Here is a 113,977-nt window from a genome sequence, read left to right as displayed (position 1 = left end):
GACAGGAGATGACCAGGCAGACCAGGCTCAGCTGCACGTGCTGGCCGAGGCGGTGCCAGACGCCGTTCTCCCCGGCCCAGTTGGCCGCCGAGCCGAGCCAGTCCCACGCACCCGTGATCGCGTCCATGGCTCAGGCCACCGCCTTCCGCTCGCGCCCGTACCGCCCGGTCCGTCCGGAGCCCGTACGACCGGTCCCCGTACTGCCGGCCCCCGTACGACCGGACTTACCGCCCCTGGACCCCGCCCGGCCGGCCCGGGTCCAGGGCGTCAGCGCCCGCTGGAGGCCCACCAGCAACAGGTCGGCGACCAGGGCCAGCAGCACGCACAGCACCGAGGCGGTCAGCACCTCCGCCTTGAAGAAGCCCTGCATCCCGCTGTCGATGAGATTGCCCAGGCCGCCGAAGCCGACGACCGCGCCGATCGTCGTCATCGCCACCGTCGAGACCGTGGCGATCCGCAGCCCGGCCATCAGCGCGGGCAGCGCCAGCGGCAGCTCGACCTGGAAGAGCAGCCGCAGCGGGCCGTACCCCATCCCGCGGGCCGCCTCGCGCACTTCCTCCGGGACCGCCTGCAGCCCCGCGAGTATGTTGCGCACCAGGATCGTCAGCGAGTAGAGCACCAGGCCCGTCACGACCACCGCGGCCGAGACCCCGAACACCGGGGTCAGCAGCGCGAACATGGCCAGCGACGGGACCGTGTACAGAATCGTCGTGAAGCCGAGGACCGGGCCGGCGGCACCGCGCCGCTGCCGGGCCAGCAGCGCCAGCGGGAAGGCCACCAGCAGCCCGATCGCCACCGAGAGGGCGGTGATCCAGATGTGCTGGACGGTGGCGTCCACCAGCTCCTGGCCACGGCTGCGCAGATACTCGCCGCAGATCCAGTCGTTGGCCTGCAGGCAGCTCCGCGGGCCCGCGGCCTGGATCGTCGCCGGGCCCGGGTAAGAACTCATGGGCGTGCTCACGCCACGTCACCTCCCCCGTCCGCTCTCTCACAAATCCGGTGACTGTCTGCGACCCTATCCCCCGCCACTGACAATCGGCCCGGACCGCCATCCACTCGCAACATCCCGTTCATCCCGCCCCGGGCGGACCGACGACAATGGGGAAGCATGATCCGTTTCGAGCACGTCACCAAGCGTTACGCGGACGGCACCACCGCCGTCGACGACCTCTCCTTCGAGGTCGCGGAGGGCGAGCTCGTGACGCTCGTCGGCCCGTCCGGCTGCGGCAAGACCACGACGATGAAGATGGTCAACCGCCTCATCGAGCCGAGTGAGGGGCGCATCTTCCTGGACGGCGCCGACATCGCCACCGTCGACCCGGTCGAGCTGCGGCGGCGCATCGGGTACGTCATCCAGCAGATCGGCCTCTTCCCGCACAAGACGGTGCTCGACAACACCGCCACCGTCCCGCACCTGCTCGGCAGGCCGCGCAAGCAGGCCCGCGCCCGGGCCGCCGAACTGCTCGAGCTGGTCGGCCTGGACCCGTCGGTGTACGGCTCCCGCTACCCCGAGCAGCTCTCCGGCGGGCAGCGCCAGCGGGTCGGCGTGGCCCGCGCGCTCGCCGCCGACCCGCCCGTCCTGCTCATGGACGAGCCGTTCGGCGCGGTGGACCCGGTCGTCCGCGAGCACCTGCAGACGGAGTTCCTGCGCCTGCAGTCCGAGCTGCACAAGACGGTCCTCTTCGTGACGCACGACATCGAGGAGGCGGTACGGCTCGGGGACCGCATCGCGGTCTACGGGTCCGGACGCATCGAACAGTTCGACACTCCGGCGACCGTGCTGGGTGCGCCGGCGACGCCGTACGTAGCGGAATTCGTGGGCGCCGACCGGGGGCTGAAGCGGCTGTCCGTCACGCCGATCGAGACCGGGGACCTCGAACAGCCGCCGGTGCTCCACCTGGACGACCCCGTGGGCGGGGCGCTGGCCGGGCTGGCCGCTGACGGTGCCCGCTGGGCGGTCGTGCTGGACCACGAGGACCGGCTGCACGGCTGGGTCGCCGCCGACGCGCTGGGGCGGGCGGCGGCGGACGGGACGGTCCGCGAGCACGCGCGGCGCATGGAGGCATGGCTGCCGGTCGGGGCGCCGCTGAAGCAGGCATTCAGCACGATGCTGCAGCACGACGCGGGCTGGATCGCGGTCCTGGACGGCGACCGCTTCCTCGGCGTCCTCACCCCGGGCCGCCTCCACGAGGCCCTGCGCCGCTCGACCACGGCCGACGCGGCCCACATCTCCCGCGCGGACGTGGCCCTGGAAACGGTCCTGGACGCCTGAGGACAGGCGCTGCGCTTACTGGTGCAGCCCCGCACTCCCCCACCTCGGGGGTTACCCAGAGGGAGCCGACGACGCACCCGCACCACGTCGGGTGCACTGGAAAGAGGGGGCGTGGCGAAGCCGGCCGCGCCCCCGCGTGGCCGCCGTACCGGGCGCTGGCGTTACGCCGCCCTGGCGCTACGCCTCCGTGGCGTTACGCCGCCCTGGCGCTACGCCGCCGTGGCCTTACGCCGCCGCCGCGCCCGCCTCGTCGTCATCGTCCGGGAGCTTGCAGACGCGCTCCAGGAAGACCGCCGCGGCGACCACCGCGATGCCCGCGAGCACCGCCAGGCCGGCGTACACCGCCTGGTTCGGGCGGCCCTGAGCCGCCGCAGCGGAAGTCAGCAAGAAGACCGTGACGCCGCCGTACATGCCGCTCACCAGCGACGCGACCAGCGCGCTGGCCTGGCCGAACAGCACGGCCCTGGCCGCCATCATCGGTTCCACGCCCTTGGCGCCCGGCTCGCGCTCGCGCTGCGCCTTCAGCCGGCTGCGCAGCGACAGGGCCGTCGCCGCCAGCACCGCGGCGATCAGCGCCAGCACGATGGGAGCCGCCAGCGGCACGCTGGGCAGGCTGCCGAGCGCGTCCCACAGACGGGCGCCGGCCCACGCCAGCACACCCGCCACCACGAACAGCCCGACCAGCACTTTGATCCGTAGCTGCTTCACCGAGCTCTTCGCCCCTCACACCGTCCCGACCACACACGCCACGCGGGCGCGGTGGCCATCATGTCCACCGGATCATCATCCCTCTACGGGCCCTCGCGGGCCGTACGGACAACGATCACTCGGGCAGCCGCAGTTCCAGGTCGGCGCGGGCCGCGACGCCCTCCCGGCCCACCGCCTCCAGCAGCTCCACCACGGGGCCGTGCCCGGGCACCTTGGCCTCGGGGTCGATGTCGTGCCACGGGACGAGGACGAAGGCGCGCTCGTGGGCGCGCGGGTGCGGCAGGGTCAGCACCGGGTCCTGCGAGACGACGTCCTGGTACGCGACGATGTCCACGTCGATCGTGCGCGGGCCCCAGCGCTCGTCGCGGACCCGCTCGAAGGCCTCCTCGATCGCGTGGCCGCGCTCCAGCAGGGAGTCGGGCGGCAGCGTCGTCTTGAGGATCACCACGGCGTTGAAGTACGACGGCTGGGTGCCCGGCTCCACGCCCCACGGCTCCGTCTCGTACACCGGCGAGACGGCCTTCACCCGCACGCCGGGGGTGTCCTCCAGGGCGTCGACGGCGCCCTGCAGGGTCTCCAGGCGGTTGCCGAGGTTGCTCCCCAGGGAGATCACGGCGAATTTGGGGTTGGTCAGGGTCACGTCCGCCGCGTCGACCTGCTCCACCACGGAAGCGGGCACCGGCTGTACGGTCGGGTCACTGCTGGTCATACTCGGCTCCGGGTGATGGTGATGGTCACGTCGTCAAAGGGGACCGTGATCGGGGCGTCGGGCTTGTGGACGACGACCTCGACCTCCTCCACCCCCTGGTGCTTCAGGCACTGGGCCGCGATCCGCTCCGCGAGCGTCTCGATGAGGTCGACGGGCTCGCCCTCGACGATCGCCACGACCTCCTCCGCCACGATTCCGTAGTGCACGGTCTTCGCGAGGTCGTCGGTCGCCGCCGCGGGACGGGTGTCCAGGCCGAGCACCAGGTCCACGACGAACTCCTGGCCCGCCTCGCGTTCCTGGGCGAACACCCCGTGGTGTCCCCGGGCCTTCAGCCCGCGCAGCGCGACACGGTCCACGCGAATCACTCCCACTGGTACCACTGATCGTCGGATTACCGGGCACGCGCCGGACACCGTCCGGAACACCACCCGGTTTCGAATCTACCTGCGAACACCGACAGCGCTCGCCCACGGGTGCCACGGACGGACGCGCCGCACAGCTGCCGCACAGGCAGGTCCCCGTCCGCGCGGCCACTTACCCCGCGCCTCCGCGCCCCACCCCTACCCGGGTACGACTTGGCTCGAACGAGTACTCCACCGGTCACCCGGCTGACCCCGGCCGCTGACAGCCGGCGCGCTGCTCACAGGCCGCCCGGCAGCCCGCCCACGCCCTCGTCATCGTCGTCGGGGCCGTCCTCGTCGTCCTCGTCGTCCCGGTCGGCGAGGACCGGGGACCCGTGGTGCGACCAGACCCGCCAGCCGTCCTCCGTGCGCCGGAAGACGTTGGTGGCCACGACCAGCTGCCCGATCAGCGGGCCCACCGAGCCGTCCTCCTCGGCGGGGCCGCCGCTGAGGATGTTCTCCGTGCAGGTCACGAGCGCGGTGTCGGCCACCACGTCGATCTCCACGTCGGTGAGGAAGAACTGGATGTACTCGGTGTTCGCCATGATCAGCGCATAGGAGCGCAGCACCTCGCTGCGGCCGCGCAGCACCGGCCAGCCAGGATGCACGACACTGACCTGGCCGTCCAGCCACAGCTCGGACATCGCCTCATGATCACCGCGCTCGATGGCCTCGTAGAACGCGGTGTTGGCCTGCTCCACCAGCTCGATGTCCGTACGTGGGCTCAATCCGCTCACACCGCTCCCGTCGTGGTCCTCGTGCGTATTTCTGGACTTGTGCAGGCATGCACGGATCCGTTCCTGCGGCGGTGCACCGGGCGCCCCGTGCGCCGCCTGGCTGCCCTGTGCCCTGCCGGACCCCGTTCTACGCCGCTCCCGGGGCACCGGAACGCGCGGCCTCCACGGCCCGCGCGACCCGTACCGCGTCGGCGCTCGCGCGCACCTCGTGCACGCGGACCGCCCAGGCGCCCTCACGCGCGGACAGCGCGGTGACCGCCGCTGTCGCCGCGTCCCGCTCCCGGGCCGGCGGCACCGTGGCCGAGGCGCCGGAACCGGCCAGTACACGGCCCAGGAACCGTTTCCGCGAGGCGGCCACCAGCAGGGGCCTGCCCAGCTCGTGCAGCCGCTGCAGGTCCGCGACCAGCGCGAGGTCGTGCTCGGCGGCCTTCGCGAAGCCCAGCCCCGGGTCGATCACGATGCGCTCGGGGTCGATGCCCCCGGCCACCGCGCGGTCCATGGCGGTCCGCAGCTCGGCGACGACCTCGCCGACGACGTCGTCGTAGACCGCCCGGTCGTTCATGTCGACGGACTGGCCGCGCCAGTGCATCACCACGAACGGCGCGTTCGCCGCGGCCACCACGGGGATCATCGACGGGTCGGCGGCGCCCGCGCTGACGTCGTTGACCAGGTGCGCGCCCGCCTCCAGCGACCGTTCGGCGACGGAGGCCCGCATGGTGTCCACGGAGACCACCACGCCGGCCGCTGCCAGCTCGCGTACGACGGGGATCACCCGGCGCAGCTCCTCGGCCTCGTCCACGCGCGCGGCGCCGGGGCGGGTGGACTCGCCGCCCACGTCCACCAGGTCGGCCCCCTGGGCGACCAGGTCCAGGCCGTGCTTGACGGCGAGGTCGGTGTCGAACCAGTCGCCGCCGTCGGAGAACGAGTCAGGGGTCACGTTGACCACGCCCATGACCGCGCACCGGTCCCACTCGGGAAGACCGGCCACCCGGCCACGCAAGGTACTCATACTTCCAGCCTAGGCGCTGTGACCGGGCTCCTCGCCGCGCGCACCCGGCGTACCTGGGCGAACGCGGACGTATGGGAACGCCCGTACGTCCGCGTGCGTGCCCGTCCGCCGCTCCGCGCGCTGCCGCGGAGGCCGCCGCCGGACGTCACCGCGCCCGCCCGCGGACTCAGGCGGCCCGCTCGACCGACGCGCCGCGGAGCCCCTTGTGCTGGTGCGCGCACGGCCGCGCGGCGGGCTCGGAGCGCCGCCGGCGCAGCAGGGGCAGCCCCAGCTGGACGAAGCCCTCGGCCTGCATCGCGGCGAAGCCGATGCGCGGCAGGTCGCGGGTGTTCCGGAAGACCACGAAGCGCGGCTCCCAGCGGGGCTGGAACTTGGCGTTGAACTTGTACAGCGATTCGATCTGGAACCAGCGCGAGAGGAACACCAGCAGCCCGCGCCACGTCCGCAGCACCGGTCCGGCGCCCAGCTTCTCGCCGCGGGCCAGGGCCGAGCGGAACATCGCGAAGTTCAGCGACACCCGGGCCACGTCCAGCTTCGGCGCGGCCTGCAGCGCCGCGACGATCAGCAGCTCGTTCATGCCGGGGTCGGCGCTGCGGTCGCGCCGCATCAGGTCCAGCGACATGCCGTCCGCGCCCCACGGCACGAAGTGCAGTACGGCCTTGAGGTCCCCGTACGGGCCCTCGGCCTCGCCCTCCTCGGGCGCGCGGTGCGCGGTGGCGATCACCGCGTCGCCGTCCCGCGGGTCGCCGATCCGGCCCAGCGCCATCGAGAAGCCGCGCTCGGTGTCGGTGCCCCGCCAGTCCTCGGCCGCCCGCTGGACCGCCTGGATCTCCTCCGGGGACAGCTCGGCCACCCGGCGCACCTTGGTCTCGTACCCGTTCCGCTCGATGCGCTTGACCATCTGCCGTACGTTGCGCATCGCGCGCCCGGACAGCGTGAAGTCCGCCACGTCCACGATGGCCTCGTCGCCCAGCTCCAGGGCGTCCAGGCCGGTCTCCCGGGTCCACACCTCGCCGCCGGTCTCGGAGCAGCCCATCACGGCCGGCGTCCAGGAGTGCGCCCTGGCCTCCTCCATGAAGCGCTCTATCGCGCCGGGCCACGCCTCGACGTCGCCGATCGGGTCGCCGCTGGCGAGCATCACGCCGGAGACCACCCGGTAGCAGACCGCCGCCTTGCCGCTGGGCGAGAAGACGGCGCCCTTGTCCCGGCGGAGCGCGAAGTGGCCGAGGGAGTCCCGGCGGCCGTGCTTGGCCAGCAGCTCACGCAGCCGGTCCTCGTCCTCCTCGGTGAGCCGCGCGACGGGCTGCTCGGGCCGGAAGGCGAGGTACGCGGTGGTGGTCAGCGTCAGCAGGCCGAGCGCGCCGAGGGAGTACCCCACGGTGTAGTCGACGTGGTGGGTGAAGGCCACCGGGCCCTCGAAGCCGAACAGCCCGACCACGACGTGCTCCAGCTCCGCCCAGACCGACGGGTCGCCGACGGTGCGGTCGGGATGGGAGTTGACGATCACCATGCCCAGGGTGATGCTCACGCCCCCGAGCACGACGAAGTTCAGCAGCGCCTTCCAGCGGCTGCGCGGGTCCGGCAGCGCGGCGAACTCGCGCCGGTGCCGGACGAGGTAGGCCAGCAGCGCCAGCGAGAGCACGGCGCCGATGACGGAGTGGCGGTACACGAACTGCGCCACGGCCCCCACCGGGAGCAGCGCGACGGCCGCGATCCACACCCGCCGCTTGCGCCGCTTCAGGCCGTGGGCCAGCAGCAGAAGCAACAGGCCCACCACGATGGACGCGGCCGCCGCCAGCGGGCTGACCGCCCCCGGCAGCACCTCCGCCAGTGCGTGCATGCGGCTGTGCCGGAAGCGCGGGAACACCCCGGCCGCCACGTTGAGCAGACCGATCAGCGTGCAGGCCGTGCCGACGGCCGTGGGCACCGCTTCCGGGCGCGGCCCCCGCACCCAGCGTGCGCGGCGCCACGCAACCTGTCCGGACTTTTCGCCATCTAGCCTGTCAGACATCACTTTCCCGTCGCCCGCTCCTCAGGTCGCCTGGTGTTCAGAACGCGGAGCATCAGTCGCCGTTACCTGGACAATTCGCGCCCTGTAGGACGGCGCTTCAGGGCCCGGGGTTCCATCAGGCGTCCGGCCGTCCGGCCGCCCGGCAGGAAGTGGACATGGATCTCACCAGTAAGACCGTTCTGTTGCTCACCGTGCTGGTCGCGGTGGCACTCTTCGCCTTCACCGTGCTGCTGTGGCCGCGGCTCGCACACCGTACCTGGCGTGCCGTGACGGGCCGGATCGGGCTGCTGCTGGCGACCCAGTTGACCCTTTTCGCCTCGGTGGGGCTGATGGTCAACAATGCTTTCGGTTTCTACGCTTCCTGGGCCGACCTCTTCGGCCAGGAGACCGAGGCCGGCGTCGTGGTCGACCATCCCACCGGCCGGCACGGCACGGACCCCGGACGGCAGGGCGTCGAGCGGACCGGCCTGCCGCACGACAACCGGCGGGCCGCCGTCGCGGGCCGGCTGGACAAGGTACTGGTACGGGGCGACGACACCGGCATCACCAGCCCGGCGTACGTCTATCTGCCCCCGGAGTACTTCCAGCCGCAGAACGCGCACCGCCGCTTCCCCACGGCCGTGGTCCTCACCGGCTACCCGGGCACCGCCGAGGCGCTCTACTCCAAGCTGCACTACCCGCAGACCGAGCGCCGGCTGGTCGCCAAGGGGAAGATGCAGCCGACGATCCTGGTCATGCTGCGCCCGACGGTCGCCCCGCCCCGCGACACCGAGTGCATGGACATACCGGGCGGCCCGCAGACCGAGACGTTCTTCACCAAGGAGCTCCGCGCGGACATCGCGGCGCACTACCGGACCGGTACGGAGGCCAGGAACTGGGGCGTGATCGGCGACTCCACCGGCGGCTACTGCGCCCTGAAGATGACCATGCGCCACCCGGAGGCCTTCTCGACGGGCGTCGCGCTGTCCGGCTACTACAAGGCCCCGATAGACCCGACCACCGGCGACCTCTTCGGCGGCGACGCCCGGCTCCAGCGCGAGAACGACCTGCTCTGGCGCCAGCGCCACCTGCCGCCCCCGCCCGTGAACCTCCTGGTCACCACCAGCAAGCAGGGCGAGGCCAACTACAAGGACACGATGCGCTTCATAGAGGGCACCAAGTCCCCCACCGAGATCTCCTCGATAATCCTCGAAAGCGGCGGCCACAACTTCAACACCTGGCGCCGTGAGATCCCCCCGGCCCTCACCTGGCTGAGCAGCCGCCTGAGCGCCTGAACCAACCCAGTCGGCTCAGCCCCCGTTTTTCCACCCACCACCGACGGGAGGGGACGGGCCGGAGCGGGTGGGGGGTCCGGACGTAAAGCGAAGCAGTCCGGACCCCCTACCGCGGAGGCCCGGCCCCGCACCATCAAGCCCCGCGCAGCGGCAAAGCCCGCCACAGGCGAAACGACGCCGCACCCGGCACCGCACGGCGAAGCCCCCGCGGCAGCGAGGCGTACGGCGAAGCCCCCCGGCAGCGCTACCGAGCCAGGATCAGACTCATCGCCTCGGCGCGAGTAGCCGCATCCCGCAGCTGCCCCCGCACAGCCGACGTGGTCGTCTTCGCCCCCGGCTTCCGCACCCCGCGCATCGTCATGCACATGTGCTCGCACTCCACCACGACGATCACGCCGCGCGGCTCGAGTATCGCCATCAGCGAGTCCGCGATCTGAGTGGTCAGCCGCTCCTGGACCTGGGGGCGGCGGGCGTAGACGTCCACCAGCCGGGCCAGCTTCGACAGCCCGGTGATCTTCCCGTCGGACGACGGGATGTAGCCCACATGGGCGACGCCCACGAACGGCACCAGGTGGTGCTCACAGGAGGACACCACCTCGATGTCCTTGACCAGCACCATCTCGTCGTGGCCGAGGTCGAAGGTCGTGGTGAGGACATCCTCCGGCTTCTGCCACAGCCCCGCGAAGATCTCCTTGTACGCCCGCGCCACCCGCGCCGGGGTCTCCAGCAGGCCCTCGCGGTCGGGGTCCTCACCGACCGCGATCAGAAGTTCGCGCACGGCGTTCTCGGCACGCTTCTCGTCGAATTCGCCGATCTTGCCCACGCCGTCCAGCGTCACCGGGTCGGTCATCTGGTGCCTCGTTCCCTCTTCACCCCGCTACGAACGCGGAATGCCGCGCCCCCAGGCTAAAACCTGCGGGGCGCGGCATTCATTCCGGGGCCGGTGTGGTGGCCGGCGGCCGGATCAGCTCTCGCTGCTGCCGGAGTCCTCCGGGTGCTCGACCTTCTCCGTCGAGACGGTCGGCGTCACGCTCGTCGCGCCGTTGGCCGCCGCCAGCTCCTTCGGTGCGAGCACCGGGGGGCGGGTGGAGGGCGTACGCCGCGAGGAGCCGGTCCACGCGGGGCGGGACGGGCGCTTCACGATGTGCTTGAAGATCTCGGCGATCTCCTCCTTGCCCAGGGTCTCCTTCTCCAGGAGGGCCAGGACGAGGTTGTCGAGCACGTCGCGGTTCTCGACGAGGATCTCCCACGCCTCGTTGTGCGCGGTCTCGATCAGCTTCTTGACCTCCTCGTCCACCAGTGCGGCGACCTCTTCGGAGTAGTCGCGCTGGTGGGACATCTCGCGGCCCAGGAAGGGCTCGGAGTTGTCGGAGCCGAACTTGATCGCGCCGAGCCGCTCGGTCATGCCGTACTGCGTGACCATCGCGCGGGCCGTGGCGGTCGCCTTCTCGATGTCGTTCGCCGCGCCCGTCGTCGGGTCGTGGAAGACCAGCTCCTCCGCCGCGCGGCCGCCCAGCATGTATGCCAGCTGGTCGAGCATCTCGTTGCGCGTGGTGGAGTACTTGTCCTCGTCCGGCAGCACCATGGTGTAACCGAGCGCACGGCCGCGGGACAGGATCGTGATCTTGTGAACCGGGTCGGAGTTCGGCGAGGCCGCCGCGACCAGGGCGTGGCCGCCCTCGTGGTACGCGGTGATCTTCTTTTCCTTGTCCGACATGATCCGGGTCCGCTTCTGCGGGCCCGCCACGACGCGGTCGATCGCCTCGTCCAGCATGTGGTTGTCGATCAGCTTCTTGTCGCTGCGGGCGGTGAGCAGCGCGGCCTCGTTGAGGACGTTGCTCAGGTCCGCGCCGGTGAAGCCGGGCGTACGGCGGGCCACAGCGCTGAGGTCGACGTCGGGCGCGACCGGCTTGCCCTTCTGGTGGACCTTGAGGATCTCCAGCCGGCCCTGCATGTCGGGGCGGTCGACGGCGATCTGCCGGTCGAAGCGGCCCGGACGCAGCAGCGCCGGGTCCAGGATGTCGGGCCGGTTCGTGGCGGCGATCAGGATGACGCCGCCCTTCACGTCGAAGCCGTCCATCTCGACGAGCAGCTGGTTCAGCGTCTGCTCGCGCTCGTCGTGGCCACCGCCCAGGCCCGCACCGCGGTGCCGGCCGACGGCGTCGATCTCGTCGACGAAGACGATCGCCGGGGCGTTCGCCTTGGCCTGCTCGAAGAGGTCACGGACACGCGAGGCGCCGACACCCACGAACATCTCGACGAAGTCGGAGCCGGAGATCGAGTAGAAGGGCACGCCCGCCTCGCCCGCGACGGCACGCGCGAGCAGCGTCTTGCCCGTACCGGGCGGGCCGTACAGCAGCACACCCTTGGGGATCTTGGCGCCGACGGCCTGGAACTTCGCCGGCTCCTGCAGGAACTCCTTGATCTCATGGAGCTCCTCGACGGCCTCGTCCGACCCGGCGACGTCGGAGAACGTCGTCTTCGGGGTGTCCTTGGTGATGAGCTTCGCCTTGGACTTGCCGAAGTTCATGACCCGGGAGCCGCCGCCCTGCATCTGATTCATCAGGAACAGGAAGACGACGACGATCAGCACGAACGGCAGCAGCGAGAGCAGCATGCCCACGAAGGGGCTCTGCTTCTGCGGCGAGACGGTGTACCCGTCCTTGATGTCGCCCGTCTGGTACTTGGCCTGCAGGGTCTTGGCGAGCTCGACGCCCTGGTCGCCGATGTAGCTCGACTGGATCTTGTCGGAACCCTCGACCTTGTTGTTGCCGGAGAGCTCGACCTTGATCTTCATTTCGTCGCCGGTGGTCAGCTCGGCGGACTTGACCTTGTTGTCCGTGATCGCCTTGACGACCTGACCGGTGTCCACCGTCTTGTAGCCGCCGGACGAACTGACGACCTGCATCAACACGACCACGGCGAGGACGGCCAGCACGATCCACATGACCGGCCCACGGAAGTATCGCTTCACGTCCATCCATACGGAGCCTTGAGGCCCCGTCCCTCCTGCCACAGTGAGGCACTCCAGCCCTCGGGGAGGTCTGGTCGTGCGTACGGTGTATTACTGGCCCGAAAAAGACTGACCTTCGGACGGTACCCCAGCATTGTCACCCGACGCCGCTGCCCGTGGTGAACAATGCGAGCTGGATTCCGCCCTCCCTGCTCCAACGGCGGGAGACCGCCAAGGGTTCCCGCCGTCCGTCGCGAGGGGCTTTCCGGGCCCTTTCCGACGCTGCCGACGAGGCGTCAGCCGCCGTAGACGTGCGGCGCGAGCGTGCCCACGAAGGGCAGGTTGCGGTACTTCTCGGCGAAGTCCAGGCCGTAACCCACCACGAATTCGTTGGGGATGTCGAAGCCGATCCACTTCACGTCGATGTCCACCTTGGCCGCCTCCGGCTTGCGCAGAAGGGTGCAGACCTCCAGCGAGGCCGGCTCGCGCGAGCCCAGGTTCGACAGCAGCCAGGACAGCGTGAGACCGGAGTCGATGATGTCCTCGACGATCAGGACGTGCTTGCCCTTGATGTCGGTGTCCAGGTCCTTGAGGATCCGGACCACACCCGAGGACTGGGTGCCCGCGCCGTACGACGACACGGCCATCCAGTCCATCGTGACGGGGGTGGACAGCGCACGCGCCAGGTCCGCCATCACCATCACGGCGCCCTTCAGGACGCCGACGATGAGCAGCTCCTTGCCCGCGTACTCCGCGTCGATCTTCGCGGCCAGCTCGGCCAGCTTCGCGTCGATCTCTTCTTTGGTGATGAGCACCGACTGAAGGTCGGAACCCATGTCCTTGTCGTCCACCCGTGCCACTCTCGCTCGGTTCGGTGTCATGAGACTCGTCCGGCCGGGCGACCCCGCGCGGCTCAGCCCTGCCGGATGACCAGTTTGCCACCCTGCCGTCGCACACCCACCAGCCCGGGCAGGTCGATGGCTCCCTGGCCGCGCCAGGCGGTGATCAGCCGGTCGACCTCCTCGATGTGCCGGGCGAAGAGCGAACCAGCAGGTGAACCGGCGCGCAAGAGGGCGCGGCGGAGCACTCGGCGGCGGACGGCGGCGGGCAGCGCGTAGAGCGCGGCGACGTCCAGCGCGCCGGTGGCGTCGGCCACACCTCTCTCGGCCTCGACGGCCCAGGAGTCCAGCGCGTCGGCATCGTCGCGGGAGAGCTGGGCCGTCCGGGCGAGGGCTTCGACGACGCCCTTGCCGAGGGCCTTCTCCAGGGCGGGCAGGCCCTCGTGGCGGAGGCGCGAGCGGGTGAAGGAGGGGTCGGTGTTGTGCGGGTCGTCCCACACGGGCAGCGACTGGATCAGGCAGGCCTTGCGGGCGGTCTGCCGGTCGATCCCCAGGAAGGGGCGGCGGTAGCGGCCGTCGGTGCCGGAGACGGCGGCCATGCCGGACAGCGAGCGGGTACCGGAGCCGCGCGCGAGGCCGAGGAGGACGGTTTCGGCCTGGTCGTCACGGGTGTGGCCGAGGAGGACGGCGTCCGCGCCGTGCCGCCGGGCGGCGTCGTCCAGGGCCGCGTACCGGGCGTCGCGGGCGGCCGCTTCGGGGCCGCCGTCCCGGCCGACCTCGACGGCGACGGCCTCGGCCGGGTCCAGCCGGAGCGCCTGCATCCGGAGGACGACCTCCGCCGCACGGGTGTCGGAGCCGGGCTGGAGGCCGTGGTCGACCGTGATGCCGCCGGCACGGACGCCGAGGCGCGGGGCTTCGAAGGCGAGCGCGGAGGCGAGCGCCATGGAATCGGCGCCGCCCGAACAGGCGGCGAGCACCAGGGGAGGCGGCGCATCGGGGCCGGACCGCCGGCTGTGGGACGTCAGGACGTCGTGGAGTACGCGGCGGACCGCCAGGCGTATCGCGGCGACCGCTGGATGGGGACCCATGTCCGTTTCCAATCGTTCAGCTGGGGGAGCCTCGGGCCGGGCGGCGCGTGCCGTCCGGTCCACCGGAGCATCTCGGGGTGCGGGCGCCGGGGGTCGCGCCGGGCGACCCCCGGGGCTGTCACTCAGAGTGTCTCGATGGTGACAGAGACGAGCGGTTACCCGAGCATTGCACGCCTCTCCCCGAGCCACGGTCCCTCAGAAGGGTGATTGAGGGGGCGTTCTTTCGTCCCAGGGCGCGGTCACGCCGGTCCGTATGCCTAGGGCGCACCGTCCGTCTTGCGGTGCACCCGCGCGACCCAGTCCGCCGGTTTGGCGATCTCCTGCTTGGTCGGGAGGGTGTTCGGCGAGGTCCATACGCGGTTGAAGCCGTCCATGCCGACCTCGTCGACGACGGCCCGTACGAAGCGCTCGCCGTCCCGGTACTGGCGCAGCTTGGCGTCCAGGCCCAGCAGCTTGCGCAGCGCCTGGTCCAGCCGCCCCGCACCGCTCGCCCGGCGCTGCTGGAACTTCTCCCGGATCTCGGTCACCGACGGCACGACCTGGGGGCCCACACCGTCCATGACGTAGTCGGCGTGCCCCTCGAGCAGGGACATCACGGCGGTCAGCCGGCCGAGGATCTCGCGCTGCGCCCTGGTCTGCACGAGGTCGACGATGCTGCGGCCGCCGTCCTCCCCCGCCTCGCCCTCGGGCCTGGCGCCCACGAGCGACTGGGCGGCCTCGCGCAGCCGCTCCAGGAGCGTGCCCGGGTCGATCTCGGTCTCGGCGAGGAACGCCTGCACCTCGCCCTCGATGTGGTCGCGCAGCCAGGGCACCGCGGTGAACTGCGTACGGTGCGTCTCCTCGTGCAGGCAGACCCACAGCCGGAAGTCGTGCGGCGCCACCTCCAGCTCGCGCTCGACGTGGACGATGTTCGGCGCGACGAGCAGCAGCCGGCCGCCCTTGGCGCCCGCCGGCAGGTCACGGGTGGGCGGCGCGAACGTCTCGTACTGGCCGAGCACGCGCGAGGCCAGGAACGACAGCAGCATGCCCAGCTCGACGCCGGTCACCTTGCCGCCGACCGCACCCATCACCGAGCCGCCGGGGATCGAGGAGCGGCGCTCCTGCATCTTCTCCAGCAGCGGCTTCAGAACGGCGCGGAAGCCCGCCACGTTGGCGCGGATCCAGCCGGGCCGGTCCACCACCAGTACGGGCGTGTCGTACGCCGCCGCACCCTCGCTCCCGGGCGGCGTCATGCGGGTGAAGGCACGCACGTGCTCCTCGGCGGCCCTGGCGTGCCGGCGCAGCTCGGCGACGACCGCGCGGGCCTCGTCGCGGCTCACCTCAGGGCCTGGCCGTACGAAGCGGGAAGCGGTCGTCACCGCGAGATTCCAGTCGACCATCTCGGCACCACCGATGCTCGTCATGACTTCACGGTACGGGTGTGCCCGGGCAGGGGGTAGCCGATTCGCGGCGCTCGGCCGTACCCGGCCGCCCCAGCCGGACGCGCGGCGGTCACCGGCAGCCGCAGTTGGCCACCGCCGAGGCGAGCCGGTCCAGGGACTGCTGGGCCGCGCTCCCGTCGCCCGCGCCATTGGTCATGAAGGCGAAGGTCAGCAGCCGGCCGTCGGCGTCGACGACGGTGCCGGCGAGCGTGTTGACCCCGGTGAGCGTGCCGGTCTTGGCGCGTACGGCCCCGGCGCCCGCGGCCTCGTCGGCGTACCGGGCCTCCAGGGTGCCGGTGAAACCGGCCACGGGGAGGCCGGTGAGGACCGGGCGCAGCTCCGGGTGGTCCGGTGCGGCGGCGAGCAGCAGCACACGGGAGAGGAGGCGGGCCGAGACCCGGTCGTCGCGGTCCAGGCCGCTGCCGTCGGCGAAGACGGTCTTCGCCACGGGGACGCGGAGCTGCCCGAGGGTGCGCTGCACGGCGCGGCCGCCGCCCCTGAAGGTGGTGGGCTGCCCGGTGGCCACGGCGGTCTGGCGGGCCAGCTGCTCGGCGATGTCGTTGTCGCTGTGCGTGAGCATGCGCTCGACGATGGAGGAGAGCGGCAGGGAGGGCGCCGCGGCCAGCCGGGTGGCGGTGCGGCGGGCCTCGGCGTCCGAAGTCCGCCCGGTCACCTGGATGCCGTGGGCCCGCAGGTCGTCGGCGAAGGCGCGGGCGGCCTCGGCGGACGGGTCGGTGGCGCGGGGCGCGGGGCCGTGGTCGCTGCGGTCCAGGCGGGCCTCGTCGGCGGTGAGCGCGGTGACGGGCGCGAGGTTCTCGTTGGGGCCGATCGGGTGCAGCGCCGCTCCCTCGTACAGCGAGTCGTCGTAACGGAGCGTGACCTTCTTCGTGCCGTGCTTCTTCAGGGCGCGTGCGGTGTCGGCGGCGAGGTCGCCGAGGGCCGCGGGGCGCTGCGCGGCCGGCGTGCCCCGCCCGGGCGTACGCGCGGTCAGGGTGGGGTCGCCGCCGCCGACCAGGACGACCCTCGGGGTGCCGTCCTTCGTGCGGCCGTCCTGCACGGCCTTCGTGGTGAAGCGGTGGTCGGGCCCGAGGGCGGTGAGGGCGGCCACGGCGGTGCCCAGCTTGATCGTGGAGGCGGGGGTGGCGGGCCGGGCCGGACGGCTGGCGAAGACCTCGCGGCCGGTGGCGACGTCCACGACCGAGGCGGTGCGCACGGGGCCCAGCGCCGGAGCCTTCAGGAGGGGCGCCAGGGCGTCGGCGAGGCCGTCGCCGGTGGGCGGCGGCGCGCCGTCCCCGCCGCCCTTCACGGGGGCGCCCAGGGCCGCCAGGACGGGTGCGGCGCCGGGTGCCGCGGGTCCGTCGCCGTGACGCTCGCCACCCCTGCCGTCCCAACGGGCGGCGCGGGCCCGTTCGGCCGTACGCTGGCCGGAGTCCCACGGACCGGCCGCAGCCACCGCTCCGGCCGCCACCGCGAGACCGGCGACGGCGGACCCCGCCGTCACCTGCCACGTGCGTTTCCGCTGGACAGGAGTCTGCCGCCACCACTTGCGCGCGAAGTACCACTCGTCGGCGGCGAACTGTGCGGCGCCCCGGCCCACGCCGGCTGTCGCCCGTATGCAGGACCGGCACCGGCCGACCCACCTGACCTGCCACGACCTGGTCTCAGGCACTTTGGACCCAGCCCCTTTCGCCACCACACACCTGCGTGGGGGACACTTAATCACCAGACGTATGTGTTGATCATGGAGGAGCCACCCGTGGAGTTCGACGTCACCATCGAGATCCCGAAGGGTTCGCGGAACAAGTACGAGGTGGACCACGAGACCGGTCGGATCCGCCTGGACCGTCGACTCTTCACCTCGACCAGCTACCCGGCGGACTACGGCTTCGTCGAGAACACCCTCGGCGAGGACGGCGACCCGCTGGACGCGCTGGTCATCCTGGACGAGCCGACCTTCCCGGGTTGCCTCATCAAGTGCCGCGCCATCGGCATGTTCCGCATGACGGACGAGGCCGGCGGCGACGACAAGCTGCTGTGCGTCCCGGCGAGCGACCCGCGCGTGGAGCACCTGCGCGACATCCACCACGTGTCGGAGTTCGACCGCCTGGAGATCCAGCACTTCTTCGAGGTCTACAAGGACCTGGAGCCCGGCAAGTCCGTCGAGGGCGCCAACTGGGTCGGCCGCAGCGAGGCCGAGGCCGAGATCGAGGCCTCGTTCAAGCGCCTGGAGGCGCAGGGCGGCAAGCACTGAGCCACTGAGCCTGTTCGGCTCGGTTTTCCGACCGGAACCGGGCTGCTGGCGGGCAGTACCGATGGGCGGGCACCCGCGGGTGCCCGCCCATCGGTGTACAGGATGTCCTGAGGCTCCCCGGCCACCACCGGGAGGTGCCCCCAGGACCGGCTTGATTCCGGCTGCGTCAGAAGCCGCGGGTGCGCTTCGCTGCGCGGCGGGTGGCCGCTTCCTCGCCGCTCGGGGCCTTGATGAAGAGGCGGGCCACCTCGGCACCGAGGTTCACCCCGACCGCGATGGCCAGGGCCAGCGAGACCGCCTTGATGAGCGAGGAGATGCCGGGGTCCAGATGGCCCTGCGCGAAGTTGAGCAGCGCGAAGTACGTCGCGCTACCGGGCAGCAGCGGGCCGATGGCGGCCGTGACGTACGGCAGCGCCGAGGCGTAGCGGTACCGGGACAGCAGCTGGCCGAAGAGGCCGACCAGGCCCGCCGCGACCACGGTGGCGACCACCGGGTGGACCTTGGCGTGCACCAGGACGCCGTACACCACCCAGGCCACGCCGCCGTTGAAGGTCGCGAACAGCACGGTGTGACGTTCCTGCTGGAGCAGCACACAGAAGGCCAGCGCCAGCAGCAGCGCCGCGATGGTCTGCGGCACCGGCTCGTCGTACGTGCCCAGCGCCTGTTCGGGATTGAGCGTGCGGGCGCTGACCTGGACACCGATGTACAGCACGCCGAGCACGCCGATGACGATGCCGACGATCAGGTAGCCGACTTCCAGCAGACGGGCCGCGGCGGTGATGTAGTAACCCGTCAGGCCGTCCTGCACGCCCGAGACCAGGGCCCGTCCCGGGATCAGCGCGAAGAGGCCACCGGTGATGACCGCGGACGCCGGCACGCCGATGTCGGCCATGCTCAGCGCCACGCCCATCGCGGCCGGCGGCATCGCCGCCGCCACGAACTGGTAGAACTCCGGCAGCCCGCGCCCGGACGCCAGCCAGGCCAGCCGGTCGCCGAGCATCGACCCTATGGCGGCCGCGAAGAACACCGTCACCCCGCCGCCGACCAGCATGCTCGCCGCGCCGGACAGCAGGCCCGACGCCACGGTCAGGGCCCAGCTGGGGTACGGGTGGCGGTTGCGCCGGATCTCGGCGAGGCCGCGGTACGCCTCCTCCAGCGTGATGCCTTCGGAGGTGATGTCGTCGACGAGCCGGAAGACCGCGGACAGCCGGGTGTAGTCCACGCCGCGCCGGCGGACCGTGCGGCTCGCCGTGACCGGGTCGTCCACCAGCGACGGCTGGTGCGAGATCGACAGCAGCGTGAAGGTCACCGTCGGCTCGACACGCTCCAGACCGTACGCGTGCGCCACGCCGAACATCGCGGCCTCGACGTCCTCGGCCCCCTCGCCGCCCGCGAGCAGGATCTCGCCGATACGGAGCGTCAGGTCGAGCACGCGAGGCACGGCCGGGCCCGACTCGTCGGCGCGCTCGATCCGCTCCGGGGCCGGGCGTTCGGTGACCGGCATCCGCAGCATCGTGCGCATCCGGTCCTGCCACGGGACGTCCTTGGTCAGGCTGATGACCGGTATGCCCTGGGGCGGGGTGAAGGCGGGCCAGCCGGCGGGCGTGGTGGGGAGCTGGTGGGTGCCCGTGGTGGTGGACTCGCCGCCACCGCCGGCCGCACCGCTGCCCGGCGGTGCGAACGCCGAGCCCTCCGGCTCGGCCGGCGCCTCGGTCCGCATCCCCTCGGGGACGGTGAACTCCGAGGTGGGGTGCTCGTCATCGGGGAGTGGGGGGTAGGGCACGCCGAGCGGCGGAGTGAACGCGCTCCGCGCCTCGTCCGTCTGTGGTTTGCGGTCCTCGAAGGACTCCGCGTCCGACGCCACTGCTCCTCGCTCCTCGTGCGCCTCTGCCGTCCGTCGTCAAGTGACACCATGCCTGATCGCCGCCCGTGGCGCGCGGGGCGGGGGTTCGGGTGGTGGTGATGGGGGGTGAAAAAGCCGCCCTGGACGCCGTGAAGGCGCCCCTGGGCCGCTCCGCGGCGTGCGGAGGCGGCAGGGACGCCGGAGGGCGGTGCGGTACGGGATGAAGGGTGCGCAGCCGGTCAGCGCTTGGCGTGGCGGCCACGGCGGCCGTCACCCGGGGGCTGTTGCTGGTCCTGCGGGTGCGGCTGCTGCGGCCCCTGCTGAGGCTGCTGCGGCTGAGAATAATACTGCTCCGGCCGGTCCCCCTGCTGCGCGGGACCGCCGTACGGAGCGTCTTCCGGCCGGCCGCCGTACGGCGCCTGCGGGGACTGCTGCGGCTGCTGTCCGTAGGGCGCGCGCGGGGGCTGCTGACCGCCGTACGGAGGCTGCTGCGCCTGCTGCCCGTAGGAGGGCTGCTGACCGCCGTACGGCGCCTGGCCCTGCGCCCCGCCCCGGCCGTACGGGTCCTGCGGCCGGCCGTACCCCTGCTGCCCCTGGTCGTAGCCCGGCCGACCCTGGCCGTAGGACGCCTGGTCCCCGCCGTACGACGCCTGTTCCCCGCCGTAGGGCGGCTCCTGACGGCCGTACGGCTGCTGCTGGTGGCCGTACGGGGGCTGCTCCTGGGCGTAGGGGGGCTGCTCCTGGCCGCCGCCGTACGGGGAGGCGGCGTGGCCGTCCCGGCCGCCGTAGGGGGCCTGCTGCCGGCTGTCCGGCGCGCCGTACGGAGCGCGCTCCCCGCCGTCGTGCGGCAGGCGCGGCATCGGCTGGGTGGCGTCCGCCGGGCCGCCCGCGACCGGGCCGGACGTCGCCGGCTCCGCGCCCTCCGCTGCCGCCTTCTTGGCCTTGCTGCGGCCGCGGAGGTACTCGATGGCGATCGGCACGACGGAGATCAGCACGATGAGGACGAGGATCGCCTCGATGTTCTTGTGCACGAACTCGATGCCGCCCAGCGCCGCGCCGAGCAGCGTCACGCCCGCGCCCCACAGCGTGCCGCCGATGACGTTGAAGGTGATGAAGGAGCGGTAGTTCATCCGGCTGACGCCCGCGATGATCGGCGTGAACGTGCGCACGATCGGCACGAAACGGGCCAGGATCAGGGACTTCGGGCCGTGCTTCTCGAAGAACTCGTGCGCCTTCTCGACGTTCTCCTGCTTGAAGAGCTTGGAGTCCGGCCGCTTGAACAGCGACGGCCCCACCTTCCGCCCGAAGAGGTAGCCCGCCTGGTCACCGAGGACCGCGGCCAGCACGATCAGCAGACACACCAGCCACAGCGGCCGGTCCAGCTTGCCCGCCGTGACCAGCAGGCCCGTCGTGAACAGCAGGGAGTCGCCGGGCAGGAAGAAACCGATCAGCAGGCCGGACTCCGCGAAGACGATGACCAGCACGCCGAGCAGGCCGAACGTGCCGATCAGGTAGTCCGGGTCCAGCCACTGGGGGCCGAGCGCGAGGGTGTTCACGGTGTGCAGGGCTCCTGGGTCGAGGGCGCCGGATCGGGCAGTCGCGGAATGCGGGGTACAGGCGCATTGTGCGGCCCAAAGCTATCAACGCCGTGTGCCGCCCCTTGGTTCCAGCTGTCCGGCCGGGCCGTTCCGCGCCCGGCCGGACGACTGGGTACCCCTCGTGAGCGGCGCCACACCCTCCCCGGGAGTGCCCCCGGGCGCGGCCCTCAGGAGTGGCGTGCCGCGTTCGCCAGCACGGCGTCCCGCATGTACACCGCGAGCCCCGGCCGGATCCCGTCGTACATCGCGGCGAACCGCTCGTCCGCGACGTACATCTCGCCGAGACAGCTGTGCAGCTCGTGCGAGCACTCGTAGTGCCGCCGGCAGATGAAGGTCCGGTGCTCCTCCGCGACGTCCATCGCCGCCTCGGAACCGGCCGGCACCCCCTGTGCCAGCAGCTCGGCCATCCGGCCGTGGATCGCGTCGAGCTCAGCGGTCAGCCGCTTCCAGTCCTCCTTGGTGTAGCCGGCGGCGCGCCGCTGCGACTCCTTGTACGCCTCGGTGTCGCCCCAGCGCCGCTGGACCTCGTCGGCGTACTGGTCCGGGTCGTGGTCCCCGAAGACCTCGAACTTCTCCTCGGGGGTGAGGTTGATGCCCATCCTGCGTGCCTCCATCGCGGTCTCCACGGCCGCGGCCATCTTCTGCAGCTTCTCGATCCGGGCGGTCAGCAGCTGGTGCTGGCGCCGCAGGTGCTCCTGCGGGTCCGCTTCCGGGTCGTCGAGCAGGGCCGCGACCTGGTCGAGCGGAAAGCCGAGCTCCCGGTAGAACAGGATCCGCTGCAGCCGGTCGAGGTCGGCGTCGTCGTAACGCCGGTGTCCCGCACGGTTGCGCGCGCTCGGCGAGAGCAGTCCGATCTCGTCGTAGTGGTGCAGGGTGCGCACGGTGACGCCGGCGAACCCGGCGACCTGTCCCACGGAGTACGTCATCTCCGCTCCCTCCTCGGTACGCCCCTCACGATGGCTCCTCACGTCGCGTGAGGTGCAAGCCCGCCGCTCGCCGGAGCCCGGCGTCCGCATTCCGGAAAGCGGATGAGCCGTCCCGCCGGCGGATGGCATCCTTCGCCCATGCTGGGGATAACCGATCTTCCGACGTACCTCGCGGGCCTCGCGCTGATCATTCTGCTGCCGGGCCCGAACTCGCTGTACGTCGTCTCGGTGGCGGCGCGGCGCGGCCCGAAGGTGGCCTATCGCGCGGCCGCCGGCGTGCTGTGCGGCGACACGGTGCTGATGACGCTCTCGGCCGGCGGCGTGGCGTCGCTGCTGCAGGCCAGCCCGCTGGCCTTCGGGATCGTGAAGTTCGCGGGCGCGGGCTATCTGACCTGGCTGGCGATCGGAATGCTGCGCGGCGCTGTGGCGATGTGGCGCGGCCGGGAGGCCCGCAAGGCCGCCGAGGAGGGCGCCGGGGCGCGGCCCAAGGAGGAGACCGAGCGGCCGTACCGCCGCGCCCTCGTGGTGAGCCTGCTCAACCCGAAGGCGATCCTGTTCTTCATCTCCTTCTTCGTGCAGTTCGTCGACCCGCACTACGCGCACCAGACGCTGTCCTTCCTGGCGCTCGGCGCGTGGGCCCAGCTGTTCAGCCTCACGTACCTGTCGATCCTGATCTTCAGCGGTACGTACCTGGCGGCCACCTTCCGCAAGCGCCGCCGCCTCACCGCGGGGCTGACCGCTGGCGCCGGCGCGGCCTTCCTGGGCTTCGCGGCCAAGCTGTCGATGGCCGGGACGGGCTGAGCCGGAGGTTCCGTACCGGCCGGGCGGCGGGGCGGCGGGGCCTGCCTCAGCCGCCGGGCCGGAAGGGCGGCTTGTCGGCGAACGGGTTCTCCGTGCCCTCCGGGAGCACGCCGACGAACGGCTCGCCCTCGCCCGCGAAGACGTACGCACCGCCCTCGATGCGGGCGATCAGGGAGCGGGCCCAGGCCACCCCGGTGTCCGCGGCGTGCACCCACATGTTCATGATCTCGCCGATGTGGCCGAGCTGCTCCGGGCCGTCCTCGGGGACGTAGTGCCCGGTGACCTCGGCGCGCCAGGCCGCCAGGTCGCGCACCCGCTCCCGCAGGAGGGCCACCGCCTCCTCGCGCGGCAGGTCGACCATGAAGCCGATGCCCGCGCTCAGCACGTCCAGCTTCTGGTCGTGCCGGGAGAGCGCGGCCCGCAGCAGCGCGAAGTACTCCGCCTCACCGGCGTCCGTCAGCTCGTACTCCGTGCGCGGCGGGCCGCCGGCCGTGCTGGGCGCGGTCTCGTGCGCGTGCAGCAGTCCCTGCTTCGCCATCTGCTTCAGCGCGTGGTAGATCGATCCCGGCTTGGCGTTCGACCACTCGTGGGCTCCCCAGTACTCCAGGTCGTTGCGCACCTGGTAGCCGTGGGTCCGGCCGTGCTGCCGCACGGCTCCCAGTACCAGCAGCCGGATCGCCGACATCGCTCAGCGCTCTCCTCGTCCCCGGACGTGACCTTGCGGTCAGCACGCTACTGCCCGGCGGCGTCCGCGCCCTGCTGCCCCTCCTTCTCGCGCAGCGCCCGCTCCTCGTCGACCAGTGCGAAGGCGGTCCGGCCGTCCAGGGACTCGCGGACGATGTCGGCGTGGCCCGCGTGCCGGGCGGTCTCCTCGATCAGGTGCAGCACCAGCCAGCGCATGGACTGCCGGGCCTGCGGCGGGAACCACGGCGCCGCGGGCAGCGGGAAGGTGTCGTCCAGGCTGGGCACCGCGCGGATGAACTCCTCGGTCTCCCGGGCCACCCGGTCGTAGAAGGCGAGCATGCCGGCGACCGTCTCGCCCTCCTCCAGCCGGAAGCTGAGGTGCCAGGTGCTCTCGTCCCGCTGGATGGAGCGCGGCCGCTGCTGGGCCATGTCCAGCCAGTTCAGCTCGGTCTCCGCGACGTGCTTGAGCAGTCCGGACAGGGACAGTTCGCTCGCGCTGGGGCGGCGCGCCGCCGCCTCGTCGGACAGCCCGAGCAGCGCGCGGCGGATGCCGCCGCGCTGGGCCTCCAGGAACGCCAGGAGCGCGCCGCGCTCGTCGCCGGTGGTCTCGGCAGGCACGTGAGTGGGCATGGCAGCCGCCTTTCGTCGCTTCGCGGTGCCGGGGAGGGATCTCTCCGGCACCGCTGAAGCTACGGGCCTTTGCGGTCAGATTCTGTCCGCAAGGGCAGGACGCTCGGAAAGCGCCGGGAAAAGGCTCAGAACGGGAACAGCGTCCGTTCGTGCTGGATCGACACCCACTTCTGCGTCGTGAAGGCGTCCACGGTCGAGTCACCGTTCAGCCGCCCGACGCCGGACGCCTTCTCGCCGCCGAAGGCCACCAGGGGCTCGTCGTGCACGGTGCTGTCGTTGATGTGGATCATGCCGGTCTCGATCTCCCGCGCCACCCGGGCGCCGCGCTCCACGTTGCCCGTGTGCACCGCGCCGCTCAGCCCGTACGGGGAGTCGTTGGCCAGGCGAATCGCTTCTTCCTCGCCGTCGAAGGAGCCGAGCAGCACCACCGGGCCGAAGATCTCCTGCCCGTGCAGCGGGGAGTCGGCCGGCAGCCCCGCCAGCACCGTCGGCTCGACCAGGTTGCCCTGCGTACGGCCGTGCACGAGGGGCGTGGCCCCTTCGGCGATCGCCCGCTCCACCAGTGCGGTCAGCGCCTCGGCCTGGAAGCTGTTGATGAGCGGGCCGATGTGGGTGTCCGGGTCGCGCGGGTCGCCGGTCTTGAGCTTCTTGACCTTGGCCACGAACTTCTCGGTGAACTCCTGCTCCACGCGGCGGTCCACGAGGATGCGGTTGGCCGCCATGCAGACCTGGCCCTGGTACACGAAGCGGCTGAAGACCGCGGCGTCCACGGCGTAGTCGAGGTCCGCGTCGTCCAGCACGATCAGCGCGCTGTTGCCGCTCAGTTCGAGGATGGCGCGCTTGAAGTGCCCGGCGGTGACGGCGGCGACGTGGCGGCCGACCTTGTCCGAGCCGGTGAAGGAGATCACCCGGGGCACCGGATGCTCTATCAGCGCGTCCCCGATCTCCGCGATGTCGGTGACCAGGACGTTCAGCAGGCCGGCCGGCAGGCCCGCGTCCTCGAAGATCTTGGCGATCAGGCCGCCGCCGACGACCGGGGTGTTCTGGTTCGGCTTGACGACCACGGCGTTGCCCAGCGCCAGCGCGGGCGCCACCGACTTCAGGGTGACCAGGAACGGGAAGTTGTACGGGCTGATCACGCCGATGACGCCGACGGGCAGCCGGTAGACGCGGTTCTCCTTGCCCTCCACGGGGGACGGCACGATGCGGCCCTCGGGGCGGAGCGCGAGTTGCACCGCCTCGCGCAGGAACTCCTGTGCCGTGCGCACTTCGTAGGCGGCCTTGACGCGCGTGCCGCCGAGCTCGACGACGATCGCCTCGATGATCTCTTCCTCGCGCTCCTGGACGATGCGCAGCGCGTTCTCGAATATCAGCCGCCGGCTGTACGGATTGGTCCGCGCCCACTCGCGCTGTGCGCGTTCGGCGGCCCGGTACGCCTCGTCGACCTGGTCCACGCCCGCGACGGTGACCGACGCGAGCTTCTCCTGGTCATAGGGGTTGAAATCGATGATGTCCCACGAGCCGCTGCCGACCCGCCACTCACCGTCGATGTACTGGAAGGCCAGGTCGGAGAAGAAGGACATGGTCGTTCCTACTCTGTGCGGGCGCCTGTGGGGTGGCTGATCCGACGGCATTCTACTGACGAGTCACGTGAGTTGGAGCAGTCCACGAAGAAGATCCCGGGTCCGGGCCGGATCCAGGCTCTCCTCCTGCAGGCTGGTCATCACCCGCTCGTACTGCCCGACTTCCTCGGCCTTGTCCAGGTACAGCGCACTGGTGAGCTGTTCCAGGTAGACGATGTCGGAGAGGTCGGACTCGGGGAAGCGCAGCACGGTGAAGGCGCCGCTCTCGCCCGCATGGCCGCCGAAGTTGAAGGGCACGACCTGCAGCCGCACGTTCGGACGCTCCGAGATGTCGATCAGGTGCTGGAGCTGTCCGCGCATGACGGCGCGGTCCCCGTAGGGGCGGCGCAGCGCGGCCTCGTCCAGTACGCAGTCGAACTGGGGCGCCCGCTCGGCTATGAGGAGCTTCTGCCGCTCCTGGCGCAGCGCGACGCGGCGGTCGATCTCGGAGGCAGCGGCCCCCGGCATGCCGCGGCTGACGACGGCGTGCGCGTACCCCTCCGTCTGCAGCAGCCCGTGCACGAACTGCACTTCGTACGTGCGGATGAGCGAGGCGGCGCCTTCCAGCCCCACATATGTCTGGAACCAGCCGGGCAGCACATCGCCGAAACTGTGCCACCACCCCGCCACATTGGCCTCCCGTGCCAGCCCGAGGAGGGAATCACGCTCGGCCTCGTCGGCCACGCCGTAAAGGGTGAGCAGGTCGGCCACGTCCCGCGCCTTGAAGCTCACCCGCCCCAGTTCCATGCGGCTGATCTTCGACTCCGAAGCGCGGATCGAGTATCCGGCCGCCTCACGTGTTATCCCGCGGGACTCTCGCAGCCTCCGCAGCTGCGACCCCAGCAGGATGCGCCGCACCACAGATCCGCTCGACTCACTTGCGGTCACAACTTCGACCCTCCCGTGACCCACCCCGTCCAACAGTGAGCGGCAGTCTGCCACGTCCGGGCTCCGTTGCGTGCTCAACCGGTTACGGATATGAGCCCCTTCTCGCACCGCCGGTAAAGAGCTGGACAAGAGGGCGTAGGAAGAATTACGTCGCTATACATACGGCAGTACACAAAGTGGACGTCTGCACGTGCATCTGCCCTTGCATCTGCCGTAGGCATTCGGAACCATGGACCTCGCACACATGCACGCTCGTGAAAGACCCGCGAGATCTGGGCACACCCGTCTGGATCGTGACGTCCGCGAACGCCAGGAGTGCCTCGCATGGGGACCAAGGTTTCGGCCATGCTCGCGCCGTTATGGCAGGGGCTCCCGCCAGTCGACCCCGCAGCCATCTCCGGCTCCGTCACCTGGACCCTGCGACCGCAGTACGAGTCCGTGCGCGGCGCCCGCCAGTTCACCCGCGAGACGCTGCAGCGCTGGAACATGGACGAGCTCTTCGACAGCGTCGCGCTCGTCGTGTCCGAGCTGGTCACCAACGCGCTGCGGCACGCGGCACCGGAGCGGGACGCGACCGCGGACGGGGCGGCGTACGAGGCCGCTTACGGAGCCGAGGACCTCACCCCGCCGAAGCTGCACCTGATCCGCTGGGCGGGCCGGCTGGTCTGCGCGGTGCGGGACGGCAGCGACGCCTCACCGGTCGAGGGCGAGGCAGACTTCTCCGCCGAATCCGGGCGCGGGCTCTACCTTGTGGACTCCTTCAGCGACAGCTGGGGCTGGCACCGGCTGGAGGACGCCGCGCACGGCAAGGTCGTCTGGGCGGTCTTCGACGTGCCCCGGGTCCCTGCCCAGGCGGCGGCACCGGCGTCCCGGGCGAGCTGAACCTCACACGTCACGGCACGCGCATGCGCCTTCATGCGCCACTTGCACGCGCACCCGGCGCATGAAGGTGCAGAGACCCGCCGCTCGGTCACGTACGCGGCGGCAGGAGCAGTCCCGTACCGGGCGTCGGGTCAGTCCCGCACGAGGTGATCGAACTCACCGTCCTTGACGCCGAGCAGCATCGCCTCGATCTCGGCCGGCGTGTAGATCAGCGCCGGACTGTCGGGGAAGCGGGAGTTGCGCACCGCCACGTCACCGCCGGGCAGCTTCGCGAACTCCACGCAGGTTCCGTTGGAGTTGCTGTGCCGGCTCTTCTGCCACACCACTCCGTCGAGATCCGATGCGGCCATGCCGTTGTACGCGTGGGGCACAGGTCTCTCCCGGTGAGAAATGGTGTCAACTGCCCGGGATCATAACTCTGTTCATATGCCGATGCTCGCGCAGATGCACGTGCACGACAGCGTGTGGCCGGCCCGTCACAGCTCGTCGGACCCCTCCGGTCCGCCGGGCTCCCTTCCCCGCCTCCCCCTCTCCCATGCCCGGCGGAGTACGGTCACCGGGACGCGTAGGGCAGCAGCGCCATCTCCCGGGCGTTCTTGATCGCCGCGGCGATCTGCCGTTGCTGCTGGGCAGAAACCCTGGTGATGCGGCGGCTGCGGATCTTCCCGCGGTCGGAGAGGAACTTCCGCAGCAGGTCGGTGTCCTTGTAGTCGACGTAGGTGATGCCGGCCGCGTCGAGCGGGTTCGGACGCGGCGCGCTCTTCTTGCGCGGGTCGGGGCGGCGGGGCATGAGAGACGTTCCCTTATGGACTCGTACGGTCAGAAGACGACCGAGAATTGATGTAGTTGCATGACGCACTCGTATTGCGCTTGACGGACGCGGCCTACGGCACCGGGTCGAGGAGTTCGTCGAACGCGGTGGACAGCCGGCGCCAGTGGTCGCGGCCCCGCGCGTACTCCTCGTCCGTGAGCAGACAGGACTCCAGCAGCGCCGTCAGCCCCTCCCGGTCCAGGCCGGGCGAGGTGAACACAAGGTGCTGCGCCCGGTCACCGTGCTCGGGGTCCCAGTCCAGCGCCGCGGCCGCCCGGCGCACCGGCGGCACCATCTCCCACGCCGCGTCCGGCAGCGCGGCCAGCCAGGGCCCGGTGTCCTCCACGCAGAGCGCGCCGCCCGCCGCGTCCCAGGACAGCAGGGTGTCCGGCCGGTCGGCCAGCCAGAAGCGGCCCCGGCTGCGCGCCGCGGCACAGCACAGGTCCTCCAGCGCGGCGTGCAGCCGGCCCGGGTGGAACGGCCGCGTACGGTGCCACACCAGGGTCGAGACGTCTTCCTCGTCGGCCTCCTGCGGCAGCAGCGCACAGGCCGGGTGCTGCCGCGCGGCGGCCGCCGCCACGTCGAAGCCGGCCACCGCGGCGGCCGCCAGCTCCGGCGACGCCACCGGGATGCGCAGCGCGGTGGGGTGCAGCTGAGCCAGCAGCGCGTCGTCCGACGCGTCGCCCGGCTCCTCCCCCGGCGCCACGACCAGCACCGGCGGGTACTCCAGCTGGCGCGCCCAGGTGTCCGCCACGGTCCGCTGGTCGGAGGCGGCGGCCGCGAGGCCCGCCTCGGCCAGGTCGTCGCCGCAGCCGAGGTACGGCAGCAGCAGCGCCGGGTCGACGGCCGTCATGACGCCGGTCAGCACCAGCGACTCACCGCCGCAGGCGTCGATCACCTCGGCCATCGCCCGGGGCTCCACGGAGTCCCACAGCTCCACGACGGCCAGTCGGCAGGTCCGGCCGTCCGCCAGCCGCTCCAGCTCGGGCACCAGGTCCTCGCGCAGCGCGCAGCACGCGCAGTCGTTGACCAGCGGTGCCTCGCCGCTGTCCAGCAGGCCCGTGGCGTCCCGCACGGTGCGCAGGACTCGGCCGTCGGCGGCGGTGGCGAGGTCGTGGTGGAGCGCGACGCTGCCGGGCACGGTGCGCAGCAGCCGCTCGACGGTGGCCCGGCGGGCTTCCGCGTGCAGCCCGCCGACGATCACCACGGAGAGCCGGTCGCCGCCCATCAGCGGTCCCCGCGCTCACCGTCGGCCGCGCGCGGGCCGCCGGGCGTCCGCTTGCCGTACCGGCGCTCGAAGCGCTCGACGCGGCCCGCGGTGTCCAGTACGCGCGCCGTCCCCGTGTAGAAGGGGTGGCTCGCCGACGAGATCTCCACGTCGATCACCGGGTAGGTGTGGCCGTCCTCCCACTCGACGGTCTTCTCGCTGGTGGCGGTGGACCGGGTGAGGAAGGCGAAGCCGGCGGCCCGGTCGCGGAAGACGACGGGCCCGTACGAGGGGTGGATTCCGGGCTTCATGACGCTGCTCAGCGCTCCTCTCGGAAGTCGACGTGGCGGCCGGCGACCGGGTCGTACTTCTTCAGCACCAGCCGGTCGGGGTCGTTACGGCGGTTCTTGCGGGTGACGTACGTGTAGCCCGTGCCGGCGGTGGACCGGAGTTTGATCACGGGGCGTATCTCGTTGCGGGCCATACGGGCTACTATACAGAAACGAAACTCATTTTCATTAAGGACTCAGTAGGAGGTAGCTCACGTGTCCGCCCACTGCCAGCTGACCGGCCGCGCGCCGGCCTTCGGCAACTCGATCTCCCACTCGCACCGGCGTACGTCCCGCCGCTTCGACCCGAACATCCAGCGCAAGCGTTACTGGCTGCCCAGCGAGAACCGCTACGTCCGGCTGCGGCTGAGCGCCAGGGCGATCAAGACCGTCGACACGATCGGCGTCGAGGCCGCCGTCGCCCGCATCCGCGCCCGTGGGGAGAAGGTCTGACATGGCGAAGAAGAGCAAGATCGCGAAGAACGAGAAGCGCCGCGTCGTCGTCGCCCGGTACGCGGCGCGCCGGGCCGCCCTGAAGGCGGTCATCCGCGACCCGAAGACGCCGGACGAGGAGCGCCTGGCCGCCCAGCGCGAGCTGCGCCGCCAGCCCCGCGACGCCAGCGCCACCCGGGTGCGCAACCGCGACAGCATCGACGGCCGGCCGCGCGGCTACTTCCGCGCGTTCGGCCTGTCCCGCGTCAGCCTGCGCGGCCAGGCGCACGCCGGGCATCTGCCGGGCGTGACGAAGTCCAGCTGGTAGACGGACCCGCGACACCGGGGCCGGGCCGCGTTCACCCGCTTCTCGGCCCCGGTTTCCCTTTCGTACCGCCGTACCGGGCATACTGATCGGAACGTCCGATTCCGTACCGCGCGTACGGGCGCGCGGCTGCGGCCCCCACGGGAACGCACCCCTACGAGAGCGAGCCCCCATGTTCCGCAATGCCCTCGAACCCTGGCACCTGGTGCTGATCCTCGCGGTCGTCGTCCTGCTCTTCGGCTCGAAGAAGCTCCCGGACATGGCCCGCGGCCTCGGCAAGTCGATGCGCATCCTGAAGTCCGAGGCCAAGGCCATGAAGCACGAGGACCAGCCCCACCCCGCCGACCGGAAGGCCGTCGGCCAGGAGTGACGCCCCCGCCGGGGCAGCGCTCAGAACTCGCTGGTGTCCAGGTCGAACCCGAGCGGTTCGGGCAGCGTGAGCACCTTGGAGAATTCCACCGTCTCCACGCGGCCGTAGTGGTCCCCGGCCGGTTCCGTACAGAGGACGGCCGATCCGGCGGTCCGGTCGATCAGCAGGTAGCAGGGGATGCCGGCCCGGGCGTATCCCTGCAGCTTCTTGATCCGGTCATTGGCCGCGGTCGAGTCCGAGGTCACCTCGCCGACCAGGAGGACGGGGCCGGGGTCGTGCCAGAGCGCGTCGGTGTCGAAGCTGCCCTTCGGAGCGATGATCAGGTCGGGGATGACCTTGCCGGTGCCGGAGGCGCGGGGAATGTGCAGGCCGATCCCCGTATAGGTCCGCAGGGCCCTGTCCTTGCGGCGACCGGCCACTTGGTCCACGACCTCTGTCACGATCTCTTCGTGCCGGCCGTTCGGCGGTGGCACCACGTGGATCTGTCCTTCGATCAGTTCCACGCGCCACCCCTTGGGGGCAGCAGCGCTCAACGCGTCGAAGGCGTCCTCGACCGAAGCGGCCACGCGCTCGCCGGGCTCGTACAGATCACTCTCAGGAACAGGCAGTGCCACGGTGGACCTCCTTCGTGCGGAGCGACTCTGTCAGGCTGATCGGCCGTTCCGGCCCCCAGAGGAACATTCCTCACTCGATCGTGTGTTCAGTGACGTTTCTGCAGGTCAGAACGTCCACAGGAACTCCTCCATCACCGTGGCCAGGGCCACCGGTGTCTCGTGCATGGGGTAGTGGCCGGCGCCCGGGAGGGTGAGGACCTCGGCGTTCGGGTACCAGGTCTGCCATGTGGCCCGCATGACGTCGGCGGTGAGGGCGAGGTCGTGCTCGCCGACCACGACGCGTACGGGGACGGGGTTGCCGCGCACCGCTTCGGAGAGGTCCAGCGTGTGCCAGCTGGCGAGGTAGCGGGCGTGCGCCTCCGGGCGGGACGCCGCCATCGAACGGCGGACCATCTTCTGCTGCCACACCCGGCCCGTGCGGTGGCCGGTCACGAGGTCGAGGATCGTGCGGCGCTTCTCGGGGTCCTCGGACGCTCCGTAGAAGAGGGCACGCGTCGGCTCGTCCATCGGGTACGGCCCCGCGGGCACGGGGGCGAGGCCCAGCAGCCGGGTGACCCGGCCGGGCGCCCGGACCAGCACCTGCTGGATCGCCTTGCCGCCCATGGAGTGGCCGACCAGCGCGAACCGTTCCCAGCCGAGCTGGTCGGCGAGGGCCAGCACGTCGTCGGCGATCTCGGCGAGGTCATAGCGGCCGGGCACGTCCCTGCGCTCGCCGTACCCGCGGTAGTCGAGCAGCGCGTACGTGAAGGCGTCACCGTCGAGGTACTCCAGGGCCGCGCCCCAGGCCGCACACGTGTCGAACCAGTCGTGCAGCACGATGACGTGGCGCGGCCCCGAACCGACGAGGCGGTGCGTGACGGACTGCTCGGTACGGGTCATACGGCGGCTCCCTCGTCGGTGTCCTGTCCCGTGGTGCTCACCTCGTATGGTCCCGCTGTCCACGCCCCGAGGACAGACGCCGGAGGCCGGCGACCGCCGCCGTCCGGAGCCGCCGGCCCGCGGGCTGCGGGGGATTGTCGTACCCCGGTGCGAAACTCGGGCACATGCGGTGGCTGGTGGGTGACGCGGGGAGCGGGGGTGTGCGGCTGTGCCCGGTGGACGGCGAGGGCCGGCCCGCCGGGCCCGTCGTCGAGGAGCCGGACCTGGTCACGGCGGTGCGGGCGCGGCCAGAGGCGGAGCGCTGGGTGTGGCGGTCCACGGCCGAGTCGTACCGGAAGCTGCTCGCGGCGGGCGTGCGGGTCGAGCGGTGCTACGACGTCGAGGCGGCCGAGGCGCTGCTCATCGGGTACGAGGAGGGCCAGTCGGGCCAGCCGCGGTCGCTCGCGGCGGCCTGGGCGCGGCTGCGCGGCCTGCCGGTGCCCGAGGATCCGCCGGTGCGGACCGCGGACACCCAGCCCTCGCTCTTCGACGCCGGCCCGGTGCCGCTGCCGCCCGGCACGGACGAGTTCACGGCGCTGCTGGAGGTGTACGCCGGGCAGCTGGCGCGTACGGAGAAGACCGAGCGGCCCGAGCGGATGCGGCTGCTGCTCGCCTCGGAGTCGGCCGGGATGCTGGTCGCCGCCGAGATGCGGCGGGCCGGCGTGCCCTGGCGTGCCGACGTGCACCGTGCGCTTCTGGACGAGCTGCTGGGCGAGCGCTATCCGGGCGGCCTGGAGCCGCAGCGGCTGGCCGAGCTGGCGGACGAGGTGTCCCGCGCCTTCGGGCAGGGCGTGCGGGTCCGCCCCGACCTGCCGGCCGACATCATCCGGGCGTTCGGGCAGGCCGGCATCAAGCTGTCCTCGACCCGCAAGTGGGAGCTGCTGCGCATCGACCATCCGGCCGTCGCGCCGCTGCTGGAGTACAAGCGGCTCTACCGCCTGCACACCGCGCACGGCTGGTCCTGGCTGCAGCAGTGGGTGCGCGGGGGCCGGTTCCACCCGGAGTACCTGCCCGGCGGCACGGTCTCCGGGCGCTGGGTCACCAACGGCGGCGGCGCCCTGCAGATCCCGCGGGTGATCCGGCGGGCCGTGCGCGCCGACCCCGGGTGGCGGCTGGTGGTCGCGGACGCCGACCAGATGGAGCCGCGGGTGCTGGCCGCCGTCTCCCGGGACCGGGGCCTGATGGAGGTCGCGGGCAGCGGCCGTGACCTGTACGCCGACCTGGCGGCGCGCGCCTTCGGGGGCGACCGCGCGCAGGCCAAGCTGGCGCTGCTCGGCGCGATCTACGGCCAGACCTCGGGCGACGCGCTCAAGCACATGGCGGACCTGCGGCGCCGCTACCCGGCGGCGGTGGCGTACGTGGACGACGCGGCGCGGGCGGGCGAGGAGGGCCGGCTGGTGCGCACCTGGCTCGGCCGGACGTGCACCCCCGCCTCGGTGGCCGCGCCCGACGAGGCGGGCCTGCCGCAGGAGGAGGCCCCGGCCGCGTACGGCAGCACGGCGGCCGCCCGGGCCCGCGGCCGCTTCACCCGCAATTTCGTCGTACAGGGCAGCGCCGCCGACTGGGCGCTGCTGGTGCTGGCCGCACTCCGCCGGTCGCTGCACGAGGCCGGGATGCGGGCCGAGCTGGTCTTCTTCCAGCACGACGAGGTGATCGTGCACTGCCCGGCCGAGGAGGCCGAGGCCGTCGCGGACGCCATCGCGGCTGCCGCCGACCTGGCCGGACGGATCGCCTTCGGGCCCACGCCCGTGCGGTTCCCGTTCACCACGGCGGTGGTGGAGTGCTACGCGGACGCGAAGTGAGCCGCGGTACGGTGCGGCGCCCGGAGCGCGGTGACCCGAAGGGGGCGCTGCCGGGCCGGGGAAAGGCGCCCGGACAGGCTCTAAACTCCGAGGAGGCCCCGGTGCGGCCGCCGGGCCGTGCGCACGTGGACGACCGCCATCCGGGAGAGGACCAGCGTTGACCGGTACCGAAGGGACAGCCGACGGCACTGCCGAGGAGACGCCGGACGCCGCGCCCCCGGCCGACGACGCCGGGTCCCCGGCCAAGCTCAGCCCCAAGGACCGCCGGAAGCGGATCGCGGACCGGGTGCTGTCCGAGGGCCAGGTCAGCATCGAGGACCTGGTCAAGGAGCTGGGCGTCAGTCAGATGACGGTCCACCGCGACCTGGACACGCTGGAGCACCAGGGCTGGCTGCGGAAGGTGCGCGGCGGCGCGACCGCTGCGCCCAACGCCCTGTTCGAGTCCAACGCGCGCTGGCGCGGCAGCGAGCACGTCGCCGCCAAGGAGGCGATCTGCGCGGCCGCGCTGGCCATCGCGGAGCCCGGCCAGGCAGTGATCATCGACGACTCCAGTACGGCGCTGCCGCTGGCCCGTTCGCTCTCGGGACGCGGCGCGTACACCGTGATCACCAACTCGCTGCAGGTGATCAATGAGCTGGCCGACGAGCCCGACATCCGGGTGATCGCGCTGGGCGGTGAGTACCACGCCGCGTTCAACGCCTTCCTCGGCATGTCCACCGCCGACATCGCGCGCAGCTTCCGCGCCGATGTCGCCTTCCTGTCCACCTCCGCCGTCGACAACGGCCACTGCTACCACCAGGCCCAGGAGAACGTCCTGGTCAAGCGGGCCCTGATGGCCGCGGCCCGGCGCAAGGTGCTGCTGGTGGACCACTCCAAGTTCAGCCGCCAGGCGCTGTACGAGCTGGCGCCGCTGGCCGACTTCGACCTCGTCATCTCCGACCAGGATCTTCCCCAGGAGGAGCAGGAGGCGCTTCAATCGCTGGGTGTGCGCTACGAATTGGTGGCGACCGACGGCTGAGGCGGAGGCGCGGACGTGCGCGGAGCGCGGGACGGAGCGGCACATGAGTGAGCTGGAGCGGATCAATCCCCCGCAGCTGTCCCCGCCGGCCGGCTTCAGTCACGCCGTGCGGGCGGCGTCCGGCACCCTCGTGCTGCTCGCCGGGCAGACCGCGCTGGACGGGGCGGGCCGGATCGTCGGCACGGACGTCGTCGAGCAGTTCGAGCAGGCGCTGACCAATCTGCTGGCCGCCGCCGAGGCGGCCGGGGCCGGCCCCGGCGACCTGGGCAAGCTGACGGTGTACGCGGTGGACGTGGCCGACTACCGGCGCAACGCCGCGGCCATCGGCCGGGTCTGGAAGCGGCTGGTCGGCACCGACTACCCGGCGATGGCCGTGATCGGCACGACCCGCCTGTGGGACGAGGCCGCGCTCGTCGAGATCGAGGGCATCGCGGTCGTCTCCTGACCACGGCGTACCGGGCCGCGACGGCGGTCCGGCCGGCGGCCCTCAGTGGCCGTACCAGCCCACCAGCGTCTTCTCGTCCGCGTCCGTGAGCGTGATGCGGAAGACCTCGGCGAGCACCCGCGGCAGCTCGGCCGCGGCCACCTCGCGCACGTCCCGGGCGTAGTCGGTGCCGGTCAGCGTGAGTTCCGTACCGATCAGGGTGCGCCGCAGGCCGTGGTCGGGGCGCTGCACGACCAGCCGCTGCACGAACGGCGAGCGCGGGTGGGTGGCCATGTAGTGGCTGACGACGGCGAAGTCGGCCGGGTACCGCGCCTCGCTGCCGAAGGAGTACAGGTCGAACCAGCCGTCGGGGTGCAGCGAGCGCACCACCCACGTGCGCTCCCCGCCCGGCTCCTCGGGGTCGCGCCGGACGAGGCCGAAGGTCCAGCCGCCCTGCCGCTCCTGGTACCCCTCGACCAGCGGCAGCGGCGCGAGCAGCGCCTCGCCGCCGAAGCCGGTGTCGGTGATCCAGTCCGCGCCGTCCAGCCGTACCTTCAGCAGCGCGTGGGTGGTCGGGCGTATCGTCTCCTCGCCCATCCGGATGCGGGCGCCGAGTCCGGAGACGGCGAAGCCGAGCCGCTCCAGGGCCGCGGCGAAGAGCAGGTTGTGCTCGTAGCAGTAGCCGCCGCGGCCGGCGCCGACGAGCTTGTCCTGGAGGCTCGGCACGTCCAGCGCCACCGGGCGGCCGAGGAGGACGTCGATGTTCTCGAAGCCGATGGCCGTGACGTGCGCGGCCTGGAGCGCGCGCAGCGTCTCCAGGGTGGGCGCGCGGTCCCCCGCGTAACCGATGCGCTCCAGGTAGGCGTCCAGGTCCAGTTGTTCACCGGACCAGACCGACTCGGACATGGTGTTCCCTCCGGACGACGACGGGGCCCGGTCCGCGCGCGAACCGGGCCCCGGATGGCACGGGCGATTCTGCCCGGCCGTCATGTCACTTCCGGTGGCGGGCCACCTCGGCGGCGTCCTTCTTGAACGCCCAGGTCATCTTGGGTTCCATCGCCCACCGGAACATCCGCTGCACCGGCGGGGTGCACAGGGCCGTGATGATGCTGCCGGCGATCAGCGTCAGCGCGATGGCGCCGAGCGGGGTGTGCATCCAGTGGTAGTCGTCGTACCAGCCCCAGAAGCGCGACCCCTTGGCCAGGAAGCCGTGCAGCAGGTAGCCGTAGAGCGTGCCGGCGCCGAGCACCGTGAACCACATCTTGCGGCCCGGGACCCAGGCGAAGAAGCAGGCCACCAGGACCAGCGAGCAGCCGAACATGGCCAGCGTCATGACCGCGCCGGACCACCACGGGGCTGCCAGTTCCTGGGCGCTGTCGCGGTGGTAGAACCACGCGGCGTTCATCCGCGGCGCGGCCCAGTAGGCGAAGACCAGTGCCGCGGCGAAGACCGGCACCGCCAGCATCCGCGCCCGCTTGTTGCGCACCAGCAGGAAGTGCTCGGGCTTCAGGCACAGGCCGATGACGAAGAACGGCAGGAACTGCAGCACCCGCTGGAGGTCCAGGTCGTCACCGATGTCCGGTGAGACGGACGCCAGCACGGCGATCGCGAGCGCCAGCGGGACGGGCCAGCGCACGACCTTCCAGATCGGCGTGGTGAGCCGCCAGATGAACAGCGCGACCAGGAACCAGGTCAGGTACCACGGGTCCAGCAGGCTGATCGGGTACGTCGGGTCGTCGTCCGCCACCCGCTTGAACAGCGTGTACGCCGTCTCGAAGAGGATGTACGGCACGGCGACGCCGGTGATCAGCCGCTGCAGCCGGTCCTTGCGCATGTCGAAGCTGCGCGAGAAGTAGCCGGAGATGATGATGAAGGCCGGCATGTGGAACGCGTACACCGTGATGTACAGCGCCGCCGCGGTGCGGCTGCCGTCCCGCAGCGGTTCCCACGAGTGGCCCATCGCCACCAGCACGATCGCCAGGTACTTGGCGTTGTCGAAGAAGGCGTCGCGCTGCTTGCCGTTCTTCGACGGCGCTGCCTGCTTCCGGCCGGCCTGCCGTGCGCCGCCCGTGACCGCCGGGTCCTGCACCGCGGTGCCCGCGGGCTCGGCGGTCCGGGTGGGCGGAAGAGGGGTGCGTCGCTCGCTCTGCGACTGCGCGAGATTGTTCACGTCCCCTCCCCCAGGCAACCCAGGGAGAGAATTCTCCGTCTTACCGGAATTGCGGGGAGCGAGGCAGCTGAGAACATCAGAGGCACCCTAGCCCGGAGCGCCGAATCCCGTAAATCGTCTCCTCACATGCTTCACATGCCATGTACGTCACACGGGCAGTGGCTGTGCGGAAGGCGCAGGTCAGAGGATGACGCCGTCGATGCCGTACGCGGCGAACGCCCGTTTGGCCTGCCGGGCCGACACGCCCCAGGTGTGCACTTCCATGCGCTCGGCGTGCGGGCCCCACAGGCTGTGCACAGCGGACACATAGGAGGAACTGAGGCCCTTGTAGGGCGGATTGATCCAGTCGGCGAACCGGGCGTACTCCGGCAGCTTCGCGCGGCTCGGCGTGCCGAGCACCGCCGTGCGGACGTCCGGCTGCTGCGAGTGGACCGTGCGCACCGCGTCGACGCCGAAGCTCTGGACGACGAGCCGGTCCATCACGTGCTCGGCGTCGAGCCAGCCGGAGGAGCGCAGCTGGGCGAGGACCTGCTTCTCGATGCCCGGGTACTTCTCCGGATTCTTGATCTCCAGCAGGAGGCTCTGGTCGTTGCGGTCCACCCGCTTCAGATACGAGGCGAGGGTGGGCACCCGCTCCTTCGCGAACTTCTTGCCGAACCAGCTGCCGGCGTCCAGCCTGGCGATCTCGGCGGCGGTGAAGTCGCCCACCCGCCACGGCGACCGGTTCGGATAGACCTTCTCGGCGTCGGTGGTCCGCTTGAGCGTGGCGTCGTGGATGACCACGAGCTTGCCGTCCTTGGTGCGCTGCACGTCGTTCTCGACCCACTCGACGTCACGCCGGTCGGCCTCGTCGACCGCGGCGAGGGTGTTCTCGGGGGCGTACGCGGCGGCCCCCCGGTGCGCGATCACCGTGGGGCCGTCGAGCGGGAGCCCCTTCTGGGCGGAGACCAGACGGACCGGGGCCGGCGGCGCGGCGAGACCACCGCCCCCGGCCCCTGCGTCGGCGGCGAGCACCGCCGCGAAGAGAAGGACGAAACCGACTGCGGCGCTGCGGACGGCGCTTCGGAGCATGGGGCCTCCTGGACGCTGGCGGCGGACTCGCGTGCCGGGCGGAGCGGAGCACCCCTGCCAGGTACCGGAGCCCATGACAACTCACACCACAATTGCACCAGTTTATCCGTTTTCCCATTTGTGTGCGCCAGCCGGGCTAAGGGCCCTCCGCGGGCCGGGAAACGAAGGGCCGCGAGCAGCGGTGAGCACATGAGGTCATTCATTGGCCATGAATTGGCGGCTCCAGGCCCACCACGTCATACGAGAGAACGCAACTCCGGCAGCACGGCGGCGTCCGTACCGTCCAGCGCGGCCAGCGACAGCCGCCACTGCTCACCGGACTCCGCGGTGCGCCCGAGAGCGCGCAGCACATGGCCGTACTCGTAGCGTGCCTTGCCCGCCGTGTACGCGTCGCCGCGCATCTCGGCCAGGTCCAGCAGCGCCTCGCACTCGTGCGCCGCCCGCTCCGTGCGCGCCAGCCCGCGCAGCGCGCGGATCAGCCCGAGCCGGCTCTCGGAGACCGTGTGCCAGTCGGTGACGCCGTCCAGCGGGCGCAGCGCCGCCTCGAAGTGGCCCACCGCCGCCTCCGGTTCACCGAGCATGAGGTGGGCGCAGCCGATATTGCAGCGCGCCGTCTGCTGCAATCGTGCGCTCTCCAGCCGTACGCCCGCCTCCAGGCTCCGCCGGTGGTACTCGATGGCCTTGCGCGCGTCGGTGAGTTCGTAGAGGTTCCCCAGGTGGCTGAGGCAGATGGCGACCGCGTGGTCGTCGCCCAGCCGGTGCGCGTACGCCAGCGCCTCCTCCTGCGCCGCCGCCGACTCCTCGTGCCGCCCCAGCACGTACAGGAGCAGACCACGGTTGCCGAGCACCCGCTGCAGCCACTCGTCGTCGCCCAGCAGCCGGGACCGCGCGATCGCCCCGTCGATCAGCCCGAGCGCCTTCTCGTACCGCCCCGACATGAAGTACGCGCCGGCCAGGTCGCTCATCGCGACCATCTCGGCGCGGGCGTCCCCCGCCTCCCGCGCCGCGTCCCGCGCCAGGCGGCTCAGCTCGGCCATCTCCTGTGTCCTGCCGCGCTGTTCCAGGTAGGGGACGAGCAGCCGTACCAGCGTCACCGCGGCGTCCCTGACACCGCCGGCGTGGATGTGCCGCGCCACCAGCCCGCGCAGGGCGGGCAGTTCACGGTCGCCCCAGGCGAACGCCTCCTCGGCGCCCGCGAAGGGCGGTGCCGCTTCCGCCGGTTCGTCCGCCAGCCGCAGCGCCCGGTAGCGCGACGCCGGCAGGAAGGTCCGCACGGACTGCGCGGCACGGGCGGCGAACCACTCCACGCCGCGCCGCACGGTGGCGGCCCGCTCCGCCGCGTCCTCGTGCCGTACGGCCAGTTCGCGCGCGAAGTCCCGGACGAGGTCGTGCGGCGCGTACCGGCCGAGCGCGACCTCCTCCAGCAGCGCCACGTCCACCAGCCGGTCCAGCGCGGCTCCGGCCCGCCGGACGCCGGTCTCCATCAGGCGCGCGGTCAGCGCCGTCTCGTATACGGGCAGGTCCAGCGCGCCCATCCGGCGCAGCGCCAGCGCCGCGTCCCGGTCGGCCGGCCGCTCCGAGGCGACCAGCGCGTCGTACGCGACGGCCAGCGAGCGCCGCACGCTCAGGTCGTCGTACTCCAGGTGGTCCAGCCGCCCGTCCTGCCCGTCCAGCAGCTCCACCAGCGCCTCGACGGTCAGGGCCCGGCGGGCCGCCAGCCGGGCCGCGACCACCCGCAGCGCCAGCGGCAGCTGCCCGCACAGCTCCGCCAGCCGCCGGACCGCCGGGCTGTCGGCCGCCACCCGGCCCTGCCCCGAGACCGTGCCGATCAGCGCCACGCTGTCCCGCTCGGCGAGGCGGGCCAGCGGCAGGTGCACCGCGCCGTCCAGCGCTGCCAGCGGCGGCCGGCTGGTGACCAGCACCGCGCAACCGGGGTCCGCCGGGAGCAGCGGGCGCACCTGGGCGGCGCCCGCCGCGTCGTCGAGGACGAGGAGCACCCGGGACCCGGCGAGCGTGGAGCGGAACAGCGCGGAGGCGGCGTCCACGTCGTCCGGTACGCGCCCGCCCGGCACGCCGAGGTCGCGGAGCAGCGCCTCCAGCGCCTGGAGCGCACTGAGGGGCGCACCTCCGGGGTTGGCGCCGTGCAGGTTCAGGAAGAGCTGCCCGTCCGGGTAGCGCTCACGCAGCCCGTGGGCGACGTGCACGGCCAGCGCGCTCTTGCCGACCCCGGCCATGCCGCTCACCACGGCGGTGGCGGGCCGGCCGGCGCGCGGCGCCAACGCCTCGTGCAGCACGGCCACCTGCGCGTCCCGGCCGAGGAACGGCACGGGCGGGGGCGGGAGTTGCGCGGGACGGGGGGCGGGGTCGGCCGGGTCGGCCGCTGCGCTCTCGGGTGCCGCTTCGCTCCCGGGTGCTGCTTCCGCTGCGCCTCCGGAGGCTCCGACCGCAGCGCCTCCGGGTGCCGCGTCCGCAGCACCTCCGAGTGCCGCGATCGCAGCGCCTCCAGATACCGCGAGCGCAGCTCCCTCAGGTGCCGCCCCCTGGTTACGCGCCGCTCCTTGGGCAGGGACGCGCGCCTCCGGTTGCGGGTCCTCCCGCAGCACTTCCTGGTACGCCTCCTGGACCGCCGCGCCCGGTTCGACGCCCAGTTCGTCCACCAGCCTGCGGCGCAGCGCGTGGAAGACCGACAGCGCCTCCGCCTGGCGGCCCGTACGCCGCAGCACCAGCATCAGCTGCCGGTGGAAGGACTCGCGCAGCGGATGCTCGGCGACCAGCCGGGACAGCTCGGGCGCCAGGCCGCCGGGCCGTCCTAGCCGCAGCTCCGCGTCGTACCGCCACTCCAGCAACTGGAGCCGTTCCTCCTCCAGTTGCCGCACGAAGGGCTGGGCCTCCAGGGCCTCGGACACCTCCTCGGGGAGGCCGTCCAGCGGCCGGCCGCGCCACAGGCCCGCCGCCACGCCCGCCTCCCGGACCACCGCCGCCCAGTCTTCGTGCGCGTACGCCTCGCGGGCGCGCCGTACGGCCGCGGTGAAGGCGTCGCTGTCCAGCTCGCCCGGGCCGACCCGCAGGAGGTAGCCGGGGGCCGCGGAGCGGAGCCGGCCGTCGTCGTCCGCGCCGAGCGTCCTGCGCAGCCGCGTGACGTGGTTGTAGAGCGAGGCGTTGGCCGAGGCGGGCGCCCGCTCGCCCCACAGCGCCGCCTTGAGCACCTCGACCGGTACGACGCGGTTCGGGCGCAGCAGGAGGGCGGCCAGCAGCGCCCGGCCCTTCGCGCTGTTCAGCGGCCGGAGCCCACCCGCGTCGTCGTGCACCGTCAGCGGGCCCAGCAGGCCGAACCGCATGTTGCTCCTCCGTACCGGCCGACCCGTCAGCCGCATGGTTGGCCACATGTTAGTCAGCCGTTGGACCCGTCCGATGAGATCGTCACATCGGATCCGGCCCGTCGGTGCGCCGGCGCGCACACCGTCGTCGGGGGAGCGCAACCGCCGAGCCGGGTCCGCAGCAGCACCGCCGTCGCCCGACCGCCGGCACGGGGATTCCCGGCCACCCGGACGGAGGTTCTCGGCCACCGGCACGGAGGTTTTGGCCTCGGCCGAAGAGTGACAGGCTCTGGGGGACCGGTCAGTCTCGACAGGGAGCCTCGCTTGGACAGCGACCACAGCGGCAGCGGCGACGAGGGCAACGGCGCCACGCCGGACGAGGCCGTACGGCAGCGGGCCGTCGCCGTCGTCCAGCGCATCCTGGACGGTGCGTACGACGGGGAGGCCGAGCTCTACGCCCATCTGGACTGGCTGGAGCAGGTCCTGCGGTGCCGTTACGTCAGCGACCTGATCTTCTGGCCGGACGTGCCGCCCAGCGCCCAGGAGGTCGTTCGCCAGGCGCTGTCCTTCGGGCCGGCCATCCCCCGGCCCCGCGGCTGCCCGCCGGACCGCACGAACATCCGGCGCTGACGGCCCCGATCAGACCGCCGGGCCCCGCTCGCGACGCCGGGCCCGCCGCTCATAGCGGGCACGAGGCCGACGCCGCGGCCCGCCGCTCACAGCGGGCACGAGGCCGACTCCCGCCACGACCCCGGGCCCGCCGCTCAGAGCGGGCGCGAGGCCGGTACCGGGCGCGGCGCGACGGGTACCGGACGGGGCGCGACGGGCACCCTGCCCACCCGCGCCATCGGTGCCCGCGCCGGTGCCACGGCCGGCAGCCGCGTGGCGGGCGGTCCGGCGGGGCGTCCCGAGGCAGCGGGGCGGCCCGGAGCGGCAGGACGCCCCGGCGCACCGGGCCGGACGGGAGCGCCGGGCCGGACGGGGCCGCCGGGTCCCTGACCGGTGCCGCGCACCGTGACGTCGTGCGGCCATCCGGCGGCGGACCGCCGGAGCGCGCCCGCCCGCCACTCGGCCAGCAGCCGGTCGTAGATCGGGGTCGGCTCCACCCTGGGGCGCGGCGCGGCTCCCGGGCGCTGTCTGTCGAGAAAGAGCTCCACGCCCGGGTTCAACTCGGGGCCCCGGCGGCGGGTTGCGGCCCGCACCCGTACCGGGTACCGAATACGCCTGCACCGGGGACCTCGCGGAGATACGTTCCCTCGGTCTCCGAACAGGCCGTTTTCGAACGGGAGGCGGGACGGTGCCGGAGGGTGAAGGACGGCACCGTCCCGCGAAGGCCCACGCATCACGGCCGGTGACACGCTCCGCCACACCCAGTGCAACGCCACCGCGGCCAAGAGGTAATGATCCCGGGCCCGCTGCCACCCGCCCGGACACCGCGGCAGGCCCTCTGGCCTGCGCGCGGCCCGCGGCGGCCGTCGTCGGACGCCACGAATGGCCGCAGCGCGGGCGATCCCGCCACCCGGGGTGAAACCACAGGTCAGACAATGTGACCGGGAGCAACGGCCGTTCACTGGCGGTAGTTGATGAATTGCGCCGGGCGACCGCCCTTTGCACCGTGACGGTATTCCCGCGTCGCCCGACGCACCGCTCGGCAGTGCCCTTCGCAGGTACCGCCGTGCCCACCACCGACCGACACGACCGGTCACCCGAAAGGACCATCATGCGCATGCTCCGGAAGCCCGGACTCGTCGTCACCTCCGCCGTCTGCGGTGCCCTCGTCCTCGGCACGGCCGGCCCGGCCGCCGCGGCCGACACCGGACGGAACGCCGCGCCTCCCGACACGGCCGCCGCGGCTCCCGGCGCCGACACCCCGCAGAGCAGCAACGGCTCGGGCGGCCTGCTGGGCGCCCTCTCCGACGTGCTCCACGTGGTCGGCGACGCACTCAAGAACGACGACAAGAAGTCCGACGCGGAGAAGAAGGCCGAGGCCCAGGCCATCGCCGACGAACTGTCCAGGCTCCAGGGCCGCGACCTGATGTCCGCCCAGGAGTACCCGGCGAGCCAGTCGGGCCTGACCGGCACGGACGCACCGGCCGACATCTACACGAAGGCCGATCCCTACGCCCCGACCGACCACGCCGACGCGGACTACCGCGCCCCGGCGCTGCCCGCCGACCGGGCGCCGTCCCCCGAGATGCCGCAGGAGCAGGCCATCGGGCTGCTGCACAACAAGCTCCTCGGGCTGGTGAGCGCCCTCGGCTCGGACGACCGGGAGGACCTGACGACCGCCGCGGGCGAGACCGTCTCCGCCACCACCAACCTGGCCAAGACGATCCTCGGCGGCATCCAGCAGCCCTTCGGCCAGGACACGCCCCAGCAGCCGCCGTACGCCCCTGGCACGGCCGCCAGCACCCCGGACGTGGACTACTGAGCGTCTCCCGTCCCCGCCCTCCCGGCGGGCGGACTGACTCGTTCGGCCCACACCCGCCATAACCCGCGGCCGGTGCCGCCGGTTGTACGTGGACGTGGACATGAAGGACGACGACGAGCACGCGGACCGGCAGCCGCCCCACGTGCCCCGGCCGGGCCGCTGGGTGCGGGAGGAGCCGACGCCGATCTACGACCGGCTGCTGGCCGAGTGGCACGCGCGGGGCCCGTTCCCGCCCCGCCGCGAACTCCCCGACGAGACCGGACCGCAAGCCGGTCCGCGCGTACCGCCGGTCCGGGCGCCGCGGATGCCCGACCCGCCGCGCCGGCCGCCCCGCCAGCGCCCCTACGAACTCTGACCGCCGAGCGCCGCCCCGGCCGCCGCCCACCCGCGGCGTCCGGGGCCGTCGCCGTGCCCGCACGCCGCCCGTGCGCCCCCGGGACGCCGGTACGCCCCGGGAACGGAGGTACCCGCCCCGGGCAGCAGGAAGCCCGGACCGCACCCGCGAGGAGTGGACGGCCCGGGCTTCCCGTGGCACTCAGTGGTTGCCGGTGCCGTTCGCCGACAGGACCGGGATGTTGTCGAGCAGGTGCGACAGCGCCTCGTCACCCTTGTTCTGGGTGGAGTTCTCGACGCACTGCTGGTTCTGCGGCGAGGACAGGACGTTGATGTCCTGGACGGTGATCGGGATGAGGCCGATCAGCGAGCCGAGGTTCGCCTTGGCCGGCAGGCCGATGCAGGGCTTGTTGAGCGAGCCCTGGATCAGACCGATCTGCGGGCTCATGTTGCCGTGGGTGGTGGAGTTGCCGTACGACTGCGACGCACCGTTGCCGCTGAGCGCGGTGGCACCGCCGTCGTCACCAACAGCCATCGCCTGCGGGGCGGCTGCGGCCGAGACACCGACGATGGACGCCGCAACTGCGGCCGAGGCCATGAACTTCTTGATCACGATTCACCCTTCTTGTTACTGAATGCCCGCATCCGGAGCGCTCTGCCCAACTCATCTCAGCGGGTTTGGTTTTGCACTTTCACCCATATGGTTCTTGGCCCGGCCCCCGAATTCACCGTTACGGCACAGCTGTACGGAGGAATTCACGCCGGGCGTTCACCCGTACGTCCGCGAAATACCGGACACCATCCGCGGAAAGCCGGGCGGCGGCTCGCATCCGCCGTTCGACGGTAAATTCTCCGATGCGCCGGATAACGGACCGGAGCAAGGTATGTTGAACGAGCGGCCGATCAGCGGGGGCGATTCCGATCCCCTTCATCCAGGAACCGTCCTCGCGGTCGCGGGCCCGGACGGGCCGTACGCCGTCCCGCTGCACGGCGGCTGATCCTTGCGCCGGATCGGCCGCCCGGCGGTGCGGCGGCGTCACTTCCCGAGCGGCAGCCCGGCCAGCGGAAGGTGTCCCGCGAGACCGGTGGCACCGTCCAGCAGGCCCTCGGCGTCCCCGGCGGCCGCCGCGTGCGTGACCTTGTGCGCGTTGTCCACCACCGGGTCGACCTCGGCCTTTCCCGCGTTGGCGAGCGCGTCGTTCAGCCCGGCGTTCAGGCTCATGCTCGGAGAGGTCGAGGGGTGGTCGGTCGCGGCGAAGGCGGGGGTCGCGGCCCCCAGCGCCACCACCGATCCGGCGAGTACCGCCGCGGTCTTCGCGAGCTTCATCTTCAGCGTTCCTTTCCGCAGCGGCGAGGGCGACGAGGACGCCCTGCGCGTCGCGCAGGCAGATTGGCGTGCCGTACGTTCCGCCGCTGTCGCCATGCGTAACGACCCGGCCGCGGCCCGGAAACTGCGGGCCCGGCCCTTTTTCCCGCACGATCCGATTTCCACGTACCAGCCGGTCGACGGGAATTCCAGCGGACACCGCCGCGGCACCGGCTCTTTGTCCGGCACGGACGAACAGCACCCGCCCGTCAGTAAATCGGAATATCTCTCCGCCGCTATCCGGAATTCCCCGTGGGCCGCCGCCCGGTGCCGGGCGCGGCACCGGGCGGCGGACGTCACCGCCGGGCGTGCCGGGCGCGGCGGTACAGGATCGCGCCACCGAGCACCAGCGCGGCGCCGGCCCCGGCCACCGCCCCGATCTGCTCGGTACCGGTGTGGGCCAGCTGCGTTCCGAAGGACTCCGGCTCGGCGGCGTGCGGCGCGGTGGCCTGGTGCGCCGGCCGGGTGCCGGTCTCCGCGCCGGCCCGCGGCTGCTCCGGTGCGGCCGGCCGCGGCGCCTCGGGCGTCACGTGGTGGGGCACGGACTCGTCGGCGTGCTGCTGCTCCTGCTCGTGCGAGGAGTCGCAGTGGTTGCCGAAGACGGGGTTCAGCAGCCCGACGACGTCCACGGTGTTGCCGCAGGCGTTGACCGGGACGTCGACGGGGGCCTGGGCGTTGTTGCCCGACCCGACGCCCGGCGAGTTCTGCGCCGACCCTGCCGCGCTCGCGCCGCCGCCGTTGCCGCCGCCGGTGCGGTCGTCGCCACCGCTGCGCGTCGTGCTGCCGGTGTCACCGCCGCCGCTCAGCGCCGAACGCTCCTGGTGCGCTCCCTGCGCGGGCCGGTCGTGGCCTCCCCCGTCGCTGGCACAGCCGTTGCCGAAGGACGGGTTGAGCGCCCCGATGACGTCCACGCCGTTCCCGCAGGCGTTCGCGGGCAGTTCCACCGGTGCTTCGACGGTGTTCCCGGAGAGCACGCCCGGGGAGTTGCTGCTCTCGCTGCTCGCCCCCGCGTCCGCGAACGCGGCGCCTCCGGTCACCCCGAGCACACCCGTGGTGGCCGCGGCGGCGAGGAGACCCTTTGCCAGGACCTGTCGCATTGGTCTTCCTGTCTTCGCTTGCCGTCGCGTAAGGGCCTGCTGCCCGTACGCCCGTAACTACGAGGCGGCCCCGGGGCGCATGGCATGCGTCCCGAGGCCGTCCGGGGAGAACACGCACCTGCGTGCGTCGCGGACGTCAGTCGTTGGCGCAGGTGTTGCCGAAGGCGGGGTTCAGCAGGCCGATGACGTCGATGGTGTTGCCGCAGACGTTCACCGGGATGTGAACCGGAATCTGGGCGACGTTGCCGGACAGCACGCCCGGAGAGTTGTTGGCGGCTCCGCTGGCACCCGAGTCGGCGAACGCCGGCGCGGCGGCGCCCGCAGCCATGAGCGTTCCAGCGGCGACCGCGGCGACCTTCGTGTACTTCACTTTCAGCCCTTTCTGCAACGGAGTACGTAACGGCTACGACCTTCGTGCCGCACGAGCGCTGTTCAGATCGCCCGTAACTACGCTGCCGTGACTGGTAACGAGCACTGGGACGAATCGAAACCCCACCCGCGGAACTTTCCGCAGAACCCCCTCTAATGACCCAACGCCTCGGCCCGACGTAATGCTTGTCTGAATTTCTGCTGGTCGCCTCTTCGGTGTGCAATTCCCTTGTCCGGGCGGCCCCTTCGGGCGCGCTGGACGCACGAAAAGGCCCGGACCGCCCAGGAGGAGAGGACTGGCGGTCCGGGCCTTTCGCGGCCGGTACGGATCAGCCGTTGCCGTTACCGTTCGCCGACAGCACCGGGATGTTGTCGATGATGTGCGACAGCGGCTCGTCGCCCTTGTTCTGCGTCGAGTTCTCGGAGCACTGCTGGTTCTGCGGGTTGGCCAGCACGTTGATGTCCTGGACGGTGATCGGGATGAGGCCGATCAGCGAGCCGATGTTGGCCTTGAGCGGCAGGCCGACGCAGGGCTTGTTCAGCGTGCCCTGGACCAGGCCGAGCTGGGTGCTCATGTGGCCGGCCGTCGTCTGGTTGCCGAACGACGTCGAAGCGCCGTTGCCGCTCGCGGACTTGGCACCGCCGTCGTCACCGAGCGCCAGCGCCTGCGGGGCAGCCGCCGCAGACATACCCACAATGGACGCCGCCACGGCACCCGTGGCAAGAACCTTCTTGAACACGATTCACCCTTCTCAATACGGAATGCCCGTAGTCGGAGCGAACTGGACAACGGGATCGAGTGGGTTTGGTTGCGTGCTGTCACCCGAATGAACGCGGAACGGCGCGGCGGCCTGACGCCCACTGAGGGCTATCAGGCCGCCGCGCCGGAGAAAGTCGGTCCGCAGCCGTGCGGCGGGGCGGCTCGATTGCCGCCGGCCGGAATGCGCGTCAGCGGTTGACGCAGGGGGTGCCGAAGACCGGGTTGAGCGCGCCGATCACCGTGACGGTGTTGCCGCAGGCGTTCACCGGCACGTGCACGGGGGCCTGGACGAGATTGCCGGAACCGACACCCGGGGAGTTCTCGGCGGCGCCGAACGCACCCGAACCGGAGGTGGCGGAGGCCATACCGGAAGCGCCGAGCACCGCGGCTCCGGCCACGGCGGTGAGCAGGGCGGTCTTGGCAACGCGCGACATAGGAGTACCTCTTCACTGAACAGCGGACGGTGACGTCGGCTTCGATTTCCGTCGCCCAGTTGGGCTAACAAACCGATCAACGCATCAACAGCCCGACGGGTGCGGTTCCCATCGGGTGAATCACTGGTCAGGTGTACGGACCGCAACACGCCGAAGGCCACTTCGGCGACCGATGCACACTCCCGCGTTCCGGACCGGCCAGAATTCAGAACGCAGCCGATCGGCCCCCGCACATTCAGCGCATTGAGCCGATCGAAGGTTTATCGGCGGCTGCCCGTAGCCGATGAGCCGGTGCTGCGTTCAGCACGATGCGGCGCCCGTCCGGAGCCGCGGTAACCATCCCTGGAGGGATTCCCCATGAAGAATGCCCACAAGGCCGCTCTGGTCCTGGCCGCCGCCGGCCTCGCCACGGGTGCCGCTTCCGGTGCCGCGATGGCCGACAGCGGCGCTTCCGGTGCCGCCGTCGGTTCGCCGGGCGTGCTGTCCGGCAACGCCGTGCAGGTCCCGGTGCACGTGCCGGTGAACGTCTGCGGCAACAGCATCAACGTCATCGGTCTGCTGAACCCCGCCTTCGGCAACACCTGCGTCAACGACTGACGTCGCAGGCGGCAGACACGGCGGCAGGGCCTCGCATGCGCGGGGCCCTGCCGCTTTCCGGTCCGTGTCGACCCACGCTACGGCGCGCTCCTCACTCAGAGGAGGTTGATCCCGCCGACGTCGATGAGGTCGTTGTCGGAGTAGTAGTAGTGGTCGTGACCCCAGCCCCAGCAGCTCTGGAACCAGCAGGGTCCGGCCGCCGACGTGGTCGCGTGCGATGCGGCCGCCTCCTGCGACTGCGCCGAGGCCACCCCGGAGAGCGGGACGACGGCTGCTGCGGTGAGCGCGGTGACGGCGGCGAAGCGTCCAATGAACTTGCGCATGGTTCTCTCCTTTTGCGCAGAAGTGGGACACAAAAATCATTACAGCCGCACCCCATTGGCCGCTCGCTCAGCCGTACGAATAACTCCGCCGGCCCAATCCGCCCGTTCTTCTCGCGCGCCCTCGCGCGCAGCGATTTACGCTGCCCCGCAAGGGCGTTTCGTTTGACCATTCAATCGAACGCCAGTCCCGTAGCCACCCGGACGGCCGACCGGCGAAAAAGAAAATCGCCGCGGATTCCAGGGCGGCGGCCACGAGGGCCGGAAAGGCCGGCGAGGGGTCGCCGCCGGGTACGTGAGTCGGCTCCGGCGGCGACCTTGCGCGAGAAGGCGTGGCTCCCCGTCCCCGTCTTCTGCGCTGTTTCGCCCGTCACCGGCCGCCGGGGGCGCGGGATGACCCCGACGGGACTAAGTCCGGGAGGGCGGGGCCGGAAGACCGCGACGTCGCCGCAGACTCGGCGGATCTCCGGCCGTCTGTGGGCCCGGATGTCGATCTCGGGGGCTCGGAGATCCAAGTCCTTGCAAGCGGTGCCTGTACGCGAACGGCGCCTGTACACGAACTCCGTTACGCGAATTCCTGCACCTTCGAGCCTACGACCGGCGCGCCCGCCCGCACAGCCCCCATTCACGACATCCCGCAGCCCTCCCGCCGAGCCCCCCGCACCGCGGGCCCCCACCCCCGGACACACGAGAGGGCCAGGTCAGAAGCTTCTGACCTGGCCCTCTCACCGAGCCGCCTAAGGGAATCGAACCCTTGACCTACGCATTACGAGTGCGTCGCTCTGGCCGACTGAGCTAAGGCGGCGTGGTGCGCGGCCCAGTCTACACATGGCGGAGGGGTGGTTCGTAATCGGATTCGGCGGGGGCGGTCGTGGTCAGGAGCAGCGCTTGTTCTCGGCGGGCGGGGTGCCCTCCAGCAGGTAGGTGTTCACCGCGGTGTCGACGCAGTCGCTGCCGCGGCCGTACGCGGTGTGGCCGTCGCCCTCGTACGTCAGCAGGCGGCCCGAGGAGAGCTGGGAGGCCAGGCCGCGGGCCCAGGGGTACGGGGTCGCCGGGTCGCGGGTGGTGCCGACGACGAGGATCGGGGCCGCCCCCTCGGCCTCGATCCGGTGCGGCTCACCGGTGGCCTTGACCGGCCAGTACGCGCAGTTCAGCGGGGCCCACGCGAAGTTGTCGCCGAAGACCGGGGAGGCCTTACGGAAGGCGGGCAGCGCGGCCTCGACCTGGGCGGGCGAGGAGAAGGCGGGCGGCAGGTCGAGGCAGTTCACCGCGGGGTTGGCGAACATCTGGTTGGCGTAGCTGCCGTCCGGCTCGCGCTCGTAGTAGGAGTCGGAGAGGGCGAGCAGGCCGCTGCCGTCGCCCTTCATCGCCTTGCCGAGGTACTCGCGCAGCAGGGGCCAGGCCGTCTGGTCGTACATGGCGGCGATCACACCGCTGGTCGCCAGGGACTCGGTGAGCTTGCGGGACTCGCCGGTGGCGACGGGGCGCGCGTCCAGGCGGCGGAAGAAGGCGGACAGCTGCTTGCCGGCGTCCGCGGTGCTCTTGGTGCCCAGGGGGCAGTCGCGCTTCTTGATGCAGTCGGCGGCGAAGGAGGTGAAGGCGGTGTTGAAGCCGGCGGTCTGGTCCTCGTTGAGCTGCCGGGAGTTCAGCGAGGGGTCCATCGCGCCGTCCAGGACGAGCCGGCCGACGCGGGAGGGGTAGAGCCCGGCGTACGTCGCGCCGAGGAATGTGCCGTACGAGGCGCCCACGTAGGTGAGCTTCCGGTCGCCCAGCGCGGCCCGGAAGATGTCCATGTCGCGGGCCGCCTCGATGGTCGAGACGTGGCCGAGCACCTTGCCTGCGCGGGCCTTGCAGCCGTCGGCGAAGTTCTTGAACGCCGTGGTGAGCTTCTTCTGCTCCGGCTTGTCGTCCGGGGTCTGGTCGACCTCGGTGTACGCGTCCATCTGCTTGTCCGTGAGACAGCGCACCGGCTCGCTGCGGGCCACCCCGCGCGGGTCTATGGCGGCCATGTCGTACCGGGCCTTCACGGCGGCCGGCTCCGGCGCGTACTGCTGGAGGTAATTGATCGCGGAGGCGCCGGGGCCGCCCGGGTCGACCAGCAGGGAGCCGATCCGCTTCCCGGGCCCTGTGGCCTTCTTGCGGGAGACGGCGAGCTTCAGGTCGGTGGCGCGGCTGGGCTTCGCATAGTCCAGCGGGGCCCTGAGCGTGGCGCACTGGAAGCCCTTGGGGCCGCAGGAGTGCCAGCTGAGCTTCTGCTCGTAGTACGGGCGCAGGGCCGCCGGTACGGCCGTGGGGAGCGGTTCGAGGGGCTTGGTCGCCTTGTCGCTCTCCGGGCGCGCGTCGGGGCCGTTCTGGGCCGGTGAGGCGACGGTGTCGCCGTCCGTGCTCGCGGACGAACTGCAGGAGACGAGCAGCGCGGCGGCCGCGAGCAGGGCGCCGGAGGTGCGGAGCAGACGGCTGGTGTCCATGGATACGTCCTCGGTCGGCAGCGGTGACGGGACCTGGCTCGGTGACGATCGGTGACCAATGGTGACAGTTGGCTACAGCTTTGGGGAGCGTATCCGCACCCGACGATTCGTGCCCGGACCATGGCCCGGACCATTCCCCTCGTACGGGTGACTTCGGCCGCCGGGCGACAGGGCTGCGGCCCGGCCGGCCGGGAACGCGGGAGTGGACCGTTCGGGGTCCGGCCAGGGCGACCGACCGCGCGGCTCGCGGGGCCACCGACCGCGCGGCTCGCGGGGCCACCGACCGCGCGGCTCGCGGGGCCACCGACCGCGCGGCTCGCGGGGCAGCCGTCCCTCGCCGAGCAGCCGTCCTCCGCGGGGCAGCCGTCCCTCGCGGGGCAGGCGTCCGGGGCGCGGGGACCGGAGGGGTACGGCCGTACGGGGCCGGCGGGGCGGGGCCGACCGGGGCGGGGTGGCGCGGGTCGTCAGCCCGCCCGGAGGGCAGCGGCCATCGCTTCGACCGCGAGCAGCGGGGCGACGTTGCGGTCCAGGGCCTGGCGGCAGGCGATGACCGCTTCTATGCGGCGCAGGGTGCGCTCGGGGGTGGAGCCGGCGGCGATGCGCTGGACGCTGTCCCGTACGTCCTCGTTGGCCAGCTCGGCGGCGGTGCCGAGCTGGAGGGCGAGGACGTCGCGGTAGAAGGCCGTCAGGTCGGTGAGCGCGAGGTCCAGGCTGTCCCGCTGCGTACGCGTGGCGCGGCGCTTCTGCTTGTCCTGCAGGTCCTTCATCACGCCCGCCGTGCCGCGCGGCAGCCGCCCGCCCGTGCCGGCGGCGGCGCCCAGCGCGGCCCGCAGCTCCTCCGTCTCCTTGGCGTCGACCTCCTCGGCGACCTGCTTGGCGTCCTCCCCCGCCGCGTCGATCAGCTCCTGCGCGGCCTTGAGGCAGCCGCCGATGTCGTCGATGCGGAGCGGCAGCTTGAGGACGGCGGCGCGGCGGGCACGGGCCCGCTCGTCCGTCGCCAGCCGGCGCGCCCGGCCGATGTGCCCCTGGGTGGCGCGGGCGGCCGCCGCGGCGGCGGCCGGCTCGATGCCGTCGCGCCGCATCAGCATGTCGGCGACGGCCGACGTGGGAGGCGTCCGCAGGGTCAGCAGACGGCAGCGGGACCGGATCGTGGGGAGCACGTCCTCGATGGACGGGGCGCAGAGCAGCCAGACCGTGCGCGGCGCGGGCTCCTCCACGGCCTTCAGCAGGACGTTGCCCGCGCCCTCGGTGAGGCGGTCGGCGTCCTCCAGGACGATCACCTGCCAGCGGCCGCCCGCGGGTGACATGGAGGCACGGCGGACCAGGTCCCGCGTCTCCTTCACGCCGATGGACAGCAGGTCCGTACGGACCACCTCGACGTCGGCGTGCGTCCCGACCAGCGTGGTGTGGCAGCCGTCGCAGAAGCCGCAGCCGGGGGCGCCGCCGAGGGCCCGGTCCGGGCTCACGCACTGCAGCGCCGCGGCGAAGGCCCGGGCCGCGGTGGCCCGGCCGGAACCGGGCGGCCCGGTGAAGAGCCAGGCGTGCGTCATCCGGGACGCACTCATGGAGGCCGGGGCGGATGCGGCCGCCGCGCCGCCCTCCTCGGCCGTGACCAGGGCGTCGGCGTCGCGCGCCGCGGCGGCGAGCTGCTCCGTCACCCGCTCCTGGCCCACCAGGTCGTCCCACACCGCCATTGCGCTCCGCCGTCCTGTCCGTGTCCTGCCGTGCCGTCGTCGTGCCGTGCCGCCGCGAGTGCGCCCCCGGCACGCGACCGGATCGCCGTGCCACCGCATCGCGTGGGCGGCCCGTCGCATTCCATTGTGGTGGACGGGACCGACACTCCCGTCCACCTGTGGATAACTCAGGGCCGATCGACCCGGCAGCCCTGCGCATGCGGCCGTGCGGCCGCGCGCCTGACAGCCCCCGGCCCTGCCAGGGCGGCGGGACCGGCAGCCATCGCCCCGCGAGCCGAGCCCCCCCCCGCCAAACGCCCCGGCCCCCGGCACGCTCGCGCGTACCGGGGGCCGGAAGCCGGGAAAACGGTGATCAGCGGCGGCCCCAGCGGCCGCGGCGCTCCTCCTCTTCCTCCGTGTCGCGCGGGCCGAGCAGTTCGTCCGCGAGGGTCGGGAGATCGTCCAGCGGGGTCTCCTCGGCCCACTCCGGGCGGCGCCGGCCGGCCGGCCGCGGCTGCTGCTCGTACTGCGGGTGCGGCTGCTGCGGCGCGTACGACTCGTACGGGGACTGGCCGGCGGGGCGGCCGTGGACCGGCAGGCCCGTCGCCGGGTCGATCTGCGGCAGCTCGGCCGTGCGCTCCACGCTCGACTCGGCCGCCGGCCGCCGGGTGTCGCCGTCCTCCGGACGGAACATCCACGACGGCACCCGGTCCTCAGGCCCCTCGGGCCGTACCGGCGGCAGGACGGCGGTCTCGTCGGCCGCACGGTCCTCCTCCGCGGGCCGTACGGGCGGCAGCACGGCCGTCTCGTCGGCGGCGCGGGAGCCAGCGGCGGACGGCCGCCGCTCCTCGGACCGGTCGTCGTCCGCTTCCGCCGCCTCGGGCTGCGGCAGGACCGCGGTCTCCTCGGAGTCCGACCCGGACCGGTCGTCCCGGTCCTCGGCGCCCGTACCGGAGCGCGGGGCCGCCTCCTTGCGCATCTCCACCCGCGGCGTCCCGCCGGGGACCGTCTCCGCCGCGTCCGAGGCGCTCTCCTGCGCGGCCCGCCGGGTGTCCTCCTGCGGCTCCTTGCGCATGCTGATCACCGGCGTCTCGGTGGTCGGCGCGTCGGCGTCGTGCACGCCCTCGGCCGCCGAGGCGGCGGCGAGCCGGGCCTGCTCGGCGCGGAGCAGCGCCTCCTCGGCCTTGCGCTGCTTCTCCAGGCGGCGCTCCTCGGCCTCCTTGCGGAGCCGCTTCTCCTCCTCGTGCTGCCGGCGCAGCCGCTCCTGCTCGGCCTGCCGGGCTGCCTCCTCGGCCTCCCGGCGCTTGCGCTCCTCCTCGGCCTGGCGGCGGGCCTCCTCGGCGCGCTGCCGGGCCTCCTCCGCCTGCCGCGCCGCCTCGCGCGCCTTGGCCGCCTCGATCTCGCGGCGCTTGCGCTCCTCCTCCTCGGCGCGCAGCCGGGCCAGCTGCTCCTGGCGCTCGCGCTCCTGCCGCTCCTCCTCGGCCTTGCGCGCGGCCTCTTCCTCGGCCTTCCTGCGCGCTTCCTCCTCGGCGGCCTTGCGGGCCTCGGCCTGGGCCTTGATCTCGGCCTCGGACAGCGGCAGCACCTGGTCCAGGCGGTGCCGTACGACCGTGGTGACGGCCTCGGGCTCCAGGCCCGCGTCCACCACGAGGTACCGCGCCGGGTCGGCGGCGGCCAGCGTCAGGAAGCCCTTGCGCACCCGCTCGTGGAACTCGGCGGGCTCGGACTCCAGCCGGTCCGGCGCCTCCGTGAAACGCTCCCGCGCGGTCTCGGGGGACACGTCCAGCAGCACCGTGAGGTGCGGGACCAGGCCGTCCGTGGCCCAGCGGGAGATGCGGGCGATCTCGGTGGGCGCGAGGTTGCGGCCCGCGCCCTGGTACGCCACCGAGGAGTCGATGTACCGGTCGGTGATGACGACGGCGCCGCGCTCCAGGGCCGGCCGGATCACGCTGTTCACGTGCTCGGCGCGGTCCGCGGCGAACATCAGGGCCTCGGCCCGGTCCGACAGTCCGCTCGTGGAGACGTCCAGGATGATCGAGCGCAGCCGCTTGCCGATGGCGGTGGCGCCCGGCTCGCGGGTCACCACGACCTCGTGGCCCTTGGCCCTTATCCAGTCCGCCAGCGCCTCGACCTGCGTGGACTTGCCGGCCCCGTCGCCGCCCTCCAGAGCGATGAAGAAGCCGGTCGCCGCCGGTGCCTGCGCCGGGTCGCCGCCGCGCAGCGCCTCGCGCAGGTCGCGGCGGAGCGGTACGCCCTGCCGGTCGTCGGTCTTGCCCAGCACCCACGCGGCGACCGGCAGCAGCAGCGCGCCGACGAGCATGAGCGTGAAGGCGGCGCCGCCGTGCGCGAAGACGAACGAGCCGCTGCCGAGATGGTGCGGGCCGATGCCGGCGGCCAGCAGCGGCCCGACGATCGCGGCGGGCGCGACGGCGAGCCGTACGACGGCGTGCAGGTGGTCGGTGGTGCGGGCGGCGCGGAACTCCTCGGCCTCCTGGTCCAGGAGGGCGTGCCCGGTGTTGGCCGCGATGCCCGCGCTCACGCCGGCGAGCAGCGCCAGCAGCAGGACGGTGGTCGTGTCGGGCACGAGGCCCATGGCCAGCAGCGCGAGGCCGGTGACGGCGACGGAGAGCGCGAGCAGCCGGCGGCGCGAGAACCCGGGCAGGACCTTGCCGGCGCAGCGGATGCCGACGACCGGGCCGCCGCTGAGGGCCAGCACGAAGAGGGCGTACCCGACCGGGCCGCCCCCGAGGTCGCGGACGTGCAGCACGCTCAGCGCGACGGCCGCGGCGATCGCGGCGGCGACCGCGGCGCAGGCCAGCACGAGGAGCGGGATCGCGCCGGTACGGCCCTTGTCGACGCCGGTGCCGGTCTTCGGGCGGCGCAGGCCCTCGAGGGGCGAGCGCGGACGCGGCGTACGGGAGCCGGGGAACGCGAGGAAGTACACGATCGAGACGGACGCGGCGAACAGGCCGGCGGCGACGTACGAACCGAGCGCCGCCTGGTGGGTGTGGAACCAGTCGATGCCCGCACCCAGCGCGTTCCCGATGAGGGTGATGACCAGCAGCCCGGCGGCGGCGATGGGCAGCGACACGAAGCCGGTGCGCAGGAAGAGGCGGCGCAGCGCGTCGTGGTTGTCCGGCTGCGGTCTCACGGCGTCGCCCTCGGCGGGCGGCGCGGGCAGCAGCGCGGGGGCCGCGCTCTCCCGGCACACCGTCCAGAAGCGCTCGGCGACGCCGGCCACGAAGGCCGTGATCAGCACGCAGGCCAGGGCGTTGTCCGGGAGCCAGTCGATCCAGAGGGGGGCGACGATGAGCAGTACGGCGCGGAGACCGTCCGCGGCGATCATCGTCCAGCGGCGGTCCAGCGGCCCCTCGGGGGCCGTCAGCGCGGAGAGCGGGCCGAGCAGCACGGCACCGAACAGCAGGGTCGACAGCAGCCGCGCCCCGAAGACGGCGGCGACCGCGAAGGCCGCGCCCCGGTATCCGCCGCCGAAGGCCGCGGTGCCTCCGTGGGGGGTGAAGACCGCCGCCTGGAGTGCGAGCAGGACCAGGACCAGAACGCCGAGGGCATCACCGATGCCGCCGACGAACTGGGCGCTCCACAGCCGTTTGAGGGGAGGGAAGCGCAGCAGGGCTCGCACGGCGCGCTCGCGGGAGTCCGCGGCGAGTGCGCCTGATGTGGGGGTCACGACCGTTGGCTGCTCGGTACGCGTCATTCCGCCAGCCTAGCGGGACCCGGTGACACACCGGGTCCCTGGCCGAACACGGGTGCGGTCGCGGGGCGACCTGCACCACCGGGGCTGCGCCCCCTGTCGCCCTTCGGGCTCGTCCTCAGTCGCCGGACGGGCTTGATTTGGCCGCTGTCTTCTTCGCAGCAGCGGTCGTCTTCTTCGCCGTCGTCTTCTTGGCGGTCGTCTTCTTCGCCGCCGTCTTCTTGGCCGCGGTCTTCTTCGCCGGGGCCTTCTTGGCAGTGGTCTTCTTGGCCGCCGTCTTCTTCTTGGCCGGGCCCTTGGCGCGCTTCTCGGCGAGGAGTTCGAAACCGCGCTCGGGGGTGATCGTCTCGACGTCGTCGTCCCGGCGCAGCGTCGCGTTGGTCTCGCCGTCGGTGACGTACGGGCCGAAGCGGCCGTCCTTGACCACGACCGGCTTCTCGCTGACCGGGTCGGTGCCCAGCTCCTTCAGCGGCGGCTTGGCCGCTGCGCGTCCGCGCTGCTTGGGCTTGGAGTAGATCTCCAGCGCCTCGTCGAGCGTGATCGTGAAGAGCTGCTCCTCGCTCTCCAGGGAACGCGAGTCCGTGCCCTTCTTCAGGTACGGGCCGTAGCGGCCGTTCTGCGCGGTGATGTCCACACCCTCGGCGTCCTGGCCGACGACGCGCGGCAGCGACATCAGCTTGAGCGCGTCCTCCAGCGTGACGGTGTCCAGGGACATCGACTTGAACAGCGAGGCCGTGCGCGGCTTGACCGCGTTCTTGCCGGTCTTCGGGGTGCCCTCGGGCAGGATCTCGGTGACGTACGGGCCGTAGCGGCCGTCCTTGGCCACGATCTGGTGGCCGGTCTTCGGGTCCGTGCCCAGCTCGAAGTCGCCGCTGGGCTTGGCCAGCAGCTCCTCGGCGTACTCCACCGTCAGCTCGTCGGGCGCCAGGTCGTCCGGCACGTCGGCGCGCTGGTGGTTGTCGGTGTCCTTCTCGCCGCGCTCCACGTAGGGGCCGTAGCGGCCCACCCGGAGGACGATGCCGTTGCCGACCGGGAAGGAGGAGACCTCGCGCGCGTCGATCGCGCCCAGGTCCGTGACCAGCTCCTTCAGGCCGCCGAGGTGGTCGCCGTCGCCGTTGCCCGCCTCGGAGGCCGCGCCCTCGGGGCCGCCCTCGCCGAAGTAGAAGCGGCGCAGCCACGGCACGGACTGGGCCTCGCCGCGTGCGATGCGGTCGAGGTCGTCCTCCATCCTGGCGGTGAAGTCGTAGTCGACGAGCCTGCCGAAGTGCTTCTCCAGGAGGTTCACCACGGCGAAGGACAAGAAGGACGGCACGAGCGCCGTGCCCTTCTTGAAGACGTAGCCGCGGTCCAGGATGGTGCCGATGATCGACGCGTACGTCGACGGGCGGCCGATCTCCCGCTCCTCCAGCTCCTTGACCAGCGTGGCCTCGGTGTAGCGGGCCGGCGGCTTGGTGGCGTGGCCGTCCGCGGAGAGCTCCCGGGCGGTCAGCGCGTCGCCCTCGGCGACCTGCGGCAGCCGGCGCTCGCGGTCGTCCAGCTCGGCGTTCGGGTCGTCGGCGCCCTCGACGTACGCCTTGAGGAAGCCGTGGAAGGTGATGGTCTTGCCGGACGCGCTGAACTCGGCGTCCCGGCCGTCGCTCGCCGTGCCGCCCAGCTTGACGGTGACGCTGTTCCCGGTGGCGTCCTTCATCTGGGACGCGACGGTGCGCTTCCAGATCAGCTCGTACAGCTTGAACTGGTCACCGGTCAGGCCCGTCTCGGCGGGCGTGCGGAAGCGGTCGCCGGAGGGGCGGATCGCCTCGTGCGCCTCCTGGGCGTTCTTCACCTTGCCCGCGTAGGAGCGCGGCTTGTCCGGGAGGTAGTCGGCGCCGTAGAGCTGCGTGACCTGGGCACGGGCGGCCGCGACGGCGGTGTCGGAGAGCGTCGTGGAGTCCGTACGCATGTAGGTGATGAAGCCGTTCTCGTACAGCTTCTGGGCCACCTGCATGGTCGCCTTGGCGCCGAAGCCCAGCTTGCGGCTGGCCTCCTGCTGCATCGTGGTCGTGCGGAACGGCGCGTACGGGGAGCGCCGGTACGGCTTGGACTCGACCGAGCGGACGGAGAACCGCGTGTCCTCCAGCGCGGCGGCCAGCGCGCGGGCGTTCGCCTCGTCCAGGTGCAGCACCTGGTCGGACTTGAGCCGGCCGTCGGCGCCGAAGTCGCGGCCCTGGGCCACGCGGCGGCCGTCGACGGTGGTCAGACGCGCGCCGAAGGTGCCGGGGTCGCTCGCGTCGCCCTCGCGGCCGGTGGCGAAGGTGCCGGTCAGGTCCCAGTACTCGGCGGAGCGGAAGGCGATGCGCTCGCGCTCCCGCTCGACGACGAGGCGGGTGGCGACGGACTGCACGCGGCCGGCCGACAGCCGGGGCATGACCTTCTTCCACAGGACCGGCGAGACCTCGTAGCCGTAGAGGCGGTCGAGGATGCGGCGGGTCTCCTGGGCGTCGACGAGCTTCTTGTTCAGCTCGCGCGGGTTCGCCACGGCGTCCCGGATGGCGTCCTTGGTGATCTCGTGGAAGACCATGCGGTGGACGGGGACCTTGGGCTTGAGGATCTCCTGCAGGTGCCAGGCGATGGCCTCGCCCTCGCGGTCCTCATCGGTGGCGAGGAAGAGTTCGTCGGACTCGGCCAGCAGCTCCTTGAGCTTCTTGACCTGGTCCTTCTTGTCGCTGTTGACGACGTAGATCGGCTGGAAGTCGGCGTCGACGTTCACGCCGAGGCGCGCCCAGGACTCGCCCTTGTACTTCGCCGGGACCTCGGCGGCGCCGTTCGGAAGGTCACGGATGTGCCCGACGCTCGCTTCGACGACGTATCCAGGGCCGAGGTAGCCCTTGATCGTCTTCGCCTTGGCAGGCGACTCGACGATGACGAGTCGGCGGCCGCCGCCTTGTGCGGTGTCGCTGGTCGGGGACAACTTCGCTCTTCTCTCCGGTCGGCGCTGGGGGGTACCTCGGGACGGTGCTCCCGAGGGCGACTCTGCGGTGACGCTGCGGAGTGTGACGGTACATCCCGCCCCCGTGTCAAACGGAAAAAGCCCACAACGCCACTCGAACGGTAACCCGAGTCCAGCCCTTCGTGCCGCCCGGACCTCGCGCCGCCGCCCGCGGCACGCTCCGTGATCACCCGCCGCGCGGGAGGCCCGGCGCGGGCCGCCGAGGGGCGGTCGCGGACCGCTCCGGCACGGAAGGGAACGCTCCGCATCCGGCTCCGCGCGTCCCGCCCGAACTGGAACGGAAGGGGCGCCGGGCATATTCCGTTTCCGGCCCCGTGCCGCGCCGGGGAGGGGCCGGGCCGCGGTCCCCGCCGGGGCTCCCCGGGCCGGTGCAGGGGCGGCTGGCAGGATGGTGGCGGGTCACACAGATATACGTCTTCGGGGGGCACCGGCCATGGCGGAGGAGTACGGCGGCCACGCCGGTGCGGCAGGGGCCGCGGCGGCGCCGATGTCCGCGCCGGTCCCGGGCGCGTCGCCGTACGCCGCACCGGGCGCGCCGGCCGACGCCCGGCGGGTGCGGCGGACGACCCTGGGCGTCGCCCTCGCGGTGACCGGTCTCACGGCCGCGGCCTGCGCCTATCTGTGGCACACCGATCCGCACCAGCCGGGGCAGGCCCTGCCGCGCTGCCCCTTCAACGTCATGACCGGGCTGCTCTGCCCGGCCTGCGGCGGCACCCGCATGGTGTACGACCTGCTCCACGGGGAGCTGTCCGCGGCCTTCCACGACAACGCCGCGCTGCTCGTCCTCGGAGTGCCGCTCGCCGCGTACGTGGGCGGGCGGCTGCTCTACGAAGGGCTGCGGGGACGCCGGTACCGTGTCCGGCCCACGCCGCGCACGCTCGCCGCGGTGCTGGCCACCGCGCTCGTCTGGGGCGTCGTACGGAACGTGGTGGGCTGACCGGCTCCGCGCGCCCCGCCGTCGGGTGCCGGGCCCGGCCGTCAGGCGGTGGTGAGGAGCCAGCCGCCGGCCGCCAGGAACAGCGTGCCGAAGAGCGCGGTCATGGTCACCGCGAGCGGGCGGCTCACGCCGTGGGCGACCGGCGCGCGGTGACTGACGCGCGCCGCCAGCCAGAGCAGCAGTCCGCCGCCGAAGAGCGCGAAGGCGGCACCGGAGAACAGCGCGGGTCCACGTTCCATACGGGCAGCCTGGCACTCCCCCGCGACCCTCGGGCGAACAGCGGGTGAACGCGCGCGCCCGCTCCCCCGTACGGGCTCCCCACGGTCTGCGCGGGCGCTCCACACCGCCCACGCGCCGCGTCACTGAGGGCCCGTACCCGCGTGCTCCGTACGGGCCCCGCGTCCTCAGCCCTCCGTCGTCGCGTCCGCGTCCGCCTCCGGCGCCCCGCCGACCGGGTCCAGGAAGCCCTGCTCGACCAGCATCCGGATCGCCTCCGGCGTGCGGTCCCGCAGCATCACGGGGTCCTCGCCGACGAGTTGGGCGATGGCGTCCAGGATGCGTCCGGCGGGCAGCGTGCCGTCGCACACCCCGGCGAAGCCCGCGCCGACCGTGTCGACCTTCGTGGCCCGCCGCATGCCCCGGTTCTGACGGAGCACCACGTGCTCGGGGTCCTCGGCGCCCGGCAGCCCGACCTGCTCCTGCACGACCTCGGGGGCGAGCTTGAACCGTCCGGCCAGCAGCGCGGCGTCGTCCGTCTCGCGCAGGTAGTCCTGGCGCGCGAAGTGGCCGAGCACGGCGGGGCCGAGCGGCTGCTCGACGGCGTGCGGCCACTCCTCGATGGTGATCGAGGGATCGTCGGCGCCGGACTTGCGCAGCGTGATCCACCCGAAGCCGACGGCCCTGGTCTTGCGCGCCTCGAACTCATCCAGCCACGCCTCGTACCGCGCGGCGTACTCCTCGGGGCCCGCGCGGTGGTCGCCGGCGTCCCGCAGCCACAGCTCGGCGTACTGGGTGACGTCCTGCACCTCGCGCTGCACGATCCAGGCGTCGCAGCCGCGCGGCACCCAGGCGCGCACCCGGTCCTTCCAGTCCTCGCCCTCGACGTGCTGCCAGTTCGCGAGCAGCTGGCAGTAGCCGCCGTCGTTCAAATGGCCGGCGGCCTGCTGCACCAGCGTGCGGCACAGGTCGTCGCCGCCCATGCCGCCGTCGCGGTAGGTGAGCCGGGCGCCCGGCGAGATCACGAAGGGCGGGTTGGAGACGATCAGGTCGTACGTCTCGTCGCCCACCGGCTCGAACAGCGAGCCCTGCCGCAGATCGGCGGCCTGGGCCCCGGAGAGCGCGAGGGTGAGGGCCGCGATGCGCAGCGCCCGCGGGTTCACGTCCGTCGCGGTGACCCGGGTGGCGTACTCGGCGGCGTGCAGGGCCTGCACACCGGAGCCCGTGCCGAGGTCGAGGACGGAGTCGAAGTGCGGCCCGGCGGCCGGGGCGCCGGCCTGGGGGCGCAGCATGAGCCCCGCGAGGGTGGTGGAGGCGCCGCCGACGCCGAGGACCAGCTGGGAGCGGTCCACGTCGGCCGGGCCGCGGCCGATGCCGCCGGCGCCGCCGACCGCGCAGCCCAGGTCGGAGACGATCCACCAGTCCTGGCCCTCGGGACCGCCGTACGGGCGCACGTCCACGGTCGCGCGCACCTCGTCGCCGTCCCGGACGAGCCAGCCGTCGGCCAGGCAGTCGTCCAGGGGCAGCGCTTCGCCCGCGCGCGCTGCCGCGACCGGCTGCTGGAGCAGGAAGAGCCGCACCAGGGCCGCGAGCGGGCCGTCGCTTCTGGTGGCGCGCAGGGCCGGCACGGTCTCGCTGCGGGCCAGCGCGGCGTAGGCGGTGGCGCCCAGCAGTTCCAGCAGGCCGTCGGCGGTGAAGCCGGCGGCCAGCAGCGCCTCCCGCAGCCGGGCGGTGCGGGCGGCGGACTCGGGGTCTCGGTCGTCTGCGACGGGGAGGTGCGTACTCACGCCCCCATTGTCAGGGCAACCGCCGACGGCGAACCACCGGCACGACGGCGGCGCCCCGGCCGGTCCCGTACGGACGAGCCGCCGGGGCCGGGCCGGCGCCGCGTGCGAGCGGCCGCGGTCAGGAGCTCTTCTGCGGCGAGGCGGACGCCTTCTGCGTCTGGCAGCCCTTCTGACCGGCCATCGCCTTGCCGACGTCGCCGGACTCCAGCTTCTTGAAGGCCGCCTCGCTCTTCTTGTTGAGCTTGTTGATGCCGTCCGACAGCGAGCGCAGCCCGTCGGCGAACTTCTGCTTGTCCTTGGTGTCGAGCCCGTCGACCTGCTTCTTGAGGTCCGCGTAGCCCGCGGAGAGCCCCTTCAGCTCCTTGACGGCGTTCTTCTTGTCGGCGCTGCCGCCCTCGACCGGGGGAGCCCCCGCCTTGTCCAGCGACTTGGCCAGCGAGCCGTAGGCGTCCGAGATCTTCTGGAACGCCTGGGAGTCGGTCTGCTGGACCTTCTTGGAGTCGGTGGTGCCGTCGTCCGCGGTCTGCATCGACGCGTTGGCGTCCTGGATCTGCTTGAACTGAGCCTGCGCGGGGTCGCAGAAACGCTTGGCCCAGTCATTGAGCTTCTTGTTGCTGTCGTCGCTGCAGCCGGTCAGCGCGAGCACCAGTGCCGCACCGCCGGACAGTGCAGCCACAAGCTTCTTGTTCACCGGATTGGTCCCTTCCATGGCTCTCGGCCCCGGAACATACACGCCCAAAGGGCTTTGACCATGAGACGAGCATCCCGTACGACCCGCATTGAAGCCATTTGCACCAAGGGACGGTGACCGATACCTCTCGCTTCCGGCAGACGTACGGGCGGGTGGACGAGGCACGCAAAACGCCTCGCCCACCCGCCCGTTGAGCGGATTTCTCAGCGGCCCGTCAGGAAACGACCGCCGGGTCGGCCGTCTGAGCGACCTTTCCCGAGTTGTCTTCGTCACCCACGGCGATGCCGCGGCGCTTGGAGAGGTACACCGCGCCCACGATGATGATCAGCGCGATGACCGCCGCCACGATCCGTACGCCGACGTTCGCGTCGTTGCCGTAGCTGAACTTGACCACGGCAGGCGCGATGAGCAGCGCCACCAGGTTCATCACCTTCAGCAGCGGGTTGATCGCGGGGCCCGCGGTGTCCTTGAACGGGTCGCCCACGGTGTCACCGATGACAGTGGCCGCGTGCGCCTCACTGCCCTTGCCGCCGTGGTGGCCGTCCTCCACCAGCTTCTTGGCGTTGTCCCAGGCACCACCGGAGTTGGCGAGGAACACCGCCATCAGGGTGCCGGTGCCGATCGCGCCGGCCAGGAAGGAGCCGAGCGCGCCGACGCCGAGCGAGAAGCCGACCAGGATGGGCGTGAGCACCGCCAGCAGGCCGGGGGTGGCCAGCTCGCGGAGCGCGTCCTTGGTGCAGATGTCGACGACCCGTCCGTACTCCGGCTTCTCGGTGCCGTCCATGATCCCGGGCTTCTCCCGGAACTGCCGGCGGACCTCGAAGACCACCGAACCCGCCGAGCGGGACACGGCATTGATGGCCAGTCCGGAGAAGAGGAAGACCACCGCGGCGCCCAGGACGAGGCCGACCAGGTTGTTCGGCTGCGAGATGTCCAGGCTCAGGCCCATGCCCTTCGCCGCGTCGCCCACGTCCCGTACGGCCGTGGCGATCGCGTCCCGGTACGAACCGAACAGCGCGGCCGCCGCGAGCACCGCCGTGGCGATGGCGATGCCCTTGGTGATGGCCTTGGTGGTGTTGCCCACGGCGTCCAGGTCGGTGAGCACCTGCGCGCCGTCGCCCTCGACGTCACCGGACATCTCGGCGATGCCCTGCGCGTTGTCGGAGACCGGCCCGAAGGTGTCCATGGCGACGATGACGCCGACCGTGGTCAGCAGGCCCGTACCGGCCAGCGCCACCGCGAACAGCGCCAGCATGATGGACGCGCCGCCCAGCAGGAACGCGCCGTACACGGCTAGGCCGATCAGCACGGCCGAGTAGACCGCCGACTCCAGGCCGATGGAGATGCCGGAGAGCACGACGGTCGCGGGGCCGGTCAGCGAGGTCTTGCCGATGTCCCGTACGGGCCGCCGGCTGGTCTCGGTGAAGTAACCGGTCAGCTGCTGGATGAGCGCGGCGAGCACGATGCCGATGGCGACCGCGACCAGGGCCAGGATGCGCGGGTCGCCCGCCCGGCCGGCGATCGCGTCGTCGCTGACGCCGGTCAGGCCCGCGTAGGTGGACGGCAGGTACGTGAAGGCCGCGACGGCCACCAGGACCAGCGAGATGCCCGCGGAGATGAAGAAGCCGCGGTTGATGGCGGTCATGCCGCTGCGGTCGGAGCGCCGGGGCGCCACGACGAAGATGCCGATCATCGCCGTGATCACGCCGATGGCCGGGACGAGCAGCGGGAAGGCGAGCCCCGAGTCACCGAAGGCGGCCATGCCCAGGATCAGCGCGGCGACCAGGGTGACCGCGTACGACTCGAACAGGTCGGCCGCCATGCCGGCGCAGTCGCCGACGTTGTCGCCCACGTTGTCCGCGATGGTCGCGGCGTTGCGCGGGTCGTCCTCGGGGATGCCCTGCTCGACCTTGCCGACCAGGTCGGCGCCGACGTCCGCGGCCTTGGTGAAGATGCCGCCGCCGACTCGCATGAACATGGCGATCAGCGCCGCACCGAGGCCGAAGCCCTCCAGTACCTTCGGCGCGTCGACCGCGTACACGAGGACGACACAGGACGCGCCCAGCAGGCCGAGGCCCACCGTGAACATGCCGACGACCCCGCCCGTGCGGAAAGCGATCTTCATCGCCTTGTGCGAGACGGCCGTCAGATCACGGGCGGCCGTGTCCCCTTCGGCGGGAGTGGCTTCCCGCGCCGCCGCGGCGACTCGCACATTGCTGCGCACCGCGAGCCACATGCCGATATAGCCGGTGGCCGCGGAGAATGCCGCGCCGATCAAGAAGAACGCGCTGCGGCCGATGCGCTGCGTCCAGTTGTCCGCGGGCAGCAGCATGAGCAGGAAGAACACCACGACGGCGAATACGCCGAGGGTGCGCAACTGCCGTGCGAGATAGGCATTGGCGCCTTCCTGCACGGCAGCGGCGATCTTCTTCATACTGTCGGTGCCCTCGCCGGCCGCGAGCACTTGCCGTACCAGCACGGCCGCGACGGCGAGCGCCGCCAGGGCCACGAGGGCGATCACCAGCACGATGCCGCGGTTGCCGCTCGTCAGTGATGGCTCGGCCAGGTATGTGGGGGTGTCGAGCATCTGAGGGGTGTAAGGCCCCGCCATTCGTCCTCCTTGACGTTTGGCACATGGGCGCGCGAATGCACGCTCAGGCGTCCTGAGCAAAGATGTGGACGGATTGTAGGGAGCCGCACTAGATCAAAACAGTACGCGTCAAAGGGAATTCGCCTGCAGCCGCGAAGATCAATAGGTGAGCGCCGCAGAAATTCGCCCGGACGACGGAATGCAGCAAATTCGCTGACCGCGTCAGGATGATCTCGCTGTCCTATTGAACGCCGCTGCTCAGAGAGGCGCGCGAGATCCTTTTCGGGCAGCCCGCACGGGGCGCGCGGCGGAGCCGCTGCCTCCGCTCCGGACCCGGGCGCCGACGCGACGGCCCGTGTGTGCGTACGCGTACGAACATGTAGGCGTAGGCGTAAGCCCACCGGTACACCTGCGCCCGGCCCCGGCCACGCCCGTACGGCGGGCAGGCGCTACGACACCGGCAGGAGGGCACGGGGGCCCGTGCAACGCGCTCGGCGAGCCACATGACTGAGACGCGGCCAGGGCGCGGCTGGGGCCGGTTGGGCGTGGGCGCGGCCCGGTTGGGCGTAGGTGGGGAAGGCCGGGGGCGGCGTACGGGGGGGGTGGGGGCCGATCGGGGGCCGATCGCCTGTGCCTCGCCGGGGCGTGGTCGCCCGGCGGCGGAGGGAACGGTGAAGCCGTTCCTGCGGGGGTACGGCCGCTGAGACCAGGTGACTCGGAGCGTCGGAGGTGTGCGGCGCGGGTCCGACGGGGCGCACCGGCGGGGCGCCGGGGCCCTCGGGCGAGGCTGTCGGCGCCTCAGCGGCCGGCAGGCAGGCGCGGTAAGGCCGAGACCGACAGCCGCGGCAGGCCGACGGCCGCGGGGCGGCTTCGGGGCGGCCGCTACGGCAGGACGGGGTCCGGGACCGTCGGCCAGCTCATCCGGATCACGCCGCCGGTCTCGCTGGAGGACACCTCGACGTCGTCGACCAGACCGCTGATGACCGCGAGGCCCATCTCGTCCTCGGCCTCGTCGGTGGTCGCGGACTCCGCACCGTCCGGTTCGCCGCCCGCGACGCCCGGCACACCCGGCGCCGCCCCGGCGGTCGCCCCCGGCACCTCGTCGCCGACCTCGATGGAGAACTTCTTCTCGTCCTCGATCAGCATGACGGTGATCGGCGAAGTGACGTCATTGCTGCGGTGCAGTCCCACGGCGCGGCTGCACGCCTCACCGACGGCGAGGCGCACCTCGTCGAGCACCGCCTCGTCCACCCCGGCCCGCCGCGCCACGGCGGCCGCGACCAGACGCGCGGTCCGGACGTGCTCGGGAAGGGCGCTGAAACGAAGTTCGACGGTGGCCATTGCCATCCCCCTCGGTAAGCGGGCGTGCTACGCAGGGGGCCGGACGCGTTGTCCGGTACCCCCCACTGCTTCCTGCCCCCGCGCACGCGGCACGGGGAACCGGACAGCTGTCAGTCGGTGGCCGCGACGGCCTCGTCGACCGAGGTGTGAATCGGGAACACCTTCGTCAGTCCGGTAATACGGAAGATCTTGAGAATGCGCTCCTGGTTGCAGACCAGGCGCAGCGAGCCCTCGTGGGCACGCACCCGCTTCAGGCCACCCACCAGAACGCCGAGCCCGGTGGAGTCGAGGAAGTCGACGCGCTCCATGTCCACCACGAGGTGGTAGCTGCCGTCGTTCACGAGCTCGACCAGCTGCTCCCGCAGCTTGGGCGCGGTGTATACATCAATCTCGCCACCGACGTCGACGACCGTACGGTCGCCAACGGTACGGGTCGACAGGGACAGGTCCACGGATCCTCCAGCACCTTGCTATCGAGCGGTCGCCCCCCATGGATCGGCAGCCGCGATGGCATTCAATCACTTACCAGCAGGCGCGCACGACGCCTTATGAGCATTGTCCGTCACACCGGTGACACACTCGGTGCCGATGGCCTCCAATCGACTGCCGCCGGATGCGGATGCGCACCCCTCCCCGGGCATGGTCCTCGACCGTCTCGCCAGGGGAGAGATCCGCGCTACGCGCATCACTCATACGGAGCACTTGCCCCCGCGGATCGGCAGCCATGCCGACTGGCCCGGATCGATCCGCACGGAAGTGATCGACGCCATCCGCACCGCCGGCATCGAGCGCCCCTGGACACACCAAGCCCGGGTCGCGGAGCACGCGTTGCGCGGTGACTCGGTCATCGTCGCCACCGGCACCGCATCCGGCAAATCGCTGGCGTACCTCGCCCCGGTGCTGTCCGGACTGCTGGACGGCTCCGAGGCCCCCAACGGCCGCGGCGCCACCGCGCTGTACCTCGCCCCGACCAAGGCGCTCGCCGCCGACCAGCGGCGCTCCGTACGCGATCTGGCCGCCCCGCTGGGCACGGCGATCCGGCCGGCCGTGTACGACGGCGACACGCCGGTCGAAGAACGCGAATGGGTGCGCCAGTACGGCAATTACGTCCTCACCAACCCCGACATGCTGCACCGCGGCATCCTCCCGGCCCACCCCCGCTGGTCCTCCTTCCTCCGCGCGCTGCGCTACGTGGTCATCGACGAGTGCCACACCTACCGCGGTGTATTCGGCTCGCACGTCGCCCAGGTCATCCGCCGGCTCCGCCGGATCTGCGCCCGTTACGGCGCGGACCCGGTCTTCCTGCTGGCCTCCGCCACCTCCGCCGAGCCGGCCGAGTCCGCCGCGCGGCTCATCGGCGCGCCGGTCGTGCAGATCACCGAGGACACCTCCCCGCGCGGCGAGGTCGTCTTCGCCCTGTGGGAGCCGCCGCTGACCGAGCTGCACGGCGAGCAGGGCGCGCCCGTACGCCGTACCGCCACCGCCGAGACCGCCGACCTGCTCACCGACCTCGCCGTGCAGGGCGTCCGCAGCGTGGCCTTCGTCCGCTCCCGGCGCGGCGCCGAGCTGATCGCCCTCATCGCCCAGGAACGACTGGCCGAGGTCGACCGGTCGCTCCCCGGCCGGGTCGCGGCGTACCGGGGCGGCTATCTGCCCGAGGAGCGCCGCGCCCTGGAGCGCGCCCTGCACACCGGCGACCTGCTGGGGCTGGCCGCGACCACGGCGCTGGAGCTGGGCATCGACGTCTCCGGCCTCGACGCCGTCCTCATCGCCGGATATCCCGGCACCCGCGCGTCCCTGTGGCAGCAGGCGGGCCGCGCCGGCCGGGCCGGGCAGGGCGCGCTCGCCGTGCTCGTCGCCCGCGACGACCCGCTGGACACCTACCTCGTCCACCATCCCGAAGCCCTCTTCGACCGGCCGGTCGAATCGACCGTCCTCGACCCCGACAACCCGTACGTGCTCTGGCCCCACCTCTGCGCCGCCGCGGCCGAGGTCCCGCTCGGCCCCGAGGACCTGGCCCTCTTCGGGCCGGAGGCGCCGGACGTCCTCGCGGGCCTGGAGCGCCGCCGGCTGCTGCGCCGCCGCGGCAAGTCCTGGTACTGGACCCGCCGCGAACGCGCCGCCGACCTCACCGACATCCGCGGCCAGGGCGGTTCCCCCGTCCAGGTCGTGGAGGCCGCCACAGGACGGCTCCTGGGCACGGTCGACGAGGCCGCCGCGCACTCCACCGTCCACGAGGGCGCGGTCCATCTGCACCAGGGCCGCTCGTACCTGGTGAAACACCTGGACCTGGAGGACAGCGTCGCCCTCGTCGAGGAGGCCACGCCGCCCTACTCCACGGTCGCCCGTGACACCACCGCCATCTCCATCCTGGAGACCGACACCGAGGTGCCGTGGGGCGACGCGCGCCTGTGCTTCGGCTCGGTCGAGGTCACCAACCAGGTCGTCTCCTTCCTGCGCCGCAAACTGATCACCGGCGAGGTGCTCGGCGAGACCAAGCTCGACCTCCCGCCGCGTACGCTGCGTACCCGCGCCGTGTGGTGGACCATGACCGAGGACCAGCTGGACGCGGCCCGGGTCAATCCGGAACAGCTGGGCGGCGCCCTGCACGCCGCCGAACACGCCTCCATCGGCATCCTTCCGCTCTTCGCCACCTGTGACCGCTGGGACATCGGCGGCGTCTCCGTGCCGCTGCACCCGGACACGCTCCTCCCGACGGTCTTCGTCTACGACGGCCACCCGGGCGGTGCGGGCTTCGCGGAACGCGCCTTCCACACCGCCGCCGACTGGCTCGCCGCCACCCGCAAGGCCATCGCGTCCTGCGAGTGCGACGCCGGCTGCCCGTCCTGCATCCAGTCCCCCAAGTGCGGCAACGGCAACGAACCCCTGCACAAACGAGGCGCCATCCGCCTGCTGACGGAACTCCTCCGCGGAGCGGAAGCCGCGGGCGCGGCGGGCCAGGCGGGCGCCGCAGGTGCGGCGGGCCCGGCGGGGGCGGCGGGCCAGGCGGGCGCCGCAGGTGCCGCGGAAGGCGCGGAAGATGCCGGGGAGGCGGAGGCCGCGGAAAGCGCCGGGGAGGCGGGCCGAGGGGCGGGGCGGTGACGTCCGGCGGCGGCCCGGGGGCGGGAGCTGGTGCGGAGCCGGATGCGGGTGCGGGCGGGGGCCCGGGGGCGGGACCGGGTGCGGGGGCTGGTGCGGAGCCGGATGCGGGTGCGGGCCGGGGCCCGGGCACGGGCCCAGGATCCGGTGCGGGCCCGGGCGTGGGCCGGGGCCCAGGCGCGGGACCTGGTGCGGGCCCGGGCGCGGGACCTGCTGCTGGCCCGGGCGCCGGACCTGCTGCTGGCTCCGCTGCGGGACGTGCTGACGCGGAGCCGGCTGCGGGACACCCTGATGCCGACCCTGGTGCGGGGCCGGGCGCAGGACCTGACGGCCGGGCAGCGGCGCCCGAGGGGACGCCCAGGGCTGACCCGCGCCCGGTTACCGGGACGCCGGAGTCACTGGGGCTCCGGCGTTACCGGAGTCATCGGGGCTCCGCAATTGCCGGGGTACCGATGCCACCGGGGCTGCGGAGTTACCAGGAGTGCCGATGCCACCGGGGCTCCGGAGCTACCGGGGTGCCGATGCCACCGGGGCTCCGGAGCTACCGGGGTGTCGATGCCACCGGGGCTCCGGAGTTACCGGGGAGCCGTCCTCACCGGGGCCGGGATCACGGCGGTGACGGGATCCCGGCAGGTGTCGGCGTCACCGGGCCGACGGCCACCCCCGCCTCCGCGGGGCCCGCTCGGGAGCGGATGCGTGGGGTGAACGGTCCCGCCCGCGCCTCCGCCGACACGTCGGCGACCTCCGCCCGCAGCGAGCACCTGACCAGTCGGGCGTGCTGCGCCGCAGCGACCCGGCGGGCCGCGCCACACGCGTCGGCCTCCCCGTACAGGCTCCGTTCCGCGGCGGCGAGCGCGGCCAGGTCGGCCGCCGCGCCTGCCCTGTGCCGGGCGATCGCCGCCTGCCCGAGGGCGATCACCATGGCGAACACCGCGCACAGGGCCATGGCACTCATCGCGGTCCAGACCGTTGCCGACCCCCCGTCACCTCGCCGCCTGAGGCCCGCCCCCTCATCAGCTCTCCTTCTCCGGCCCGTCCCTTCGCCGAGCCTCCGTCTCGGGCCCGTCTCTTCCCCGAGCCTCCGCCTCGGTCCCGTCCCTTCGTCAGCCCTCCGTTTCCGATCCGGTCCTGCCTCGTCTCTCCTCCGACGCGGCTCGCCGCTCCGCTCCCCTCGCTGCTCACCGGCCCACCGTCTCTTCGGCAAGGGCGACCGCCTCCCCCCTGAGCGTCATGTTCAGCGGCCCCAGCGCCGGCGCCGCCGCCTCGACCCGTACGCGGACCAGGTCGCCCTCCCGCACCAGCCGCACCCGCGCCCCGCGCGGGGCGACCGACCGGGCGGCCGCGAGCGTGCTTCCGTCGGCCTCCGCGCGTGCCGCCGCCCGGGCCCCGGCGCGGGCGGCGTCCACGCACTGGATCTGCGCGCACGCCGCCATCAGCCCCCACAGCAGCATCGCCACGAACAGCACCAGCGTCGGAATGGCCACCGCCGTCTCGGCCGTCACCATCCCCCGGTCCTGGGCGCTGCCCCGCGCAAGGACGGCCGGGTCAGACCGGGACATGGAGTGCCCTGCCGATCAGTGAACTCAACGCCGAACTCACCGACCCGCTCGTCACGACCTTGTAGAGCACCGCCGCGAACGCACAGGCCGCCAGCGTCCCCATGGCGTACTCCGCCGTCGTCATCCCCCGGTCCAGCCGCTGCCGCAATGCCGCTCCCCTGCTTCGGCACCAGCCGGCCCGAGCCCCGATGATCCGGCGCCTCGCCTCGAGCCGTTTCTTGACCGTGCCGAAGTCGAGGCGGGCCGCCGCCCAGGCGGCCCACCCCTCGGGCCCACCCGGCACCATCACCCGTTCCCGGCCGTCCCGTGCGGCCACCGCTCGCGCACGCCTCGCCCCGCGTGCCGCCTCACCGGCCACGACTGCCCATTCGGGCACGGCAGTACGGACTACGGCGGTACGGCCAGTACACGCTTCCGGCGGCGCGGCTCCGCGTCCGCTGCTCGCCAACTCCCCCGCTGCGTCGTCCCGTACGCCCTCCCCTGCGCCTGCTCCCTTCCTCGCTTCTTCCGTCGCTCCGCCGGACGTCCCGGTTGCCCCCAAAGCACCAGGCACCCCAGATGCCCCAGATGTTCCGGGCACTCCGGATGATGTGTCCCGCACTGTCGTGTTCATGAGATCCCCCTGCTTGCTTGCTCGTTGCTTGATCGGTTGGTGGGTTGACTGGTTGGTGGGTTAGCGGATCGGTAGGTGGTGGGCTGGTGATGGTCGGTTGCATTCCGCGCGCCGCCCCGCCCCGCTACGGCCTCAGGTCGGCGGCAGCAGCCCCTGCGCCAGCCCGACGAGCACCGGGGCGACCCCGATCGTCAGGAAGGCCGGCAGGAAGCACACCGCCAGCGGCAGGGTCACCAGCACGCCCGCCTTGCGTGCGGACTCGGTTGCCGTGCGGCCCCACTCGGACCGCAGGTCGGCCGCGATGCGTGCGACCGAGTCGACGGCCGGTGCACCGGATGTACCGGCGCGCGCCAGGCAGCGCCCGAGCTCCCGTGCGCCGGGCAGTTCGCCGAATCGCCCCCAGCTCGCCGCCGCTTCGCTGCCAAGACGGAGCTCTGCCGCGGTGTGGCACAGCCGTTCGGCGACCGGGTCGCTCAGGGACTCGCCCACCGCGGCCGCCGCGGCACCGGGACTCGCACCTGCCGCCAGGCAGCCGGCCAACAAATCGGCCGCCGTGGCAAGTTGCTCGCGCACTGCCGCCTCCGCCGCGCGGACGGCGGACCGGGTTCTGGCCTGCTGCCGTCGGCGCCGCGTGGCGTACGCGCCCACGGCCCCCAGCACTGCCCCGGTGATGCCGCCGACCAGGACGGCGCCGGCACCGGCCGCGGCGAGGACCACGGCCCACTCCCGGACGACCTCGTTCCGCCGTTCGGTGCGGGCCCGTTGCTCCCGTCCGCGGCGAGACGCACCGCGCTCCGGCAGGAGGCCGGCCGTCGCGTCGGCGGCTGAGAAGATACGGGTCGCGCGCCGCCGGGCCGCTTTCGCGTGGACTGCCCGGCGGACGGCCACAGCCGTGCAGACCACGGTAGCCGTGAGCGAGAAAACCATCCCCAGGCTGTGGATAACTTCAGCGGTCGTCATCGGCCCGCCGCCCTTCCGCCGCGCGGACGATGCGGGCGGTCCAGAGCACTCCGGCCCACTCCAGCAGTCCACCGACCGCCAACAGGCCCCAGCCGACCGGCGTATGGAGGAGGACGTGGAGCGGGTCCGCGCCCAGTCCGCTCCCCATCAGCAGCCCGAAGGACGGGAGCAGGGCGAGCATGAGGGCGGTCGCCCGAGTGCCCGCCAATTGGGCGCTCAGCTCCCGCTGTTGATCGCGCTGGCCCCGGAGGCCGGCGGTGACGCGCTCGATGCCCGCGGCGAGTCCGACGCCGCCCTCCACCGCGACCTGCCAGCAGGCGGCCGCCCCGGTCAGCCCTTCGGCGCCCGGCAAGCGGGCCGCCTCACGCAGCGCGCTGGGCACGTCTCCGCCGTACCGCGCGGCCGCCAGCACTGCTGCTCCCGCGTCCCCCCATCCGCCCGGGCCCGCGTCCGGCACCGTCTCCGTGATGGCCAGCACCAGGGCCTGTCCCGGCTGGCGTCCCGCACGGAGTTCGGCGGCGGCCGAGGCGCAGAGCGCGATCACGTGATCGCGGCGCCGGTCGTGCTCCCGCCGGGCGGCGCGGCGGGCCAGGTGGCGGTGGGCGACCGGCACGGCCAGCGCGCCGAGCGCCACCGGCAGCGGCGACCGGCCCACGAGGCCGAGCAGAACGCCGAGGGGCAGGCACCACAGGGCGTGGCCCAGCCCCTGCAGCCGCGTCAGCCCCGCCCGGCACCGGCGGACCAGCCATTCACCGCGGGCCGGAAGCCGGTCGGCGCGTGGCCGTTGACCGGCACTCCGTCGCCGTACGGCAGGGTCGGAGCCGACCGACTCGGCGCCGGCCAGCAGCAGGCGTGCCCGGCGTACGGGGTCGTCCCGGTCGCCGATCCTCCAGAGGCCCGCCCCGGCGCACAGCAGGGCCGCGCACACCGGTGTCATCGTGTCCGCCGCGAACTGCGTACTCATGACGCGCCCCCGCTCGTCCCGCTCCCCCGGTCGCACAGGGCGGCGAGGCGGGGCCAGCCCTCGGCCCGCCGGAAGCCGGTCGGGCTCCAGAGCGCGGCGGGCGTGGTGGTGACCAGGCCCGCCGGGTCCCGGGCGAGGACATGGATCTCGGCGATACGGCGATGGCCCGTACGGTCGCGCATCACGTGGAGGACGACCGAGAGCCCGGCGGCCAACTGGCTGTGCAGTGCCATGCGGTCCAGCCCGGCCGTCGAGCCGAGCGCTTCGAGGCGGGCCGGCACATCGGCCGCCGCGTTGGCGTGCACGGTGCCGCAGCCGCCCTCGTGCCCCGTGTTCAGCGCGGCCAGCAGGTCGGTGACCTCCGGGCCCCGCACCTCGCCCACCACCAGCCGGTCCGGGCGCATGCGCAGCGCCTGGCGCACCAGGTCCCGCAGGGTGACCAGGCCGGCGCCCTCCTGGTTGGCGGGGCGGGTTTCCAGGCGTACGACGTGCGGGTGGTCGGGCCGCAGCTCGGCGGAGTCCTCGGCCAGGACGATCCGCTCGTCCCTGCCGACCAGGCCGAGCAGGGCACTGAGCAGCGTGGTCTTGCCGCTGCCCGTGCCGCCGCTGATCAGGAAGGACAGCCGGGCGGCAAGGACCGAGCGGAGCAGCCGGTCGCCGCCGGGCGGGACCGTGCCCGCCGCGGCCAGCTCGTCCAGCGTGAACGCCTTGGGGCGCAGCACCCGGAGCGAGAGACAGGTGGAGCCGACCGCGACCGGTGGCAGCACGGCGTGCAGCCGGGTCCCGTCGGGCAGCCGCGCGTCCACCCACGGGTGCGCGTCGTCCAGGCGCCGGCCGGCCACTGCCGCCAGGCGCTGGGCGAGCCGGCGGACGGCCGCCGCGTCGGGGAAGCGCACCTCGGTGCGGCGCAGTCCGCCGCCGCTGTCGACCCACACCTCGTCCGGCGCGGTGACCAGGACGTCCGTCACCTCAGGCGCGGCGAGCAGCGGCTCCAGGGGGCCGCTGCCGACCATCTCGGAGCGCAGTGCCGCGACCACGCCGAGCACCTCGGCGTCCCCGAGCAGCCGCCCCTCCTCGCGCAGCGCCACGGCCACCCGGGCGGGCGTCGGCTCGGCGCCGGCCCTGGCGAGTCGCAGCCGTACGGCTTCCAGGAGCTTCTCGCCGGTGCCCCCGTGCCTGCCGGGCTCCTGCCGCGCGCCACTGATGCCGGGCGGGGACGGCGCCATATGGACCGGCTCCGTCCTGCCGGGCCGGGACGCCACCCCGGACGGGGGCGCCACCCCGGACGGGGCCGGTCCCGCGAACCGGCCGACGGTGCCCTTCATGAGAGCCCGCCCTCGTCGGTACGGGGAGCAGCACCGGAGCCGTGTCCGGCGTACGTCCCGTACGGACCCTCGTGTGCGGAGCGGGGCCGCGCGGGCTCCCGTCCGTCCAGTACGCGTGCCCAGAACTCCGTACAGAACCGGGCCAGTGGTCCTCGCGGGTCCGCACCCGGTGGAAGACGGCGGGCGAGGGCGTCGGCGAGCTGCGGGTCCCACGGCAGGGTGCCGACCGGGGGCAGCGAGAGGAGCCGGGCCGGCTCGGCGTCCGGCAGCCCGGGCCCCGGTGTCTCGCGGGTCACCACGCGCAGGTCGTGCAGGAGCGAACGGGCCGAGGCGGCGACGCGCCGGGCCGCCACCGTGGCGCGCAGCTCGGCGGGGACGAGCAGCAGTCCCACGTCGATCTGCATGAGCGCTTCCGCCACGGCGCCGTCGAAACCACGCGGCAGGTCGACCACCACGACGCCGCCGCGCCTGCGCGCCGCCGACATCACCGCCCGCATGGCCTCCGGCGGGATCGTCACCGAGTCGCCGCGGTCCCAGCTGAGGACGCGCAGCGCGTGCAGCCGCGGGAGGGATTCGGCCAGGGCGCCGCCGCCGACCCGGCCGCGGGACTCGGCGAAGGCGGGCCAGCGGAGGCCCTTCTCCCGTTCACCGCCGAGCAGGACGTCGAGGCCGCCGCCCAGCGGGTCGGCGTCGATCAGTATCGTCCGGTGGCCCTGCCGCGCGGCCGTCACGGCCAGGGCGCAGGCGAGGGTGCTCGCGCCGGCGCCGCCCCGTCCGCCGAGCACGCCCACCGTGAGGGCCGGGCGCCCGTCGCCCTCCACCGCGTCGGCGATGCGGTCCACGAGCCAGCTCTCGCCGTCCGGCAGTCCGAGCACCCGCTCGGCGCCGATGTCGACGGCCTGCTGCCACACCTCGGTCTCGTCCGGGTGCTGTCCGATGAGGACGACGCCGGGCCGGCGCGCGAGACCCCGCAGCCGGTGGACGCAGTCCTCCCCGACGATCACCAGCGGGGCCGATCCCCAGCCCGCAGTGCCAGCACTGCCGCCGTGCGCCACGGCCGGCAGCGTGCCCGCCGCCGCGCAGAGCCGCAGAAGATCATCGAGAAGGTTTTCGTCCTCCGTGATGATCAACGGCCCGGAGTCTTGCGCGTCCCGTTCCGTCCCATCCGAATCGTTGCTTCCGGCCACGTTCTGTCCCCCTGTCGCTACACAACTCGCACATCCGCGAACTTCGCGGACTTTCACGGTGCAGCGATCCGGAAAATCCCGTGGATCTTGGTCGAAAACTGTGGACAACTACTGGGGCTGTGAATATCCCGGTCACCTATACCAGCGACTATGGAAAACTTCCTGAGAGCAGTCTTCTGATTACGGTAAGTTACGAACCGTAGGCATGACGCCGCGCGGCGGCCTGCCGCCGAAGGAAGATCAAATAGCTGCCCCCGCGCCCCGAAAATGGGTCCGGACATGCGACGACCCCCGCCGGGGGGGAGAGCGGGGGTCGTCCCCACGGCCGACTCGGGGGGGGAGGAGTCGGGCCGGGTTAGCACGGTCGCGAACGATCCGTGACTTCCATGGTGTACCCGAGAGCCTTCTCAGGCAAACCCACGCGCCACACCTTACGCCGAATGGTGCCCCCCTATGCTCGCCTTGTGGAAAACCGAAGCTCGCTTCCTTCAGCGCCCCACTCGGCCCCTCGGACGGCCGCGTTCTTCGACCTGGACAAGACGGTCATTGCTAAGTCGAGCACGCTGACCTTCAGCAAGTCCTTCTACCAAGGCGGCCTGATCAATCGGAGGGCCGCGCTGCGCACCGCGTACGCCCAGTTCGTCTTCCTCGCGGGCGGCGCGGACCACGACCAGATGGAGCGGATGCGGGAGTACCTCTCCGCCCTCTGCCGTGGGTGGGACGTGGCCCAGGTGCGGACGATCGTCGCCGAGACCCTCCACGACCTCATCGACCCCCTCATCTACGACGAGGCGGCCTCCCTCATCGAGGAGCACCACACCGCGGGCCGGGACGTCGTCATCGTCTCCACCTCGGGCGCCGAGGTGGTCGAGCCCATCGGCGAGCTGCTGGGCGCCGACCGGGTGGTGGCCACGCGCATGGTCGTCGGCGAGGACGGCCGCTTCACGGGCGAGATCGAGTACTACGCCTACGGCCCCACGAAGGCCGAGGCGATCCGGGAGCTGGCCGCGTCCGAGGGGTACGACCTCGCGCGCTGCTACGCGTACAGCGACTCGGCGACCGACATCCCGATGCTGGAGGCCGTCGGCCATCCGCATGCGGTCAACCCCGACCGGGCACTGCGCCGGGAGGCCGCAGCGCGCGACTGGCCGGTGCTCACGTTCAACCGGCCGGTGCGCCTGAAGCAGCGCATCCCGTCGCTCTCGATGCCGCCGCGGCCCGCGCTGGTCGCCGTCGCGGTGGGCGCGGCGGCCGCCACGGCGGGGCTGGTCTGGTACGCCAGCCGGCGCCGCAGTGCACCGGCGCGCGCCCTCTCCGCCTGAGGGACCGCCCCGGCTCCACCCCCGTACAGGGGGCCGGGAAACGAGCGTCCGATACGCCCTGTTTGAAGGTAAAAGTAAAGATGTGCAGCTAGGGGTTCCGCTTGTCGCGGCGCAGGAGTACAAAGGAATTAACGGCCCGCGAGACCAAGGATCTCCGAGAGGAAAACCTGTAGCGCACGAAGGCCCCACGGACCGAGCACGATCAACGGGAACCCACGCGACGCCGACCCGTCGATTACGGGCCAGCCGCATCAGGTGACGGACAAAGACTCCGACCTGTCGGCACCTATCGAGCACGCCTGGTAACCCGCTGAGAGTGCCACGCGGCGGTACCGAGCAGGACCAGGTACCGCCGCAACCCTTTGCCGGGGCCCGTCGAGACCCCCGCCGTCGGCGGACCGCCTACGCGGCGCCCCGCTGCAGCGCCTCGCACACCGCCGTGCTCTCCCGTGCACCCAGCTCGACCGCGCGCCCGCAGTGGGCGATCCATGCGGCCATGCCCTCAGGGGTGCCGGAGACGTAGTTCTCCAGTGCCGCCACGTACGCCGCCCGGCCCAGCTCCGCGTAGCCGACCTCCGACGGGCAGATGGACTTCGGGTCGAGGCCGCTGCCGACCAGGACGATACGTTCCGCCGTGCGCGCCACCAGGCCGTTGGAGGACCCGAAGGGCCGCAGTGCGAGCAGCTCGCCGTGCACCACGGCGGCCGTCACCAGCGCCGGCGCCTCGGTCCCCGCGAGGAGCAGGCGGGCCAGTCCGTCCAGCCGCCCGGCCACCTCGTCGGCGTCCGGCAGCGGGAGTTCGATCAGGGGCTCCTCCACGGCCTCACCCGCCAGGCGCGGCCGGCCCACGCTCTCATCGGGTACGTCGCCGCCCGCCGCCACCAGGTGCAGCCGGGCCAGCACCCGGAGGGGCGACTGCCGCCACACACTGAGGAGCTGCCCCGCCTCGGCCGACAGCCGCAACGCCGCACCTACGGTGCGCGCCTCACCGTCACCACTGAAGTCCGTGCGCCTGCGCACCTCTTCCAGCGCCCAGTCGGCACCCGAGAGCGCCGCCGAACCGCGCGCGCTACGAAGGGCCGCCTCCGCGGTGACCTCGTTGCTGCGGCGCCGCATGATCCGGTGCCCGTAGACCCGGTCGATGCTCTTCCGTACGGAGTCCACGCTGTCGGCGACACCGGGGAGCGAGGCGAGGGTCGCGAGCGGGTCGGCTGTCGTACTCATGGGGACGACCCTACGCACCACAAGGGCGAACCCCTCGTTGGAGTGGTCTTCTTCACGCAAACCCCTCACGTAAGGCGATTCGGCGGTTACGCTTCGTGAACATGAAGATCGCTTTCGTAGGCAAGGGCGGCAGTGGCAAGACCACGCTGTCCTCGCTGTTCATCCGCCACCTCGCCACCGCCGGCGTGCCCGTCATCGCCGTGGACGCCGACATCAACCAGCACCTGGGCGCCGCCCTCGGCCTGGACGAGGGCCAGGCGGCCGCACTGCCCGCGATGGGCGCCCATCTCCCGCTCATCAAGGACTACTTGCGCGGCAGCAACCCGCGCATCGCGTCCGCCGACACAATGATCAAGACGACGCCGCCGGGCGCGGGCTCCCGGCTGCTGCGCGTCACCGAGGACAACCCCGTCTACGCCGCCTGCGCGCGCGAGGTGCGCCTCGACGACCGCACGGTCCGGCTGATGGCCACGGGGCCGTTCACCGAGTCCGACCTCGGGGTGGCCTGCTATCACTCCAAGGTCGGCGCGGTGGAGCTGTGCCTGAACCACCTCGTGGACGGCCGGGACGAGTACGTGGTCGTCGACATGACGGCGGGCTCGGACTCGTTCGCCTCGGGGATGTTCACCCGGTTCGACATGACCTTCCTGGTCGCCGAGCCGACCCGTAAGGGCGTCGCCGTGTACCGCCAGTACAAGGAGTACGCGCGGGACTTCGGTGTCGCGCTGAAGGTGGTCGGCAACAAGGTGCAGAGCCCCGACGACCTCGCGTTCCTGCGCGACCAGGTGGGCGACGACCTGCTCGTCACGGTCGGCCAGTCCGACTGGGTGCGGGCCATGGAGAAGGGCCGTCCGGCGCCCTTCGTACAACTGGAGGACGCCAACCGGGAGGCGCTGCGCACGCTGCACACCACCGCCGACGCCGCGTACGAGGGGCGCGACTGGGAGCGCTACACGCAGCAGATGGTGCACTTCCACCTGAAGAACGCCGAGAGCTGGGGCAACGGGAAGACGGGCGTCGACCTGACGGCCCAGGTCGACCCGGGCTTCGTGCTCTCCGAAACCCCGGCGACGACCGCGCCGCAGCCCGCCTGACGGCCGTACGGCGGCCCGCCCCGGATTTTGCCGCCCACCGGGGCGCCCGCCGGCCCTCAGAGCCGCCCACAGCGCCTTCCGGCCGGACCGGCGGCCCGCGGACACCCGCCCGTCCGCGCGGCAACGCACACGCCGGACAGAGGCGCCCGCGTTCACCTGATGGGCGGAACAATCAGCCCATTCGCCCGTCGCGGCTCCGTGGTGACCCGATACGTCATTACGATCTCTTTACCGACATCGAAGAGTCACCGGGCCGTCACCCACCGCAAGGCATCCCGGCCGGCTCAGCCCCGCAGTACACCGCCGCCCCACGGCCGCCTCCCTTGAGCGCGGCCGCGTCGCCCCGGAGGAGACGGGAATGCCGCAGCCCCACGCATCCGAGCCGGCCACGCCGCGGTCCCAGGACCCGCGTACCGCTCCGCAGGACCACGACCGACAGCCGCCCGCGGAAAGGCGGCCCACGGCGTTCCGGCGCCCCTCCGGCGAGGACTGGCGCCGGGACCTGGGCGCCTCCTTCGTCATCTTCCTGATCGCCATCCCGCTCTCCCTCGGCATCGCGCTGGCCATCGGTGCGCCCCCGCAGGCCGGGCTCATCGCCGCGGCCGTCGGCGGCCTCGTGGCCGGTCTGCTGGGCGGCGCGCCGCTCCAGGTCAGCGGCGCCGCCACCGGCCTCCTGGTCGTCTCCGCCGACCTCGTGCAGCGGTACGGCTGGCGCACCACCTGCGCCATCACCGTGCTGGCCGGCCTCGCGCAGCTCCTTCTGGGCACGCTCCGCGTGGCCCGTGCGGCGCTCGCCATCAGCCCCGCCATCGTGCACGGCATGCTCGCCGGCATCGGGGTGACCATCGCGCTCGGCCAGCTCCATGTGGTGCTCGGCGGAGACGCGCACAGTTCCTCGCTCACCAACATCGCCGAGCTGCCCGGTCAGTTGGCGGGCCTGCACGGCGTCTCCGTACTGATCGCCGCGGTCACCGTCGCCGTCCTGGCCGGCTGGCCGCGGCTGCCCGGCCGTCCGGGCCACACGCTGCGCAAGATTCCGGCGCCGCTGCCCGCCGTGGCCCTCGCCACCGCCCTGAGTACGGGCTTCACGGTGCCGCGCGTCGAGCTGCCCTCCTGGCGCGCACCCGAACTGCCCGCGCTCCCGGACACGCCACTGCTCGGCCTGGCCGCCGCCGTCCTGACGGTGACGCTCGTGGCGAGCATGGAATCGCTGCTGTCGGCCGTCGCCGTCGACAAGCTGGCCACCGAGCAGCCGGGCCCCGGCCCGGCGCCCACCCGCCTGGACCGCGAGTTGCTGGGCCAGGGCGCCTCGAACGTCCTCTCCGGGCTGCTGGGCGGCCTGCCGATCGCCGGCGGCGCGATGCGCGGCTCGGCGAACGTGAAGGCGGGCGCGACCGGGCGCGCGTCGACGGTGCTGCACGGCGTCTGGGTGGTGCTGTGCTCCGGGCTGCTGGCCGGGGCGCTGGAGCTGATCCCGCTGGCCGCGCTCGCCGCACTGGTGATGCTCGTCGGCGTACGGATGGTGAGCTTCGCGCACATCCGGCACGTGCAGCGGCACCGGGAGTTCCCCGTCTACGCCGTCACGCTGGGCGGTGTGGTGGTCTTCGGGGTGCTGCAGGGCGTGGGCCTGGGGATCGCCGTCGCCGTCTTCCTGGCGCTGCGCCGGCTCACCCACACCCGGGTCTCCGTCATCGAGGACGGCGACCAGCACCGGGTGCGCGTCAGCGGCCAGTTGACGTTCCTGGCCGTACCGCGGCTGACCCGGGCGCTCGCGCAGGTGCCCGGCACGGCCCGTGCGGTCATCGAACTGCACGGCTCCTTCATGGACCACGCCGCCTACGAGGCCCTGCAGTCCTGGTCCAGCGCGCACCGTGCGCGCGGTGGCGAGGTAGTCCTGGGCGGGCGCGGCGGGCGGCCGATCGCCGAGCCGGCCGGTACGCACGCCTGCCGTCCCTGGACGCCGTGGCGCAACCACCACTGCACGCGCCCCGAGCGGCCCACCGGTACGGACGACGCGCAGCTCCTGGGAGGCGGCCGGCTGCTGGGCGGGGTGAGCGCCTTCCAGCGGCACACGGCCCCACTCGTGCGCGAGGAGCTGGCCCGGCTCGCGCGGGAGGGGCAGCGGCCCACGAACCTCTTCCTGACCTGCGCCGATTCCCGGCTCGTCACCAGCATGATCACGACGAGCGGCCCTGGCGACCTCTTCACGGTGCGCAACATCGGCAATCTGATGCCGCCGCCGGGCACGGAGGCCGCGTGCGACTCCGTGGGCGCCGCCATCGAATACGCCGTCGAGGTGCTGAAGGTAGGCTCGATCACCGTGTGCGGGCACTCGGGGTGCGGCGCGATGCAGGCCCTCCTGAGCACGCACCACCACGAGCCCGGCGCGCAGACCCCGCTCGCGCGCTGGCTGCGGCACGGCCGCCCGAGCCTGGACCGGATGGCGCGTCCCGAAGGCGCGCAGGTCCGGCTGGCCGACCGTCCGGTCGCCGACGACCTGGAGCGGCTGGCGCTCGTCAACGTCATGCAGCAGCTGGACCACCTGATGACACATCAGTGCGTGGCGCGCCGGGTGGCCGAGGGCTCGCTGTCGCTGCACGGCATGTACTTCCACGTGGCCGAGGCACAGGCGTACGTGCTGGAGCACGGCTCGGACCGGTTCTCGGCCGTACGGCCCGGGTCCACGCCCGTCACCGCGTGACCCGTTCGGCCGCGGCATCGCGGAAACTGCTGTGACCTGCGGCGCTCCATGATCCTTACGGCGCGGCGGCGAATGCGGGCCGCGTTCCCAAGGGAAGCAAAAGGTCTACACCAATTTTTATCAACAGCCCTTGTCAGAGCGGCCCATCGGCTGATGAGCTATGGCCCGGGACACACCGGACGCCCTGAGACTGGGAGATGCCGTGAGCAACGAGAGCCTGGCCAATCTGATGAAGGAGGAGCGGCGGTTCGCACCGCCCGCAGACCTGGCCGCGAACGCCAACGTCAAGGCGGTGGCGTACGAACGGGCCGCGGCGGACCGGCTGGGCTTCTGGGCCGAGCAGGCGAAGCGTCTGACCTGGGCCACCGAGCCCACCCAGACGCTGGACTGGACGAACGCGCCCTTCGCGAAGTGGTTTGCCGACGGCAAGCTCAACGTCGCGTACAACTGCGTCGACCGGCACGTGGAGAACGGCCTGGGCGACCGGGTCGCCATCCACTTCGAGGGCGAGCCCGGCGACACCCGCGCCATCACCTACGCCGAGCTGCAGCGTGAGGTCTCCAAGGCCGCCAACGCGCTGACCTCGCTGGGCGTCGAGGCCGGCGACCGGGTCGCGATCTACATGCCGATGATCCCGGAGACGGTCATCGCCATGCTGGCCTGCGCCCGTCTGGGCGCGCCCCATTCGGTGGTCTTCGGCGGCTTCTCGGCCGACGCGCTGGCCACCCGCATCCAGGACGCCGACGCCCGCGTCGTGATCACCTCCGACGGCGGCTACCGCCGCGGCAAGCCCTCCGCGCTCAAGCCCGCCGTCGACGAGGCGCTGACCAAGCCCGGCACGGAGAACGTGCGCAGCGTCCTCGTGGTCCGCCGTACCGGCGAGGACACCGCGTGGACCGAGGGCCGGGACGTCTGGTGGCACGAGCTCGTCGAGCAGCAGAGCGACCAGCACACCCCGCAGGCCTTCGACGCCGAGCACCCGCTGTTCATCCTGTACACCTCGGGCACGACGGGTAAGCCCAAGGGCATCCTGCACACCACGGGCGGCTACCTCACCCAGGTCTCCTACACCCACCACGCGGTCTTCGACCTCAAGCCGGAGACCGACGTCTACTGGTGCACCGCCGACGTCGGCTGGGTGACCGGCCACTCGTACATCACCTACGGCCCGCTCTCCAACGGCGCGACCGAGGTGCTCTACGAGGGCACGCCCGACACCCCGCACCAGGGCCGCTGGTGGGAGATCGTCCAGAAGTACGGCGTGACGATCCTGTACACCGCGCCGACCGCGATCCGCGCCTGCATGAAGTGGGGCGATGACATCCCCGCCAAGTTCGACCTGTCGAGCCTGCGCGTGCTGGGCTCGGTCGGCGAGCCGATCAACCCCGAGGCGTGGATCTGGTACCGCAAGCACATCGGCGGTGACCGCACGCCGGTCGTGGACACCTGGTGGCAGACCGAGACCGGCGGCATCATGCTCAGCCCGCTGCCCGGCGTCACGGCGGCCAAGCCCGGCTCCGCGCAGGTGCCGCTGCCCGGCATCGCGGCGACCGTGGTCGACGACGACGCCAACGAGGTGCCCGACGGCGCCGGCGGCTACCTCGTGCTGACCGAGCCGTGGCCGTCCATGCTGCGCACCATCTGGGGCGACGACCAGCGCTACCTGGACACCTACTGGTCCCGCTTCGAGGGCAAGTACTTCGCGGGCGACGGCGCGAAGAAGGACGAGGACGGCGACATCTGGCTGCTGGGCCGGGTGGACGACGTCATGCTGGTCTCCGGGCACAACATCTCCACCACCGAGGTCGAGTCCGCGCTGGTCTCGCACCCGAAGGTGGCCGAGGCGGCCGTCGTGGGCGCCACCGACCCGCAGACCACCCAGGCCATCTGCGCCTTCGTGATCCTGCGCGGCGGCGTCGAGCAGGACGAGGCGCTGGTGAACGAGCTGCGGGCGCACGTCGCCCAGAGCCTCGGCCCGATCGCCAAGCCCAAGCGCATCCTGCCGGTCCAGGAGCTGCCCAAGACCCGTTCCGGCAAGATCATGCGCCGGCTGCTGCGGGACGTCGCGGAGAACCGCGACCTGGGCGACGTCACCACCCTGACCGACTCCTCGGTCATGGAGCTGATCCAGTCCCAGCTGCCGAGCGCGCCGAGCGAGGACTGACCGGCCCGGACCGCAGCTGACCGGTCCGCGCCGTACAGGGGCGCCCCGCCGAGCACCGGCGGGGCGCCCCTTCGCCGTGTGCGGGCCCGGACGGGGCGCGCTCACGGGCGCACTGTGACGTACGCCCCCGGAACGCCGCTCGCCGGATCGTTTGTGCGCCACCCGGGTAGAGTGAAGAACGCGTCAAGAAACGCACGGAATATCGAGGGTGCGCCGGGAAGTCTGGTCGGCAACTGCAACAGCCATGTTCAGCTGCCACCGCCCGGAGGTCACCGCGTGAAGTCCCCCGCCCCCCGCCGCAACGTCCTGCTCGGCCGGATCTCCCTGCCCGAGCGGAACTACCTCGCGGACCTGCTCCGCACGGAGACCGTGGGCGGCGTCCTGCTCCTGGTGGCGGCGGTCGCCGCACTCATCTGGGCCAACACGCCACTCGGCGACGGTTACGAGGCGGTACGCGGCTTCCACTTCGGCCCCGCGGCGCTCGGCCTGGACCTCTCCGTCCAGCACTGGGCGGCCGACGGCCTGCTCGCCGTCTTCTTCTTCGTCGCCGGCATCGAGCTCAAGCGCGAGCTGGTCGCGGGCGAGCTGCGCGACCCCAAGGCCGCCGCACTGCCCGTCGTGGCCGCGCTGTGCGGCATGGTCATGCCCGCGGTCGTCTACACCGTGGTCAACACCACGGGCGGCGGCTCCCTGGGCGGCTGGGCGGTGCCCACCGCGACGGACATCGCCTTCGCGCTCGCCGTCCTGGCCGTCATCGGCACGTCCCTGCCGTCCGCACTCCGCGCGTTCCTGCTGACCCTGGCCGTGGTCGACGACCTGTTCGCCATCCTGATCATCGCCGTCTTCTTCACCTCGACGATCAACTTCTGGGCGCTCGGCGGCGCGGTGCTCGGGCTCGCGGTCTTCTACGTACTGCTGCGCAAGGGGGTGCGCGGCTGGTACGTGTACGTGCCGCTCGCCCTGGTCATCTGGGGCCTGATGTACAACAGCGGCGTGCACGCGACCATCGCGGGCGTGGCCATGGGCCTGATGCTGCGCTGCCACCGGCGCGAGGGCGAGCCGCACTCCCCCGGCGAGCACATCGAGCACCTCGTGCGCCCCCTGTCGGCCGGCCTCGCCGTCCCGCTGTTCGCCCTCTTCTCGGCCGGCGTGTCCGTCTCCGGCGGCGCGCTGCACGACGTCTTCACCCAGGCCGAGACGCTCGGCGTGGTGCTCGGCCTGGTCCTCGGCAAGACCCTCGGCATCTTCGGCGGCACCTGGCTGACCACCCGGCTGACCAGGGCCTCGCTCAACCCGGACCTGAAGTGGCCGGACCTCTTCGCGGTGTCGGCGCTGGCCGGCATCGGCTTCACGGTCTCGCTGCTCATCGGCGAGCTGGCGTTCTCCTCGGACCCGGTGCTCACCGACGAGGTCAAGGCCGCCGTGCTGACCGGCTCGCTGGCGGCCGCCGTCCTGGCCACCGTGCTGCTGAAGATCCGCAACGCCAAGTACCGGCGGCTGTACGAGGAGGAGAACCGCGACGAGGACCAGGACGGCATCCCGGACGTCTACGAAGAGGGCACCCCGGAGTACCACTTGCGCATGGCTGCCCTCCTCGAGGCCAAGGCGGCCGAACACCGACGCCGGGCCGAGGTGGCCGCCGCCTCCGACGCCGGGCAGGATGGTCCGGCATGATCTGAGAGGTAATCAACGGGAGACCGAGAACGGGAGCAGTCGATGAGCACAGCAGACGACGGCACGGCCGGCGGCACGGACCGCACCCTCGGGCAGCTGGTGGCGCACGCCACCACCGAAGTGTCCGCGCTGGTCCACGACGAGATCGCGCTCGCCAAGGCGGAGCTGCGGAACGACGTGAAGCGGGCCGGCGTCGGCGGGCTGGCGGGCGGCGCGGCGGCGATCGTGCTGCTCTTCTCGCTGCCGATGCTGAGCTTCGCGCTGGCCTACGGCATCCAGGCCTGGAGCGGCTGGCACCTCTCGGTCTGCTTCCTGCTCTCCTTCGCGGCCAACGTGCTCGTCGCCGGGCTGCTGGGCCTGATCGCCCTCGTCTTCTTCAAGAAGGCCAAGGCCGGCAAGGGCCCGCAGAAGACCGTCGCGTCCGCCAAGCAGACGGCGGCCGTCCTGGGGAACGTCAAGCCGCACCCGCGGCCGGCCGTGGAGGAGCACCCGGCGGTCGAGAGTGTGACACGCTCGGCCGTATGACGGCTTCCGAATCCTCGCCGGCCCCCTCACCCACCTCGGTGGTACGGCTCGACCTCCCGGGCGGGCACGAGGTGACGCACCGGGACGTGGCGGCCAACGGCGCGCGCTTCCACATCGCCGAGATGGGTGACGGGCCGCTGGTACTGCTGCTGCACGGCTTCCCGCAGTTCTGGTGGACCTGGCGGTACCAGCTGCCTGCGCTCGCCGAGGCGGGCTACCGGGCGGTGGCGATGGACCTGCGGGGCGTGGGCGGCAGCGACCGCACGCCCCGCGGTTACGACCCGGCCAACCTCGCCCTGGACATCACCGGCGTGGTGCGCTCGCTGGGCGAGCCGGACGCCGCGCTCGTCGGGCACGACCTGGGCGGTTACCTGGCCTGGACGGCCGCTGTGATGCGGCCCAAGCTCGTCCGGCGGCTCGCGGTGGCCTCGATGCCGCACCCGCGGCGCTGGCGCGCGGCGATGCTCGCGGACGTCAAGCAGAGCCGCCGCTCCTCGCACATCTGGAGCTTCCAGCGGCCCTGGCTGCCCGAGCGTGCCCTGGTGGCCGACGACGCGGCGCTGGTCGGGCGGCTGATCCGGGACTGGTCCGGGCCCCGGCTGCCCGAGGACGACGCGATCGAGGCGTACCGGCGGGCGATGACCATCCCGTCCACGGCGCACTGCTCGATCGAGCCGTACCGCTGGATGGTGCGGTCCATGGCGCGGCCCGACGGCATCCAGTTCAACCGCCGGATGAAGTGGCCGGTACGGGTGCCGACGCTGCACCTGCACGGGTCCCTCGACCCGGTGATGCGCACCCGCAGCGCGGCCGGCTCCGGGGAGTACGTCGAGGCGCCGTACCGCTGGCGGCTCTTCGACGGGCTGGGGCACTTCCCGCACGAGGAGGACCCGGTCGCCTTCACCACCGAGCTCATCAACTGGCTCAAGGACTCCGAGCCGGACCGGTGACCCGCCGCAGGTCCGTTTCTGCGGTGCCCGGGGGACGGAAGTGACGCACCGCCGAACGGATACGAACGTCCGTCTGACGAGCAGCCACTTGCCTCGCGCATAGGCCAATTGACCGACACCGGTGCGGTTACGGACCGCGGGGCACGGGCAGAGTCGAGGGTATGGGCTGGACGCACGACTACCGTGACGTGGCACGCAACCGCCGCAGCAACGCCGCTGCGCTGGGCACCAAGGAGAGGAGCGCCCCGGACCTCCGGGCGGGCGGACCTCATGAGCTCGCCGATCCACTCGGCATCCCGCGCATCCTGCGCCGCCGTGCGCGCTGGGTGACCGCGCGGCTCCGTCACCCGCGGGGCTGACGCGCCGGGCCGCCGGTGCCCGCCGCCAGGAGCCCGCTGGGCGGACTCGCGGGACGGCGGGCGCCCCCGAGGGCCCGGCGGGCCCCGGAAGGCGGCAGCGGCCGCTCGGGGCCCCTTCTCACATCGCGCAACCCTGACTGTCGGCCTGCCGCTGTGCCGTGCGGCCCCGCTGCACGTCGGTGCGGACCTCGTCGGCCGTCAGGGCGTACCCCGTGCTGTCGTCGTCCAGGGACTTGGCGAAGACGACGCCGTAGACCTCGCCGCGCGGGGTGAGCAGCGGGCCGCCGGAGTTGCCCTGCCGGACGGTGGCGTAGAGGGAGTACACGTCGCGGGCGACCGTGCCGCGGTGGTAGATGTCCGGGCCGTTGGCCTGGATGCGGCCGCGGACCCGGGCCGAGCGGACGTCGTAGCCGCCGTTCTCCGGGAAGCCGGCGACGATGGCGTTGTCGGCGGTCCGCGCGTCCTGGTCCGCGAAGCGCAGCGCGGGCGCCCGCAGCGAGGGGACGTCCAGTACGGCGATGTCGCGCCGCCAGTCGTACAGCACGACCTTGGCGTCGTACCGCTGGCCCTCGCCGCCGATCTGCACCGTCGGCTCGGTCACGCCGCCGACGACGTGCGCATTGGTCATGACGCGGTGCGGGGCGAAGACGAAGCCGCTGCCCTCGAGGACCTTGGCGCAGCCGGTGGCCGTGCCGACGACCTTCACGATGCTGCGCTTGGCGCGGGCCGCGACCGGGCTGCCGGCCAGCGCCGGGTCCGGCGGCCGGACCTCCTGGATCGGCTCGTTCGAGAAGGGCGTGAAGACCTGCGGGAAGCCGTTCTGCGCGAGTACGGAGGAGAAGTCGGCGAACCAGGTGTCGGCCTGCGCCGGGATCACCCGGGACACGCCGAGCAGCACCTTGGAGTTCCGCACCTCCTTGCCGAGCGTCGGCAGCGAGGTGCCCGCGAGGGCCGATCCGATGAGCCAGGCCACCAGCAGCATCGCCACGACGTTCACCAACGCGCCGCCCGTGGCGTCCAGGGCGCGCGCCGGGGTCCAGGTGATGTGTCTCCGGAGCTTGTTGCCCAAGTGGGTGGTGAGCGCCTGCCCCACGGAGGCGCACACGATCACGATGGCGACCGCCGCGATGGCGGCGAAGGAGCCCGGTGTGGCGTCCTCGGTCACTTCGTTCCAGATCACGGGCAGCAGGTAGATCGCGATCAGACCACCGCCGAGGAAGCCGATCACGGACAGGATGCCGACGACGAAACCTTGGCGATAACCGACGACCGCGAACCACACGGCAGCGACCAACAGCAGGATGTCCAGGACGTTCACGCCCGCCACCGTCTCATGAGCGCCAGTCGAGCGGGACCTGCTTGTCGCGGTCCCAGGGCACTTCCCACCCCGCGTAATGCAGGATGCGGTCGATGAGACCGGCGGTGAAACCCCAGACCAGGGCCCCCTCGACGGTGAAGGCCGGGCCGACGTGGCCACTCGGATGGCGGGACGTCACCCGGTGCGCGGGGTCCGTGAGATCGGCCACGGGAACCGTGAACACCCGGGCCGTCTCCGCCTGGTCGACCACGCCGACCGGGCTGGGCTCGCGCCACCAACCGAGCACCGGCGTCACCACGAAGCCGCTCACCGGGATGTAGAGCCGGGGCAGCACACCGAAGAGCTGCACGCCGGAGGGGTCCAGGCCGGTCTCCTCCCAGGCTTCGCGCAGCGCGGCCCGCAGCGGACCGTCACCGTCCGGATCGCCGTCCTCCGGGTCCAGCGAGCCGCCCGGGAAGGACGGCTGGCCCGCGTGCGAACGCAGCGTCCCGGCCCGCTCCATGAGGAGCAGCTCGGGACCGCGCTCGCCCTCGCCGAAGAGGATCAGCACGGCCGACTGCCGGCCGCCGGACGGCGGCGGCAGGAAGCGGCTCAGCTGGTGCGGCTTGACCGTCGCCGCCGCCTCCGCCACCGGGCGCAGCCACTCCGGCAGCCCCTCGGTCGTCAGGCGCACGTCCCCGGTGGCCGCCCCCGCGCCGGCCGTCCGCTGCCCGTACGCCTCCCGTCCGTCCGCCGGCCGCGCACGGGCGTCCTCGCCGTACGCCCCGCGCGCCGTCTCCTGTGCTCTCGTCATCCGCGCCCCCTCAGGCCCTCGCTGCGATGGTCACCCACGTGCCGGCCCCGGGGCCGTCTCCCGTCACCCGGCCGTCACGCGGCCCCCAGGGGCGGCGCGGGCTCGCCGGGGAAGTCCGCCGGGGGCCGCAGCCGCTGCCCCGGCTTGCCGCCCATCTCGTACTTCAGCAGCTTCTTCGCCTTCTCCGGGTCGGTCTCGCCCTCTCCGTACGACGGGCACAGCGGCGCGACGGGGCAGGCACCGCAGGCGGGCTTGCGGGAGTGGCAGACGCGGCGGCCGTGGAAGATCAGGCGGTGCGACAGCATCGTCCACTCGCTCTTGGGGAAGATGTCGGCGATCTCCGCCTCGACCTTCTCCGGGTCCTGCTGGGTGGTCCAGCCGAACCGGCGGACCAGCCGCCCGAAGTGGGTGTCGACGGTGAGCCCCGGGACGCCGAAGGCGTTGCCGAGCACGACATTGGCCGTCTTGCGGCCCACGCCGGGCAGGGTGACCAGGTCCTCCAGCCGGCCGGGCACCTCGCCGCCGAAGCGGTCGCGCAGCGCGGCGGACAGACCCAGCAGGGACCGCGCCTTGGCCCGGAAGAAGCCGGTCGGCCGGATCAACTCCTCCAGCGCCTCGGGGTCGGCCGCGGCCATGTCCTCGGGCGTGGGATACGCGGCGAAGAGGGCCGGGGTGGTCTGGTTGACCCGCAGGTCGGTGGTCTGGGCCGACAGGACCGTGGCGACCAGCAGCTCGAAGGGGTTGCGGAAGTCCAGCTCGGGGTGGGCGTACGGATACACCTCGGCGAGCTCGCGGTTCATCCGGCGGGCCCGGCGGACCAGCGCGACCCTGGACTCGTCCTTGCGGACGGCGGGCGCCGGGGCGGCGGGGGCCTTCTTCGCCGCGCTCTTCTTGGCGGTGGTCTTCTTCGCCGCGGCCTTCTTGGCGGTGCTCTGCTCGGCGGTGCTCTGTCCGGCCGCGGTTTTCTTGGCCGCGGACTTTTTGGCCGGGGATTTCCTCGCGGTGGTTTTCTTCGCGGCGGTTTCTTCGCTTCCGGCGGGCTCCGCGGCCGCTTTACGCGCGGTCGTCCGCTTCGTGACGGCAGCCGTCCGCTTCCCGGCCGCGGCCGTCTTCTTCGCCGCTGACCTGGGCTTCTTCGCTCCGGGAGCGGTCTCCTCGGCGGGCACCGCCGACTGCCCGGCGGTGGCCGGTTCCTTACGGGACCGCGCCGCGCCGCGCGCGGGGCCGGCGGCGGCCGGTCCGGACGCTTCCGGCACCTCCGTCACCCCGGCCTTCTCCGCCGCAGGTGCCCTTTTGGCGGTAGCGGACCCCACCAGCTTCGCGTCCGCTTTCGAGGGCTTCGCGGCATTCGCGCCCGCCTGTTCGCCCACAGCAGAATCGCGGCCTGCGCTCACTCGTCCAGCCCCCTTGTCCTGTGCTCTCACCGGCGTATTGGACACTCGGCCAGACTAAGGCCACCCACCGACATCCGGCCCGATCGCCAGGAATCGCGCCCCCAATCGGCCCCCTGCCTTATGGCGGCGGACACCTGTCCGGCATCCTTGTGATTGATCGCACTGTTTTGCATTCCGGCATGATGGGGACCTACGTCACCCGGAGCATGTCGACAAGGAGAGAACTCGTGGACGACGTTCTGCGGCGCGCACCGCTCTTCGCGGCGCTCGATGACGAGCAGGCTGCCGAGCTGCGTGCCTCGATGACCGAGGTCACGCTTGCCCGTGGTGACGCCCTGTTCCACGAAGGGGACCCGGGCGACAGGCTGTACGTGGTCACCGACGGCAAGGTGAAGCTGCACCGCACCTCCCCCGACGGCCGCGAGAACATGCTCGCCGTCCTCGGCCCCGGTGAGCTCATCGGTGAGCTGTCCCTCTTCGACCCGGGCCCGCGCACGGCCACGGGCACCGCGCTCACCGAGGTGAAGCTGCTGGGCCTGGGCCACGGCGACCTGCAGCCCTGGCTGAACGCCCGGCCGGAGGTGGCCACGGCTCTGCTGCGCGCCGTCGCCCGCCGGCTGCGCAAGACCAACGACCAGATGTCCGACCTGGTCTTCTCCGACGTGCCCGGCCGCGTCGCGCGCGCCCTCCTGGACCTCTCGCGCCGCTTCGGCGTGCAGTCCGAGGAAGGCATCCACGTCGTCCACGACCTCACGCAGGAAGAGCTGGCCCAGCTGGTCGGCGCCTCCCGCGAGACCGTGAACAAGGCGCTCGCGGACTTCGCCGGCCGCGGCTGGCTGCGCCTGGAGGCCCGCGCGGTGATCCTCCTGGACGTCGAGCGCCTCGCGAAGCGCTCCCGCTGACGCACCCGCCCGGTACGCAGCACGCGTGCCGCGGCGCATACGAAAGGGCCCCGCTCCGGCGGGGCCTTTCGTATGCCCGGGCCCGGCCCCCTCGTATGCGCGGGACCGGCCCCCTCGTGTGCGCGGCCCCGCCGGAAGGCCGTCAGACCAGGCCGTGCTCGCCCAGGTAGTCCAGCTGGGCCCGTACGGACAGCTCGGCCGCCGGCCACAGGGAGCGGTCGACGTCCGCGTACACGTGGGCGACGACGTCGGCGGCCGTACGGTGGCCCGCCTCGACCGCGGTCTCCACCTGGGCCAGCCGCTTGGCCCGGTGCGCGAGGTAGAACTCCACGGCGCCCTGTGCGTCGTTCAGCACCGGCCCGTGGCCCGGCAGGACCGTGGTGACGCCGTCGTCGACCGTCAGGGAGCGCAGCAGCCGCAGCGAGTCCAGGTAGTCGCCGAGGCGGCCGTCCGGGTGCGCCACCACCGTCGTGCCGCGCCCCAGGATCGTGTCGCCGGTGAGCACCGCCGCGTCGGCCGGGAGATGGAACGAGAGCGAGTCGGCGGTGTGCCCCGGGGTGGGCACGACGCGCAGCTCCAGACCGCCGGTCGTGATCACGTCCCCGGCGGCCAGCCCCTCGTCCCCGAGGCGCAGCGCGGGGTCCAGGGCCCGTACCGGCGTACGGGTCAGCTCGGCGAAGCGCGAGGCGCCCTCGGCATGGTCGGGGTGCCCGTGGGTGAGCAGGGTGAGCGCGACCCGCCGGCCGGACCGCTCGACGGTGTCGACGACGGCCTTCAGGTGGCCTTCGTCGAGCGGGCCGGGGTCGATGACCACGGCGCGGTCGGAGTCCGGCTCGGCGACGATCCAGGTGTTCGTGCCGTCCAGCGTCATCGCTGACGGATTCGGCGCCAGCACGCAGTACGCGCGGTCGGTCGCGGCGCCCGTGGCGATGCCGCCGCGCGGCTGGCCGGGGAGTGCGGCTGCGTCGGTCATGCGGCGGGCCCTTCGGGTGAGCCGGACGCGCCGCCGTGGCCGGCCGCCGCGCCCGAGGGGATGTGCTTGGTGAACTCTTCGTGGCCGGGCCAGCTGAGCACGATCTCGTCCTCGACGAGCTCCGCGCGCGCCAGTACGGGCGTGAGGTCCTGCCGCCCGGATGCCGCGAGCGCCTCGGCCGCCGTGCCGTACGGCTCCAGGGTGCGCAGCGTGGCGATGGTCGGCGGCATCATCAGCAGGTCGCCGCGGTCGTAGCCGGCCGCCGCCTCGGCGGGCCGGGTCCACACCGTACGGTCGGCCTCCGTGGAGGCGTTGCGGGTGCGCTGGCCCTCGGGGAGCGCGGCCACGAAGAACCATGTGTCGTAGCGGCGGGGCTCGAACTCGGGGGTGATCCAGCGCGCCCACGCCCCCAGCAGGTCGCTGCGGAGCACCAGGCCGCGGCGGTCCAGGAAGTCGGCGAACGACAGCTCGCGGGCCACCAGCGCGGCCCGGTCGGCCTCCCAGTCCTCTCCGGTGGTGTCGGCGACGACGGTGCCGGCCGACGGCCCGGCGAGCAGCACGCCGGCCTCCTCGAAGGTCTCGCGGACCGCCGCGCAGACCACCGCCTGTGCCACGGCCTCCTCGACGCCCAGCCGGGCGGCCCACTCGGCGCGTGAGGGCCCGGCCCAGGCGACGGGGCGCTCGTCACGGGGGTCGACGCCGCCGCCCGGGTACGCGTACGCACCGCCCGCGAAGGCCATCGAGGCGCGCCGGCGCAGCATGTGGACGGCCGGACCCTGGTCGGAGTCCCGCAGGAGCATGACGGTCGCCGCTCTTCGGGGGGCGACCGGCGTCAGCTCCCCACTGGCGAGCGCCCGGATCCGGTCCGGCCATTCGGGCGGATACCACTGGCCATTGGTCGTCGTCGACATGGCCGGATGCTATGCGTTCACGCGCGGATGTTCGAGAGGGCACCGGCGTGCCGGACGCCCTCCTTCCGGTGCGCTGCCCACAGCACACGAGGGGGCGGCACACGCACTGTCCGGAAAGCAGCGGACGCAGCGTCTGAAGGAGCGGCACACGCAGCGTCCGGGAAGCGGCTTACGCAGCATCCGAGGGAGCGGCGTACGCAGCATCCGAGGGAGCGGCGTACGCAGTGTCCGAGTGGAGCGGCGTACGCGCGATACGGGTGCGTCGCGCCGCGCACAGCACGAGGGCGGTACGGCCGCGACGCCCGCCGCGATCCGTACCGCCCTCGAAGCCCTTCGGTCCATTCGGCCTGATCGGTCCGTTCGGTCCGTTCGGTCCGTTCGGGCTGACTGTCCGCTCAGTCCGCGATCTCGACCTGGAGCTCGACCTCGACCGGCGCGTCGACCGGCAGCACGGCCACGCCCACGGCGGAGCGGGCGTGCACGCCCTTGTCGCCGAGGATCTCGCCGAGCAGCTCGCTCGCGCCGTTGACGACACCGGGCTGGCCCGTGAAGTCCGGCGCGGACGCCACGAAGCCGACGACCTTCACGACCCGGACGATCTTGTCCAGGTCGCCGACGACCGACTTCACGGCGGCCAGCGCGTTCAGCGCGCAGACGCCGGCCAGCTCCTTGGCCTGCTCGGCGTTCACCTCGCCGCCGACCTTGCCGGTGGCGGGCAGGGCACCGTCCACCATCGGCAGCTGGCCGGAGGTGAACACGTAGTTCCCGGAGCGCACGGCAGGCTGGTACGCGGCCAGCGGCGGCACGACATCGGGGAGCTTCAGGCCGAGCGACTCGATCTTGTCCTCGACCCGGCTCATGCCTGCTTCTCCCGCTTCAGGTAGGCCACCAGCTGCTCGGGGTTGTTCGGGCCCGGCACGACCTGGACCAGCTCCCAGCCGTCCTCGCCCCAGGTGTCCAGAATCTGCTTTGTCGCGTGCACCAGCAGCGGCACGGTCGCGTATTCCCACTTCGTCATGGGGCGAGCGTAATGCCTGTACAGCGCGCCCGAGGACGCGCGCCCGCAGCACCCTCGTGCACGCCCTCCCGGCCCCCCGGGGCGCGCCGCCGACCGAGGCATACGGGACAGGCCCGCCGTCCTGTGCGTAGCCCGGAGGCGGACTGGTTAGGCTCCATGGCGTGAGCAGGCTCCATGTCGTCAGCGGCAAGGGCGGTACCGGCAAGACCACGGTCGCCGCCGCCCTCGCCCTCGCCCTGGCCACCGAGGGGCAGCGCACCCTCCTGGTCGAGGTCGAGGGCCGGCAGGGCATTGCCCAAGTGTTCGAGACCGAAGCGCTGCCCTACGAGGAGCGCAAGATCGCCGTCGCGCCCGGAGGCGGGGAGGTGCACGCGCTGGCCATCGATGCCGAGCGCGCGCTGCTGGACTACCTCCAGATGTTCTACAAACTCGGCAGTGCCGGGCGCGCCCTCAAGAAGCTCGGCGCGATCGACTTCGCCACGACCATCGCGCCGGGGCTGCGGGACGTCCTGCTGACCGGCAAGGCGTGCGAGGCCGTCCGCCGCAAGGACAAGCACGGGCGGTTCGTGTACGACGCGGTCGTCATGGACGCGCCGCCCACGGGCCGCATCACCCGCTTCCTGAACGTCAACGACGAGGTCGCGGGGCTCGCGAAGATAGGGCCCATCCACAATCAGGCACAGGCCGTCATGCGGGTGCTGAAGTCGCCCGAGACGGCCGTCCATCTGGTGACGCTGCTGGAGGAGATGCCGGTCCAGGAGACCGTGGACGGCGTCGCCGAGCTGCGCGCCGCCGGGCTTCCGGTGGGCGGCGTGGTCATCAACATGGTCCGGCCCTCCGTGCTCGGCCCGGAGGACGTGGACCTGGCCGCGAACGGCGCCCGTGCGGGCATCGCCGCCGCGCTCTCCAGCGCGGGCCTGGGCGGGGCGCGCCGCGGCGGCCGGGCCGAGCGGCTCATCGATCCGCTGCTGGAGCAGGCCCGCGAGCACGCCGAGCGGGTCGCGCTGGAGCGTGCGGAACACACCGAGATCACCGGGCTCGGGCTGCCCACGTACGAGCTGGAACTGCTCCCCGAGGGCGTCGACCTCGCCGGGCTCTACCGGCTGGCCCGTGACCTGCGGACACAGGGACCGATATGACATCGGAGTACACGACCTTGGACGCTTCGGCTCCGCATCTGGACGTGGACGCGCTGCTCGACGACCCGCAGACCCGCATCATCGTCTGCTGCGGCGCGGGCGGCGTCGGCAAGACCACCACGGCGGCCGCACTGGGCGTGCGCGCCGCCGAGCGCGGCCGGCGCGCCGTCGTCCTCACCATCGACCCGGCCCGCCGGCTCGCGCAGTCGATGGGCATCTCGGAGCTGGACAACATCCCGCGGCAGGTGAAGGACGTACGCGGCCCCGGGGGCGGCGAGCTGTTCGCGATGATGCTGGACATGAAGCGCACGTTCGACGAGATCGTCGAGGCGCACGCGGACAAGGAGCGGGCCAGGGCCATCCTGGAGAACCCCTTCTACCAGTCCCTGTCGGCCGGGTTCGCCGGCACGCAGGAGTACATGGCCATGGAGAAGCTGGGCCAGCTGCGCTCCCGCGACGAGTGGGACCTGATCATCGTCGACACTCCGCCGAGCCGGTCGGCGCTGGACTTCCTGGACGCGCCGAAGCGGCTGGGGTCCTTCCTGGACGGCAAGTTCATCCGGGTCCTGATGGCGCCGGCGAAGGTCGGCGGCCGGGCCGGGATGAAGTTCCTGAACGTCGGCATGTCGATGATGACCGGCACGCTCAGCAAGCTGATGGGCGGCCAGCTGCTCAAGGACGTCCAGACGTTCGTGGCCGCCATGGACACCATGTTCGGCGGCTTCCGCACCCGCGCGGACGCCACGTACCGGCTGCTGCAGGCGCCCGGCACGGCGTTCCTCGTGGTGGCTGCGCCCGAGCGGGACGCGCTGCGCGAGGCGGCGTACTTCGTGGAGCGGCTGGCCGCCGAGCAGATGCCGCTGGCGGGCCTGGTGCTGAACCGCGTACACGGCAGCGGCGCCGACCAGTTGAGCGCCGAGCGGGCGCTCGCGGCGGCCGAGACGCTGACCGACCTGGCCGGAACCGAGAACTCCGTTTCAGCGGGCGGGGAAGCCGCCGAAAATCTTGCCGACGACGGAATTGTGGATCTCGGAGGCGGGAAGGCTGGATCACGTACCGCCGACGCGCCCTCCCCCGCTGCGCCGGCGCTGCACCAGAACGACCCCGGCACACCTCCCGAATCGAAGCAGTCCCCCGAGGCCCGGTCGGCCCGGATCGCCGCCGGCCTGCTGACCCTGCACGCCGAGCGCATGCAGGTGCTGGCGCGTGAGCGACGCACCCGCGATCGCTTCACCGCGCTGCACCCGGAAGTACCGGTGGCCGAGATCGCCGCACTGCCCGGTGACGTCCATGACGTCGCGGGACTGCGCGAGATCGGCAACCGCCTCGTCTCCCGCCACGGGGACGACGAGGAGAACCGCGACGACGCGAGCGCGAGCGACGCAGGCTGAGCGCAGGCACCCGCTCGCGGGCCGCGAGCCCGTGCTGACCGCTCATGAGGAAGGACGCGCTCGCGCACGCCGTACGGGCACATGGCAGACGGCCGGCCGGCAAGTCCACTGCCGGCCGCCTGAGGAAGTGTCTGCCGCGCCTCCGCGCCCTGGGGCGACGCGACGGCACAACAGCGTGGGGGCATAACGAGGAGAGACCCGGCATCACCTGGTGCTGACGAGCGCGACACAGCGGCAAGGCGACACAGCGACAGACGGTCGCCGTCAGGCATACAGACCCGGCGTCATGGCGCGATCACGCGCACGCCACGCCGATCTCCGTACGCCCGAGCGAGCCAACAGCCCACTCGACCGCCCATGCGGCCCATCACCGTGCCGGTGACACGCCATGCTGGTGAGACACCACGCTGGCGAGCGAACCACCGCGCTCGTGCAGGCACTGATCGCGCGCCGACTCAAGCGCCGGCGGCCATGCCGCAACCGGCGCTCACCCGACCCGGACGATCACGCACCGGGTATCCATGACCCGGCCGAAGGGCCGGGCGCCACGGGCCGGCTCAGCCGACCGCGGCGAAGTTGTCGAACTCCTCTTCTTCGCAGTCCACGAGGATTCCCGCGCTGCGTTCGTACTCCGTACGAGCCGTCTCCAGCAGCCGACGCCACGAGGTGACGGTCGGGCGGCGGCGCAGCAACGCCCTCCGCTCGCGCTCCGTCATCCCGCCCCACACGCCGAACTCGACGCGGTTGTCCAGGGCGTCGGCAAGGCACTCGGTCCGCACGGGGCATCCGGTGCAGACCGCCTTGGCGCGGTTCTGTGCTGCCCCTTGAACGAACAGCTCATCCGGATCGGTCGTGCGGCAGGCTGCCTGTGCACTCCAGTCGGTTACCCAGCTCATGCTGGCGCCGTCCTCTCCCGAATCGAGGCTCCCCCACGGCGGCAAGCGGCATATTCACCGTTGCCAGTTGAGGACGTTACGGAAGGCAGGCAGGGCGCAACACCCCCTTCGGGCCCAATCTTGAATGGTCCGAACGGACTATGCGTATGCGGCAGATCACCCAACGGAGTGAGCGCAGGGCATACGTCGCTTTTCTGGCAGGCCAGGACAGTTCAGGGTGTTTCCCACAGGCCACGGGCGCGCGCGAGCGACGCTCACGGGCAATTCGGTCACCGGCCCGGCGGCAGGAAAAGGTGAGGTGCTGGTGCGGAACCACGTTCGAGTGACAGGCGTGAACAGAGTAAGCGAACAGATGCGCCCCTGTCCGGTGATTGAGAACGTAGGGTGCCCTCATGGGTAAGAAGCGCGACGGTGGCGGCCTCACCGCGACCCAGCAGGCCGCGAAGTTCCTCGGCGTCAGCGTGCTGGCCGGAGCCGTGCTGGCGGGCCTGGCACTCCCCGCCGCCGGCGCGCTGGGCCTCGCCGCCAAGGGGACGGTCGAGGGATTCGACGACATCCCGGCCACGATGAAGACGCCGCCGCTGAGCCAGCAGACCAAGATCCTGGACGCCAATGGCGGCGAGATCGCCAAGGTCTACTTCCGCAACCGCACGGTGGTGGACCTCAAGGACATCTCGCCGTACATGAAGAAGGCGATCGTCGCGATCGAGGACTCGCGCTTCTACCAGCACGGCGCGGTCGACATGAAGGGCATCCTGCGCGCGGTCAACAAGAACGCGCAGTCCGGCGGGGTGTCGCAGGGCGCCTCGACGCTGACCCAGCAGTACGTGAAGAACGTCTTCGTCGAGGAGGCGGGCAACGACCGGGAGAAGGTCGCCGAGGCCACCCAGCAGACCATCGGCCGGAAGATCCGCGAGCTGAAGTACGCGATCCAGGTCGAGAAGGAGCTGGGCAAGAAGAAGATCCTGCAGAACTACCTGAACATCACCTTCTTCGGGCAGCAGGCGTACGGCGTGGAGGCCGCGGCCCAGCGCTACTTCAGCAAGCCCGCCAAGGACCTGGACCTCCCCGAGGCCGCGCTGCTGGCCGGCATCGTGCAGTCGCCGAGCCGGTACGACCCGGTGAACGACCCGGAGGAGGCCACCAAGCGGCGCAACACCGTGCTGCAGCGGATGGCCGACGTCCACGACATCACCCAGGCCCAGGCCGACGCGGCCGCGAAGAAGCCGATCGAGCTGCACACCAGCACCCCGCGCAACGGCTGCATCACCGCCGTCGACGGCGCCGGCTTCTTCTGCGACTACGTCCGCGAGGCGTTCCTGAACGACCCGGTCTTCGGCAAGACGGCCAAGTCCCGGCTGGCCCGCTGGCAGCGCGGCGGCATGACGATCCGTACGACGCTGGACCCGCAGGCCCAGAAGGCCGTGCAGAAGTCGGTGAGCGAGCACGTCTACGACTCCGACCCGGTCGCCACGGCGGCGGCGCTGGTCGAGCCGGGCACCGGCAAGATCCGCGGCATGGGCCAGTCCCGGCCGTACGGCTTCAAGGGCAACCAGACCCAGATGAACCTGGCCGTGGACGGTGACATGGGCGGCGGCGCCGGTTACCAGCCCGGCTCGACCTTCAAGCCGGTGATCGCGGCGGCCGCGCTGGAGCAGGGCGTCAGCCCGAACAAGGTGTACCCCTCCCCGTACCGCATGCAGTATCCGAGCCCGGTCTCCACCTGCAAGGGCATGTGGAAGGGCAGCGCCCCGGTGGAGAACGAGAACCGGAGCGAGAAGGGCCCGTACGGCATGAAGGAGGCGACCGCGAAGTCGGTCAACACCTACTTCGTGTCGCTGATCAGCGACGTCGGCATCTGCCCGGTCACGAAGATGGCCGACAAGATGGGGATCAAGCGGGCAGACGGCAAGGACATCGACCAGGTGCCCTCGATCACCCTGGGCACCCAGGAGATGTCGCCGCTGACCATGGCCGCCGGGTACGCGACGTTCGCCAACCGCGGCGAGTACTGCACGCCGGTCGCCATCGAGTCGATCACCGGCCCGGACGGCAAGGCGATGAAGGTCCCGCAGACCAGCTGCCGCCGGGCCATGTCGGAGAAGACGGCCGACACCATAAACACGCTGCTGCAGGGCGTCGTCGAGGACGGCACCGGCAAGGAGGCCGGGCTCAACAGCCGGCCCAGCGCGGGCAAGACCGGTACGACGGACGGCCGTTACGCCGCCTGGTTCGTGGGCTACACCCCGAACATGGCGGGTGCGGTGTGGGTCGGCGACCCCGAGCACAAGCGGCGGATGGTCGACATCAGCATCGGCGGCCGCCCGTACGACAAGGTCTTCGGTGGCCAGGTGCCGGGCCCGATCTGGCGGGACGCGATGGCCGGGGCGCTCGCCGGCAAGCCCGCGCCGGGCTTCCACACGGTGCCGATCCACGACCCGAAGAGCAAGAAGAAGAACCGGGCCAAGCCGCCGGCCCGCACGGACGACAAGCCGGGCGGCGGTGTCGACCTCCCCGACCTGCCGGACCTGCCCGACGTCATCGGGGGCGGCGACGGCGGCTGGAACTGGCCGGGCGGCGGCCACGGGCACGGGCACAACAGGTGAGTCCGGGCCGCGCGCACGACGGGCGCGTGCGGTTCACCGGGCCGCGCAGGGCATGACCACGCCGCGCACTGCATGACGAAGGGGCGCTTCCCTCAGGGAGGCGCCCCTTGGCGCTTCAGTGCGCGGCCGTGCGGGTCAGCCCGCCAGCAGCTTCTTCACCGCGGCGGCCACCCGGCCGCCCTCGGCGCGGCCCGCGACCTTCGGGTTCACGATCTTCATGACCGCGCCCATGGCCTTCGGGCCCTCGGCGCCGTTGCCCACGGCCTCCGCGACCGCCTCGGCGACGATGTTCTCCAGCTCGGCGTCGGTGAGCTGCTTGGGGAGGTAGTCGGCGAGCACCTCGCCCTCGGCCTTCTCGCGCGCGGCCTGCTCGGCCCGGCCGCCCTTCTCGAACGCCTCGGCGGCCTCCCGGCGCTTCTTCGCCTCGCGCGCGATGATCTTCTCGACCTCGCTGTCCGACAGCTCGCGGGCCGTCTTGCCCGCGACCTCCTCCTTGTTGATCGCGGTGAGCGTGAGGCGGAGGGTGGAGGAGCGCAGCTCGTCGCGCGCCTTGATCGCTGCGGTGAGGTCGTCCTGCAGCTTCGTCTTGAGCGTGGTCATGACCCAAGTTTGCCAGGGCCCGACCGGTACTGCGCGGAGTTATCGGGCCGAAGCGCCTCCGTACGGCGCTCCACGGGCAGCCCCGGGGCCCCGCGGCAGCAGCCGCTCGCCCCCGCGGGCGACCTCGGCCCTCCTCCGGCCGCCCGCCCGCCTCGCGCAGCAGCAAGATCATCCCCCGTGATGTGGCCACCCTCCGCTCTCTGCCACGATGGGTCCATGCGCGCGCGATACGGAGTACCCCTGTCCCTCACGGCGGTCGGCGCGGCCGGCATCGCCTACGCCGCCGGCATCGAAGCCCGCTCCTTCCGGCTCCGCCGGGTGACGATCCCGGTACTCCCGCGCGGCATGCGGCCGTTGCGGGTGCTGCAGGTCTCGGACATCCACATGGTCAGCGGGCAGAACAAGAAGCGCCGCTGGCTGCAGTCGCTGGCCGGTCTCCGCCCCGACTTCGTCGTCAACACCGGCGACAACCTCTCCGACCCCGAAGGGGTGCCGGAGGTGCTGGACGCGCTGGGCCCGCTGATGGAGTTCCCCGGTACGTACGTCTTCGGCTCGAACGACTACTACGGACCGAAGCTGCGCAATCCCGCCCGCTACCTGCTCGAGAAGTTCCAGGGCCGACACGGTCTGAACGGCAATCCGCCGGCCGTCGGCGTCGTCCACAACCCCTGGGAAGAGCTGCGGGACGCCTTCGACGCGGCGGGCTGGGTCGGCCTCTCCAACACCCGCGGCCGCCTGAAGCTCGACGGCATCGAGATCGCGCTGACCGGCCTGGACGACCCGCACATCAAGCGCGACCGATACGCCGAGGTGGCCGGCGGCCCCGAGGACGGCGCCGACCTCTCGCTCGCCGTCGTGCACGCCCCGTACCTGCGCGCGCTGGACGCCTTCACCGCCGACGGCTACCCGCTGGTCCTCGCCGGGCACACCCACGGCGGCCAGCTCTGCATCCCCTTCTACGGCGCCCTGGTCACCAACTGCGACCTGGACACCGGCCGGGTGAAGGGCCTGTCCACCCACACCGCCGGCGAGCACACCTCCTACCTGCACGTCTCCGCGGGCTGCGGCGCCAACCGCTACACCCCCGTGCGCTTCGCCTGCCCGCCCGAGGCGACCCTGATGACGCTGACCGAACGGGCCTGAGCGGCAGGGCCACCGGGAGCCGCACGCCCACGCGCCGGCTCCCGGGCCCCGGTCGCTCCCGGGCTCGGGCCCCGGGACGTCCTCGGTACAAGGCCGTGCATACCGGTCCCCATCGCCCCACGATTTGTCTAGCGTGGAGAAATGATCGACCCGACCCGGTCCGACCCCACCCGTTCCTCGCACTACGCGACCGGCCCGGCCGGCGCCTCGGCACTCACCCCGTCGTCGGCGGTCGCCCCGCACGTCCGCCGCCCGCTCGTCGCCGTCCTCCGCGTCCTGCTCGCCGCCGCGGCCATCATCGGCATCGCCCTGGAAGCCGGCCGCTCCACCGGCGCGGCCCGCCTGTTCAGCGACTTCTCGGTCCAGGCCGGCGCCGCGTTCGCGGTCTGCACGCTGTGGTCCGCGTACCGGGCCGGCAGCGGCCGCCGCCCCGTCTCCCCCGGGATCACCCGCGCACTCCTGCTCTACGTGCTCGCCGCCGCCGTGCTCCACCACACCCACCTCGCGCCCGGCCCCGGCAACTCCTCCGCGGCCGGCACGGCCGCCGGGCAGCTCCTGCACACCGTCGTCCCGCTCGGCGCCGTACTGGACTGGCTCCTGCTGACCCTGCCGCGCCAGTACCGCCTGCGCCACACCTGGCAGTGGCTCGGCTACCCCTTCCTCTACCTCGTGTTCGCCGTCGTCCGCGGCGCGCTGATCACTCCCGGCACGGCGGACCGCTCCCCCTGGCCCTTCGTGGACGTGACGACCCACGGCTACCCGGCGGCCCTGACCGTCGCCGCGATCGTCCTCGCGGCCCTCTTCGTGCTCGCCGCGGTCCTCCTCGCGATCGACCAGTTCAGGCCCGCTCCCCCGCGCCCCGGATACCGGATTTCACGTTCGCGGATCGGTCCGCTAAAGTAGAGCTCGTTGCTTCGGGGTGTAGCGCAGCTTGGCAGCGCGCTTCGTTCGGGACGAAGAGGTCGTGGGTTCAAATCCCGCCACCCCGACTGAAGAAACACAGGCCAGGGGCCTGATCCGCGAAAGCGGGTCAGGCCCCTGACTGTTTGTGCGGCGCTTCGGGAGACGCCGGGAGGAAGTCAGCGCGGTGCGTCCTCCCCGTGACGGGAGTCACAGTGCCTCAGCCGCGGTTTCCGGAGCGGCCTTCGGCGATCACGGGCTTGAGCATTTCGCGCAGTTGCTGTTCGCCGAGCGGCCCCATTGCCCGGGCAGCAATCCGGCCCCGCCGGTCGATGACGACGGTCGACGGGATGAACTGCGGATTGATGCTGCCCTTGGGGATGCGCAGCATGAGCTTGCCCGACGGGTCGAAGAGGCTGGGGAACGGGAGCTTGTGCTGCTCCTCGAACCGGATGGCCTGTGCGGTGCCGCTGTCACGGGTGTTGATGCCGACGAACTGCACCCCCTTGCTCCGGCTCTCCCCGGCGACCTTGGCGAAGCCCGGCGCCTCGGCATCGCACGGCCCGCACCAGGAGCCCCAGATGTTGAGGACGACGGCCTTCTTCCCCTTGTAGTCGCCGACGTCCAGCGGTGTGCCGCGCGTTGTCGTGCCCTGGATGCCGGGTGCCGGTGCGCGTTCGGCGGCCGGGAAGGCGTCGAAACCGTGCCCCGCCGTGCCGGTTCCGGCGCGGGAGCCTCCGGTGGAGTGCTCGTCCGCGCAGCCGCTCAGGGTCGACGCGGCGGCGCAGGCGGCGAGCAGAGCGGTGAGTCCGCGAACGGCCGGGCGGGTGCCGGGCCTGCTCCTGGGGGTCATCTCGGCAGTTTCGCACGCCACTTGAGGGCCGTTCCGGCCGGTACCGCACCGCTCCCGAGGCGGCCGCCGGGGTCAGGGCAGCGGCATTTCGTTGATGCGCGGGGCGAGTTCGCGGGAGAGGGTGGTGGCCAGGGCGCGGAAGAGGGCTACTTCGGGATTGCGGTCGTCGGCGCGGGCGGCCAGGTAGCTGGATTCGTGGGGCGCGTCGAGTACGGGGACGAAGACGGCGCCGGGCCAGTTGTAGTAGCGGGCGAAGGAGCGCAGGCCCGAGCCGGCGCCGTGGCCGGTGAGGACGCCGGTGAGGACCTCCTGCGGGAAGAGGGCGACGCTGCGTCCGCGGCGGGCGGCCTCGTTGCGGAAGTAGAGGTAGTCCTTGAAGATCGCCGGCGTGTGGTCGGGGACCCGGAAGATCGGCAGGTCGGCCAGGTCGGCGACGCGTACCCCCTCGGTGCGCGCGTCGGCGAGCCGGGCGGACTCGGGGACCACCACGATGCGCTGCTCGGTGAGGAGGACGTCGCCGACCAGCCGGTCGTCGTCGGGCATCGGCCGGATGAAGGCCAGGTCCACCCGGTCCTCCACGAGCGCCGTGACGTGCTCGGTGAAGTTCAGCTGGGTCACCTCGACGGGGACCTCGGGGCGCGCCCTGCGGTAGGCGTTCACCGCGGCGGGGGTGATCTCCGCCGAGCCGTGGCCCATGATGCCGATCCGCAGCGGGCGGGTGGTCCGCTCGCGTTCCCTGCGGACCGCCTCGTGCACGTCCTCGACCGCCGCGTCGGCCGCGGCCAGCAGGGTGCGGGCGTGCTCGGCGAGGCGTACGCCCGCCGCGGTGGGCCGTACCGGGTTCCGGTGCAGCAGCGGGGTGCCGAGCTCGCTCTCCAGGCGGCGGACGTGCTGGGTGACGGCCGCCGGCGAGAGGTAGAGACGGGCCGCCGCCCGGCCGAAGTGACGTTCCTCGACGACGGCCAGGAACGACGGGAGCAGCCGGAGGTCCATGGTGGTCCAGCGTACGACGCGGCCGCTATCGGGGCGTATGTCCGTTCACGATTCGTGAATGCGGGCGGTGGGGCGTGCGGGGTGGCTCGTACAACGGGGAGGTGACCGATACCGCCGGACTGTCTCCGACCCCGACCCCGACCTGCCCCTCCCCCGCACCGCCTGCCCCGCGCCCGTACGGCCGGCGGACGGCGCTGATGATGACCGCTTCCGGCTGGAGCGCCAACCAGTTCGCCGCGCTCCTCGGCGCCTATCGCACCGCCGGGCTCTCCGACGCCGCGGTGAACGCGCTGCTCGCGGTATACGCGGTGGGGCTGATACCCGGGCTGCTCGTCGCGGCCCCGCTCGCCGACCGGTACGGCCGGCGGCCGGTGGCGCTCGGCGCGCTGCTCCTCAATCTCGTCGCGACGCTGCTGCTGATGCTGGGGGCCGGTGCGGCGTTCTGGCTGGCCCCCGGGCGGCTGTTCACCGGTATCAGTGCCGGGGCGCTGCTGGCGGCCGGCGGCGCGTGGGTGAAGGAGCTGTCCTCGCCGCCGTACGTGCCGCCGGGAGCGGAGACGGTGGCCGCCCGGCGCGCCGGGGTCTTCGTCTCGCTCGGGTTCGCTTCGGGCGGGCTGTGCGCATCGCTGATCGCCCAGTGGGCGCCGCGGCCGATGGTCCTGGCGTACCTGCCGCACCTGGTGCTGGCGGTGCTCGCCTGGCGGTTCGCCCGACGGAGTCCGGAGACCCGGCCGGAGCGGTGTGCCGGGGCAGGACCGGCCGCCGGCCGTGCCCCTTCCGGAGCGGCCTCCGGGCGCGGCGGCACCGGCTTCTGGCGGGCCGTCCTGCCCATGGCGCCCTGGGTCTTCGCCGCGCCGATGGTGGGCTTCGCCACCCTGCCGGGGCTGGTGGACGGCGGGCTGACCGGCTGGCGGGTGGTGTACGCGGGGGTGGCGACCGCGGTGGTACCCGGTGCGGGGGTGGCGGTGCAGCCGCTGGCCCGGTGGCTGGCAGCGCGCGGCCGGCTGCGTACCGGGGCGGCGGGCCTGCTGGTGATGGCCGGGGGCTTCGCGCTCGCCGTGCCGGCCGCCGGGCACGGGCAGCCGGTGCTGGCGCTGGTGGCCGGGGCCGTGCTCGGTGCCGGGTACGGGCTGGCCCTGACGTACGGGCTGGCCACCACCGCCGCGCTCGCCGCGCCGACCGCGCTGGCCCGCCTCACGTCGTACTTCTGGAGCCTCGCGTACCTCGGGATGTTCGCGCCGCTGCTGATCAGCACGCTCGCCGCCGCCTTCCCGGTGCCGCGGCTGCTGGCCGCGGCCGCGGTGCTGGCGGTGCTGTGCTGTGCCCTGCTGGTGCTCCTCAACCGGCCCCGAACCGGCCGGCCCGCCACCCGCCGTACGTGAGAGCCGCGCACCGGCCCGCGGGACGACGGCCGACGGCCGCGGGCCCGTGGCCGCCGGTCACCGCTCGCCAGCTGCCGACCGCAGGTCAGTGGCTGTCGGCCAGCTCCCCGCTCAGCGTGCCGTGCAGGCGGGCGCTGGGCTCGTTCAGACCGGTGATCTCGACGGTCTTGCCGCGCTGGGCGTACTTGTTCTCCACCGCGTCGAGCGCGGCGACGGAGGACGCGTCCCAGACGTGGGCGGCGCTCAGGTCGATGACGACCTTGTCGGGGTCGCCGGCGTAGTCGAACCGGCCGACCAGCTCGTTGGAGGAGGCGAAGAACAGCTCGCCGGTGACGGAGTACACGACCTCGGTGCCGTCGGGGTCGGTGACGGCGGTGACCTGCACGAGGTGGGCAACGCGGCGGGCGAAGATGATCATCGCGGTGACCGAGCCGACGACGACGCCGATGGAGAGGTTGTCGGTGGCCACGACGACGGCGACGGTGATCACCATGACGGCGGTCTCGCCGGCCGGCAGCCGCTTGAGCGTGGCGGGCTTGATGGAGTGCCAGTCGAAGGTGCCGACGGATACCAGGACCATCACGGCGACCAGCGCGGCCATCGGGATCTCGGAGACGACCGGGCCGAGCACGATGCACAGGATGAGGAGGAAGAAGCCCGCGAGGAAGGTCGAGAGCCGGGTGCGGGCGCCGTTCTTGACGTTGATCATCGTCTGGCCGATCATCGCGCAGCCGCCCATGCCGCCGAAGAAGCCGGTGACGATGTTGGCGATGCCCTGGCCGACGCACTCACGGGTCTTGTTCGAGCGGGTGTCGGTGATCTCGTCGACCAGTTTGGCCGTCATCAGCGACTCCATCAGTCCGACCAGCGCCATCGCCAGCGCGTAGGGCGCGATGACGGTGAGGGTGTGGGGGGTGAAGGGGACGTCCGGCAGGCCCGGTACGGGCAGCGACGACGGCAGCTTGCCCTTGTCGCCGACCGTGGGGACGGCGATGCCGGCGGCCACGGTGATCACGGTGAGGATCACGATGGAGACCAGCGGCGCGGGCACCGCCCTGGTGAGCCGGGGGAAGAACACCATGAGCAGCAGACCGGCCACCACCAGCGGGTAGACCGCCCACGGCACGTCGCGCAGGTTGGGGATCTGGGCGGTGAAGAGCAGGATGCCCAGCGCGTTGACGAAGCCGACCATCACCGAGCGCGGCACGAAGCGCATCAGTTTGGCGACGCCCAGCGCGCCCAGCGCGATCTGGAAGACGCCCGCGAGGATGACGGTGGCGATCAGGTGGCCCAGGCCGTGTTCGCGGGTGACCGGGGCGACCACCAGGGCCACGGCGCCGGTGGAGGCGGAGATCATCGCGGGCCGGCCGCCGACGAAGGCGATGGTCATGGCCATGGTGCAGGCGGCGAACAGGCCGACCTTGGGATCGACCCCGGCGATCACCGAGAAGGAGATCGCCTCCGGGATCAGCGCGAGGCCGACGACCAGGCCGGCCAGCACCTCGGTACGGAAGACCTTCGGGGTCAGCCAGGGCGGGCGGGCACCGCGCAGCCGCGCGGCCGGGGAGAATACGGAAGAGGACAAGGAGGAAGGCGCCTGTCGGGTTCGGGCGCACCCGGTAAGGTGCGCGGATCTGCAGCAGGGGCGTGCTCCCGCATCATGGGAGCGGAGGCAGCGCGGACGTCCCCCGGACACCCAGCAACTCTACCCTCACGTAAGGGTAGAGATCGGCGCCGAGTCCTTGTGAGATCGGTGACAGACAGGAGAGGCGACCAGGTGAGCAGCGAGCACATGCAGATCGGCGAGGTCGCCGCGCGTACGGAGCTGTCGCTGCGCACCATCCGGCACTACGAGGAGACCGGACTGGTCATCCCGTCGGCGCGCTCGCAGGGCGGCTTCCGCCTCTACACCGAGGCCGACGTGGCGCGGCTGATGGTCATCCGCCGGATGAAGCCGCTGGGCTTCTCCCTGGACGAGATGCGCGCGCTGCTGGAGGCGACCGACCGGCTCGACTCCGGCGATCCGCTGCCCGCCGAGGAGCACGCCGAACTGCTGGCGCGGCTGCGGGGCTTCGAGGAGGCGGCGCAGCAGCGGGTGGCTGACCTGCGGACCCAGCTGGCGCGGGCCGAGGAGTTCGCCGGCACCCTGCGCGAACGACTGGACCGGGCCCCGGCGCGGTAGCCGGGGCCCGGTCTTCGGACTTCGGTGGCCGGGGCCGGGGGCGCTCAGCCCCCGGCGGCCCGGCCCGGGGCGGTCAGCCCTCGCCCTCCAGTTCGCCCTCCGTCTCCAGGAAGACCTCCCGGAGCGCCTCGATCGCGGCCGGGTCGGGCTCGGCCCACATCCCGCGGGACTCCGCCTCCAGCAGCCGCTCGGCGATGCCGTGCAGCGCCCAGGGGTTGGCCTCCTGGAGGAACGCGCGGTTCTCCGGGTCCAGCACGTACGCCTGGGTGAGCTTGTCGTACATCCAGTCGGCGACCACGCCGGTGGTGGCGTCGTACCCGAAGAGGTAGTCGACCGTCGCGGCCAGCTCGAACGCACCCTTGTAGCCGTGGCGGCGCATCGCCTCGATCCACTTGGGGTTCACCACGCGCGCCCGGAAGACGCGCGAGGTCTCCTCCACCAGGGTGCGGGTGCGGACCGTCTCCGGGCGGGTGGAGTCGCCGATGTACGCCTCCGGGGCGGTGCCCCGCAGCGCGCGCACGGTGGCGACCATGCCGCCGTGGTACTGGAAGTAGTCGTCGGAGTCCGCGATGTCGTGCTCGCGGGTGTCGGTGTTCTTCGCGGCGACGGCGATGCGCTTGTACGCCGTCTCCATCTCCTCACGGGCCGACCGGCCGTCGAGGCCGCGGCCGTACGCGTAGCCGCCCCACACCGTGTAGACCTCCGCGAGGTCGGCGTCGGTGCGCCAGTCACGGGAGTCGATCAGCTGCAGCAGGCCCGCGCCGTACGTCCCCGGGCGGGAGCCGAAGATACGGGTGGTGGCGCGGCGTTCATCGCCGTGCTCGGCGAGGTCGGCCTGCGCGTGGGCCCGTACGAAGTTCTGGTCGGCCGGCTCGTCGAGCCCCGCGACCAGGCGCACCGCGTCGTCCAGCAGCCCGATGGTGTGCGGGAAGGCGTCCCGGAAGAAGCCGGAGATGCGCAGCGTGACGTCGATGCGGGGGCGGCCCAGCTCGTCCAGCGGCACGGGCTCCAGACCCGTGACGCGGCGGGAGGCGTCGTCCCAGACGGGGCGGACGCCGAGCAGCGCGAGGGCCTCGGCCACGTCGTCACCGGCGGTGCGCATCGCGCTCGTGCCCCAGAGGGACAGCCCGACGGAGGTGGGCCAGTCGCCGTTGTCCGTCTTGTACCGCTCCAGGAGCGAGTCGGCGAGGGCCTGGCCGGTCTCCCAGGCGAGCCGCGAGGGCACGGCCTTGGGGTCGACGGAGTAGAAGTTGCGGCCGGTCGGCAGGACGTTGACGAGGCCGCGCAGCGGCGAGCCGGACGGGCCCGCCGGCACGAAGCCGCCCTTCAGGGCGTGGACGACGTGGTCCAGCTCGGCCGTGGTGCCGGCCAGGCGCGGAACGACCTCGCGGGCCGCGAAGTCGAGGATGTCGGCGACCTGCTGACCGTGGTCAGCGGCGACGGACGCCACGGCGGCCGGGTCCCAGTCCGCGTCCTCCATCGCCTGGACCAGCGCACGGGCCTGTTCCTCGGCCGCGTCGGCGGTCGTACGCGTCGCCGCCGACTCGTCCAGGCCCAGCGCCTCGCGCAGGCCGGGCAGCGCCGAGGTACCGCCCCAGATCTGCCGGGCGCGAAGGATGGCGAGGACCAGGTCGACGCGGGGCGCGCCGGTGGGCGCGCCGCCGAGCACGTGCAGGCCGTCGCGGATCTGCGCGTCCTTCACCTCGCACAGCCAGCCGTCGACGTGCAGCAGGAAGTCGTCGAAGCCGTCGTCGTCCGGACGGTCCTCCAGGCCCAGGTCGTGGTCGAGCCGGGCGGCCTGGATGAGGGTCCAGATCTGTGCGCGGATGGCGGGCAGCTTCGCCGGGTCCATGGAGGAGATCTGCGCGTACTCGTCGAGCAGCTGCTCCAGGCGCGCGATGTCGCCGTAGGAGTCGGCGCGTGCCATCGGCGGCACGAGATGGTCCACGAGGGTGGCGTGCACGCGGCGCTTGGCCTGGGTGCCCTCGCCCGGGTCGTTGACCAGGAACGGGTAGATGAGCGGCAGGTCGCCGAGGGCCGCGTCGGGGCCGCAGGCGGCGGAGAGGCCGGCGTTCTTGCCGGGCAGCCACTCCAGGTTGCCGTGCTTGCCCAGGTGGATCATGGCGTCGGCGCCGAAGCCGCCGTCCTCGCGGGCCGCCGCGATCCAGCGGTAGGCCGCCAGGTAGTGGTGCGAGGGCGGCAGATCGGGGTCGTGGTAGATCGCGATCGGGTTCTCGCCGAAGCCGCGCGGCGGCTGGATGAGGATGAGCAGGTTGCCGCGGCGCAGGGCGGCCAGCACGATGTCGCCCTCGGGATCGCCGCCGTGGCCCACACGGCTGCGGTCGAGGAACATCTCGCCGGGCGCCGGGCCCCAGTGCTCCTCGACGGCCTTGCGCA

103 protein-coding genes and 2 tRNA genes (1 of these 105 cut by a window edge) are annotated in these 113,977 nt (G+C 72.4%); 34 read left to right on the top strand and 71 right to left on the bottom strand.

What is annotated here, in order from left to right:
• Positions 1-127 carry the 5' portion of an ABC transporter permease gene (locus C3486_RS07250; RefSeq protein WP_103831756.1) on the bottom strand. 599 nt of this gene lie to the left of the window's left edge, so 127 of the gene's 726 nt are visible here — the first part of the coding sequence; its start codon is at positions 125-127; its stop codon lies beyond the left edge, outside the window.
• Positions 128-130: 3 nt separating this feature from the next.
• Positions 131-949, bottom strand: a complete 819-nt coding sequence (locus C3486_RS07245; protein ID WP_103831755.1) for an ABC transporter permease — start codon at positions 947-949, stop codon at positions 131-133.
• Between the two features lie 159 nt (positions 950-1,108).
• Between C3486_RS07245 and C3486_RS07240 the strand changes: the two genes are divergently transcribed.
• A complete protein-coding gene (locus C3486_RS07240; RefSeq protein ID WP_103831754.1) occupies positions 1,109-2,272 on the top strand; it encodes an ABC transporter ATP-binding protein in 1,164 nt (387 codons plus the stop codon).
• 225 nt (positions 2,273-2,497) lie between these two features.
• On the opposite strand, the gene C3486_RS07235 is transcribed toward C3486_RS07240, so the two are convergent.
• The 6 genes from C3486_RS07235 to C3486_RS07210 form a co-directional block, all read right to left on the bottom strand.
• Positions 2,498-2,980, bottom strand: a complete 483-nt coding sequence (locus tag C3486_RS07235) for a DUF3180 domain-containing protein (protein ID WP_103831753.1) — start codon at positions 2,978-2,980, stop codon at positions 2,498-2,500.
• Between the two features lie 115 nt (positions 2,981-3,095).
• On the bottom strand, positions 3,096-3,689 hold the full coding sequence (gene folK / locus C3486_RS07230) for a 2-amino-4-hydroxy-6-hydroxymethyldihydropteridine diphosphokinase (RefSeq protein ID WP_103831752.1): 594 nt from the start codon (positions 3,687-3,689) through the stop codon (positions 3,096-3,098).
• A complete protein-coding gene (gene folB / locus C3486_RS07225) occupies positions 3,686-4,045 on the bottom strand; it encodes a dihydroneopterin aldolase (RefSeq protein ID WP_103831751.1) in 360 nt (119 codons plus the stop codon). Before folB ends, folK begins: the two co-directional genes overlap by 4 nt.
• Before the next feature lie 284 nt (positions 4,046-4,329).
• Positions 4,330-4,818 carry a nuclear transport factor 2 family protein gene (locus C3486_RS07220; protein WP_103831750.1) on the bottom strand — a complete coding sequence of 163 codons (489 nt, stop codon included), beginning with the start codon at positions 4,816-4,818 and terminating at the stop codon, positions 4,330-4,332.
• Between the two features lie 136 nt (positions 4,819-4,954).
• Positions 4,955-5,836 carry a dihydropteroate synthase gene (folP, locus tag C3486_RS07215; RefSeq protein WP_181138467.1) on the bottom strand — a complete coding sequence of 294 codons (882 nt, stop codon included), beginning with the start codon at positions 5,834-5,836 and terminating at the stop codon, positions 4,955-4,957.
• 166 nt (positions 5,837-6,002) lie between these two features.
• On the bottom strand, positions 6,003-7,847 hold the full coding sequence (locus tag C3486_RS07210) for a phosphatidylglycerol lysyltransferase domain-containing protein (RefSeq protein WP_103831748.1): 1,845 nt from the start codon (positions 7,845-7,847) through the stop codon (positions 6,003-6,005).
• Positions 7,848-8,002: 155 nt separating this feature from the next.
• On the opposite strand from C3486_RS07210, the gene C3486_RS07205 reads away from it, so the two are divergent.
• Positions 8,003-9,121, top strand: coding sequence for an esterase family protein (locus C3486_RS07205; protein WP_103831747.1), 1,119 nt, complete (start codon positions 8,003-8,005; stop codon positions 9,119-9,121).
• Positions 9,122-9,365: 244 nt separating this feature from the next.
• Here C3486_RS07205 and folE read toward each other — a convergent pair whose 3' ends face one another.
• The 6 genes from folE to dacB form a co-directional block, all read right to left on the bottom strand.
• The gene (gene folE / locus C3486_RS07200) at positions 9,366-9,971 is read right to left on the bottom strand and encodes a GTP cyclohydrolase I FolE (RefSeq protein WP_103831746.1); all 606 of its coding nucleotides are present in this window, start codon (positions 9,969-9,971) and stop codon (positions 9,366-9,368) included.
• Between the two features lie 114 nt (positions 9,972-10,085).
• Positions 10,086-12,101 carry an ATP-dependent zinc metalloprotease FtsH gene (ftsH, locus tag C3486_RS07195; protein WP_103831745.1) on the bottom strand — a complete coding sequence of 672 codons (2,016 nt, stop codon included), beginning with the start codon at positions 12,099-12,101 and terminating at the stop codon, positions 10,086-10,088.
• Between the two features lie 269 nt (positions 12,102-12,370).
• Positions 12,371-12,910: a hypoxanthine phosphoribosyltransferase gene (gene hpt / locus C3486_RS07190; RefSeq protein ID WP_031058519.1), complete on the bottom strand. Its 540-nt coding sequence runs from the start codon at positions 12,908-12,910 to the stop codon at positions 12,371-12,373.
• Positions 12,911-12,987: 77 nt separating this feature from the next.
• Entirely contained in the window at positions 12,988-14,001 is a 1,014-nt protein-coding gene (tilS, locus tag C3486_RS07185; protein ID WP_103831744.1) for a tRNA lysidine(34) synthetase TilS, read from the bottom strand.
• 257 nt (positions 14,002-14,258) lie between these two features.
• Entirely contained in the window at positions 14,259-15,404 is a 1,146-nt protein-coding gene (locus tag C3486_RS07180) for a zinc-dependent metalloprotease (RefSeq protein WP_103831743.1), read from the bottom strand.
• 88 nt (positions 15,405-15,492) lie between these two features.
• Positions 15,493-17,091, bottom strand: a complete 1,599-nt coding sequence (gene dacB / locus C3486_RS07175) for a D-alanyl-D-alanine carboxypeptidase/D-alanyl-D-alanine-endopeptidase (RefSeq protein WP_258052649.1) — start codon at positions 17,089-17,091, stop codon at positions 15,493-15,495.
• An 87-nt stretch (positions 17,092-17,178) separates the two neighbouring features.
• Between dacB and C3486_RS07170 the strand changes: the two genes are divergently transcribed.
• Positions 17,179-17,673 carry an inorganic diphosphatase gene (locus C3486_RS07170; protein WP_030260327.1) on the top strand — a complete coding sequence of 165 codons (495 nt, stop codon included), beginning with the start codon at positions 17,179-17,181 and terminating at the stop codon, positions 17,671-17,673.
• Positions 17,674-17,839: 166 nt separating this feature from the next.
• On the opposite strand, the gene C3486_RS07165 is transcribed toward C3486_RS07170, so the two are convergent.
• The 3 genes from C3486_RS07165 to C3486_RS07155 form a co-directional block, all read right to left on the bottom strand.
• Positions 17,840-19,537: a threonine/serine exporter ThrE family protein gene (locus C3486_RS07165; RefSeq protein ID WP_103831742.1), complete on the bottom strand. Its 1,698-nt coding sequence runs from the start codon at positions 19,535-19,537 to the stop codon at positions 17,840-17,842.
• A 218-nt stretch (positions 19,538-19,755) separates the two neighbouring features.
• A complete protein-coding gene (locus tag C3486_RS07160; protein WP_103831741.1) occupies positions 19,756-21,072 on the bottom strand; it encodes a VTT domain-containing protein in 1,317 nt (438 codons plus the stop codon).
• Positions 21,073-21,281: 209 nt separating this feature from the next.
• A complete protein-coding gene (locus tag C3486_RS07155; RefSeq protein WP_103831740.1) occupies positions 21,282-22,040 on the bottom strand; it encodes a MerR family transcriptional regulator in 759 nt (252 codons plus the stop codon).
• A 138-nt stretch (positions 22,041-22,178) separates the two neighbouring features.
• On the opposite strand from C3486_RS07155, the gene leuE reads away from it, so the two are divergent.
• Positions 22,179-22,841, top strand: a complete 663-nt coding sequence (gene leuE / locus C3486_RS07150; RefSeq protein ID WP_103831739.1) for a leucine efflux protein LeuE — start codon at positions 22,179-22,181, stop codon at positions 22,839-22,841.
• A gap of 46 nt (positions 22,842-22,887) precedes the next feature.
• Here leuE and C3486_RS07145 read toward each other — a convergent pair whose 3' ends face one another.
• From C3486_RS07145 to C3486_RS07130, 4 genes are all read right to left on the bottom strand, one after another.
• A complete protein-coding gene (locus C3486_RS07145; protein WP_103831738.1) occupies positions 22,888-23,526 on the bottom strand; it encodes a PadR family transcriptional regulator in 639 nt (212 codons plus the stop codon).
• 47 nt (positions 23,527-23,573) lie between these two features.
• Positions 23,574-24,155, bottom strand: coding sequence for a DinB family protein (locus tag C3486_RS07140; RefSeq protein ID WP_103831737.1), 582 nt, complete (start codon positions 24,153-24,155; stop codon positions 23,574-23,576).
• 125 nt (positions 24,156-24,280) lie between these two features.
• Positions 24,281-25,738: an aldehyde dehydrogenase family protein gene (locus C3486_RS07135; protein ID WP_103831736.1), complete on the bottom strand. Its 1,458-nt coding sequence runs from the start codon at positions 25,736-25,738 to the stop codon at positions 24,281-24,283.
• A 63-nt stretch (positions 25,739-25,801) separates the two neighbouring features.
• Positions 25,802-26,665 (bottom strand): helix-turn-helix transcriptional regulator, encoded by an 864-nt coding sequence (locus C3486_RS07130; protein ID WP_103831777.1) that lies wholly within the window; start codon positions 26,663-26,665, stop codon positions 25,802-25,804.
• Positions 26,666-26,989: 324 nt separating this feature from the next.
• On the opposite strand from C3486_RS07130, the gene C3486_RS07125 reads away from it, so the two are divergent.
• On the top strand, positions 26,990-27,547 hold the full coding sequence (locus C3486_RS07125) for an ATP-binding protein (protein WP_181138466.1): 558 nt from the start codon (positions 26,990-26,992) through the stop codon (positions 27,545-27,547).
• A 131-nt stretch (positions 27,548-27,678) separates the two neighbouring features.
• Here C3486_RS07125 and C3486_RS07120 read toward each other — a convergent pair whose 3' ends face one another.
• The 5 genes from C3486_RS07120 to rpmG form a co-directional block, all read right to left on the bottom strand.
• Complete coding sequence (locus tag C3486_RS07120) at positions 27,679-27,918, bottom strand: DUF397 domain-containing protein (protein ID WP_103831735.1); 240 nt, start codon at positions 27,916-27,918, stop codon at positions 27,679-27,681.
• Between the two features lie 182 nt (positions 27,919-28,100).
• On the bottom strand, positions 28,101-28,337 hold the full coding sequence (gene rpsR, locus C3486_RS07115; RefSeq protein WP_031058550.1) for a 30S ribosomal protein S18: 237 nt from the start codon (positions 28,335-28,337) through the stop codon (positions 28,101-28,103).
• A gap of 94 nt (positions 28,338-28,431) precedes the next feature.
• Positions 28,432-29,586 (bottom strand): GTP-binding protein, encoded by a 1,155-nt coding sequence (locus C3486_RS07110; protein WP_103831734.1) that lies wholly within the window; start codon positions 29,584-29,586, stop codon positions 28,432-28,434.
• A complete protein-coding gene (locus tag C3486_RS07105; protein ID WP_103831733.1) occupies positions 29,586-29,876 on the bottom strand; it encodes a type B 50S ribosomal protein L31 in 291 nt (96 codons plus the stop codon). The genes C3486_RS07110 and C3486_RS07105 overlap by 1 nt, the downstream gene beginning before the upstream one ends.
• A gap of 8 nt (positions 29,877-29,884) precedes the next feature.
• Positions 29,885-30,049 (bottom strand): 50S ribosomal protein L33, encoded by a 165-nt coding sequence (gene rpmG, locus C3486_RS07100; RefSeq protein ID WP_103831732.1) that lies wholly within the window; start codon positions 30,047-30,049, stop codon positions 29,885-29,887.
• 61 nt (positions 30,050-30,110) lie between these two features.
• On the opposite strand from rpmG, the gene rpmB reads away from it, so the two are divergent.
• The 3 genes from rpmB to tatA all read left to right on the top strand — a co-directional run bounded on the left by rpmB (position 30,111) and on the right by tatA (position 31,021).
• Positions 30,111-30,347, top strand: a complete 237-nt coding sequence (rpmB, locus tag C3486_RS07095; protein ID WP_103831731.1) for a 50S ribosomal protein L28 — start codon at positions 30,111-30,113, stop codon at positions 30,345-30,347.
• A 1-nt stretch (position 30,348) separates the two neighbouring features.
• On the top strand, positions 30,349-30,654 hold the full coding sequence (gene rpsN, locus C3486_RS07090) for a 30S ribosomal protein S14 (protein ID WP_103831730.1): 306 nt from the start codon (positions 30,349-30,351) through the stop codon (positions 30,652-30,654).
• Between the two features lie 169 nt (positions 30,655-30,823).
• Positions 30,824-31,021 (top strand): Sec-independent protein translocase subunit TatA, encoded by a 198-nt coding sequence (gene tatA, locus C3486_RS07085; RefSeq protein WP_103831729.1) that lies wholly within the window; start codon positions 30,824-30,826, stop codon positions 31,019-31,021.
• A gap of 20 nt (positions 31,022-31,041) precedes the next feature.
• Here tatA and C3486_RS07080 read toward each other — a convergent pair whose 3' ends face one another.
• Both C3486_RS07080 and C3486_RS07075 read right to left on the bottom strand, forming a co-directional pair.
• Positions 31,042-31,635 carry a Uma2 family endonuclease gene (locus tag C3486_RS07080; RefSeq protein WP_258052648.1) on the bottom strand — a complete coding sequence of 198 codons (594 nt, stop codon included), beginning with the start codon at positions 31,633-31,635 and terminating at the stop codon, positions 31,042-31,044.
• Between the two features lie 105 nt (positions 31,636-31,740).
• Positions 31,741-32,514, bottom strand: a complete 774-nt coding sequence (locus tag C3486_RS07075; RefSeq protein WP_103831728.1) for an alpha/beta fold hydrolase — start codon at positions 32,512-32,514, stop codon at positions 31,741-31,743.
• 164 nt (positions 32,515-32,678) lie between these two features.
• Between C3486_RS07075 and C3486_RS07070 the strand changes: the two genes are divergently transcribed.
• From C3486_RS07070 to C3486_RS07060, 3 genes are all read left to right on the top strand, one after another.
• Positions 32,679-34,355, top strand: coding sequence for a bifunctional 3'-5' exonuclease/DNA polymerase (locus C3486_RS07070; RefSeq protein WP_103831727.1), 1,677 nt, complete (start codon positions 32,679-32,681; stop codon positions 34,353-34,355).
• A gap of 157 nt (positions 34,356-34,512) precedes the next feature.
• A complete protein-coding gene (locus tag C3486_RS07065) occupies positions 34,513-35,373 on the top strand; it encodes a DeoR/GlpR family DNA-binding transcription regulator (protein ID WP_308461224.1) in 861 nt (286 codons plus the stop codon).
• 43 nt (positions 35,374-35,416) lie between these two features.
• Entirely contained in the window at positions 35,417-35,818 is a 402-nt protein-coding gene (locus C3486_RS07060) for a RidA family protein (RefSeq protein WP_103831726.1), read from the top strand.
• 42 nt (positions 35,819-35,860) lie between these two features.
• Here C3486_RS07060 and C3486_RS07055 read toward each other — a convergent pair whose 3' ends face one another.
• The 4 genes from C3486_RS07055 to C3486_RS07040 form a co-directional block, all read right to left on the bottom strand.
• Positions 35,861-36,703 (bottom strand): arylamine N-acetyltransferase, encoded by an 843-nt coding sequence (locus C3486_RS07055; RefSeq protein WP_103831725.1) that lies wholly within the window; start codon positions 36,701-36,703, stop codon positions 35,861-35,863.
• Positions 36,704-36,788: 85 nt separating this feature from the next.
• Positions 36,789-37,967, bottom strand: coding sequence for an acyltransferase family protein (locus tag C3486_RS07050; RefSeq protein WP_103831724.1), 1,179 nt, complete (start codon positions 37,965-37,967; stop codon positions 36,789-36,791).
• A gap of 180 nt (positions 37,968-38,147) precedes the next feature.
• Positions 38,148-39,038, bottom strand: a complete 891-nt coding sequence (locus C3486_RS07045) for a glycerophosphodiester phosphodiesterase family protein (RefSeq protein ID WP_103831723.1) — start codon at positions 39,036-39,038, stop codon at positions 38,148-38,150.
• Between the two features lie 236 nt (positions 39,039-39,274).
• A complete protein-coding gene (locus C3486_RS07040; RefSeq protein WP_103831722.1) occupies positions 39,275-42,376 on the bottom strand; it encodes a BTAD domain-containing putative transcriptional regulator in 3,102 nt (1,033 codons plus the stop codon).
• Between the two features lie 303 nt (positions 42,377-42,679).
• On the opposite strand from C3486_RS07040, the gene C3486_RS07035 reads away from it, so the two are divergent.
• From C3486_RS07035 to C3486_RS07020, 3 genes are all read left to right on the top strand, one after another.
• A complete protein-coding gene (locus C3486_RS07035; RefSeq protein WP_258052647.1) occupies positions 42,680-42,985 on the top strand; it encodes a hypothetical protein in 306 nt (101 codons plus the stop codon).
• 1,096 nt (positions 42,986-44,081) lie between these two features.
• Entirely contained in the window at positions 44,082-44,786 is a 705-nt protein-coding gene (locus C3486_RS07025; RefSeq protein WP_146074970.1) for a hypothetical protein, read from the top strand.
• Between the two features lie 100 nt (positions 44,787-44,886).
• Positions 44,887-45,141, top strand: a complete 255-nt coding sequence (locus C3486_RS07020; RefSeq protein WP_146074969.1) for a hypothetical protein — start codon at positions 44,887-44,889, stop codon at positions 45,139-45,141.
• A 180-nt stretch (positions 45,142-45,321) separates the two neighbouring features.
• Here the strand turns inward: C3486_RS07020 and C3486_RS07015 are convergent, their stop codons facing one another.
• From C3486_RS07015 to C3486_RS06990, 6 genes are all read right to left on the bottom strand, one after another.
• Positions 45,322-45,732 carry a rodlin gene (locus C3486_RS07015; RefSeq protein ID WP_103831718.1) on the bottom strand — a complete coding sequence of 137 codons (411 nt, stop codon included), beginning with the start codon at positions 45,730-45,732 and terminating at the stop codon, positions 45,322-45,324.
• Positions 45,733-46,155: 423 nt separating this feature from the next.
• Positions 46,156-46,446: a hypothetical protein gene (locus tag C3486_RS07010; protein WP_103831717.1), complete on the bottom strand. Its 291-nt coding sequence runs from the start codon at positions 46,444-46,446 to the stop codon at positions 46,156-46,158.
• A gap of 335 nt (positions 46,447-46,781) precedes the next feature.
• Positions 46,782-47,582, bottom strand: a complete 801-nt coding sequence (locus C3486_RS07005) for a chaplin (protein WP_103831716.1) — start codon at positions 47,580-47,582, stop codon at positions 46,782-46,784.
• 136 nt (positions 47,583-47,718) lie between these two features.
• Positions 47,719-47,952 carry a chaplin gene (locus C3486_RS07000; protein WP_103831715.1) on the bottom strand — a complete coding sequence of 78 codons (234 nt, stop codon included), beginning with the start codon at positions 47,950-47,952 and terminating at the stop codon, positions 47,719-47,721.
• Between the two features lie 328 nt (positions 47,953-48,280).
• Positions 48,281-48,691: a rodlin gene (locus C3486_RS06995; RefSeq protein WP_103831714.1), complete on the bottom strand. Its 411-nt coding sequence runs from the start codon at positions 48,689-48,691 to the stop codon at positions 48,281-48,283.
• 208 nt (positions 48,692-48,899) lie between these two features.
• On the bottom strand, positions 48,900-49,145 hold the full coding sequence (locus tag C3486_RS06990) for a chaplin (protein WP_103831713.1): 246 nt from the start codon (positions 49,143-49,145) through the stop codon (positions 48,900-48,902).
• Positions 49,146-49,502: 357 nt separating this feature from the next.
• Here C3486_RS06990 and C3486_RS06985 point away from each other — a divergent pair, with 357 nt between their 5' ends.
• Entirely contained in the window at positions 49,503-49,742 is a 240-nt protein-coding gene (locus C3486_RS06985) for a chaplin (RefSeq protein ID WP_103831712.1), read from the top strand.
• 95 nt (positions 49,743-49,837) lie between these two features.
• Here C3486_RS06985 and C3486_RS06980 read toward each other — a convergent pair whose 3' ends face one another.
• The 6 genes from C3486_RS06980 to topA all read right to left on the bottom strand — a co-directional run bounded on the left by C3486_RS06980 (position 49,838) and on the right by topA (position 60,865).
• Positions 49,838-50,065 carry a hypothetical protein gene (locus tag C3486_RS06980; RefSeq protein ID WP_103831711.1) on the bottom strand — a complete coding sequence of 76 codons (228 nt, stop codon included), beginning with the start codon at positions 50,063-50,065 and terminating at the stop codon, positions 49,838-49,840.
• A 728-nt stretch (positions 50,066-50,793) separates the two neighbouring features.
• Positions 50,794-50,867: transfer RNA gene (locus C3486_RS06975), tRNA-Thr, on the bottom strand.
• Between the two features lie 70 nt (positions 50,868-50,937).
• Entirely contained in the window at positions 50,938-52,530 is a 1,593-nt protein-coding gene (locus C3486_RS06970) for an alpha/beta hydrolase (protein ID WP_103831710.1), read from the bottom strand.
• Between the two features lie 464 nt (positions 52,531-52,994).
• Positions 52,995-54,224, bottom strand: a complete 1,230-nt coding sequence (locus C3486_RS06965; RefSeq protein WP_103831709.1) for a DNA polymerase III subunit delta' — start codon at positions 54,222-54,224, stop codon at positions 52,995-52,997.
• 352 nt (positions 54,225-54,576) lie between these two features.
• Positions 54,577-57,918, bottom strand: a complete 3,342-nt coding sequence (gene tmk / locus C3486_RS06960) for a dTMP kinase (RefSeq protein ID WP_103831708.1) — start codon at positions 57,916-57,918, stop codon at positions 54,577-54,579.
• A gap of 115 nt (positions 57,919-58,033) precedes the next feature.
• A complete protein-coding gene (topA, locus tag C3486_RS06955) occupies positions 58,034-60,865 on the bottom strand; it encodes a type I DNA topoisomerase (RefSeq protein ID WP_103831707.1) in 2,832 nt (943 codons plus the stop codon).
• Between the two features lie 472 nt (positions 60,866-61,337).
• Between topA and C3486_RS06950 the strand changes: the two genes are divergently transcribed.
• The gene (locus C3486_RS06950) at positions 61,338-61,841 is read left to right on the top strand and encodes a DUF2752 domain-containing protein (protein WP_258052646.1); all 504 of its coding nucleotides are present in this window, start codon (positions 61,338-61,340) and stop codon (positions 61,839-61,841) included.
• Between the two features lie 41 nt (positions 61,842-61,882).
• Here the strand turns inward: C3486_RS06950 and C3486_RS06945 are convergent, their stop codons facing one another.
• The 6 genes from C3486_RS06945 to bldG form a co-directional block, all read right to left on the bottom strand.
• Positions 61,883-62,080, bottom strand: a complete 198-nt coding sequence (locus C3486_RS06945) for a hypothetical protein (protein WP_103831706.1) — start codon at positions 62,078-62,080, stop codon at positions 61,883-61,885.
• Between the two features lie 165 nt (positions 62,081-62,245).
• Positions 62,246-63,844, bottom strand: a complete 1,599-nt coding sequence (locus tag C3486_RS06940) for a methyltransferase (protein WP_103831705.1) — start codon at positions 63,842-63,844, stop codon at positions 62,246-62,248.
• Positions 63,845-63,962: 118 nt separating this feature from the next.
• Positions 63,963-64,535, bottom strand: coding sequence for a small secreted protein (locus tag C3486_RS06935; protein ID WP_103831704.1), 573 nt, complete (start codon positions 64,533-64,535; stop codon positions 63,963-63,965).
• Positions 64,536-64,749: 214 nt separating this feature from the next.
• Positions 64,750-67,146 carry a sodium-translocating pyrophosphatase gene (locus C3486_RS06930; protein WP_103831703.1) on the bottom strand — a complete coding sequence of 799 codons (2,397 nt, stop codon included), beginning with the start codon at positions 67,144-67,146 and terminating at the stop codon, positions 64,750-64,752.
• An 861-nt stretch (positions 67,147-68,007) separates the two neighbouring features.
• Positions 68,008-68,466, bottom strand: coding sequence for an ATP-binding protein (locus C3486_RS06920; protein WP_103831701.1), 459 nt, complete (start codon positions 68,464-68,466; stop codon positions 68,008-68,010).
• Between the two features lie 110 nt (positions 68,467-68,576).
• The gene (bldG, locus tag C3486_RS06915; RefSeq protein WP_030260174.1) at positions 68,577-68,918 is read right to left on the bottom strand and encodes an anti-sigma factor antagonist BldG; all 342 of its coding nucleotides are present in this window, start codon (positions 68,916-68,918) and stop codon (positions 68,577-68,579) included.
• 136 nt (positions 68,919-69,054) lie between these two features.
• On the opposite strand from bldG, the gene C3486_RS06910 reads away from it, so the two are divergent.
• The gene (locus C3486_RS06910; protein ID WP_103831771.1) at positions 69,055-71,568 is read left to right on the top strand and encodes a DEAD/DEAH box helicase; all 2,514 of its coding nucleotides are present in this window, start codon (positions 69,055-69,057) and stop codon (positions 71,566-71,568) included.
• A 604-nt stretch (positions 71,569-72,172) separates the two neighbouring features.
• Here C3486_RS06910 and C3486_RS38510 read toward each other — a convergent pair.
• The 7 genes from C3486_RS38510 to ssd form a co-directional block, all read right to left on the bottom strand.
• Positions 72,173-72,769, bottom strand: a complete 597-nt coding sequence (locus C3486_RS38510; RefSeq protein ID WP_308461223.1) for an Rv3654c family TadE-like protein — start codon at positions 72,767-72,769, stop codon at positions 72,173-72,175.
• Entirely contained in the window at positions 72,744-73,124 is a 381-nt protein-coding gene (locus C3486_RS06895) for a TadE family type IV pilus minor pilin (RefSeq protein ID WP_103831698.1), read from the bottom strand. The genes C3486_RS38510 and C3486_RS06895 overlap by 26 nt, the downstream gene beginning before the upstream one ends.
• Positions 73,111-73,440: a DUF4244 domain-containing protein gene (locus C3486_RS37170; protein ID WP_258052645.1), complete on the bottom strand. Its 330-nt coding sequence runs from the start codon at positions 73,438-73,440 to the stop codon at positions 73,111-73,113. Before C3486_RS37170 ends, C3486_RS06895 begins: the two co-directional genes overlap by 14 nt.
• 429 nt (positions 73,441-73,869) lie before the next feature.
• Complete coding sequence (locus tag C3486_RS06885) at positions 73,870-74,454, bottom strand: type II secretion system F family protein (protein ID WP_258052644.1); 585 nt, start codon at positions 74,452-74,454, stop codon at positions 73,870-73,872.
• Between the two features lie 229 nt (positions 74,455-74,683).
• Complete coding sequence (locus C3486_RS06880; protein ID WP_258052643.1) at positions 74,684-75,661, bottom strand: type II secretion system F family protein; 978 nt, start codon at positions 75,659-75,661, stop codon at positions 74,684-74,686.
• A complete protein-coding gene (locus C3486_RS06875; RefSeq protein ID WP_103831695.1) occupies positions 75,658-76,986 on the bottom strand; it encodes a TadA family conjugal transfer-associated ATPase in 1,329 nt (442 codons plus the stop codon). Before C3486_RS06875 ends, C3486_RS06880 begins: the two co-directional genes overlap by 4 nt.
• Positions 76,983-78,173 carry a septum site-determining protein Ssd gene (ssd, locus tag C3486_RS06870; protein WP_103831694.1) on the bottom strand — a complete coding sequence of 397 codons (1,191 nt, stop codon included), beginning with the start codon at positions 78,171-78,173 and terminating at the stop codon, positions 76,983-76,985. The genes C3486_RS06875 and ssd overlap by 4 nt, the downstream gene beginning before the upstream one ends.
• A 440-nt stretch (positions 78,174-78,613) precedes the next feature.
• On the opposite strand from ssd, the gene C3486_RS06865 reads away from it, so the two are divergent.
• Entirely contained in the window at positions 78,614-79,495 is an 882-nt protein-coding gene (locus tag C3486_RS06865; RefSeq protein WP_103831693.1) for an HAD-IB family hydrolase, read from the top strand.
• A gap of 402 nt (positions 79,496-79,897) precedes the next feature.
• On the opposite strand, the gene C3486_RS06860 is transcribed toward C3486_RS06865, so the two are convergent.
• Positions 79,898-80,719 (bottom strand): oxidoreductase, encoded by an 822-nt coding sequence (locus C3486_RS06860; protein ID WP_103831692.1) that lies wholly within the window; start codon positions 80,717-80,719, stop codon positions 79,898-79,900.
• Between the two features lie 101 nt (positions 80,720-80,820).
• Here C3486_RS06860 and C3486_RS06855 point away from each other — a divergent pair, with 101 nt between their 5' ends.
• The 7 genes from C3486_RS06855 to C3486_RS06825 all read left to right on the top strand — a co-directional run bounded on the left by C3486_RS06855 (position 80,821) and on the right by C3486_RS06825 (position 90,186).
• Positions 80,821-81,813, top strand: a complete 993-nt coding sequence (locus tag C3486_RS06855; RefSeq protein WP_103831691.1) for an ATP-binding protein — start codon at positions 80,821-80,823, stop codon at positions 81,811-81,813.
• A 358-nt stretch (positions 81,814-82,171) separates the two neighbouring features.
• Positions 82,172-84,514, top strand: coding sequence for a SulP family inorganic anion transporter (locus C3486_RS06850; RefSeq protein ID WP_103831690.1), 2,343 nt, complete (start codon positions 82,172-82,174; stop codon positions 84,512-84,514).
• Positions 84,515-84,716: 202 nt separating this feature from the next.
• Positions 84,717-86,678: an acetate--CoA ligase gene (acs, locus tag C3486_RS06845; RefSeq protein ID WP_103831689.1), complete on the top strand. Its 1,962-nt coding sequence runs from the start codon at positions 84,717-84,719 to the stop codon at positions 86,676-86,678.
• A 276-nt stretch (positions 86,679-86,954) separates the two neighbouring features.
• Positions 86,955-88,352: a Na+/H+ antiporter NhaA gene (nhaA, locus tag C3486_RS06840; RefSeq protein WP_103831688.1), complete on the top strand. Its 1,398-nt coding sequence runs from the start codon at positions 86,955-86,957 to the stop codon at positions 88,350-88,352.
• A gap of 42 nt (positions 88,353-88,394) precedes the next feature.
• The gene (locus C3486_RS06835; protein ID WP_103831687.1) at positions 88,395-88,877 is read left to right on the top strand and encodes a phage holin family protein; all 483 of its coding nucleotides are present in this window, start codon (positions 88,395-88,397) and stop codon (positions 88,875-88,877) included.
• Positions 88,874-89,827, top strand: a complete 954-nt coding sequence (locus tag C3486_RS06830) for an alpha/beta fold hydrolase (protein ID WP_103831686.1) — start codon at positions 88,874-88,876, stop codon at positions 89,825-89,827. Before C3486_RS06835 ends, C3486_RS06830 begins: the two co-directional genes overlap by 4 nt.
• A gap of 161 nt (positions 89,828-89,988) precedes the next feature.
• Entirely contained in the window at positions 89,989-90,186 is a 198-nt protein-coding gene (locus C3486_RS06825; protein ID WP_103831685.1) for a hypothetical protein, read from the top strand.
• 118 nt (positions 90,187-90,304) lie between these two features.
• On the opposite strand, the gene C3486_RS06820 is transcribed toward C3486_RS06825, so the two are convergent.
• The 3 genes from C3486_RS06820 to nth all read right to left on the bottom strand — a co-directional run bounded on the left by C3486_RS06820 (position 90,305) and on the right by nth (position 93,463).
• On the bottom strand, positions 90,305-91,504 hold the full coding sequence (locus C3486_RS06820; protein ID WP_103831684.1) for a MarP family serine protease: 1,200 nt from the start codon (positions 91,502-91,504) through the stop codon (positions 90,305-90,307).
• A 13-nt stretch (positions 91,505-91,517) separates the two neighbouring features.
• The gene (locus tag C3486_RS06815) at positions 91,518-92,297 is read right to left on the bottom strand and encodes a CoA pyrophosphatase (protein WP_103831683.1); all 780 of its coding nucleotides are present in this window, start codon (positions 92,295-92,297) and stop codon (positions 91,518-91,520) included.
• Between the two features lie 74 nt (positions 92,298-92,371).
• Entirely contained in the window at positions 92,372-93,463 is a 1,092-nt protein-coding gene (nth, locus tag C3486_RS06810; RefSeq protein WP_103831769.1) for an endonuclease III, read from the bottom strand.
• 455 nt (positions 93,464-93,918) lie between these two features.
• Here nth and C3486_RS06805 point away from each other — a divergent pair, with 455 nt between their 5' ends.
• Positions 93,919-94,593: a Crp/Fnr family transcriptional regulator gene (locus tag C3486_RS06805; protein WP_030260115.1), complete on the top strand. Its 675-nt coding sequence runs from the start codon at positions 93,919-93,921 to the stop codon at positions 94,591-94,593.
• Between the two features lie 142 nt (positions 94,594-94,735).
• Here C3486_RS06805 and C3486_RS06800 read toward each other — a convergent pair whose 3' ends face one another.
• The 4 genes from C3486_RS06800 to C3486_RS06785 all read right to left on the bottom strand — a co-directional run bounded on the left by C3486_RS06800 (position 94,736) and on the right by C3486_RS06785 (position 97,495).
• The gene (locus C3486_RS06800; RefSeq protein ID WP_103831682.1) at positions 94,736-95,566 is read right to left on the bottom strand and encodes an MBL fold metallo-hydrolase; all 831 of its coding nucleotides are present in this window, start codon (positions 95,564-95,566) and stop codon (positions 94,736-94,738) included.
• On the bottom strand, positions 95,563-96,477 hold the full coding sequence (locus tag C3486_RS06795) for an NUDIX hydrolase (RefSeq protein WP_103831681.1): 915 nt from the start codon (positions 96,475-96,477) through the stop codon (positions 95,563-95,565). The genes C3486_RS06800 and C3486_RS06795 overlap by 4 nt, the downstream gene beginning before the upstream one ends.
• Before the next feature lie 395 nt (positions 96,478-96,872).
• Positions 96,873-97,337, bottom strand: coding sequence for a RidA family protein (locus tag C3486_RS06790; protein ID WP_103831680.1), 465 nt, complete (start codon positions 97,335-97,337; stop codon positions 96,873-96,875).
• Positions 97,334-97,495 carry a DUF4177 domain-containing protein gene (locus C3486_RS06785; protein WP_003975360.1) on the bottom strand — a complete coding sequence of 54 codons (162 nt, stop codon included), beginning with the start codon at positions 97,493-97,495 and terminating at the stop codon, positions 97,334-97,336. The genes C3486_RS06790 and C3486_RS06785 overlap by 4 nt, the downstream gene beginning before the upstream one ends.
• A gap of 161 nt (positions 97,496-97,656) precedes the next feature.
• Here C3486_RS06785 and C3486_RS06780 point away from each other — a divergent pair, with 161 nt between their 5' ends.
• Both C3486_RS06780 and C3486_RS06775 read left to right on the top strand, forming a co-directional pair.
• Positions 97,657-98,634 (top strand): ArsA-related P-loop ATPase, encoded by a 978-nt coding sequence (locus tag C3486_RS06780; RefSeq protein ID WP_103831679.1) that lies wholly within the window; start codon positions 97,657-97,659, stop codon positions 98,632-98,634.
• Positions 98,631-100,025: an ArsA family ATPase gene (locus C3486_RS06775; protein ID WP_103831678.1), complete on the top strand. Its 1,395-nt coding sequence runs from the start codon at positions 98,631-98,633 to the stop codon at positions 100,023-100,025. Before C3486_RS06780 ends, C3486_RS06775 begins: the two co-directional genes overlap by 4 nt.
• Positions 100,026-100,582: 557 nt before the next feature.
• Here the strand turns inward: C3486_RS06775 and C3486_RS06770 are convergent.
• Positions 100,583-100,921, bottom strand: coding sequence for a WhiB family transcriptional regulator (locus C3486_RS06770; RefSeq protein WP_052866087.1), 339 nt, complete (start codon positions 100,919-100,921; stop codon positions 100,583-100,585).
• 392 nt (positions 100,922-101,313) lie between these two features.
• Here C3486_RS06770 and C3486_RS06760 point away from each other — a divergent pair, with 392 nt between their 5' ends.
• On the top strand, positions 101,314-103,527 hold the full coding sequence (locus C3486_RS06760) for a transglycosylase domain-containing protein (protein ID WP_103831677.1): 2,214 nt from the start codon (positions 101,314-101,316) through the stop codon (positions 103,525-103,527).
• A gap of 135 nt (positions 103,528-103,662) precedes the next feature.
• Here the strand turns inward: C3486_RS06760 and C3486_RS06755 are convergent, their stop codons facing one another.
• Positions 103,663-104,127 carry a GatB/YqeY domain-containing protein gene (locus tag C3486_RS06755; protein WP_103831676.1) on the bottom strand — a complete coding sequence of 155 codons (465 nt, stop codon included), beginning with the start codon at positions 104,125-104,127 and terminating at the stop codon, positions 103,663-103,665.
• A gap of 216 nt (positions 104,128-104,343) precedes the next feature.
• Here C3486_RS06755 and C3486_RS06750 point away from each other — a divergent pair, with 216 nt between their 5' ends.
• The 3 genes from C3486_RS06750 (at position 104,344) to C3486_RS06740 (ending at position 106,259) form a co-directional block, all read left to right on the top strand.
• A complete protein-coding gene (locus C3486_RS06750) occupies positions 104,344-105,270 on the top strand; it encodes a metallophosphoesterase (protein ID WP_103831675.1) in 927 nt (308 codons plus the stop codon).
• A 141-nt stretch (positions 105,271-105,411) separates the two neighbouring features.
• Positions 105,412-106,173, top strand: a complete 762-nt coding sequence (locus tag C3486_RS06745; RefSeq protein ID WP_103831674.1) for a Pr6Pr family membrane protein — start codon at positions 105,412-105,414, stop codon at positions 106,171-106,173.
• 12 nt (positions 106,174-106,185) lie between these two features.
• Positions 106,186-106,259: transfer RNA gene (locus C3486_RS06740), tRNA-Pro, on the top strand.
• 131 nt (positions 106,260-106,390) lie between these two features.
• On the opposite strand, the gene C3486_RS06735 is transcribed toward C3486_RS06740, so the two are convergent.
• Together C3486_RS06735 and C3486_RS06730 are read right to left on the bottom strand one after the other, a co-directional pair.
• A complete protein-coding gene (locus C3486_RS06735) occupies positions 106,391-107,023 on the bottom strand; it encodes a TlpA disulfide reductase family protein (protein WP_103831673.1) in 633 nt (210 codons plus the stop codon).
• A 72-nt stretch (positions 107,024-107,095) separates the two neighbouring features.
• A complete protein-coding gene (locus tag C3486_RS06730; protein WP_103831672.1) occupies positions 107,096-108,016 on the bottom strand; it encodes a LysR family transcriptional regulator in 921 nt (306 codons plus the stop codon).
• Between the two features lie 197 nt (positions 108,017-108,213).
• Between C3486_RS06730 and C3486_RS06725 the strand changes: the two genes are divergently transcribed.
• Entirely contained in the window at positions 108,214-109,398 is a 1,185-nt protein-coding gene (locus tag C3486_RS06725) for an MFS transporter (RefSeq protein ID WP_103831671.1), read from the top strand.
• Between the two features lie 85 nt (positions 109,399-109,483).
• On the opposite strand, the gene C3486_RS06720 is transcribed toward C3486_RS06725, so the two are convergent.
• A complete protein-coding gene (locus tag C3486_RS06720) occupies positions 109,484-110,983 on the bottom strand; it encodes a SulP family inorganic anion transporter (protein ID WP_103831670.1) in 1,500 nt (499 codons plus the stop codon).
• Between the two features lie 192 nt (positions 110,984-111,175).
• Between C3486_RS06720 and C3486_RS06715 the strand changes: the two genes are divergently transcribed.
• Positions 111,176-111,580: a MerR family transcriptional regulator gene (locus tag C3486_RS06715; protein ID WP_103831669.1), complete on the top strand. Its 405-nt coding sequence runs from the start codon at positions 111,176-111,178 to the stop codon at positions 111,578-111,580.
• A gap of 73 nt (positions 111,581-111,653) precedes the next feature.
• Here the strand turns inward: C3486_RS06715 and cobN are convergent.
• Positions 111,654-113,977: cobaltochelatase subunit CobN (gene cobN / locus C3486_RS06710; RefSeq protein ID WP_103831668.1), on the bottom strand; the 2,324-nt coding region annotated here is incomplete at its 5' end.

The organism is Streptomyces sp. Ru73 (genome assembly GCF_002920575.1).
Classification (GTDB): Bacteria; Actinomycetota; Actinomycetes; order Streptomycetales; family Streptomycetaceae; genus Streptomyces.
The sequence above is the reverse complement of the archived record's forward strand: the minus strand, read 5'-3'. Positions and strand labels throughout refer to the sequence as shown.

What these genes read in the sequence shown, in the direction of transcription:
- C3486_RS07245 (WP_103831755.1), bottom strand. Translation starts at nt 949, where the DNA reads ATGAGTTCTTACCCGGGCCCGGCGACGATCCAGGCCGCGGGCCCGCGG.
- C3486_RS07240 (WP_103831754.1), top strand. Translation starts at nt 1,109, where the DNA reads ATGATCCGTTTCGAGCACGTCACCAAGCGTTACGCGGACGGCACCACC.
- folK (WP_103831752.1), bottom strand. Translation starts at nt 3,689, where the DNA reads ATGACCAGCAGTGACCCGACCGTACAGCCGGTGCCCGCTTCCGTGGTG.
- folP (WP_181138467.1), bottom strand. Translation starts at nt 5,836, where the DNA reads ATGAGTACCTTGCGTGGCCGGGTGGCCGGTCTTCCCGAGTGGGACCGG.
- C3486_RS07210 (WP_103831748.1), bottom strand. Translation starts at nt 7,847, where the DNA reads ATGTCTGACAGGCTAGATGGCGAAAAGTCCGGACAGGTTGCGTGGCGC.
- C3486_RS07205 (WP_103831747.1), top strand. Translation starts at nt 8,003, where the DNA reads ATGGATCTCACCAGTAAGACCGTTCTGTTGCTCACCGTGCTGGTCGCG.
- folE (WP_103831746.1), bottom strand. Translation starts at nt 9,971, where the DNA reads ATGACCGACCCGGTGACGCTGGACGGCGTGGGCAAGATCGGCGAATTC.
- ftsH (WP_103831745.1), bottom strand. Translation starts at nt 12,101, where the DNA reads ATGGACGTGAAGCGATACTTCCGTGGGCCGGTCATGTGGATCGTGCTG.
- hpt (WP_031058519.1), bottom strand. Translation starts at nt 12,910, where the DNA reads ATGGGTTCCGACCTTCAGTCGGTGCTCATCACCAAAGAAGAGATCGAC.
- tilS (WP_103831744.1), bottom strand. Translation starts at nt 14,001, where the DNA reads ATGGGTCCCCATCCAGCGGTCGCCGCGATACGCCTGGCGGTCCGCCGC.
- C3486_RS07180 (WP_103831743.1), bottom strand. Translation starts at nt 15,404, where the DNA reads ATGACGAGCATCGGTGGTGCCGAGATGGTCGACTGGAATCTCGCGGTG.
- C3486_RS07155 (WP_103831740.1), bottom strand. Translation starts at nt 22,040, where the DNA reads ATGACGTACTCCGTGGGACAGGTCGCCGGGTTCGCCGGCGTCACCGTG.
- leuE (WP_103831739.1), top strand. Translation starts at nt 22,179, where the DNA reads ATGCTGGGGATAACCGATCTTCCGACGTACCTCGCGGGCCTCGCGCTG.
- C3486_RS07145 (WP_103831738.1), bottom strand. Translation starts at nt 23,526, where the DNA reads ATGTCGGCGATCCGGCTGCTGGTACTGGGAGCCGTGCGGCAGCACGGC.
- C3486_RS07140 (WP_103831737.1), bottom strand. Translation starts at nt 24,155, where the DNA reads ATGCCCACTCACGTGCCTGCCGAGACCACCGGCGACGAGCGCGGCGCG.
- C3486_RS07135 (WP_103831736.1), bottom strand. Translation starts at nt 25,738, where the DNA reads ATGTCCTTCTTCTCCGACCTGGCCTTCCAGTACATCGACGGTGAGTGG.
- C3486_RS07125 (WP_181138466.1), top strand. Translation starts at nt 26,990, where the DNA reads ATGGGGACCAAGGTTTCGGCCATGCTCGCGCCGTTATGGCAGGGGCTC.
- rpsR (WP_031058550.1), bottom strand. Translation starts at nt 28,337, where the DNA reads ATGCCCCGCCGCCCCGACCCGCGCAAGAAGAGCGCGCCGCGTCCGAAC.
- C3486_RS07110 (WP_103831734.1), bottom strand. Translation starts at nt 29,586, where the DNA reads ATGGGCGGCGACCGGCTCTCCGTGGTGATCGTCGGCGGGCTGCACGCG.
- C3486_RS07105 (WP_103831733.1), bottom strand. Translation starts at nt 29,876, where the DNA reads ATGAAGCCCGGAATCCACCCCTCGTACGGGCCCGTCGTCTTCCGCGAC.
- rpmG (WP_103831732.1), bottom strand. Translation starts at nt 30,049, where the DNA reads ATGGCCCGCAACGAGATACGCCCCGTGATCAAACTCCGGTCCACCGCC.
- rpsN (WP_103831730.1), top strand. Translation starts at nt 30,349, where the DNA reads ATGGCGAAGAAGAGCAAGATCGCGAAGAACGAGAAGCGCCGCGTCGTC.
- tatA (WP_103831729.1), top strand. Translation starts at nt 30,824, where the DNA reads ATGTTCCGCAATGCCCTCGAACCCTGGCACCTGGTGCTGATCCTCGCG.
- C3486_RS07075 (WP_103831728.1), bottom strand. Translation starts at nt 32,514, where the DNA reads ATGACCCGTACCGAGCAGTCCGTCACGCACCGCCTCGTCGGTTCGGGG.
- C3486_RS07070 (WP_103831727.1), top strand. Translation starts at nt 32,679, where the DNA reads ATGCGGTGGCTGGTGGGTGACGCGGGGAGCGGGGGTGTGCGGCTGTGC.
- C3486_RS07060 (WP_103831726.1), top strand. Translation starts at nt 35,417, where the DNA reads ATGAGTGAGCTGGAGCGGATCAATCCCCCGCAGCTGTCCCCGCCGGCC.
- C3486_RS07055 (WP_103831725.1), bottom strand. Translation starts at nt 36,703, where the DNA reads ATGTCCGAGTCGGTCTGGTCCGGTGAACAACTGGACCTGGACGCCTAC.
- C3486_RS07045 (WP_103831723.1), bottom strand. Translation starts at nt 39,038, where the DNA reads ATGCTCCGAAGCGCCGTCCGCAGCGCCGCAGTCGGTTTCGTCCTTCTC.
- C3486_RS07040 (WP_103831722.1), bottom strand. Translation starts at nt 42,376, where the DNA reads ATGCGGTTCGGCCTGCTGGGCCCGCTGACGGTGCACGACGACGCGGGT.
- C3486_RS07025 (WP_146074970.1), top strand. Translation starts at nt 44,082, where the DNA reads ATGCTCCGGAAGCCCGGACTCGTCGTCACCTCCGCCGTCTGCGGTGCC.
- C3486_RS07020 (WP_146074969.1), top strand. Translation starts at nt 44,887, where the DNA reads ATGAAGGACGACGACGAGCACGCGGACCGGCAGCCGCCCCACGTGCCC.
- C3486_RS07010 (WP_103831717.1), bottom strand. Translation starts at nt 46,446, where the DNA reads ATGAAGCTCGCGAAGACCGCGGCGGTACTCGCCGGATCGGTGGTGGCG.
- C3486_RS07005 (WP_103831716.1), bottom strand. Translation starts at nt 47,582, where the DNA reads ATGCGACAGGTCCTGGCAAAGGGTCTCCTCGCCGCCGCGGCCACCACG.
- C3486_RS06990 (WP_103831713.1), bottom strand. Translation starts at nt 49,145, where the DNA reads ATGTCGCGCGTTGCCAAGACCGCCCTGCTCACCGCCGTGGCCGGAGCC.
- C3486_RS06985 (WP_103831712.1), top strand. Translation starts at nt 49,503, where the DNA reads ATGAAGAATGCCCACAAGGCCGCTCTGGTCCTGGCCGCCGCCGGCCTC.
- C3486_RS06980 (WP_103831711.1), bottom strand. Translation starts at nt 50,065, where the DNA reads ATGCGCAAGTTCATTGGACGCTTCGCCGCCGTCACCGCGCTCACCGCA.
- C3486_RS06970 (WP_103831710.1), bottom strand. Translation starts at nt 52,530, where the DNA reads ATGGACACCAGCCGTCTGCTCCGCACCTCCGGCGCCCTGCTCGCGGCC.
- C3486_RS06965 (WP_103831709.1), bottom strand. Translation starts at nt 54,224, where the DNA reads ATGGCGGTGTGGGACGACCTGGTGGGCCAGGAGCGGGTGACGGAGCAG.
- tmk (WP_103831708.1), bottom strand. Translation starts at nt 57,918, where the DNA reads ATGACGCGTACCGAGCAGCCAACGGTCGTGACCCCCACATCAGGCGCA.
- C3486_RS06950 (WP_258052646.1), top strand. Translation starts at nt 61,338, where the DNA reads ATGGCGGAGGAGTACGGCGGCCACGCCGGTGCGGCAGGGGCCGCGGCG.
- C3486_RS06945 (WP_103831706.1), bottom strand. Translation starts at nt 62,080, where the DNA reads ATGGAACGTGGACCCGCGCTGTTCTCCGGTGCCGCCTTCGCGCTCTTC.
- C3486_RS06930 (WP_103831703.1), bottom strand. Translation starts at nt 67,146, where the DNA reads ATGGCGGGGCCTTACACCCCTCAGATGCTCGACACCCCCACATACCTG.
- C3486_RS06920 (WP_103831701.1), bottom strand. Translation starts at nt 68,466, where the DNA reads ATGGCCACCGTCGAACTTCGTTTCAGCGCCCTTCCCGAGCACGTCCGG.
- C3486_RS06910 (WP_103831771.1), top strand. Translation starts at nt 69,055, where the DNA reads ATGGCCTCCAATCGACTGCCGCCGGATGCGGATGCGCACCCCTCCCCG.
- C3486_RS06895 (WP_103831698.1), bottom strand. Translation starts at nt 73,124, where the DNA reads ATGTCCCGGTCTGACCCGGCCGTCCTTGCGCGGGGCAGCGCCCAGGAC.
- C3486_RS06880 (WP_258052643.1), bottom strand. Translation starts at nt 75,661, where the DNA reads ATGAGTACGCAGTTCGCGGCGGACACGATGACACCGGTGTGCGCGGCC.
- C3486_RS06875 (WP_103831695.1), bottom strand. Translation starts at nt 76,986, where the DNA reads ATGAAGGGCACCGTCGGCCGGTTCGCGGGACCGGCCCCGTCCGGGGTG.
- C3486_RS06865 (WP_103831693.1), top strand. Translation starts at nt 78,614, where the DNA reads ATGGTGCCCCCCTATGCTCGCCTTGTGGAAAACCGAAGCTCGCTTCCT.
- C3486_RS06860 (WP_103831692.1), bottom strand. Translation starts at nt 80,719, where the DNA reads ATGAGTACGACAGCCGACCCGCTCGCGACCCTCGCCTCGCTCCCCGGT.
- C3486_RS06855 (WP_103831691.1), top strand. Translation starts at nt 80,821, where the DNA reads ATGAAGATCGCTTTCGTAGGCAAGGGCGGCAGTGGCAAGACCACGCTG.
- C3486_RS06850 (WP_103831690.1), top strand. Translation starts at nt 82,172, where the DNA reads ATGCCGCAGCCCCACGCATCCGAGCCGGCCACGCCGCGGTCCCAGGAC.
- C3486_RS06835 (WP_103831687.1), top strand. Translation starts at nt 88,395, where the DNA reads ATGAGCACAGCAGACGACGGCACGGCCGGCGGCACGGACCGCACCCTC.
- C3486_RS06830 (WP_103831686.1), top strand. Translation starts at nt 88,874, where the DNA reads ATGACGGCTTCCGAATCCTCGCCGGCCCCCTCACCCACCTCGGTGGTA.
- C3486_RS06825 (WP_103831685.1), top strand. Translation starts at nt 89,989, where the DNA reads ATGGGCTGGACGCACGACTACCGTGACGTGGCACGCAACCGCCGCAGC.
- C3486_RS06815 (WP_103831683.1), bottom strand. Translation starts at nt 92,297, where the DNA reads ATGACGAGAGCACAGGAGACGGCGCGCGGGGCGTACGGCGAGGACGCC.
- C3486_RS06800 (WP_103831682.1), bottom strand. Translation starts at nt 95,566, where the DNA reads ATGACCGACGCAGCCGCACTCCCCGGCCAGCCGCGCGGCGGCATCGCC.
- C3486_RS06795 (WP_103831681.1), bottom strand. Translation starts at nt 96,477, where the DNA reads ATGTCGACGACGACCAATGGCCAGTGGTATCCGCCCGAATGGCCGGAC.
- C3486_RS06790 (WP_103831680.1), bottom strand. Translation starts at nt 97,337, where the DNA reads ATGAGCCGGGTCGAGGACAAGATCGAGTCGCTCGGCCTGAAGCTCCCC.
- C3486_RS06785 (WP_003975360.1), bottom strand. Translation starts at nt 97,495, where the DNA reads ATGACGAAGTGGGAATACGCGACCGTGCCGCTGCTGGTGCACGCGACA.
- C3486_RS06775 (WP_103831678.1), top strand. Translation starts at nt 98,631, where the DNA reads ATGACATCGGAGTACACGACCTTGGACGCTTCGGCTCCGCATCTGGAC.
- C3486_RS06770 (WP_052866087.1), bottom strand. Translation starts at nt 100,921, where the DNA reads ATGAGCTGGGTAACCGACTGGAGTGCACAGGCAGCCTGCCGCACGACC.
- C3486_RS06760 (WP_103831677.1), top strand. Translation starts at nt 101,314, where the DNA reads ATGGGTAAGAAGCGCGACGGTGGCGGCCTCACCGCGACCCAGCAGGCC.
- C3486_RS06755 (WP_103831676.1), bottom strand. Translation starts at nt 104,127, where the DNA reads ATGACCACGCTCAAGACGAAGCTGCAGGACGACCTCACCGCAGCGATC.
- C3486_RS06750 (WP_103831675.1), top strand. Translation starts at nt 104,344, where the DNA reads ATGCGCGCGCGATACGGAGTACCCCTGTCCCTCACGGCGGTCGGCGCG.
- C3486_RS06745 (WP_103831674.1), top strand. Translation starts at nt 105,412, where the DNA reads ATGATCGACCCGACCCGGTCCGACCCCACCCGTTCCTCGCACTACGCG.
- C3486_RS06735 (WP_103831673.1), bottom strand. Translation starts at nt 107,023, where the DNA reads ATGACCCCCAGGAGCAGGCCCGGCACCCGCCCGGCCGTTCGCGGACTC.
- C3486_RS06730 (WP_103831672.1), bottom strand. Translation starts at nt 108,016, where the DNA reads ATGGACCTCCGGCTGCTCCCGTCGTTCCTGGCCGTCGTCGAGGAACGT.
- C3486_RS06725 (WP_103831671.1), top strand. Translation starts at nt 108,214, where the DNA reads ATGATGACCGCTTCCGGCTGGAGCGCCAACCAGTTCGCCGCGCTCCTC.